Genomic DNA, 113322 nt, shown 5'->3' with positions numbered 1-113322 from the left:
TCCCTTCCGGTCTTCATGCAGTTCCCCTCGCCGCCGACGAGCACGACCGACGTGGACTTCCAGCTGCCGGGCTTCGCCACCTCCACGATCAAGATCTCCGGGTGAGGCCCACCGTGACCACCACTCCACGCCTCCCCTTGGTCTTCACGGCGGCCGCCCTCATGGTCGCCGCCAACATCGTCGGTGCCACGGCCACTCACGCCGACGACGACCCCAGCGTCCCCCCGGGGACCGACACGTCGGCCTCCGCCCCGGTAAAGATCGACCCCAACGACCCCGACCTCAAGCTCCCCGAGGGCGCCACCCTCGCCGCCCCCAAGGTCCTCGACATCAAGTCGGTCGTCGAGGACCAGTCCGGGGACGAGCGCCGGGAGGACACCAACACCGAAGTGACCTTCGCGCTGCAGGCCGAGGTGCTGTTCGCCAAGGACAGCGCGAAGCTGAACGCCGACGCGAAGGCCCGGATCGCCGCGATCGCCGACGAGATCAAGAAACAGAACGCGACCCAGGTACGCGTCTTCGGCTTCACGGACAACCTCGGCACTCACGCCCACGGCGTCGTCCTGTCCAAGCAGCGCGCCAACGCCGTACAGGCGGTCCTGGACGACGATCTGAACGACCCGAACATCATCTTCGACGTACGCGGCTACGCCGAGCAGTACCCGATCGCCGACAACTCCACGGAGGACGGCCGCAAGAAGAACCGCCGGGTGGAGGTGACGTTCCCGAGGTCAGGGAGCTGACGTACCGTCAGAGCAGGTGATCCACCTTGCCGGCCTTGATGTCCCGCACCAGCGCCCGCAACGCGTCCCGGCTGTCGCTGAGGTAGCGCTCCTCCTGCCCGGCGACGGCGATGTAGGCGTTGCCTTCGGCGTCGGTGCCTATGCGGAAGCAGTTGTTGCCCTCGGCGCAGAAGGGCTCTTCCCAGATGATCTCAGCCATGTTCGATCCTCAGAGTTGGCGGATGATGCTGTGGATGAAGTCGCGTGATGTCTTCGGGTCCAGGCACTTGGCCTGCCACCAGTCCATGTGGGCCCTGTACTTGGAAAGCTGTGCTTCGGCGTGGGTGAACTCGCCCCCATGGGCCGAATCCAGCTGCACTGTGTCGAGTTGGGAGACGACGCCGCTCGCGTAGAGCACCGCGTGTCCGGCACCGGGAAAGGCGCCCACCTCGACCGGGAGAACCCGGACTTCGACGTTGTCGTGCTCCGACATCTCACACAGGTGCTGCAGTTGCTCTCGAGTCGTCCGACGGCCGCCGAACTGCATCCGAAGCGCCCACTCATGGACGTAAGCGATGTACTCGACGGGATTATCGCGTTCCAGTACCTGCTGCCGCTGCACCCGCTGGGCCACCCGCAGCTCCACCTCTGACTTGGACAACGGCGGTAGAGCCGAGTCGAAGATTGCGCGTGCGTACCCGCTCAGCTGCAGCAGGCCGGGGACATGGACCGTTTGCAGAGTCCGCAGCCGCGTGGCGAACCACTCCAACTCGGCTACGTCCAGCAACCCTTGCGGAAGGTGCCCTCGGTACTGGTCCCACCAGCCCCGCACGCGAGTGTCGGCCATGGCGACCAGTCCCTCGACGTACGCCTCGTCCGGGCAGTCGTAGTTGCTGGCCAGTATCCGGATGCGCTCGGGGGAGACGGTGCGGATGCCCGACTCCATGTTGGACACTTTCGTACGGTCCAGCCCGAGCAATCCGGCGGCGTACTCCGTGGTCTTGCCTGCCGCGAGCCGCATCTTCCGCAACTCGGCGCCCAGACGCTTTTGGCGCTCGGTCGGCGTGGGCCGTGTTGGCATCAGCAGCCTTCTTCCCCTCTTGGTCGGGCTCAGTCTGCCCTGGGACCTTCACCGATCCAACTCGATGGAGGCAATGTTCGTGATTGAGTGGCACATGTGCCACTGATTCTTCTACAGTCAGTGACAGGTCGATTACGACCGCCCGCTGCCCAACCGGAAGCGCATCGCGCGAGCCTGCCCGCAGTCTCCTCCCCTGGGAGGGGTGGGCCGCGTCAGGGAGACAAGCCACCGTGCGGCGCACCGGAGTTTCAATCCACCCTCTGACCAAGGGAGTTCAGCTGTGCCCACACCCATGACGACGTGCCTCCCCACTCCCGCCCTCGAACTCCCGCCGCCCCCGCCCACACCCGAAAACCTCACCTACAGCCTCACCCTGCCCGCCGCCCCGCAGAGCCCGGCGATCGCGAGGGCGGCCACGCGGAGCATCCTGCGCGCCCACGACCTGCTCGACGTCACGGACGCGGCTGTCCAGGTCGTGAGCGAACTCGCCGCCTGTGCCTGCCGGTTCACCCCCGCAGCCGAGGTCTACGTCTCACTCCGCTACCGCGACGCCGCCCTCCGCGTGATCCTCTACGACAGTCACCCCCGCCACACCCACCCCCGCCTCGCCGTCGCCTGCGACGCCCGCCGCCGCTCCACCCTGCGGCTGCTGTCCTGCGTGGTCCGCTCCTGCGAAGGCGACTGGGGCTTCGGCGACGCCCGCGAACCGGGCGGCGGCACGCGCATGTGGGCGGTACTGCCGAGGAAGGGAGCCGGAGCCTATTCGGGCACCGGACGCACGTATGAGTGAAGCCGCCCGGTGAAGGGGCTCTCGCCTCTCGGAGCCCCCTACGTTCGGTTGTGTCCGAGCCGAACATGATCGAGCTGGAACAGGAAGTGAGGGCCTGGATGGACCGGCTGACCTCGCAGCACCATCGCCAGGTCGAGACCCAGACCGGATGCCCTTTCCCCTTGGGCGTTGATTTGGGTCTACGGGCCCATGCTGCCCGACCGCCTCCCCCCTACCGTCGGTCCCTGTCGTAGACCGCATTGAGGCCGTGGCCTGCTGCCTGGCCTCACATGAACCCGCGTGTTCCAGCGGGTGGTTGACGAGGGGACGGGAATGACGTCGGTCGGGGGAGTGGCGGAGTGGCCGGGGGACGGGCGCGAGCCCGCAGACCGCGGGGAGCCACCGCGCCCGCTGTCGGTGGCCTTCATCCTCCTCCACGTCCTCCTCGCCTTCACCGTCCTCGGCGCCCTCGGCATCCTGCTCACCGCCGCCTCGTACGACACCCTCGACGCGGGAGTCGTCGCCCGCGTCGCCTACGCCGCCGCCCCCGGCACCCTCGGCTGGTGGCTCGCCCGGCACAGCCGGCACGGCGGCCCCTGGACGCGGCGCGGGCTCGTCGCCGTACAGGCATGGCTGATCCTCGCCAGCCTGGCCAACCTCGCCGCCGGTTCCGGCCGCGCCGGACTCCAGCTCTTCCTCCCCACCCTCATCCTCTGCTTCCTTCTCCAGCCGGAGAGCAGGCAGTGGTACGCCACCCCCGCCCCCGACCGCGCCGGGCACCGCCCCTTCTCCCTCGCCCGCATGATCCGCTGGCGCCGCGACGACGGCCAGACGGCCGTCGAGTACGCCGGCCTGGTCGCCATCGTCGCCGCCATCATCACGGCGCTGCTGGTCAGCAGCCTGGGCCCGCAGATCTACGGCGGCATCGAGGCCCAGGTCTGCAAGGTCACCGGCATGGCCTGCCCGCCCGCGCCCGCGGGCGGCGGCATGGACGCAAGGTCAGGCGACGGTACCGGAGCCAACACCGAACACCACACCGCAGGAACCACCACCGACACGGACCACCACAAGGACCCAGGCACCGGCGCGTCGCACGACCCCGGCTGCTTCTCCGGCGTCGGCGCCTTCTTCGGCTGCGCGGGCGACCAGATCAAACAGGTCGGCCAAGGCATCTTCGTGGATGGCGTCTGGGGCGACGTCACCGGCATCTACGACATCGTCCGCCACCCCGTCGACACCCTGAAGGGCATCGGCGACTACGGCGGACAACTCGGCCACGACTGGATGAACAACACCCAGGACGCCCGCGACAAGTGGTCCAAGGGTGATCACCTGGGCGCCATCCTGGGCTGGGGCGGCGCCTCGCTGAAAACCGGCGGAACCGTCCTCTACGACATCTTCATCGGCGACGACACGGCCAACGACTGGAAGAACGGCCACAAGACCCGCGCCGTCAGCCACGTCCTGTGGAACATCGGCTCCCTCTTCATCCCCGGCTACGACGGCGCCAAGCTCGTCGAAAAGGTCGGTGACCTCGGCAAGCTCGGCAAACTCGGCAGGCTCGCGGAGGAAGCGGCCGAGGCCGCGGAGGACGCGAAGCGAGCAGCCAAGGCGGGTGATGCCGCGGCGGCCGAAAAGGCGGCCAAGAAGGCCGACGAGGCGGCCGAGGAAGCCGAGAGGAAGGCCAGACAGGCCGGCTGCACGATCGCATCGCCGCGCCCCCGGATCCCGTACGACGGCACGGCCCCGGACAGCAGCGGCAACGTAACCGGTTCCGCCGGCACCGGAACCACGGTCCTCGCGTCGGGCGACCCCGGCTACGTCGTACTCGCGGAGGACGGCTGCGACGAGGAGGCCAGGAAGGTGGCCGAGGAGGCGCGCAAGAAGGCCGCCGAAGCCGATCACGCCGCCGGCCGCATGACCAAGGAGGAGTCCGAGGCGGCCCGGAAACCGACGGTCGGCCAAGGGGATCCGAAGAGGTTCAAGGACCATTTCCTGCGCCACAAGAAACTGGTGGAGGACGCGCTCGGCACGAAGTACAAGAAGCTCAAAGAGGACGGCCCGCAGTTCCTGAGGGACATCGAGGCCAACATCAAGAACGGCACCTTCAAACTCGTGGGCGAGGGCACGCTGAAGAAGGGCGAGGCGGCGGGACTCATCTACCGTGGCAAGGGTGTGACCATCGTGCTGCACGAGAACGGCGACTTCTGGACCGCCCTGAAGTCGGGCGAGGGCCTGGACACCTCGATCGAGATCACCCTGAAGGCCCAATGACCGAGTGACAGGAGTGACAATGTCCCCTGCGGGAGCGACTCCCTGGAACAGGGTCGAACAGATCCTGCGGCAGCGGCACGTGACGGATGTGCTGGTTCCGGGACGCATCGACCGCGAAGAGCGGATCCCACGCTTCTCCCCGCAGCCGCTCGTCGTGTTCGTCGCGCTCGCCGAGGGAGCCCTGCGTCTGGAATCGGTCGGCGGGCACGGTCAGTTGAAGGTCCGAGAAGTGGACTCAGTCGAACTGGGCGGTGTCGAACTCTTCGCCGCCATCGAGGCAGAAGGCGACGAACTCGCCCTCGCCTCCCAGGGCGAACAACTCTTCGGTGACAGCTGGGATCGCTTGCGCTGCACCACCGTCCGCCCCTACACGGACACCCAGTCGAAGCCCGACGAGGGCGTGATCAAGTGCCTCGCCGTCGAACTCGAGTCCCGCTACTGGATTTTCTTCGACCCGACCTGGCCTTTCGGCATCAGGATCGGAAACGCCGAGGACATGCGCCGCTGGGAACGGGAGTACGGCGACACCACCCATAGCCACTGAAGCCCGGACGGCGACCTTGCTGCTCGCGAACCTCTTCACCGTCGCCCACCTCGACCCCACGGCACTCCGACGAGCCCTGGCAAGCGCACTGACGGTCCCAGCCGAGGCGGTCGACGTGGCCGACGCGGACGGGGACCAAGAGGTACGACGCTGGGACGCACCCGTCCTGTGCACGTACCGTCTGTTGTCGCCACCGGGTGACCTGGCGCTGGAGCTGGACATCAGCGTCAGCGGTGCGACGGCGTCCGCCTTGACAGAGGCGGACCTGGCGTCCCGGCTGGCGCTCTGGACGACGACATCGATCCTCCACCCCGCCCTGGATCTCACCCTGGACAGCGCCTACTGGATCAGGACCCCGGACGGCCGGGCCGTGCGCTGTCGCCTGGAGACGATCGACTCGGACGAGGACACGACGTACCGGGTCGACATGGCCGAGCAGGCGGTGCCCGACCTCCCCCGGGCGACGGTGGACCCCCTCCCCGAAGCCCTCGACCACGAACCCCTACCGACCCCCGTATCCGATGCCTTCCTGGCCGGCTACCCGAGGGGCACGACGTCGAGCGCGGAGGGGCGCGTGCACTACGCCCTGCGTGTATGGGAGAGGCTCGTCCGCCGACTCGAGAGCGGGTGGCAGCCTTCAGGGACGTATCGGGAGGACCTGTTCATGCGCGATCTGGAAGCCCGGGACTGCCTTGCGCAACTCGTCCAGGAAATCGACGGCGTGCACGCCGACGCTCTGCGGTCCGCAATCGCCGACATCGACCGCATCTTCCGCAACCACACCGGTCCCGGACTGAGCCGGGAACCAGATCGCCGGTGGTGGCACCGGCGAGTCGAACAAGCTCCGTGGCGACACACCTGATCTGGGATCAGGTGTTGACCGTTACATCCACCTGCACCCCTGCCCTGATCCCCCAGCCCACCATGGCCCCCGCCTCCGCCTCCAACACATGCCGCGACCGAAGCCGAGGCAACCCCAGGCGTCCCGGCTTCATGGTGCGGACGGCGATGACGGTGAGCCGCCGATCGAGGTAGGCCACGTCGATCGGGAGTCGCATACGAAAGGTGTGGATGCTGTTGGCCGGCGACAGCAGGAGCACACCGTCAACGGAGTCCCGCCCCAACAACCCTTTGGTGCGAGCCCGATACGAACTGGCGATCTCCAACGGCAGAACGATAGCAGCCCCCTCGCCGTCCGCAGCGCATACGACCAACTCGCCCCGCCCGTCCCGCCACCGCCGCGCCATCTCCAGGAACCTCCCAGCCTCATTGGCGTGTTCGCCAACGCCCGTGAACTGAACCTATGGGCAGGGAGCAGTCCGCGCATGGGTCCAGGGGCCCATGCCGCACGGGACCCCGGTTCACCGCCTTCGTTGCGCTACGAAACAGTGACGGTGGCACTTCATCAACACGGTCGACTTTCATGCGCATTTGCCCGTCTCGGAGCCCTGCTGGTGACGTGAAGCCGCCCGGCGTCCCTCAGGCCTCACCGATAGCGCTCTGCTCCGGGCAGAGCGCTGGCCAAGGTTCATGACCGCCAAGCGATGGCTCCGGAAGAGGTCATACCCATCGCGGCGCGAGCTGGATGGACCGGCGACCAGTGGTCCAGCACCTACGTGAACATCAAGGGACGCAAGACGGCGCCGGGGCGCCGGGTGTTGGTCCGGTTCTGGGCACCGGAGATCAGAAAGAAGAGTGACACGCTGGAGTCCGATCTGAGGATCTTCAGTGGCCGCTACTTCGTCATGTCCTTTCTCGGAGCCGCACTGGGCGGCTATTGGCAGCTGTGGCTCGGAGTCGGGATCTGCGCCGCGGTGCAAGCGGGTATCTGGTACACCAACAGGCGGGCCAGCGGCCATGATTGACAACCCAACGCGCCCGCCGCCTCTGTCCGTGTCGTCACCAATCCCGCCGGCCCGCCCACTCCCCCCGGGGCATCCCATGCCACTGCCCAGTCAGCCGCACGACCCGCACGTCCCCCCATCGCATCAAACGCCGCAGACCCAGGCGACGTCAGAGGCAACAGCACGTGTCCCGGACACCGCGAACGCGCCCGACACCCTGGACCCCCTCTGGCAGCTCCCCTTCGAGCTCGCCTGGGAAGCTCTTCAGGCCGGCAGTCGTCCTGTCGGTGCCGTCGTCGTGGACCGTGCTGGGCAGGTCGTCGCCGTCGGGCGCAACCGGAGTCAGGAGTCCGTCGCGCCGCCCGGACAGCTCGCCGGCACCAACATCGCCCACGCCGAGATCAACGCCCTCGCCCAGTTGCCGGCCCGCGGTGACACCGACGGACACCGGCTCTACACCACCCTCGAACCGTGCCTCCTGTGCAGCAGCGCGCTCATTCACAGTCACGTCCGCCATGTGGTGTATGCCGCCCCCGACCCGGTCTGGCGCGGCATCGAGCGCGTCCCGGGCGTGGGTGGGCTCATCGCCGACCGGTGGGCGCGGCGGGAGGGGCCGGTCGAAGGACCGCTCGCGGTGTTCGGCGCCCTGCTCATGCAGATGTGGGAAGTGCTGCACAACGGTGGCGGTGTCGGGAGCGGTGTCGAAGGCGACGCGGGACGTACGGTCCGCCGTTGTCTCGCCATCGACGGGCTCCTCGACGCGCCGACAGTGCACAGGGCGTACATCCTCGTGCGACCGCACCTGTGAGAAACCGCGGGGCCCCAGAAAAACCAGCGGCGCCGACCAGCACTTCCTTGCCAGGATCACCCCATGGCCCCTCAACACCGAACCAGTGAACCTCGTACCTTCGACGAACTCGTCGCCGAAGGCGTAGCCGTGCCCACCGACGGATGGGACTTCTCCTGGTTCGAGGGGCGGGCCACCGAGGCGCGGCCCTCGTGGGGGTACGCCGTCTCGCTCGCGGAGCGTCTCGCGCGGGCCTCCGCCGTACTCGACGTCCAGACCGGGGGAGGGGAGGTCCTGGACTTCGCCCTCGGGCGGGCCCCGAGGACCCCCGTGCTCACCGTCGCCACCGAGGGCTGGCCGCCCAACGTCGCCAAGGCCACCGAGCTGCTCCGCCCCCGCGGCACCGCGGTCGTCGCCGCCCACGCGGACGCGCCGTTGCCCTTCGCGGACGGCGCCTTCGACCTCGTCAGCAGCCGGCACCCCGTCACCCCGCACTGGACGGAGATCGCCCGCGTCCTGCAGCCGGGCGGAACGTACTTCGCCCAGCACGTCGGGCCCCGCAGTGTCTTCGAACTCGTCGAGTACTTCCTCGGCCCCCAGCCGGAGGCCTCCCTCGGCGACCGTCATCCCGACCGCGAACGCGCCGGTGCCGAGGCCGTCGGCCTGGAGATCGTCGACCTGCGTGCCGAGCGGCTGCGGATCGAGTTCCACGACATCGCGGCCGTCGTCCACTTCCTGCGCAAGGTCATCTGGATGGTCCCGGGCTTCACCGTCGAGGCCTACGAGCCCCAACTCCGCGCCCTGCACGAGCGGATCGAGTCCGAGGGCCCCTTCGTCGCCCACAGCACCCGGCACCTCATCGAGGCCCGCAAGCCCGTCCGCTGAAACAAAGGTCAGTGACACCTACGCGTGCGGCCCCACCTCCACCTTCCCCAACACCAACTCCGCCGCCGTCCCCAGCACTTCACCCACCCGGTCCACCCGCTCCCCCAACTCCCGCTCCTGCCGCCCCGTCAGCCGCCCGAGCGGCTCCACCGTCACCGTCGTACGGCGGCCCCGGCGCCGCTGGTGCCATACGCCCGCCACCACTCCGTCGACCAGCAGTACGGGGTAGTTGCCGGCCTGCCCGCCCGCCAGCGCCCTCCGGTAGGCGTCGCCCGGGAACAGTGACTCCCGGGGCTGCGCGGCGATGCCGTACGCGTCGAAGTAGGGCAGCAGCCGGACGCCGCGCACCCGTTCCTCGGGGAACTCCGTGTCGCCGGCCGCGATCCACCAGTCCCCGGCGCCCTCGAAGACGACTTCCTCGATCGCGCCCGCCCCGGCGAGCGTGCCGAACAGTTCGGCGGCCCAACTGGGCTTCGCCGCCAGCCACTTCGCGAAGGTCCGCGGGGTCGCGGGGCCGTACGCGCGCAGGTAGCGTCGTACCAGCTCACCCAGGGCCTCGTGCGGCGGGAGCGGGGTGAAGCGGGGCGGGCGGGTGAAGGCCGTCCTGCGGCCGCGGCCGCGGACACTGTCCGGCGCGAAGCACAGTGCGCCGGACTGGCCGGCCCGGTGCATCACCTGGCGCCAGCGCGGCCAGAGGTCCTGGAAGGCGGGCATGACCCGGTCGCCGGCCCAGGAGCCGGTGCGGGCGACGACCTCCTCGCCCAGTTCGTCCAGGGTCAGACACCTCCCGTCGAGCGCGTCCGCGATCGCCGCGAGGATCCGCTCCGCCTGTTCCTCGCTCACCCGCACGTCGGGCGCGGGTTGACTCGCCGCCGAGCGCACGGCGGGCAACGCCGAACTCCACAGGGGGAGTTCGGCGGCCGGCAGCAGATGGACGGTGCCGCGCGGGCCGTACGTCTTCACGAGCGCGCGCTCCTCCCACAGCGCGCCGCGCACCTCGTCCCGTGTCACTCCCGTCGCCCGTACTCCCACCGACAGCTCGGCGGCCGACAGCACCTGTGCGTGCGCGCCGAGCATCGCGGCGACGATGTCGGCGACCGGAGTGCCCCGCTCAGCAGGGTTGGCCAGGAACTGCCGCTCCAGCCGCCGTGCGCTCGCCTCGCTCCAGCTGATCCTCAGGGTCATGGGGCGACCGTACGGGCGGACTAGGACGGTTTCTGTCCCAGATGGGCCCCCGACGGTCCCCGACGGTCCCCGATGGACCCCCGACGGTCCCCGACGGCTCCCCGGCGTGTCCCAGACCTGCCACGGGACCCGAGACCCTCCTGGGTCGCGGTTTCCGCATCGTTATGGCCGCGAGTGGCATTCAGCCCCACGTGTCACGTAAGTTCAGACCAAGGTAATTCGCGTAAGCAAAGTTGCGCGGGCGGCACCGCGCAGTGGAGGGGGCTGCGCGGTGCCGTTTTCCCGGGGGCGCGGTCCGCTTCGGCGTCAAGCGGACGTTCGCGGCCCGGGTCACCCACCCGGGCGATGCCGACGTCGATCAGCCAAACGCCGCACACTGTTCCGCTTTCCGTCACTGCCCGTCGTTTTCCCTGAGAAACCGCTGTGATCCGGCCATGAACCCTCTGTGGAAACCCGTTGCGACGACGACCCGGGCGTCGCCGTTCGATTCCGGAGAGTAGTTATGGCATGCCGATGCACGCAGCATCACTTACGAAGGGTTATGGTGGAAACCCCCCCTCGGGCCGGTCCGTCTCCCCCCCACGGACCGGCCCGTTTTTTGTGCACGCATGGGGCACACATGGGGCGCACCGGGGTACTCCCCAAGGGGGCTCCCGCCTTCGGCGCCAACAGCCCGCCCGAGCCCTGAAATAGGCGCCCGCTGCAACCACCGGTAGGCTGCGGGCCGCGGGGACCGCATCGGTACGGAGGGGCTGACGATCACGTGAACCTGCGCGACAAGCTGCGCGGCCTGTTGGTCAGGTTGTACGCACGCCGGGTGGAAGGCCACCTGGACCACGCTCAGGTGCCCAAGCACATCGGCGTCATCATGGACGGCAACCGCCGTTGGGCGAAGGCGGCCGGCTCCACGACCGTGCACGGTCACCGCGCCGGCGCGGAGAAGATCGAGGAGTTCCTCGGCTGGTGCACGGAGACGGACGTCGAGGTCGTCACCCTCTGGCTGCTGTCGACGGACAACTTCGACCGTCCGCAGGAGGAGCTCGGCCCGCTGCTCGGGATCATCGAGGACGTCGTACGGACGCTCGCGGCCGACGGCCGCTGGCGCGTGCACCACGTCGGCACCCTCGACCTGCTGCCGTCCCGGATGCAGACCACCCTGAAGGAGGCCGAGGAGGCCACCGCCGGCGTCGACGGGATACTCGTCAACGTCGCCATCGGCTACGGCGGCCGTCAGGAGATCGCCGACGCGGTGCGCTCCATGCTCCTGGACGCCCACGACAAGGGCACCGCGATGGAGGACCTGGCCGAGGCCGTCGACGTCGACATGATCGGCCGCCACCTCTACACCGGCGACCAGCCCGATCCCGACCTGGTCATCCGCACCAGCGGCGAGCAGCGGCTGTCCGGTTTCATGCTGTGGCAGACCGCGCACTCGGAGTACTACTTCTGCGAGGTCTTCTGGCCGGCCTTCCGCAAGGTCGACTTCCTGCGCGCTCTGCGTGACTACGCGGCGCGACACAGGCGTTACGGCGGCTGACGCACAGGTCGGGCGTCTACCCCTTTTGGGGCGGAAGTAACAATGAGTTCACCGGAGCGCCGCCATACGTGTCGGCATGGTGACGCATGTTCGAGGGCATAAGCCAGTCAGGTCGATGCCCGAACCACGGGTGTCGGATCTCAGCGGGCGGCACGGGGCCGTCCGCCCGGGAGGCCCTTTGCACCAGCCCGACCGTGCGGTTCCAGCGCGGAAGACAAGGCGGAGGGCCGGTCACCGGCCCGTGCATCGCGGCCGTCGACCGGTCCAGCTCCACTCCGTCGCTCCCCGACCTCATCCGAGGGGGTACGTCCTTCCGTGGTGACCAGCACAAAGCGCCACAAGCCAGACCGGCGCACCTATGTTCTCGACACCAGCGTCCTGCTGGCCGACCCGAACGCCCTGAGCCGCTTCGACGAGCACGAGGTCGTGCTCCCCATCGTCGTGGTCACGGAGCTGGAGGCGAAGCGGCACCATCCCGAGCTCGGCTACTTCGCCCGGCAGGCCCTGCGTCTGCTGGACGAGTTCCGGGTGAAGTACGGCCGCCTCGACGCCCCCATTCCGATCGGGGAGCTGGGCGGGACCGTCCGTGTCGAGCTCAACCACTCGGACCCCAGCGTTCTGCCGACCGGCTACCGCCTGGGGGACAACGACTCCCGCATCCTCGCGGTCGCCCGCAATCTGCAGGCCGAGGGGTTCGACGTCACCGTCGTGTCGAAGGACCTGCCGCTCAGGATCAAGGCCTCGTCCGTCGGTCTCCTCGCCGAGGAGTACCGCGCGGAACTCGCCATCACGGACTCCTCCGGCTGGACCGGGATGTCCGAGCTGACCCTGCCCGCCGAGCAGGTGGACATCCTCTTCGAGGAGGGGCACGTCTACGTCCCCGAGGTGTCCGACCTGCCCGTGCACACCGGTCTGACCATCCACTCCGAGCGCGGCAAGGCGCTCGGCCGGGTCACGGCGGAGGGCAACGTCCGTCTGGTGCGCGGCGACCGGGAGGCGTTCGGCATCAAGGGCCGCAGCGCCGAGCAGCGGATCGCGCTCGACCTGCTGCTCGACCCGGACGTCGGGATCGTCTCGATGGGCGGCCGGGCCGGCACCGGCAAGTCGGCGCTCGCGCTGTGCGCGGGTCTCGAGGCGGTCCTGGAGCGCCGTCAGCACCAGAAGGTGATGGTCTTCCGTCCGCTGTACGCGGTGGGCGGGCAGGAGCTGGGCTATCTGCCGGGCTCCGAGGCCGAGAAGATGAGCCCCTGGGCGCAGGCGGTCTTCGACACGCTGTCCGCGGTCACCAGCCGCGAGGTCATCGAGGAGGTCACCGCGCGCGGGATGCTCGAGGTCCTGCCGCTCACCCACATCCGCGGCCGCTCGCTGCACGACGCGTTCGTGATCGTGGACGAGGCGCAGTCCCTGGAACGTAACGTCCTGCTGACCGTTCTGTCCCGGATCGGCGCCAATTCACGGGTGGTTCTCACCCATGACGTGGCACAGCGGGACAATCTGCGCGTAGGGCGCTACGACGGTGTCGTCGCCGTCGTGGAGAAGCTGAAGGGACACCCGCTCTTCGCCCATGTGACCCTGACGAGGTCCGAGAGGTCCCAGATCGCGGCTCTCGTGACAGAGATGCTGGAAGACGGTCAAATCTGACCGTTCGCGCACCAGTTGGCGCCGTCCCGCAAAGGCTGTGAGCCTAGTGGGGCGGCGCTTTGACGTGTGGCGGTTTCGCGAAATCCCCAGGGCCAAACAGGATGTGAGCTTTCACACGCAACTCGGAATTGCCACCCGGCGTCCGCGTACGGCAGAGTCTCACTCCTGTCAGGCCCCGCATACGACACAGCTGTACCCCCAGCGGTATCGCGCCACAGAAGCACCACCAGTCAACTCCATACCGGTCGTCGTATGCCGCCCGAGCACCACGCGGCGCTCCCCGCACGGGAGTTGCCCACCGGGCCCGTGCCTCCCGTGACCCCGCAGTTGGGAGGCCAGCGTCTAGGGGCACGATTGCGTCCGCCAGGGTCACCGAAGCGGGCGATGCTGGAAGGAAACCGTGTGAGCCGGATTTCGGTCCGGGGATTCGCAGTGGCCTCGGCCACCGCGGTCACCGCCGTCGGAAGTGTCGTGGGTGTTGCCTCGGGCAGCGTCGCGCAGAACAACGACGCCGAGGCGACGGCAGCCGACACCACGCTGCTCGCGGACATACCCGCGGGTCAGCAGGCCCAGGTGCAGACCGCGTCCCTGACGCAGCAGGCCGACGCCCAGGCCATCCAGGCGGACGCGAGCGCCAAGAAGGACGCCGAGGAGGCCGCCCGCAAGGCCGCCGCCGACACCGCCGTGGCCAAGAAGGCCGCCGCCGAGAAGGCGGCGAAGGAGGCCAAGGAGCGCGCCGAGGCCAAGTCCGCCGCGAGCCGCAGCAGCGCCGACTTCCCGATCCAGAGCTCGTACAGCATCGCCGAGATCCAGTCGATGGCCCGGCAGATGGTGCCGTCCGGCCAGTTCCAGTGCTTCAGCTACATCGTGGACCACGAGTCCAGCTGGAACTACCACGCGGTCAACGCCTCCTCCGGGGCCTACGGTCTCTTCCAGGCCCTGCCCGCCTCGAAGTACTCCTCCGCGGGCTCCGACTGGCAGACCAACCCGGCCACGCAGATAAAGTGGGGCCTGAACTACATGAACAGCCGGTACGGCAGCCCGTGCGAGGCGCAGGCCTTCTGGGCCGCCAACCACTGGTACTGAGCCGTCGGGGTCCCGCACCCCGCTCTCAACCTTCGACAGCCCCTCCCCGTCCTAGGGGGAGGGGCTGTCGCCCTGTACGGTCGGACGCGAACGACTCCAGGGGGGAGTGGTGGCCGGCACCCGGGTAGGCGGGGGAAGAGGACGGATCATGTCGCGAGTGCCAGGGTGGCTCGGCCGGCTCGGCGCCGGTCTCACCGAGGTGAGCGAGCGGCTGGACGAGCGCCGCGCCGAGGTGGAGCGGGAGGAGGCCGAGGTCGGCCCCCCGCCCCGTAAGGCCGCCCGGGCCGCCCGCCCCGAGAAGCAGGCCGCGCGGTCCGGCGACCGGGCCGAGCAGGTCGAGCACATGGACCACGTGGACCACGTCGACCACGTCATCGAGGTCCACCCCGCCCCCGCCCGTCCCGACCCCGCCCAGGCCGTGCCCTGGGGAGTACGGGTGGCCGCCGAGGCCGGCTGGCGGCTGCTGGTGCTCGCGGGCACCGTCTGGGTGCTGATGCGGGTCATCAGCGCGGTACAGCTCGTCGTCTTCGCCTTCGTCATCGCGCTGCTCATCACGGCGCTGCTGCAGCCGACGGTGGCCCGCCTGAAGCGGCACGGCGTGCCGCGCGGGCCCGCCACCGCGCTCACCGCGATCTTCGGCTTCGTCATCCTGGGGCTGCTGGGCTGGTTCGTGACCTGGCAGGTCATGGAGAACATCGACAACCTCTCCGACCAGATCCAGAACGGCATCGACGATCTGCGCAACTGGCTGCTGAAGAGCCCCTTCCACGTCACCGACAAGCAGATCAACCAGATCGCCAAGAACCTGCGGGAGGCGGTCGGCGCCAACACCGACCAGATCACCTCCTTCGGCCTTGAGGGCGTGCAGGTCGTCGTGGAGGCGCTGACGGGCATCCTGCTGACGTTCTTCTCCACCCTCTTCCTGCTCTACGACGGCCGGCGCATCTGGGAGTGGTCCCTGAAACTGGTGCCCGCGGCGGCCCGGCCCGCCGTCGCCGGCGCCGGCCCGCGCGCCTGGCGGACGCTGACCGCCTACGTCCGCGGCACGGTCCTGGTGGCCCTCATCGACGCCATCTTCATCGGCATCGGCATCTACTTCCTCGACGTCCCCATGGCCGTGCCGCTGGCCGTGTTCATCTTCCTGTTCTCCTTCATCCCGCTCGTCGGCGCGGTGGCCTCCGGCGCGCTCGCGGTGGTCGTCGCGCTGGTCACGCAGGGCGTGTTCACCGCGGTGATGACGCTGGTCGTGGTCCTCGCGGTCCAGCAGATCGAGGGCCACATCCTGCAGCCCTTCATCCTCGGCCGCGCGGTCCGCGTCCACCCCCTCGCGGTGGTCCTCACGGTCGCCGCGGGCGGCATGGTGGCGGGCATCGGCGGCGCGGTGGTGGCGGTGCCGCTGGTGGCGGTGACGAACACGGTGGTGGGCTATCTACGGGCGTACGACGCCGAGCGTCACGCCGCAGCAGACGCCGACACCGACGCCGGCGCCGGTGAACCCGCCGATGCCGGGCCGGCGATCGAGGATGCGGCGGTTCGGACCGAGAGGCAGTCCGTGGGGGCGACCCCGGCCGCGGCCGAGGACGACCCGTCGGAGCCCGCCCGCGAGGAGTGAACGGGCCCGCGCCCGGGGTGCCGTGACCTCGCGGCCTCGCCGTCCCGCGGCCTCGTGGCCTTCCGGTCCCGCCGTGCCGCTGCCTCGCCGTCCTGCGCGGAAAACCCCTGTGCGCCGCTGTTCCGTGGGCCCCGCCCGAGTGCCGACGGACCTGCATGCCGGCACCGGAGAGGTCGCTCGGCCCGCGCCCGGGGTGCCGGGACCTCGCGGCCTCCCGGTTCCGTGCCCTCCCGGTCCCGCATCGCCGTCCCGCACGGAGAACCCCCCGTGCGCCGCCGTTCCGTCACGCCTCGTTCGGGTGTCGGTGACCCTGTCCGCTGACGCCGGTGAGGTCGCTCGGCCCGCGCCCGGGGTGCCCCGAGCTCGCGGCTTCCCGGTCTCGCCGCCCCGGACGGAAAGCCCCGTGCGCCGCCGTTCTGTCATGTCTCGCCCGGGTGTCGGTGACTCTGTCCGCTGGCACCGGTGAGGTCGCTCGGCCCGCGCCCGGGGTGCCGGGACCTCGCGGCCTCCCGGTTCCGTGCCCTCCCGGTCCCGCATCGCCGTCCCGCACGGAGAACCCCCGTGCGCCCGCCGCTCGTCACGTCTCGTCCGGGTGTCGGTGACCCTGTCCGCCGACGTCGGAGAGGTCGCTCGGGGCACCTCCGGAGGGGCGGGACCGGCGTTCGGAACGCCCCCGGTGTTCGATCAAATGCGCGCCGAACAAAGCTATTTGTGCGGGCCCCCGGCTCAACTTCCGCCATCCGGGGACAGGTCGGAAATCTGCGGCCGGAATATGCGCGCGGGCTGATACACATTCCCCCCTCAGCGCTACGCGTCAGGCGTATGTGCGACCAGTGGCAGGGCGAGGGGCGTGATGTCGGGCTACGAGCTGCTGGCGCGGTCCCTGGCCGCATGCGGGCGGGAGGGGCTCACGGGGGAGCTGCGGGTGGCCGGGACACCGGGCGGGGTGTTCCATCTGCGCGGCGGTCTCGTCGTCTCCGTCGAGTCGCCGGGGGCGCCCGGCGCCGAGGCGCTGCTGCTGCGCTCGGGACGGGTGAGCGGGGAGCAGTGGGCCGCTCTGGTGCGGGAGGCCGGGGGAGCGCGCTGGCCGGGCACGGGGCTGATCGCGCACGGGTTCGCCGGGGCCGCCCAGCTCAGGGTGGTGTGCACGATGGCCCTGCGGGACGCCGTGTTCGCGATCGTCGCGGGCCGGGTGGAGGAGTGCGAGCACGCCGAGCCCGGCCTCGAACCGCCCGCCCCGGTCGCCGTCGGCGAGCCCCCCTCCCGGCTGCTGCAGGACGCCTCCCGCAAGCTGGCGGCCCTCGCCGCGATGCCCCGCCCCGTCCACCCGGACCGTGAACGGCCCCGGCCCGTCGGGGAGTTGGACGGCCCGTTCAGTGAGCTGCGGTGGGATCTGCTCACCCATGCAGACGGCCGCCGTACCTCCCGCGACCTAGCCTTCCGCACCGGGCGCGGGGTCTACACCGTCACCGTCGAGGTGGCCCGCATGCTCGCCGAGGGGCTGCTGGAGTGCGCGCCGGCGCCCACCCCGATCCCGGTCCGCACACCCCCCGAGGGCCTGCGGCACCGCACACCGCCGCCGCCGAGCCCGCCCCCGCCCGAGCAGACCTCGCCCGTCGACCTGCCCCGCCGCCGCCCGGGCGGCTTCTTCCGCCTCAGGAACGGAAGCCCCGGATGAACGAACGCCCAGCTGTGAAAGGGAGTTGATTACATGGATCACGAAGCCCTGGCGCACGAGATGCGCGGCCTGCGGGAGCAGGTGACCGGCATCACCGATACCGCGGTCGCGGCGTCCGACGGGCTGCTCATCGCCGCCGACACCGCCGACTCGATCGACCCGGAGGGACTCGCCGCGCTCGCCGCGGCCGGCCTCGGCCTCGCCCGGCGCACCGCCCAGGCGACCGCCAGGGGCACCCTGCGCCGGACCGTGACCTACGGCAGCCACGGCTGTGCCGCCTTCTACGCCGTCGGCGACACGGCCCTGATGGTCGTCCTCGGTGACGAGGGCCTGGACGTCGACAGGCTGCACCGGGCGACCCAGCCGGCGCTCGACCGGATCGGTTCGATCCTGATGAACAAGACGGCTGAAGGAGTCTGAAGGGATGGCGACGAAGCGTATGACCCCCGGTTTCTCCGACCAGGTGATGGGCCTGGTCAAATCTCTCCGTACGGACGCGCCCGACTGTGTGGCCTCGGGCGTCGTCGACATGTCGACCGGCATGCTGCTGTCGTACGAGACGGTCGACAACCACCCGCCGGAGGTCCTGGACCTGCTCGCGGGAGCCACCCTCGACCTCTTCCAGGGGCGCACCGTCGTGATGATCGAGGACGTCTTCAAGGAACGGCGCGGGACGCCGAGCGAGAACCACTTCTTCCAGGAGATCCTCGTCAACAGCGAGAACCTGACCCACCTGTTCGTGCGGATGAATGAGCAGCAGGACGTCGTCGCGGTCGTCGTCTGCCGGAAGTCCGTCAACGTGGGGATGCTGTTCGCGCAGGTACGACGGGTGGTGCAGAGCTACAGCCTGTGAACGGGCCGGGCCCCTCCCCGTCGCAGGGGGAGGGGCCCGGCACGGTCGGCAGGCGCCTACTCGGTGCGCAGGCCCTCCGGCCGCATCAGCCGCAGCAGCGGCGGCAGACTGAGCACGGTCACCGCGAGCACGACCCCCGCGCCGATCGCCGTCATCGACAGCACGCTCGTCCAGTCCACGGTCACCGTCTCGCCGGTCATCCGCAGCAGCACCGCGCCCAGGGTCAGCCCGACCACCGAGGCCAGCGCCAGCCCCAGCCCGATCGGGACCGCCGTCTGCCACAGCACCGACAGGCTCAGCGTGCGGCGCCGGGTGCCGAAGGCGACCAGCGACGACAGCAGCTTCTTGCGCTCCCGCAACTGCTCCAGCTGGGAGACCAGCAGACTCGCGCCGATCAGCATCAGGACACAGGTCGCCCCGACGAACAGGCCGGTGCGGATGGAACGGAACTGCAGCGACGTCCTGCTGGCCGCCATGGTGTTCACGTCCGCCAGCGGGTCCAGCCGCGCGGCGGTGTTGCGTACGTGGTCGTCGGCGTCCGGCACCGACGGCTTCAGCGAGACGTACACCTGCTGGACCAGGCCGGCCATCGCCCCCGCGGGCAGCGCGGCCGGGGTGAACAGCAGGCCGCCGCGCGCGTACCCGGTCGGATCCTCGCGCTCGGCCGCCGCCTTGATGCCGGGGGACACCTTCCAGGCCACCGTGTGGTGCGTCGAGCCGGTGTAGGCCGGGTCGAAGTACAGGGTGCGGCCCGCGGTGGTGAGCTCCCTGGCCTTGGCGTCGTAGTTGCTGCCCTTGACCACGAAGACGTCACCGTCGCGGCAGGACGACAGCCGGGCCACCTCCCGAAGCTCCGCGCAGGTGCCCGCGGCCACCTCCATCGAGGTGTCGGCCTCCTTGGCCCGGTCGCCGAGCGAGCCCTGCGAGATGGCCGAGGCGCGCTGGACTCCCTTGGTCGCCGCGAATTGCCGGGCGGCTTCGTCCAGCGGGACGTCGCCGCGTACGTAGACCTGCATCTGGGCCCGGCTGAGGTCGTTGGTGGTGTCCTTGGTGTAGTCGTGCTCGACGCCGGCGAACAGCATCTGCAGCGCGATCGCCCCGGCCACCGCGACCGCGATGCCGTTGACCATGCGGGCGGCCGAGCCGCTGCTCAACTGCAGTCTGCGGATGGCCAGTTGCCAGGACACGGAACCCGCGTCCAGCCGGCTCACCACGGCCTCCACGACCCAGGGGAGCAGCGCGGTGACGCCGACCAGCAGCAGCACGGTGCCGCCGATCACCATCCACTCGTTGAAGTTCCCGTTGCGGTCGCCCTGCCCGATCATCGGGTACAGCAGCGCGAGACCGGCCAGCGGCAGCAACAGCCGCCACCACAGCCTGCGGCGCGGCGGCCTCGCCGTACGGACCACGCCGAGCGGTTCGATGACGACCCCGCGCAGCGCGAACAGCGTGACCAGGACCGCCGCGGCCGGTACGGCGACGACGACGAGCGCGACCAGCGCGGGCGAGGGGTTGAGATCGCTCGGGAACACACTGATGTCCCGCACCACCAGCACCGCCGCCAACTGCCGCCCGGCCAGGAAGAAGACGGTGCCCAGCACGAGGCCGAGCAGCGCCCCCGCGAGCGCCTCGCCCCCCGCGATCCGGCGTGCCATCCGCCCGTCCGCCCCGACCAGCCTGAGGGCCGCGAGCCGGCGGTCCCGCCGCTCACCGCCGAAGCGCACGGCGGCCGCGATGAAGACACCGACGGGCAGCAGCAGCACCACGAAGATGATCATGACGAGGAGCAGCAGGATCGGGTCCAGCTTGTCGGGCGTGTGCTGCTTGGAGGGCCCGAAGTAGTCGATCCGCTCGACCGAGCCGCTCGCCAGATGGTTCTCCAGCCCCGTCGCCCCCGCGTAGTAGGCGAGTTCGGCGGGCCCGATCAGTCCGGCCTGCCCGATGGTGCCGACCACCCGGTACGGAATACGGTCCCGCAGCATCCGGCCGGAGCCGGAGTCCAGCAGCTTCCTCAGCGCGGGCGAGACGACCATCTCGCCCTTGCCCGGGAACGTCCCGACGCCGGGCGGCAGCGGCGCCTTCGTCCCCTCGGGCTCCACCAGCCGCCCCCGCACGTCCGTGCCGCGGAAGGTGGTGTCCGTGCCGGCGATGACGAGCGTGTCGTCCGCCTTCGGCATCGCCTTCGTGCTGTACGTGAAGTCGTCCCGGTCGGTGCCGCGTTGGTTCCGTGCGGACAGCGCGCTCGGTATCGCCGTGGTCAGCAGCAGCAACGCCACGCCGAGGCCGACGCCGACGGCCGTCAGCACGGCCCGCGTCCACCCCTCACGGCCGCCCGCGAAGGCGAACCGCACCCCCATGGCCAGATCCCCGGCCCACCCCCGCAGTGTCATACGACCCGCTCCATGTCCCGGGACTTGCCGTCCCGTACGACGATCTCGCGGTCCGAGTAGGCGGCCACCCGCGCCTCGTGCGTGACGAGGACGACGGCCGCGTTGGTGGACCGGGCGGCATCCGTCAGCAGGTCCATCACGCGCTCGCCGTTGAGCGAGTCGAGCGCGCCGGTCGGCTCGTCGGCGAACAGCACGCGCGGGCTCGTGACGAGCGCCCTGGCGACGGCGACCCGCTGCCCCTGACCGCCGGAGACCTCGCCGGGCCGCTTCCCGCGCAGGTCGTCGACCTCGAGGCGCTCCATCCAGGTCAGCGCGGTCCGCTCGGCCTCCTTGCGGGAGGTGCCGTTCAGCCGGAGGGGCAGGGCGACGTTCTCGACGCAGGTCAGCTCCGGCACCAACTGCCCGAACTGGAAGACGAACCCGAACTCCGAGCGCCGCAGCGCGCTGCGCTCGGCGTCGCTCATGGTCGCCATCTCGCGCCCGTTGTAGACGATCGAGCCCGAGTCGGGCGGCACGATCCCGGCGAGGCAGTGCAGCAGCGTCGACTTGCCGGACCCGGAGGGGCCCATCACGGCGACGACCTCGCCCGGGTGGATGGAGAACTCGGCGCCGTCGAGGGCGACCGTCGGACCGTACGCCTTGTGCAGGTCGTCGGCGATCAGCAGGGAACCGGCGGGAGTCACCTGGCCACCACCTCGGCGAGCCGGTCGAGACGCGCCGCGGTGAGCTCCAGCCACCGCAGGTCGGCCTCGAGATGGAAGAGGGCGTGGTCGCAGATGAGCTGGTCGGCGAGGTCGCCCCGCCTCTTGCGGTCCGTCAGGATGCGCATCATCCGCAGGTGCTCGGCACGCTGGGTGTCGAGGATGTCGGCCGCGTTGCGGTGCGTCAGCAGCGCGAGGACGACCTTGGTGTAGAGCGTCGACTGGAGGTACGGCTCGGGGGCCTCCGGCGTCGCGAGCCACCGCTCGACGTCGGTGACCCCGGCGTCGGTGATGGCGTACCGCTTGCGCTCGGGCCCGCCGCCCGCCTCGATACCGTCGACCTCGACGAGGCCGTTCTTCAGCAGCCGGGACATCGTCGAGTAGACCTGGCCGTAGTGCAGCGGCCGGTCGTGACCGAACTTCTCGTCGAAGGTCCGCTTCAGGTCGTAACCGTGACGCGGCCCGGACTCAAGGAGCCCCAGAAGGGTGTGACCGATGGACATGCCAAGGACTGTACACGGCGTGTATACGCATCATGTATACGCGCTGTGTGTAGATCATGGCGGGGTGTGCGGCGACGCAGGTGAGGGCCGATTGTCACAAGTCCGTCACTGGGGCGGGGCGGGCGGCCGGCCCCTTCTGGGGATGGGCCCCGCTTCCCCGGGCAGCCGGCCCGCCTCCTTCAGCGCCCTGCGCAGCAGGAACTCGATCTGGGCGTTGGCGGAGCGCAGCTCGTCGCCGGCCCAGCGGGCGAGCGCCTCGTAGACGGCCGGGTCCAGCCGCAGCAGCACCTGCTTGCGCTGCTGCGGCCGGCGCCCGGGTGTGGCGCTCTCGGAGGGTTCCGTCACTGGTAGAGGGTCCCGGCGTTGAGGACGGGCTGCGGCGCGCGGTCCCCGCACAGCACCACCATCAGGTTGGACACCATCGCCGCCCTGCGCTCCTCGTCCAGTTCCACGATGTCGCGCTCGGAGATCCGGGCGAGCGCCGCCTCGACCATCCCGACCGCCCCGTCCACGATCTGCCGCCGGGCCGCCACGACGGCTCCCGCCTGCTGGCGCTGGAGCATCGCCGAGGCGATCTCGGGGGCGTACGCGAGATGGGTGAACCGGGACTCGATGATCTGCACACCGGCCGCCTCCACGCGCGCGTGGAGTTCGAGGGCGAGCTTCTCGGTGATCTCCTCGGCGTTGCCGCGCAGCGACAGCCCGCCCTCGTCGTGCGCGTCATAGGGGTACTCGATGGCGATGTGCCGTACCGCCGCCTCGGTCTGGGTGGCGACGAACTCCAGGTAGTTGTCGACCTCGAACGTCGCCTGCGCGGTGTCGCGCACCTTCCAGACCACCACGGCCGCCAGTTCGATCGGATTGCCGTAGGCGTCGTTCACCTTCAGCACGGCGGTCTCGTGGTTGCGTACGCGGGTGGAAATCTTCGTGCGGGAGGTGAACGGGTTCACCCAGCGCAGGCCGTCCTGCCGGATCGTCCCCCGGTAGCGCCCGAAGAGCTGCACCACCCGGGCCTCGCCCGGTGCCACCGTGTTCAGGCCACGCAGGGAGATGAGCGCGGCGATGAGGACGAGGACGCCGCCGACGGCGAAGCCGGGGTTGGCGGAGGCGGCCACGAACAGTCCGGCGGCGATCAGCAGCCCGACCAGCCCGAGCAGCAGCGCGAGCGCCCCGCCGATGCTGTGCGCGGTGACCTCCCGGACCCGCGGCGCGGGCATCTCCGGTATGTCGGCGGTGGGTGTGGAGTCCTGTGCGGACATGGGTGGTCCCCCGTTCTCGTACGTCTCTCAGGGTCTGTTTGGCCAAATTCTTACCTAGCTCGGTTCTAGCTAAGTGATATCACTTTACCCTCTCCGGGCAACCCTGAACCGCCCTGGGCCGTCGGTTCCTTTGGAGCGGGTGCTGATTGTCACGCCCGCAAAAGGCCGGATCGACGGACCTTTGCCGCATCTCCTGGTGTTAGCTTTCTGAGCTGACCTGAGCGGCGAACCTGTGTGACTCGTGAGCACACATGAACGAAGCGGAGCGGATCGGACTCATGGGACGGGCGGAAGAGAGACGAGCGCGACAGCGCGGCGGCCGCCGCGCGGCGCCCCCTACGCGCTCGTCCGCACCGGCGGCGCCGGCGGGCGGCACGGACACGGTGGAGCCCACCGTCATCGGCGGCCGCGCGGCGGCCCGCAAGGCGGCCAAGGGCCGGAGCAGGCCCAAGGGCAACGGGACGGGCAAGGACGGCCGGAGCTTCATACGCCGGCTCTTCACCTGGAAGAAGATCGTCGGCACGATCTTCGCCCTGTGCCTGCTCGGCATGGGCGCCTTCGTCGCGCTGTACGTCATGACCCCCATACCGGCCGCGAACGCCGACGCCACGCTGCAGAGCAACGTGTACAAGTACAGCGACGGCTCGATCCTCACCCGCAGCGGCAAGCTCAACCGGGAGACCGTCGACCTCGCCCAGGTCCCCAAGGACGTCCAGCACACCTTCGTCGCCGCCGAGAACAAGACCTTCTACAAGGACTCCGGCGTCGACCTGAGGGGCACGGCCCGAGGCCTGCTCAACACGCTCTCCGGCAAGGGCGCGCAGGGCGGTTCGACCATCACCCAGCAGTACGTCAAGAACTACTACCTCACCCAGAACCAGACCGTCACGCGCAAGCTGAAGGAACTGGTCATCTCGCTGAAGCTGGACCGCCAGAAGACCAAGGACTACATCCTCGCCGGCTACATCAACACCAGCTACTACGGCCGGGGCGCCTACGGCATCCAGGCCGCGGCGCAGGCGTACTACCACAAGGACGCCCAGAAACTGACGGTCCAGGAGGGCGCGTACCTCGCGGCCCTGCTGCAGGCGCCGAACCAGTACGACTGGGCGATCGCCACCGACACGGGCAAGAAGCTCGTGCAGGCGCGCTGGAACTACGTCCTGAACAACATGGTCGAGATGCACTGGCTGGATGCGAGCAAGCGCCAGGCGCTGAAGTTCCCGGTGCCGAAGGCGCCCAAGGCGGCCCCCGGCATGGAAGGCCAGACCGGCTACCTGGTGGACGCGGCCAACGCGGCGCTGGAGCGGCAGCTCGTGGCCAACGGCACTGCCTCCAACCTCAGTGACGCCGAGGCGCTGGTCACCCAGGGCGGCTGGACCGTCACCCTGAACATCGACAAGAAGAAGCAGAAGGCGCTGGAGGGGTCGGTCAAGCAGCAGCTGACCAGCAAGCTCGACGCGAAGAAGCGGAAGGTCGACGGCGTCGTCCAGGCCGGTGCCGTCTCGGTCGACCCGAAGACGGGCAAGGTCGTCGCCCTGTACGGCGGTGTCGACTACTTCAAGCACTACACGAACAACGCGACGCGCAAGGACTACCAGCCCGCCTCCACCTTCAAGCCCGTCATCCTGGCCGCCGCCCTCAACGAGGGCGCGAAGACCCAGGACGGCCGGGCCATCGACGCCAACACGATCTACGACGGCACGAGCGGCCGCCAGGTGGTCGACAACGGCACCAAGGTCGGCTTCGCCCCGCCGAACGAGGACGACGCGAACTACGGCAAGATCACCGTCCAGAAGGCCATGAACGACTCCGTCAACTCGGTCTTCGCGCAGATGGGCGTCGACGTGGGCATGCAAGAGGTGATGTCGGTCGCCGGCAAGCTCGGCATGGACACCAAGGGCATGCAGGCGGTCCCCGCGCAGACGCTGGGCTCCATGGGCGCCAGCCCGATGGAGATGGCCGGCATCTACGCCACCCTCGACAACCACGGCAAGAAGGTCACCCCGACGATCATCAAGTCTGCCGAGCGCAAGAACCAGGAGATCAGCCTCCCGAACCCGATCGGCGCCCAGGTGATCAGCCCCGAGGCCGCCGACACGGTGACCTCGGTGCTCACGGGCGTGGTCGACGACGGTACGGCCAAGACGTCGGTGGCGAGCAACCAGCAGCGCGACGGCCAGCAGGTCGCCGGCAAGACGGGTACCTCCGACAACAACAAGTCGGCCTGGTTCACCGGCTTCACGCCGAACCTGGTGACCTCCGTCGGCCTGTTCGGCGAGGACCCCAAGTCGCACGCCCAGGTCCCGATGACGGGCGCCACGGGCAATGTCCCCGGAAGCCCGAGCGGCCGTATCAACGGTGGCAGCTACCCGGCCCGGATCTGGGCCGCCTACACCTTCGGGGTGATGGGCAGCGTCACCAAGTTCGAACTGGACACCACTCAGGGCGCGGCGGTCCAGCCTTCGGACACGCCGTCGAGCACGCCCAGCAACACCCCGTCGAGCACGCCCAGCAGCACGCCGTCGAGCACGCCGAGCAGCACGCCGTCGAGTACGCCGAGCAACAAGCCGTCGAACTCTCCCAGCAACAGCCCGTCGAACTCCCCCAGCAACAGCCCGTCCAACTCCCCGTCGTCCCCGCTGGACAACCCGCTCAATCCGAACAGCGACCAGTAGACGGCGACAAGAAGGGGCGCCCGGTGATCACACCGGGCGCCCCTTCTCCGTTCGGTCAGTTCGGTACGGCCGTCCTGCTCAGCTCGAACCAGACGACCTTCCCCGTGCTCAGCCGCGTGGCCCCCCACCGCCGTGCCAGCCGGTTGACGAGGTACAGGCCGCGGCCGCCCTCGTCGGTGGCGCGGGCCTGGCGCAGGCGCGGCAGCTGGGGCACGTCGTCGCCCACTTCGCAGCGCAGCACGTCGGTCCGCAGCAGCCGCAGGGTGACCGGACGCGACGCGTACCGCACCGCGTTCGTGACGACCTCGCTCACCAGCAGCTCGACCGAGTCGCTCAGGTCCTCCATGTCCCAGCGAGCCAGCGCGCGCCGGGCGAGTCGACGGGCACGGCCGGGGGCCGCGTCCTCCGGTTCCAGGAACCAGTACGCCACGTCACTCGGCGCGATCCCGTCGAAGCGGGCCGCGAGCAGCGCGATGTCGTCGTCCCGGTCGCCCGGGCCGAGCATGTCCAGCACCTCGTCGCACAGCGCCTCCAGCGGCGGCGGATGGTCCGGCCCCGTCAGCGCCGCGGTCGCGGCGAGCTTCTCGCGCAGCTGCTCTATGCCGGTCCACACGTCCCGCAGCCGGGACTCCACCAGCCCGTCGGTGTACAGCAGCAGGGTCGCCCCGGCCGGCGCGTCCAGCTCCACGGCCTCGAAGTCGACGCCGCCGACGCCGATCGGCGCGCCCGGCGGCACCCGCAGCACCTCGGCCCGCCCGCCCAGATGCAGCAGCACCGGCGGCGGATGGCCCGCGTTGGCGATGGTGATGCGATGCGAGACGGGGTCGTAGACCGCGTACAGGCAGGTCGCCATGCGGTCCGTGCCCAGGCGCTGGGCCTGCTCGTCGAGGTGGTGCAGGACCTCCTGCGGGGGCAGGTCCAGGCCCGCGAGGGTCTGGGCCGTCGTCCGCAGCTGGCCCATGATCGCCGCCGACGTCATGGAGTGGCCCATCACGTCACCGACGACGAGCGCGACCCGGCTGCCCGGCAGGGGGATCGCGTCGTACCAGTCGCCGCCCACCCGTGCCGTCTCCGCGGCCGGCAGATAGCGCGACGCCAGCCGGACGCCCGTCGGGCGCGGGAGGGTCTCCGGGAGCATCGTGCGCTGCAGCTCGTCGGCGATGTACGCCTCACGGCCGTACAGCACCGCCTTGTCGATGCCCAGCGCGCTGTGCGTGGCCAGCTGGGCGGCGACCAGGAGGTCGTCCGGCTCGAAGGGGATGCGCTCCGGGCGGCGCAGGAACAGCGCGGCGCCGATCACCCGGCGCCGGCCTCGCAGCGGGGCGAGGATCGAGCGCTGACCGCCGGGCACGGCCTGTTCGCCGCCGTCGCCGAGCAGTTCGGGCAGCGCGGCATGGGCCCCGGGCGCGTCCGTGAAGACCGGCCGCACCCCGCGCAGCACCTCCGCGAGCGCGCTGCCGGGCCGCACCTCGCACAGCTCGGCGCCCAGCGTGTCCAGCTCCGACAGCTCGGCCGGCTCCGGCTGGAGCGCCGGCGAGAAGCCCTCGGTGTCCCGCTCGGTCGGGATGCGGTCGGTGCGCCGCAGCCGCAGCACCAGCGGGCCCGTGGGGCGCTCGTCGCCGACCGGCAGCGGATCGCGCAGATAGACCAGGATCGCGTCGGAGAACGTCGGCACGGTCGCCCGGCACAGACCCATGACGATCTCGTCCAGGTCGATGCCCCGGGCGATCCGCCGGGTCGCCGCGCCCACGAACCTGAGCCGGTCCCCGTCCCGCCGCATCGGCGTGGGCCGCCCGGGCGGCAGCCCCTGTCCGGTACGGCGCTCGGGGCCGTCCTGCGGCCGGTCCGGCTCGGTGCCCGGCTGGGCCGGGATCGACTCCGGCACGGGCCGCGGGCGATGGGTGTCGGGTTCCACGGCCGCGGGCTGGGAGTGCTCGGGGCCGCTGATGTCGGAGGGCGAGGCCGGATCCTTTCCCTTGCCGCACGGCGTGGCCGTACCCGGCGTCGACGGTGTCTCCCCGGTGCGTGCCTGTGCGGGTAAGGCGGCCGAGGGCGCGGCCACCGGTGCCTGGGTGTGCAGGAGCGCCCCGCGGGCGTCCGCGGGGTCGGCGCCCGGCTGCGGGCGCTCGAAGGAGATCGGATGCTCCGTCACGCGTGTCGAATCCGTCCGTCCGGGGCTGCGCGGCGTACGCGCGGTTGGTCCCGCCGAAATCCCGATACCCGGAATACATGCACCCGGAACGGAATTCCCGCGTGGTCAGGGGATGTTCCTGTGCCACCGGCGAACCGTTCACGGCCCGTTCCGGTGGTGCCCTCGTACCCCTCGCTCACGTCCTGCCGCCCCTCGGTGACGATCGGTCAAGCCCGGCGCATGCTCCGGTCGTTGCTGCTGCTTACCCTTGTGGAGGACGATCCTACGGTTGTGGACCGGGGGCGCATCAAGGGTCTCATGTGGACACGTGCGCGGGCGTACGGTCCCAGTCCTCCGGCAACGAAGGTACAGCCCAGGACGGATCCGGGCGCCAGTGCTGCCAGCCGTCGCTGTACGGCGGGCCCCAGGCGCGGATCACCTCCACCGCGGACAGCCCCGCCCGCCGCACCTGTTCGGCCACGTGAACGTCCATCAGCCCGTCCTGCCGGGCCTGCGCGAACTCGTCCTCGTCGCGCCAGGCCCAACTGCGGTCCGGGTACACGCAGATGTCCAGGAAGTGGTCCTCGGAGTCGACTCCGCCGGACCAACGCTCCAGCGGCGACTCGAGGTTGACGTACCAGTTCTTGAACTGCCAGCCCGGCTCCCAGAACAGCCACACCGACCAGGGCTCGCCGGGCCGGGCCAGCTTCAGCACACCCGTGCCGAACCAGCGGTCGAGCTGGACGGTCCGGGGCTTGGTGTACCGCGAGCGCAGCGGCTCCTGGTGGACCGGTGTGCCGTCGGCGAGCACCGGTCGCACGCACTGTGTGCCGGGCGCCAGCCACACGGCGAGCAGCTCGGCGTCGTCCCGGACGACGGTGACGGGACGCGCGATGTGGACGCGGTCTCCGGCGTTCTCCCGGTACCGCCACAGGACCTGTGTCCCGGGAGCCCAGAAGCCCGTCGACCCGCCCGCCACGTCCGCGCTCACCGCTCCACCGTCCGTCATGCACAGATATTAGGTGCCGCAGGCATACGACGCTGCGGCGCGCGTCACGGTTCTCGCCACGGCGCCGAACGGTTACGGGCGCGTCATCCGCAGGACATCCAGTGCCTCGTCGAGCTGCCGCTCGGTCAGGTCGCCGCGCTCCACGTACCCGCTCTCCAGCACCACCTGACGGATCGTCTTCCGCTCCGCCAGCGCCTTCTTGGCGACCTTCGCGGCCTCCTCGTACCCGATGTACTTGTTCAGCGGCGTCACCACGGACGGCGAGGACTCGGCGTACTCGCGGGCCCGCTCCCGGTTCGCGGTGATGCCGTCCACGGTGCGGTCGGCGAGCAGCCGGGAGACGTTGGCCAGCAGCCGGACCGACTCCAGGATGTTCTTCGCGATCACCGGCAGCATGACGTTCAGCTCGAAGTTGCCGGCCGCTCCCGCGGTGGCGACGGTGGCGTCGTTGCCGATGACCTGCGCGGCGACCATGAGCACCGCCTCCGGGATCACCGGGTTGACCTTGCCAGGCATGATCGAGGAACCGGGCTGGAGGTCGGGCAGCGCGATCTCGGCGAGCCCGGTGCGCGGTCCGGACGACATCCAGCGCAGATCGTTGGCGATCTTCGTCAGCCCCACCGTGATCGTCCTGAGCTGCCCGCTGGTCTCGACGATGCCGTCCCGCGCGCCCTGCGCCTCGAAGTGGTCGCGGGCCTCGGTCAGCGGCAGCCCCGTGACCCGGGCGACCTCCTCGATGACGGCCGCGGAGAACCCGGGCGGGGTGTTGATGCCGGTGCCGACGGCGGTGCCGCCCAGCGGCAGCTCGGCGAGCCGGGGGAGCGAGGCGCGCAGCCGCTCGACGCCGTAGCGGATCTGGGCCGCGTACCCGCCGAACTCCTGACCGAGCGTCACGGGCGTGGCGTCCATCAGATGCGTCCGCCCCGACTTCACGACGTCCGCGAACTCCTGCGACTTGCGCTCCAGCGAGCCGGCCAGGTGCTCCAGGGCCGGGATCAGGTCCCGGGTGACGGCGGCGGTCGCGGCGATGTGGATGGAGGACGGGAAGACGTCGTTGGACGACTGCGAGGCGTTGACGTGGTCGTTGGGGTGGACGTCCCGGCCCAGCCGCTCGCTCGCCAGTGTGGCGACGACCTCGTTGGTGTTCATGTTGGACGAGGTGCCCGACCCCGTCTGGAAGACGTCGATCGGGAACTGCTCGTCCCAGTCGCCCCGGGCGACCTCCGCGGCCGCCTCCTGGATCGCCTCGGCGATGTCCTTGTCGAGCACTCCGAGCCGCGCGTTCACCTTCGCGGCGGCGCCCTTGATCCGGGCGAGCGCCTCGATGTGCGCGCGCTCGATGTGCTGGCCGGAGATGGGGAAGTTCTCGACGGCGCGCTGGGTCTGGGCCCGCCACTTGGCCTCGGCGGGGACGCGTACCTCGCCCATGGAGTCGTGCTCGATCCGGTATTCGCTCATGTCCCGTACAGCGATCGGAGAGGCGGGGATGTTCCGGCCCCTGGGCCACCCGGGTGCTGTGACCCACGTCTCACCGCGGCCGTGCAGCAGACCGCGGGGCGGGCGCGTCGAGGACGGGTGACAGGAAGGGAGGAGCGTGTGGAGACTGACTTCGACGCATTCGTCGCCGCCCGGTCGGCCGCGCTGTTCCGGGGTGCCCTGGTGCTCACGGGCAACCGTGACGCGGCCGAGGACCTGGTCCAGGAGACCCTGGAGCGGGCCTGCCGCAAGTGGCGCGCGATCTCGGCCAAGGACGCCCCCGACGCCTATGTGCGGCGGATCATGGTGAACCTGGCCAACGACCGCTGGCGCAGGTTCCGCAGGACCGTGCCGGACAGCGGCGACCGCGTGGCGCCGGGGGACGAGTACGGACAGGTCGACAGCAGGGACCAGTTGGTGCGCGCGCTGCAGCAACTGCCCATGCGGATGCGGACGGTCGTGGTGCTGCGGTACTTCCACGACCTCTCCGACACCGAGATAGCGGCCGACCTGGACATCTCCCCGAGCACGGTGCGCTCGCAGCTGGCCCGGGGGATCGAGAAGCTGAGAAGCCAGTTCCCCGCACTCTCCCGCCCTTCACCACGGCAGCCCCAGGGAGGAATCCGATGACGTCGCACGAGGCGCGGCCCTCCGGCTGCGCACCCTTCGAAGAGGAACTGGTGAACGCCATGAACCGTTACGCGAACTCCGCCGACGCGCCCGACTTCGACGCGCCCGGCATCGTCCGCCGCACCCGGCGCAGGCGGGCCGTCGGCATCGCCGCGGTCGCCACCGCGCTGATCGTGGCGGGCGGGGGCACGGCCCTGGCCTCCATGTCGGACGGCACGGGGCACCGGGCGCGGCCCGCGGCGAGCAGCGCCCCCGTCAAGCATGACCAGGCCACCATGCTGCTCCAGTTCGACGACGGCGGGACGCTCCCGATCGATTTCTGGGGCTGGTCCCTGAAGGACGCCAAGGCCTATCTGGCGAAGACGCAGACGAAGCTGGGCACGGTCTCCGAGCGACCGGTCACGGGCTGCAAGCCGGGCACCGTGGTGGCCCTCAACCCGCACACCCCGAAGGTGACCGAGGCCGGCGACACGGTCAGCTTCGTCCTCTGCGCCAAGTGACAGAAGACGCCCGCCCCTGCCGCAATCAGGGGCGGGCGTCCGCTCGTACGGCTACGCCAGCCCCGGCCCCCGCACCGGGATCGACGTGAACGTCGGCTGCGGCGCCGGGTCCTGGAAGAAGTCGCTGCCCTTGTCGTCCACCACGATGAACGCCGGGAAGTCCTCGACCTCGATCTTCCAGACCGCCTCCATGCCGAGTTCCTCGTACTCGACGACCTCGACCTTCTTGATGCAGTCCTGGGCGAGGCGGGCGGCCGGGCCGCCGATGGAGCCGAGGTAGAAGCCGCCGTGGCTGTTGCAGGCGTCCGTGACCTGCTTGCTGCGGTTGCCCTTGGCGAGCATCACCTTGGAGCCGCCCGCGGCCTGGAACTGCTCGACGTAGGAGTCCATGCGGCCGGCGGTCGTCGGGCCGAAGGAACCGGAGGCGTAACCCTCCGGGGTCTTCGCCGGACCCGCGTAGTACACCGGGTGGTCCTTCAGGTACTGCGGCATCTCCTCGCCCGCGTCGAGGCGTTCCTTGATCTTGGCGTGCGCGATGTCACGGGCCACGACCAGCGGGCCGGTGAGCGAGAGCCGGGTCTTCACGGGGTACTTGGTCAGTTCGGCGAGGATCGACTCCATCGGCTGGTTGAGGTCGATCTTGACGACGTCCGAGGACTCGTCGAGGTGCTCGTCGGTCGTCTCCGGCAGGAAGCGCGCCGGGTCCGTCTCCAGCTGCTCCAGGAAGACGCCCTCGGGCGTGATCTTGGCGAGCGCCTGGCGGTCGGCGGAGCAGGAGACGGCGATGGCGACCGGGCAGGAGGCGCCGTGCCGCGGCAGCCGCACCACGCGCACGTCGTGGCAGAAGTACTTGCCGCCGAACTGCGCGCCGATGCCGATCTTCTGCGTCAGCTCGAAGACCTTCTGCTCCAGCTCCTTGTCCCGGAAGCCGTGCCCCAGCTCGGAGCCCTCGGCCGGGATCTCGTCCAGGTAGTGCGCGGAGGCGTACTTGGCGGTCTTCAGCGCGTACTCGGCGGACGTACCGCCGACGACGATCGCCAGGTGGTACGGCGGACAGGCGGCCGTGCCCAGCGAACGGATCTTCTCCTCCAGGAACCTCATCATGGAGGCCTCGTTCAGGACGGCCTTGGTCTCCTGGTAGAGGAAGGACTTGTTGGCGGAGCCGCCGCCCTTCGCCATGAACAGGAACTTGTAGGCGCCGCCGTCGGTCGCGTACAGCTCGATCTGGGCCGGGAGGTTGGAGCCGGTGTTCTTCTCGTCCCACATGGTCAGCGGGGCCATCTGCGAGTACCGCAGGTTCAGCCGCGTGTAGGCGTCGTAGACGCCCCGGCTCAGGGCCTCCTCGTCGCCGCCCCGGGTGAGCACGTTCTGCCCGCGCTTGCCCATCACGATCGCCGTGCCGGTGTCCTGGCACATCGGCAGCACGCCCGCGGCCGCGATGTTGGCGTTCTTCAGCAGGTCCAGCGCGACGAACTTGTCATTGGCGGACGCCTCGGGGTCGTCGATGATGCGGCGGAGCTGGGCAAGGTGGGCGGGCCGCAGGTAGTGCTGGATGTCGTGGATGGCCTCCTCGGCGAGCTTGCGCAGCGCCTCCGGCTCCACCTTGAGGAACGTCCGCCCGTCGGCCTCGAAGGTGGAGACACCCTCGGAGGTCACCAGCCGGTAGGGGGTGGTGTCCTCTCCCATGGGGAGCAGATCGGTGTATGCGAACTCAGCCATCGCGGGGCATTCCTCACTCGACAGACGACGACCCGCCGACGTTGGCGGGCCTCACCAGCCTAGAACCTGTCCAAGGCCGGAAGCCTGTGAGGTAAGGCTCAGTGAGGGGTGTCGCGATCTATCGTGTTTGGGTACGCTGCTGCCGTGGACCTTCAGAAGCACACCGAACCCGCCCCCGCGGCGCCGGAGCTGCGTGCCTCGGACGCCGACCGGGACCGTATCGCCGACATCCTGCGCGAGGCCCTTGCCGAGGGCCGTCTGACCGCCGACGAGCACGCCGAGCGGGTGGAGGGCGTGCTCGCCGCCAAGACGGTCGGCGAGCTGGAGGTCTTCATCCGGGACCTGCCGGCCGCCCACCGCCACCGCGCGGCCCCCGCCTTCGCCGCGGCCCCGAGCCGCCCCACGCTGGGCGCGATCCCGGTGGACCCCGACGACAACGTGGTGGCGGTCTTCAGCAGCGCCATGCGCAAGGGCCGCTGGCGGGCCGGCCGCCGGATCCACGCGTACGCGATCTTCGGCAGTGTGGAGATAGACCTCAGCGAGGCCCTCTTCGAGTACCAGCAGGTGGTCATCAAGGCGGTCTCGGTCTTCGGCAACGTCGAGGTCCGCGTCCCGGAGAACGTGTCGCTGCGCGGCACCGGCGGCGGTGTGCTCGGCAACTTCGAGGTGGCGCCGCTGGACTCGTCCGACCCCGACGCCCCCGTCGTCTACGTCGACGGCTGGGCCGTGCTGGGCAACGTGGAGGCGCGGCCCAAGCGGGGCAAGCTCGTCGCCGACATCCTCGATCGCGTTCAGCACAAGGTGGACCGGAGTTTGCGCAAACACCTGGGCCATTGACACCTGTGAATCGTGGATCCCAGCGGTTCGGAACTCAGTGCATAGGCGCGCGCACAGCGGGTAGGGCTTGCTGCATCGTCTCTCGCTCGCGAAGCCGTCGTCAGGAGTAGACCGTGCTGCAACCGCCGCATACGTCCCTGCAGGTAGCTGCCGTACCGGCCCAGCGGGGGCCAGTGCGGGACAGGGACCAAGACGCTCCATGGCACACCGAGGCGGTGTGCCGGCGCGACGAGGCCGGCCTGTTCTTCGCCCCTTCCAAGGAACCAACCGCCGCCCGACTCTCCCGCGAGGAGGCGGCCAAGCGGGTCTGTGCCCGCTGCCCGGTCATGGTCGAGTGCCGTGAACACGCCCTGCTGCAGCCCGAGCCCTACGGCGTCTGGGGCGGCCTGACCGCCGCGGAACGCCGCGTGGTCCTGGCCCGCCGCCGGCGCCGCGAGATGGAGCTGAAGAAGGCGGCGCGGGCCCAGGGCCGTATAGCGCAGGCGGGCTGAGCGGACCCGGTGAAGCCCGCTGCGGTTCGCCGGCGTCCCGTAGGGGTGCCGGGGAACCGCGTGACCCGCCGCGACGGCGCCGCGGACGACCGATGGCGCATCGCGGCACGTCCAGCGGAGCGCTCAGCGGCGAGACGCGTGCAAGCCGGGCGCCCCCTCCGCACCAGGGGGCGCCCACCTGTTGACGCGCCGGCCGTCGCCGCTACTTGGCCCGGTCGAAGTCGATCGCGCTGTAGGCCCGCAGTTTGCTCAGCCGGTGGTCGGAGGCGATCCGCCGGACCGTGCCCGACTTCGAGCGCATCACGATCGAGTCGGTCGTCGCGGTCTCCGAGCGGTACCGCACACCGCGCAGCAGCTCGCCGTCGGTGATGCCGGTGGCGACGAAGAACACGTTCTCCCCGGACACCAGGTCGTCGGTCGTCAGCACCCGGTCCAGATCGTGCCCGGCGTCGATCGCCCGCTGCCGCTCCGCGTCGTCCTTGGGCCACAGCTTGCCCTGGATGGTCCCGCCCAGGCACTTCACCGCGCAGGCGGAGATGATCCCCTCCGGCGTGCCGCCGATGCCGAGCAGCATGTCGACGCCGGTGCCCTCGCGCAGCGCGTAGATCGACCCGGCGACGTCACCGTCGGAGATCAGCTTGATCCGCGCGCCCGCCTCCCGGATCTCCTTGATGATCCCCTCGTGCCGCGGCCGGTCCAGGATCACCACCGTCACGTCCTCCGGGGTCGACCGCTTGGCCTTGGCGACCCGCCGGATGTTCACGGACACCGGCGCGTCGATGTCGACGAAGTCCGCCGCCTCGGGCCCGGTGACCAGCTTGTCCATGTAGAACACGGCCGACGGGTCGAACATCGACCCCCGGTCGGCGGCCGCCAGCACGGCGATCGCGTTCGGCATGCCCTTGGCCGTCAGGGTGGTGCCGTCGATCGGGTCGACGGCGATGTCGCACTCCGGTCCCGTGCCGTCACCGACACGTTCCCCGTTGAAGAGCATCGGCGCCTCGTCCTTCTCGCCCTCGCCGATGACCACGATGCCGTTCATCGACACCGTGTGGACGAGGGTCCGCATGGCGCGCACCGCGGCGCCGTCGGCGCCGTTCTTGTCGCCCCGCCCGACCCAGCGGCCGGCGGCCATCGCGGCGGCTTCGGTCACCCGGACGAGTTCCAGGGCGAGGTTGCGGTCGGGGGCTTCGCTGGGGACTTCGAGCTCGGACGGCAGGTGATGATGCTCGGTCATCGAGGCGCACCTTTCTGATACGACGACGGCCGGATGAGGGTTCGACCCTCGACTCTATCGTCAGTCCGACAAAATGAGCAGGGGACCCCACGGATGAGCGGACCGGGCACCTGCGACGATAGGGGGCGTGGCAGGTTCGAACGGCAAGCAGAAAACGGTCCGGGACATGATCCTCTCCCTGGGCCTGATCGGGATCGCGGCGGCGCTCATCTACGTGTTCATCCCGCACGACGACTCCGCTCCCGACATCCCCCGGGTGGACTACCGCGTCGAGCTCCTCACGGCGCGCCGTTCCGCGGCCTACCCGGTGGCGGCCCCCGTGGACCTGCCGGCCACCTGGAAGGCGACCTCGGTCCGCTTCGACGGCGCGAACTTCGACGCCTGGCACCTGGGCTTCCACGCCCCCGACGGTCAGTACGTGCAGATCGAGCAGTCCACTCAGAAGCCGTCGGAGTTCATCGACCAGGCCACCCAGGGCGCGACGGCCACCAAGAACACCCAGCAGATCGACGGCCGGACCTGGACCCACTACACCGGCGGCCGCTACGACGCCCTGGTGCTGCCCGCCAAGGGCTCGACCACCGTGGTCGCCGGCACCGGTTCCTTCCAGCAGCTGACCGAGATGGCGCAGGCGCTGAGGACGTCGTAGCCGGCATCCGGGCACGAGAAGAGGCCCCCGGCGGCATCGCTCGCCGGGGGCCTCTCTCCGCGGGGAACCCGCTCAGATCGTGGTGACGACCTGCTCGTACTCCAGGCGGGGGGAGCGCGGGAACCAGGCGTCCTCGCCCGGCTTGCCGATGTTGACGACCATCAGCGGGGTGTGGTCGTCGTCCAGGAACTCCTTGCGGATGCCGTCGAGGTCGGCGCCGGTCATCGGGCCGGCGGCGAGACCGGCCGCGCGCACGCCGATGATGAAGTAGGCGGCCTGCAGGGCGGCGTTCAGGCCGGCGTTCTTCTCGCGGGCCTCGCGGCTGCCCGCGAACATGTCCTTGGCCTGCGGGAAGTGCGGGAAGAGGTGCGGCAGCTCCTCGTGGAACTCGTTGTCCGCGGAGAGGATCGCGACCAGCGGGGCGGCGGCGGTCTTCTTCTGGTTGCCCTCGGCCAGGTGCTTCACCAGACGCTCACGGGCCTCGGCGGAGCGGACCAGCGTCACGCGCAGCGGCGACTGGTTCATCGAGGTCGGGCCGTACTTGACCAGGTCGTAGATCGCCTGGACCTGCTCGTCCGTCACCGGCTCGTCGGTGAAGGTGTTCGCGGTGCGGGCCTCGCGGAACAGCAGGTCCTGGGCGGCGGGGTCGAGAACGAGAGACATGGGAGATCTTTCCTCGGGGTGGCGTCGGACTGCTTACCGGACCGTGGTCCGGATGGCTGACATCAGGAAGGTACGACAGGTAAGTTCAAGCTTCAACCAATCTCGGGGCGTGGTGACCCGCTTCACACGAACCCGCCCCGGTGCGGCTACTCGCCGTCTCGTCGCCGCCCGGGTGCGGCTACTCGCCGTCCTCGTCCCCGGCCTCTTCCTCCTCCGCCAGCGCCGCGTCCAGCCGGGCCCGCGCCCCGTCCAGCCAGCGCCGGCAGACCTTCGCCAGCTCCTCGCCCCGCTCCCACAGCGCCAGGGACTCCTCCAACGTCGTACCGCCGGCCTCCAGCCGCCGTACGACCTCGATCAGCTCGTCCCGGGCCTGCTCGTACCCGAGCGCCTCTTCCGCCACCTTGCTGGTCATCCGCCCACCCTAGACATCGACTCGTACGGAGAACTCACCCTCGGACACCCGCGCCCGCAACGGCTCCTCGGCCGCCACCTCGGCCGGGTCCCGCACCACGTGCCCGTCGGCCTTCTGCAGCACGGCGTAACCGCGCTTGAGCGTGGCGGCGGGGGAGAGGGCCACCACGCGCGCGTGCGTGTGCGTCAGCTCGGAGTCGGCGCGGTCGAGGAGATGTCCGAGGGTCCGCCGGGACCGCTCGACCAGCGAGGCCACGTGGTCGGCCCGCTCGTCGATCATCCGGTGCGGATCCTCTATCGAGGGCCGTGCGAGCGCGTGCGCGAGCCCCCGCTCCTCCCGCTCGACGAAAACCTCCACGCACCGCCTGGCCCGGTCCCGCAGCTGCCGTACCCGCTCGTACTCCTCCCCGACGTCCGGTACGACCTTCTTGGCCGCGTCGGTCGGCGTGGAGGCCCGCAGGTCGGCTACGTGGTCGAGGAGCGGGTTGTCCGGCTCGTGGCCGATGGCCGACACCACCGGCGTACGGCACGCGGCGACCGCGCGCACCAGCTGCTCGTCGGAGAAGGGCAGCAGATCCTCCACGCTGCCCCCGCCGCGCGCGACGACGATCACGTCCACCTCGCCCAGCTCGTCGAGCTCCTTCACGGCCTGCACGACCTGCGGGACGGCGTGCACGCCCTGGACGGCGACGTTGCGCACCTCGAAGCGGACGGCGGGCCAGCGATGCCGGGCGTTCTCCAGCACATCCCGCTCGGCCGCGGAGGCCCGTCCGCACACCAGCCCGATCAGCTGCGGCAGGAACGGCAACGGCTTCTTCCGCTCCGCCGCGAACAGGCCCTCGGCGGCCAGCGTCTTCTTCAACTGCTCCAGCCGCGCGAGCAGTTCACCGACCCCGACGGGCCTTATCTCGGCGGCGCGCAGCGAGAGCTGGCCGCGCGGCGCGTACCACTCGGGCTTCGCGTACACGACGACGCGGGCGCCCTCGCTCACGATGTCGGCCACCGCGTCGAACGTCTGCCGATAGCAGGTGACCCCGATCGAGATGTCGTACGAGGGGTCGCGCAGCGTCAGGAACACCACCCCGGCGCCGGGCCGCCGCGACAACTGGGTGATCTGCCCCTCGACCCAGACGGCCCCCAGCCGGTCGATCCACCCGCCGATGAGCCGCGACACCTCACCGACGGGCAGGGGAGTCTCCGCGGACGTGTTGAGAGCCATGCCGCGAGGGTAACGGCCGCCACCGACACCGCAGACCGGCTGCGCCCGCCGGACATGATCTTCGGCCTCCCGGGCGCGGCCTTACGATGGTTCACATGACCGCTTCGCCTGGCCGCCGTGTCCTGCTCGCCGCCCCCCGGGGCTACTGCGCGGGTGTGGACCGCGCCGTGATCGCCGTCGAGAAGGCCCTGGAGCAGTACGGGGCCCCGATCTATGTCCGGCACGAGATCGTGCACAACAAGTACGTCGTGCAGACCCTGGAGAAGAAGGGCGCGATCTTCGTCGAGCGCACGGAGGAGGTCCCCGAGGGGAACATCGTGATGTTCTCCGCGCACGGCGTGGCCCCCGTCGTCCACGAGGAGGCCGAGCGCGGCAGGCTGGCCACCATCGACGCGACCTGCCCGCTGGTCACCAAGGTCCACAAGGAAGCCGTCCGCTTCGCCAAGGAGGACTACGACATCCTCCTGATCGGGCACGAGGGCCACGAAGAGGTCATCGGCACCTCCGGCGAAGCCCCCGACCACATCACGCTCGTCGACGGCCCCGGCGACGTCGCCAAGGTCGAGGTCCGCGACCCGTCCAAGGTCGTGTGGCTCTCCCAGACCACGCTCTCCGTCGACGAGACCATGGAGACCGTCGACGCCCTCAAGGAGAAGTTCCCGCAGCTGATCTCCCCGCCCAGCGACGACATCTGCTACGCCACGCAGAACCGTCAGCTCGCGGTGAAGCAGATGGGCGCCGAGGCGGACCTGGTCATCGTGGTCGGCTCCCGCAACTCCTCCAACTCCAAGCGGCTCGTCGAGGTCGCCAAGCTGGCCGGCGCCCGCGAGGCCTACCTGGTGGACTTCGCCGACGAGATCGACGAGTCCTGGCTGGAGGGCGTGAGCACGGTCGGGGTGACCTCCGGCGCCTCCGTCCCGGAGGTCCTGGTCGAGCAGGTCCTCCAGTGGCTGTCGGAGCGCGGCTTCGAGGACGTGGAGATCGTCAAGGCGGCCGAGGAGTCCATCACCTTCTCGCTGCCCAAGGAACTCCGCCGTGACCTCCGCGAGGAGGCGGCGGCACTGATCGCCGAGCGCACCGGAACCTCGGCCGAGTGACCGCCAGTCGTCCGTCGTAACGTAGGGCCATGCAGATCTTCGGCGTTGACATCGGCGGATCCGGGATCAAGGGCGCCCCTGTTGATCTCGACAGGGGCGACCTGGCCCAGGAGCGGTTCAAGGTGCTCACCCCCAACCCTTCGACACCCGACAGCGTGGCCGACGGGGTCAAGCTGGTCGTCGACCAGTTCGGGTGGACCGGCCCGGTCGGCCTGACCTTCCCGGGTGTGGTCACGGACGGCTCCCACATCCGTACGGCCGCGAACGTCGACAAGAGCTGGGTCGACACGGACGCGCGCGCGTTGTTCAGCGAGCGTCTTGGCGGCATGCCGGTGACGGTGGTCAACGACGCGGACGCGGCGGGCGTCGCCGAGATGCACTTCGGCGCCGGCAAGGACCGCAAGGGCGTGGTCATGCTGCTGACCTTCGGCACCGGCATCGGCAGCGCCATCTTCGTCGACGGCGTCCTCGTCCCCAACAGCGAGCTCGGCCACCTCGAACTGCACGGCCACGACGCGGAGAAGCGCGCCTCCAGCAAGGCCAAGGACGACGAGGAACTCTCCTGGGAACACTGGGCGCACCGCGTCCAGAAGTACCTCGCCCACGTCGAGATGCTCTTCTCGCCCGACCTGTTCATCATCGGCGGCGGCGTCAGCCGCAAGGCACACAAGTTCCTGCCCTACATCGAGGGCATCGCGGCGGCGATCGTCCCGGCCCAGCTGCAGAACAACGCCGGCATCGTGGGCGCGGCGATGCACGCGGCGACGGACGGTTAGCGGAAGGACGGTCGGTTAGCGGAACGACGGACGGTTGGCGCAACGACGGACGGCTGTCGGAACGACCGACGGTTGGCGCAACGCCGGACCGCTACCGGAACGGGTCGTTCCGATACCGCAGCGCCTGTCTGCGCCGTAGGGCGATCTTGCGCACGGTGACGACCACTCCCGCGACCAGCGTCCCCCCGTACAGCCACAAGGCCTGCGTGGCGAGCGCCGTCACCAGGCCCATCAGGCGGCCCAGCAGCCCGCCGCCGCCCTCGGTGACCGGCAGCAGACCCACCGCGAAGGCGATCGGTACGACGACGGGGGCGCTCACCAGGTCGTTCCTGCGCACCCACATCGCCGTCAGCAGGCACACCGGCAGGAACAGCACGCCGTAGAAGGCCGTCGGCGACCCGAAGATCAACGCGTCCAGGCAGCCCAGCACGAGCATCGCCGTCCCGCTGAACAGGCCGCCGCCCAGCCCGGTCAGCCGCGGGTTCGGCAGCCGCCGCACCGCCTTGTCCGGCGGCGGACCCGGCTGCCGCATCGCAGGACGGGCGGCCGGACGGTGCTGAGGGGGACGGGCGTCGGGACGTTGCTGCGCGGGACGGGCTCCGGGGCGTTGCTGGGCGGGACGGGCGCCGGCCCCGGCGGACCCGCCCTGCGCCGCCTGTGGGGGCAGCGGGGGCCTGCCGCGTCGCGTTCCGTCGTGCGGGGGTCGCGTCCTGTGTTGCTCCACACGACCAACCTAGGTCGGTTTATGTGCCGAATCGCGTCTCGGACACGCCGTAGGGCGGAGCTTGGCCATGCGTTCGATCGGTCGCCGGAGCGGGGCCGGGCACGCCGTAGACTGTGGGATCGGCCCAGCCCCCTCCAGTCCCCTCCTCTCACGTACGGGAAGTCGCAACGTGTCGCTCACGATCGGAATCGTCGGTCTGCCGAATGTCGGCAAGTCGACCCTGTTCAACGCCCTGACCAAGAACGACGTGCTCGCGGCCAACTACCCGTTCGCCACGATCGAGCCGAACGTGGGCGTGGTCGGCGTCCCCGACGCGCGGCTCACCAAACTGGCCGAAATCTTCTCCTCGCAGCGCGTCCTGCCGGCGACCGTCGACTTCGTCGACATCGCGGGCATCGTGCGCGGCGCGTCCGAGGGCGAGGGCCTGGGCAACAAGTTCCTCGCGAACATCCGTGAGTCCGACGCGATCTGCCAGGTCATCCGCGCCTTCAAGGACGAGAACGTCGTCCACGTCGACGGCAAGGTCTCACCGAAGGACGACATCGAGACGATCAACACCGAGCTGATCCTCGCCGACCTCCAGACCATCGAGAAGGTCCTGCCGCGCCTGCAGAAGGAGTCGCGGATCAAGAAGGACGTGGCCCCGAAGGTGGCGGCGGTCGAGGCGGCCAAGGACATCCTGGAGAAGGGCGACACCCTCTTCTCCCAGGGCGTCGTCCAGGGCAGCGAGCGTGCCGGACTCCTCCACGACCTCCACCTCCTGACGACCAAGCCCTTCCTCTACGTCTTCAACGTCGACGAGGACGAGCTGGTCGACGAGGACTTCAAGAACGAGCAGCGCGCCCTGGTCGCCCCCGCCGAGGCGATCTTCCTCAACGCCAAACTGGAGGCGGACCTCGCCGAGCTGGACGAGGCCGACGCCCTGGAGCTGCTGGAGTCCGTCGGGGCCGAGGAGCCGGGCCTCGCGACCCTCGCCCGCGTCGGCTTCGACACCCTCGGCCTGCAGACCTACCTCACGGCCGGCCCGAAGGAATCCCGCGCCTGGACCATCAAGAAGGGCGCCACCGCCCCCGAGGCCGCCGGCGTCATCCACACCGACTTCCAGAAGGGCTTCATCAAGGCGGAGGTCATCTCCTTCGACGACCTGGTGGAGACGGGCTCTGTGGCCGAGGCCCGCGCGAAGGGAAAGGCGCGGATGGAGGGCAAGGACTACGTGATGCAGGACGGGGACGTGGTGGAGTTCCGGTTCAATGTGTGATCTTGCGGCTACTCTGCGCTAGATGGTTAGTCAAGTGTGCAGGTCAGAAGGGGTAAGGCTCTGGCGAGCCCGACCCCTTCTGTGTTCCCGTGCTGACCTGGTGCTGATTCCTAGTTGCTCCGCCGCGGGGTGAGCTTGTCGAGATCCAGGCTGATCTCGAAAGGCACAGGCCGCTTCAGGGTGCCCCGGAAGATGCCGGCGGGCGCGTAGACGCCGGTCGGCTCGTCGAGTTCGTAGACGTGGACGACAGGGGCGCCGTCCTCATCCTCGATGCACCAGTAGTGCGGGATACCGGCCTCCGCGTACTTGCGGAGCTTGACCGTGCGGTCCCGGTGCGCGGACTCGGGTGAGACGACCTCGATGACGAGTCGCACCTCATCGGGCGTGAACCAGGTGCGGTCGCCGTCGTAGGCGGCCGTTGTCAAGAGCAGATCGGGCTCGGGCCGGTTTCGCTCGTCGAGCTTTATGGTCATCTCGCGGCCGACGTTGACATCGCCGGGCGCCTGCTCCATGAGGGCGACGGTGAGCATGGTGACGAGGTGGCCATGCCACCACCGCTGGGGCGACATCATGAAGACGAGGGCTCCGTCGATCAGCTCGGTGTGGCGGGGTGCCTCGGGGAGGCGGTCCAGGTCCTCCGCGAACCATCCTTCCGCGCGCGGCGGGCGCATCCAGTCGGGCAGTGCGGTCATGGCTCAACCGTAGCGACTCGACGAGACCCGGGCCACGAGATCGCCAACGGGGCGACCGCCCTTCCTGCCGTCCTGAAGGCCGAGATCAGCGGCCGGTGCTGATTCTGTGCTGACTTGAATCTCCAAGAAGCGCGTTTTCGCAGGTGGGAGCGTTGTGGTGGACGTTCCGGTTCAATGTGTAGGGCACGCGTTAGCATGGACCTGGCAAGCTAGGCAAAGATGCCGGTCAGGCGGGGCCGACCCGATTTCGGGTCGGCCCCGTAGGTGTACCTGCGGCTGGATGCTGGCTGGATGAACTGACGGCTCGCCACCTGTCGTCATTCGTCGTTCTCTGTACGGCCGCTGGATTCTGGCTGGGGTGGGCTGAACGAAGAGTCAGCAAGCCGGTATGTGCGGCGGGGCGGCGTCGTGCCCGTGGGGGGGGGCGAGGGTTTCGGGCCTCGCATCACAGGGGCCAGGGGCAGTGCCAGCGGCGCTGTCGCCGCCCGTGGTGGCCGTGTGCGGGGCGCGCCGGGCGTGCGGGTGGCGTGGTTGGCCGCAGGTGCGAATCCCGGCGGGAGCCGCAAAGCATGGGAAGCCGGATGGTCGCCGGTCACCGGTGGGTCGCTGCACCTGATCGGACGGCTCGCGCCCTGGGTGTTCTCGACGGTCCGGCGCCGCGCCGTTCACTGCTCGGGCGGGCCGCCCCGGGTCACGGTCGGCGGGATGCGGCGCACCTGCGGGAGGGTGGTGACCATGTGGGCCGTCGCGGCCTCGCTGAGGCACACCACCTGGTGCGGCACGTCGCCGGGGAACCTGACGAAGTCGCCCGCGGACAGGTCGACGGGTTCGTCGAGGGGCCCGGTGCGCACTTTGCCGGTGATGAGGTAGAGGTGGTGCAGCGTACCCGGCGCGTGCGGCTCCACCGTCTTGGGCGTGCTGTGGTCGCGCTCCATGCGCAGCACCAGTGTGCGTACATAGCCGGATCCGTAGGTCTCGTCGAGGAGGCGCTGCCGCCAGTGCTGGTCCTCGTCCCACTCGCCCTCGCCGCGGCGCTGGACGTAGACGGGCGTGCCCCATTCGTTGAGCAGCCGGCGGGCGGGCATGCCGAGGGCCGCGCCGAGTTGGGCGAGCGTCTCGACGGTGGGGTTTCCCGACCCCTGCTCGATCTTGGAGAGGGTCTGCTTGGACAGGCCGGAGCGGCGGGACAGCTCTCCGAGCGACATCGCCCGCTCCAGCCTGAACCGCTTCACGTTGCGTGCCACCAGCTCGTTCTCGTGTCCGAGGTCGTCACTTTTAATAGCCACTCCGTCATTGTTGACGAACGGGGTCGGTCTTCGCATCATCTGTCACATAGAAGTTGCCAATCGGCAACTTCAGTGGACGAGAGATCTCGAAGCCGGGGTGAGCAGCCATGAGCACGTCCGTTGCGAGCACGGTCCGCGACGACCGCGCGGCCGTGGACAAGGCCGTCAGCCTGCTGGCCGCCTTCGGTGACGGTGCGAGCAGCGGGGTCGGGGTCAGTGAGCTCGCCCGGCGCGCCGGGCTCAGCAAGTCGACCGCTCACCGCGTCCTCGGCCACCTGGAACGCAACGGCGTCGTCGAACGCGTGGGGACGGACTACCGGCTGGGCGAGCGGCTGCACCATCTGGGGCGGTCGGTGTACGCGCCGGGCTCCGAGGCCGTACGCGACGCGCTGCTGCCCTTCCTGACCGATCTCTACGAGACCACCCGGCAGACCGTGCACCTGGCCGTCCTGCACGGCACCGATGTCGTCTACCTCGGCAAGCTCTACGGACACCACGCGCCTCCTGTTCCCTCCCGGATCGGCGGGCGCCTGCCCGCCCACGCCACCGCGGTCGGCAAGGTGCTCCTGGCCTACCAGCCCGATGTGTTCGCCCGGCTGAAGGAGGAGCCGCTGCGCCGCTTCACGGACCGGACCCTCACGGATCACGCGGCGCTCACCGTCGAACTGGACCGCATCCGACGCGACGGCGTCGCCTACGACGACGAGGAGAGCCGGCCGGGCCTGAACTGCGTGGCCGCGCCGGTGTTCGCCGCGGGGGGCCGCGCGGTGGCGGCCCTGTCCGTCGCCGCCATGCGCCCCCGGGCCGACGCCCGCTCCTGGGGTCCCGACGTACGCCGCATCGCTGCGGAGGCCTCGCGGACATGGGCGCTGACCCGCGCACGCACCCGCGGGGACAGGGATGCGGTCCGCGCATGAACGCCGGAACACCTGTCCGGCCGGCCGACCGACCGGAACCGTCCTCAGGTCCGGACGCACCCTTACCGTCTGCCGGCCGAAGGTCTGCGCCGCCCGGGCCGGCGGCACCGGAGCGCTCGTCGCAGGCGGCCGGCAGACCCTGATCCGTGTGGACCGGCTTGTCGTAATGGTCCCGCGGGGTCCGGGCCCGGAGGAGCAGGGCCCGGCGACCGGCCCGGCTATGCGGCGGTTCCGGCGGACTTCAGCAGGTCCAGGGTGATGTCCACGATCATGTCCTCCTGGCCGCCGACGAGTCCGCGGCGCCCCACTTCGAGCAGGATGCTCCGCACGTCGACGCCGTACCGGCGGGCGGCGGCCTCGGCGTGCCGCAGGAAGCTGGAGTAGACGCCCGCGTAGCCGAGCGTGAGGGTCTCGCGGTCGACCCGCACCGGGCGGTCCTGGAGCGGCCGGACCAGGTCGTCGGCCGCGTCCTGCAGGGCGAACAGGTCGCAGCCGTGCTTCCAGCCCTGCAGGTCGGCGACCGCCACGAACGGCTCGATCGGGCAGTTGCCCGCTCCGGCCCCGTGCCCGGCCAGCGACGCGTCGACGCGGGTGACGCCCTCCTCCACGGCGGCGACGGAGTTCGCCACGGCCAGCGACAGGTTCTGGTGGGCGTGGATGCCGATCTCGGTGGCCGGGTCCAGGACATCGCGGTAGGCCCGGACGCGTTCGCGTACGCCGTCCATGGTGAGCCGGCCGCCGGAGTCGGTGACGTAGACGCAGTGTGCGCCGTACGACTCCATGAGGCGGGCCTGACGGGCCAGTTCGCCGGCGGGCGCCATGTGGCTGAGCATGAGGAACCCGGAGACGTCCATGCCCAGTTCGCGGGCGGTCGCGATGTGCTGGGCGGCGACGTCCGCCTCGGTGCAGTGGGTGGCGATCCGCACCGAGCGCACGCCGAGCGCGTAGGCGTGCTCGAGTTCGGCGATGGTGCCGATGCCGGGCAGCAGCAGCGTGGTGAGGGTGGCCCGCTGGATCACGGAGGCCGCGGCTTCGATCCACTCCCAGTCGGTGTGGCTGCCGGGGCCGTAGTTCACCGAGCCGCCGGCCAGGCCGTCGCCGTGCGCGACCTCGATGGCGGCCACGCCCGCCGCGTCGAGCGCGGCCACGATGCGGGACACGTCGGCGGGGGCGATGCGATGCCGTACGGCGTGCATACCGTCGCGCAGCGTGACGTCCTGGACGTACAGGTCGACGGTCATGCGGTGGCTCCCTGTCGGGCGTTGTGGGCGATGCGCTCGGCGGTGCGCAGGGCGGCCGAGGTCATGATGTCGAGGTTGCCCGCGTAGGCGGGCAGGTAGTGCGCGGCGCCCTCCACCTCCAGGAAGACGGTGACCTTCGTGGTCGGCTTCGGGGCGCCGGCGGGGAGCAGGGTGTGCACGGGCTCGTCGTCGGCGAGCGGCGTGAACTGGACGTCCTGCTTGAGCCGGTAGCCGGGCACGTACTGCGCCACCTCGGTCACCATGTCCGCGACCGAGGCGCGGACCGCGTCCTGGTCGGCGTCGCCGGTCAGGCAGAAGACGGTGTCCCGCATGATCAGCGGCGGTTCGGCCGGGTTGAGGACGATGATCGCCTTGCCGCGGGCGGCGCCGCCCACCGTCTCGATCGCGGCGGACGTGGTCTCGGTGAACTCGTCGATGTTGGCGCGGGTCCCGGGACCCGCCGACTTCGACGCGATGGACGCGACGATCTCGGCGTACGGCACCGGTGTGGTCCGTGCGATGGCGTGGACGATCGGGATGGTGGCCTGGCCGCCGCACGTGACCATGTTGACGTCGCGGGCGCCGAGGTGGGCGTCGAGGTTCACCGGTGGCACGACGAACGGGCCGATCGCGGCCGGTGTGAGGTCGATGAGCGTCTTGCCGTACGGTTCCAGCCGTTCGGCGTTGGCGCGGTGGGCCTTGGCCGAGGTGGCGTCGAAGACGAGCTCGATGTCGTCGAAGCCGTCCATCGCGATCAGGCCGTCCACGCCGTCGTGGGTGGTCGGCACTCCGAGCCGGCGGGCGCGGGCGAGCCCGTCGGACTCCGGGTCGATGCCGGCCATCGCGGCCATCTCCAGGGTCTCCGACAGACGGAGCAGCTTGATCATCAGGTCGGTTCCGATGTTCCCGGAGCCGATGACGGCGACCTTCGTCCTGTTCATGCCGGGTCCTTGTCGGTGGCGGTGGCTGTCGTGTGGTCGGTGATGGTGGTGCGGTCGGTGAAGGTGGTGCGGACCGTGCCGAGGGATGAGATGTCCGCGCGGACGGTGTCGCCGGGGCGGACGGCGGCCATCGGGCCGAGAGCGCCGGAGAGGACCACCTGTCCGGCGCGCAGCGGGTCGCCGTGTGCGCGGGCGGTGCGTGCCAGCCACAGCAGGGCGTTGAGCGGATCGTCCAGGCAGGCGGCTCCGTCGCCCTCGGAGACGAGGATGTCGTTCACGTACATCCGCATCGTGGTGTCGCGCGGCTCGAACTCCGTGAGCGCCAGCCGGGTCCGCCCCAGGACGTACAGGCCGCTGGAGGCGTTGTCGGCGATCGTGTCGGTGAGGGTGATGTCCCAGCCGGCGATCCGGCTGTCCACGATCTCCAGGGCGGGCAGGGCGTGGTCGACAGCCGCGCGTACCGCCGCCGGATCCGGGTCGGGGACGTCGAGGTCGGCGCCGAGGACGAAGGCGATCTCCGCCTCGACCTTGGGCTGGAGCAGCCGCGAGGTCGGTACGGTCGCGAGGCCGGACACGTCCATGTCGGCGAAGAGGACGCCGAAGTCCGGCTGGTCGACGCCGAGTTGCTGCTGCACGGCCGGGGAGGTGAGGCCGATCTTGCGGCCGGTGACGGCGGCACCGGCGGCCACCCTGCGCGCCCCGAGCCGGCTCTGCACGGCGTAGGCCAGGGCGATGTCGGCGGTGCCGAGCACGTCACGGACGGGGGCGCACGGCCGGCCCGTGGCCGCGGCGGCCAGCAGTCGGTCCGCCGCCGCGGCGACGAGATCTTCGTGGTCGGTCATGTGGTGTGCTCCTCAACGGCGGTGGCCACGGCGAATCCGGCGATCCACTCGGGAATCGGCGCGTAGAAGCGGGAGGTCATGCGATACGGACCGGTCGCGGCCAAGGAGGCGAAGGCGGCGATCCAGGTGCGTACCTCGTGAGCGGAGCCGCCGCCCTGGGTGCCCATCCACTCCACGGTCCAGTCGTCCACGTCGGTGAGACGACCGTCCTCGAAGGTGTCCAGGACGAGGTTGTCCCACTCCGGGTTGATGGGGATCATCGTGGTCGATCCGGCTGCGTAGTCGCGTCCGGCCTGGACAACGCGCTGTTCGCCGCGTGCCCGCTGCTCCGCTGTGGGCGGGTGCCCTTCGATGAGGGCGCCGGCGACCCGAGGCGGCGCGCCGTCGAGAACCGGGACCGGCGGGTCGTGGGAGAGGCCCCCGGAACCGAGGAAGAGCACACGCCGGTCGAGTGCCGAGGCGGCATCGCCGAGTGCCGTGCCCAGCGCCCGGATACGGCTGACCGGGCCGAGGGGCGTGGCCACGCCGTTGACGAAGACGGGCACGACAGGAACGTGGTCGATGCCCCCGAAGAGAACTTCCAGCGGCTGGACGAAGCCGTGGTCGACGGTCATGCGGGCCGACACGGTCAGGTCGATGCCACGGTCGAGGGCGCCCCGGGCAAGGGCGTTCGCGGCATCGGTGTCCACGGAGAGCGGCCCGGCCGCGGAGTCGAAGTCGCCGATCGCGTGCGCGGCCGTGGCCAGGCAGAAGGGCGGCATCTCCTTGTAGAAGAACCCGTTGTAGTGGTCCGGCGCGTACAGCACGACCAGTTCGGGGTCGAAGGCCCGTACGAAGGAGCGGGCCGCGTCCACGGCCTTCTCCACGGATGCCACGACATCGGGCGCGGGATCGTTCTTCCCGATGAGCGGAGAGTGGGACAGGCCCACGGCTGCGGCGGTCATGGCAATGCTCCTGCCTGATCTGCGTCGGACGGGTGGATGACGAGCTTTCCGGTCAGGCGTCCGTCGATCATGAGCTGGAATCCCTTGTGGATCTCGCTGAGCGGCAGCGTGCGGTCGATCACCGGGCGTACCCCCGTGGCGTCCATCAGCTTCAGCAGCGACACCAGTTCGCCGCGCGTGCAGCCGGTCGAGCCGAGGACGCGCTGCTGCAGATAGAAGACGCGGCCCAGGTCGGCGGGCGGGTTCATACCGCTGGTGGCGCCCGCGGTGACCAGAGTGCCGCCCGGGCGCAGCGACTTGAGCGAATGCGACCAGGTGGCCTCGCCCACCGTCTCGATCACGATGTCCACGCGCTCCGGCAGCCGCTCGCCGCTCGCCAGTGCCGCGCGCACGCCCCACGACCGGGCCTGGGCGCGCTTGTCCTCGCTGCGGCTGGTGGCGTAGACGACGGCGCCCGCGGCCACGGCCAGCTTGATCGCGGCCGAGGCGACACCGCCGCCGGCGCCCTGCACCAGGACGCGGTCCCCGGCCCTGACCCGGGCCTGTGTGAACAGCATGCGGTAGGCCGTGCCCCAGGCGACGGGCAGGCAGGCCGCCTCGTCGAAGGAGAGCCAGGCCGGCTTGGGGATCAGGTTGCGGGTCGGAACGGAGAGGTACTCGGCGAAGGCGCCGTCGTGCTGCTCGGAGAGCAGGGCCCGATCCGGATCGAGGGTCTCGTCGCCGAGCCCGGCGTCCGGGTCCGCGATGACGGGGTGGACGAGGACCTCGTCGCCGTCCTCGTCGTACCCCGCGGCGTCACAGCCGAGCACGACGGGCAGCCGCTCGGGCGGGTGGCCGACGCCGCGCAGCGTCCACAGATCGTGCATGTTCAGCGAGGAGGAGACGACCCGGACTCTCGACCAGCCGGGCCGGGGCTCGGGCGGGGGAACGTCGCCCAGCACGAGCCCGGCCAGCGGGTCGCTCGCGCTCTGGGAGACGGCGGTGGCAGCAAGCATGACCGTACGCTCTCCCGCCGCCGACGGCCCTGGACAGCGCGTGTGCCGCACGGCGGAACGGCCGATGGCCGACGGCCGGTGCCCTGCTGTTGCCTGGGCGCATGACCTCGACGAACGAACCCCGGGGCGCGGCCACCACGGCCCCGCGAGGGGACCTGCGGCGCCCGGAAGAGCTGGTGCACAACCTCGACGTCTCCGGGCTCGTGGACACCGAGGGCGGGCTCGTGGACCGGGTGATCTTCACCGACCAGGAGCTGTACCGGCAGGAACTGCGCCGCGTCTTCGCGCCGAGCTGGCTGTTCCTCGCGCACACCGACCAGTTCCACAAGCCGGGCGACTTCTTCACCACGTACATGGGCGAGGACCCGGTCATCGTCACCCTCGACCGCGACCGCCGCATCCGCGCGTACCTGAACTCCTGCCGCCACCGCGGTGCCCGCGTCTGCCGCGCCGACTTCGGCACCACCCGCAACTTCACCTGCACCTACCACGGCTGGTCCTACAACCTGGACGGCTCCCTCGTCAGCGTGCCCAACCAGGACGGCTACCCCGAGACCTTCACCACGGGTGACTGGGGCCTGGTGGAAGTGCCGCACGTGGAGAGCTACCACGGTCTGGTCTTCGGCACCTGGAACCCCGAACCACTGCCGTTGCGCGAGTCGCTGGGCGACATGGCCTGGTACATGGACGCGATGCTCGACCACGACGACGAAGGCACCGTGGTGGTCGGCGGAGTCCACAAGTGGGTGCTCGAAGGCAACTGGAAGCTGGCGGCCGAGCAGTTCGCCACCGACTGGTACCACGTCAACATGAGCCACGCCTCGGCCATCATGGTGCTCTCGCCCAGCGGCAGGAAGCCCAAGGAAGAGATCGTGCACCGCACGGGCCGGCAGTACAGCGACGCCCACGGGAACGGCGCCGGCTTCCCGGTGCACCCCAAGAACCGCTTCGACGCCGAGACCGTGCACCGGTGGACGGACTACGACGCGCTGCGCGCCCGCCTCGGCGAGGCCTGCGTCGAGGGCCCGCTGACCAACGGTCACGCCACCGTCTTCCCGAACTTCTCCTACCTGCCGGTCAACGGCTCGATCCGCGTCTGGCACCCCAAGGGGCCGGACCGGATGGAGGTCTGGGCCTGGACCGTCGTCGACAAGTCGATGCCCGAAGAGGTACGGGAGGCGCAGCGCCTGTACAACCTGCGCACCTTCGGACCCAGCGGCATCTTCGAGCAGGACGACGGCGAGAACTGGAGCGAGGTGCAGGCCATCTCGCACGGCTTCATCACGGGCGGGGTCGCCCTCAACTACCAGATGGGCATGGGCTCCGAACGTGCGGACGGCCGCCACCCCGGCAAAACCAGTGAGCTGTACAGCGACGCCGCCGGCCGGGCCTTCTACGGCCGCTGGCGCGAGCTGATGAACACCCCCGCATGGCACGAGGAGCGAGCATGAGCGCCGGAGACGGCATCCGGGTGGCGTCCCTGGACGACATCCCGCAGGGCGAGGGCATCGCCGTCGACAAGTCCGTCACCGGCACCGACGACGACATCGCCCTGCTGCGCGACACCGACGACACCGTGTACGCGCTGAACGACACCTGCACCCACGAGACCGCGTCCCTGGCCGAGGGCTGGGTGGAGGACGGCTACGTCGAGTGCCCGCTGCACTCCAGCAGGTTCTGTCTCAAGAGCGGCGAGGTCCAGGGCCTCCCCGCGACCCGCGACACCTGCCCGCACCGGGTCGAGGTCCGCGACGGCGAGGTCTACCTCTTCCCGGGTGAGACACCGTGAGCGAGCGCGTGGTCATCGTGGGCGGGGGCGTCGCCGGGGTCAGCACGGCCGGCGCCCTGCGGGCGGGCGGCTTCGACGGTGACCTCACCCTCGTGGACGCCGGCGAGTTCCCCTACGACCGGCCGCCCCTGTCCAAGGACTTCCTGGCCGGTACGCAAGACATCAAGCAGATCGCCCTCAAGCCCCAGCAGTGGTACGACGACCAGCGCGTACGGCTGATGAACCGCACGACCGTCTCCGCGCTGCGCCCCGCCGACGGCGCGGTCGAGCTGGTGGACGGCGCCCTGCTGCCCGCCGACCGCGTGGTCCTGGCCACCGGAGGCGGCGCGGCCCGCCCGCCGATCCCCGGCGCGCACAGCGACCGCGTCCATGTGCTGCGCACGGCGAAGGACGCCGACCGGCTGCGCGAGGCACTCGGTTCGGGAGCGCGCGTCCTGGTGGTCGGCGCGGGACTGATCGGGGCGGAGGCCGCCTCCACGGCGGTGCGCCTGGGCTGTGAGGTCGTCCTGGCCGACCCCGTGGCCGTACCCCTCGCGGCCGCGATCGGGGCCGAACTGGCCGACTGGCTGCACGGGTTGCACCACAGGGCGGGGATCACGACCCTGCACACCGGCGTGGACGGCTTCACGGACCGCCCCGGCGGCATCGAGGCACGGTTCACCGATGCCGGCGAGCCTGCCGCCGAGCCGCAGGTCTTCGACGCGGTGCTGCTGGGCGTCGGCATGGTGCCGCGCACCGAGATCGCCCAGAGCGCGGGCCTTCGGGTCGAGGGCGGCATCGTGGTCGACGAGCGTCAGCTCACCTCCCACCCGGCCGTGCTCGCCGTCGGCGACCCCGCCCGCACCCGGCGCGACGGCGTGCTGCTGCCGCGCACCGAGCACTGGGAGGCCGCCCAGCACGACGGCGCCCGCGCCGCGGCCACCCTCCTGGGGACCACGCCGCCGCCAGCGACGGCTCCATGGTTCTGGACCGACCGCCACGACCGGCACGTCGAAGCCGTCGGGCACATGGCGTCCGCCGAGCTGACCGTGGTCCGCGGCTCGTACGACGACCCGGCCTTCGCCGTCTTCGGCCTGCGCGACGGACACGTCGTCGCCGCCGCCTCCGTCGACGACCCGATGGCCGTGCGGGCCGCGCGCCGCATGATCGACCGCCAAGTAGCCGTCAGGGCAGGCCCGTTGGCCGACCCGTCGGTGAACCTGCGGTCACTGCTGCGCGGCTGACATGCCGCACCCCACGGAGAAGGGACCGAATGACACCGTGAGCACCGCCACCGCACCGCACCCGCCGGGCGCCGGGCAACGCGCCGACCGGGACACGCACTTCGAGGTCGAGCAGTTCTACTACGAGGAAGCCGCCCTCCTGGACGCCGGCCGCTTCGCCGACTGGCTCGAACTCCTCGCCGACGACCTCGACTACTGGATGCCGACGCGCACCAACCGCCTGCGCCGGCAGCAGGCCCTGTCCGTCGCCGCACGCGGCGAGGCCGCCTTCTACGACGAGACCAAGGACAGCCTCGCCTGGCGCATCCGGCGCTTCGACTCCGGCATGGCCTGGGCCGAGGACCCGCCCTCACGCACCCGCCACCTCGTCACCAACGTGATGGTGCGCCACGCCGACCCCGCCGAACACGACGGTTTCACCGCCGCCGACCTCTACGTGACCTCGGCCTTCCTCGTGTATCGCAACCGCCTGGAACGCGAGGAGAACGTCTTCGCCGGCGGCCGCACCGACCTCCTGCGCCGCACGCCCGACGGCCGCCTCCAGGTCGCCCGCCGCACCATCCTGCTCGACCAGAACATCCTCCAGGCGAAGAACATCTCCACCTTCTTCTGAGTCCCGCTGAGTCCCGCTGAGTACCTCTGAGCCCTTCTGAGTTCCTCTGAGTCCCTTTGAGCACACGCCGCATTCCGTGAGGGGAAACCCTGTGACCGACCTCGCCCCCGCCCCCGCCTCCGACCCCGACCCCGACCTCCACCTCGAACAGCACCGCGTGCCCACCACCCTGGGCGAGATCGCCGTCGCCGAAACCGGCGAAGGACCCGTCCTGGTGATGCTGCACGGCGGCGGGCCCGGCGCCTCCGGTGTCAGCAACTACCACCAGAATCTCGCCGCCCTGGCCCGGCACTTCCGCGTGATCCTGCCCGACCAGCCCGGTTTCGGCGGCAGTTACCGCCCCACCGAGGACGACCTGGAGAAGCGGTCGATCACCGAGATCACCGTCGACGCCCTGTACCAGGCCCTCGACGCCCTCGGCATCGACACCTTCCACCTGCTGGGCAACAGCCTCGGCGGCGCTGCCGCCATCGCGATGGCGCAGCAGCGACCGGAGCGCGTCACCGGTCTCGTCCTGATGGCGCCCGGCGGGGGCTGGGTGCCGTTCGGCCCCGCTCCCACCGAGGGACAGAAGGCGATGTTCCGCTACTACAACGGCAGCGGGCCCAGCGAGAAGAAGATGGCCGACTTCATCCGCACCATGGTCTTCGACCACCGTCAGTTCGGCCGCGACGTCGTCCGCGCCCGTTACGAGGCGTCCCTCGACGAGAGCCACATCGCCTTCTACCACCTCTACAACGCGGCCTTCGCCCGGCGCGGCGGCATGGACCCGCTCTGGCGGGACCTGGAGAAGATCAAGGCGCCGACCCTGCTGCTGTGGGGCCGGGACGACCGCACCATCACCCTGGACGGCGCGCAGTTGATGCTCAAGCAGATCCGCGATGTGCGGCTGCACGTCTTCGGCCGCTGCGGCCACTGGGTGCAGCTGGAGCGGCAGCACGAATTCGAGGCCCTGGTCACCGGCTTCCTGCGGGAGCGGTCATGAGCGGCGGCTGGTTGGAGGGCCACACCGCACTGATCACCGGCGGCGGCTCCGGCATCGGCCGGGCGGTCGCCGAGCGGTATCTCGCCGAGGGCGCCTCGGTCACCGTCCTGGGCCGGGACAAGGACCAACTGGACGACGTCGTAGCCGCCGTCGGCGACCCCGCGCGCTTCCACGCCGTCACCGCCGACGTACGGGACGTGGACGCCCTGCACGCGGCGGTCGCCGCGACCGTCGAACGCTTCGGCGGACTCGACACACTCGTCGCCAACGCCGGGGTGTGGGACTACCAGCGCCAGCTCACCCGGCTCACCGGTGCCCAGCTGGACAGCGCCTTCGACGAGCTGTTCTCCATCAACGTCAAGGGCTACCTGCTGGCCGCCGAGGCGGCCTGGCGCGAGCTGGTGAAGACCCGCGGCAGCATCATCATGACGCTGTCCAACGCGTCCTTCCACGTGAACGGCGGCGGCCCGCTCTACACCGCCAGCAAGCACGCCTGCCTCGGTCTGATGCGCGAACTCGCCTACGAACTCGCCCCGAAGGTCCGGGTCAACGGCGTCGCCTGCGGCGGCATGAACACCGACCTGCGCGGCCCCGAGTCCCTCGCCCTCTCCGAACGGTCCATCGGCGCCTCCTTCGCGAAGAAGGGCCCCGACACCCCGCCCCCGCCGCTTCCCCTGCACGACTCCAGCACCGAACCCCGGGACTTCACCGGGCCCTACGTCCTGCTCGCCGCGCGCGACCAGAGCGGCCCGATCACCGGCCACGCAATCCATGCCGACGGCGGCATCGGCGTCCGCGGATTCGCGCACGCCGCCGGCGGCGATCACCTCTGACGCTCGACGAGGAGCCGACAGTGACCACGCCCACGGCGACCCCGCCGCACCCGCGCAACTCCGGCCTGGGGGTCGATCTCAACCCGGCCGCCGCCGTCGCGCGCAACGCCGCGCACCAAGGCGCCGCCACCGCCGTCCGCTATGCCGGCGGAGACCTGACGTACGCCCAGCTCGACGAGAAGTCCGCCCGCCTGGCGACCGTACTGACCAGCTTCGGCGTCCGCGACGGTGACCGGGTCGCCTACCTCGGCCTCAACAGCAGCTCGTTCCTGGTGACCATGCTCGCCGCCTTCCGGACCGGCGCGATCTTCGTGCCGGTCAACTTCCGACTCGCGGAGCGGGAGTTGAGGGCCGTACTCGAAGGCAGCGGGGCCACGGTCCTCGTCTGCGAGGAGGAGCACCGTGCCCGGGTCGACGCGATCCGCGAGGGCACCCGGCTCCGGCACTTGCTGCTGGTGGACGACGACACCCAGGCCCCGGCCTCGGCCTCGGCGGAGACGGGCGGCTGGCGGACGTGGTCGCCCCTGATCTCGGCCGTCGCCACCCCCGGCCCGGACATCGCCGCGAAGACGGCCGACGACCCGGCCGTGCTCATGTTCACCTCGGGGACCACCGGTCTGCCCAAGGGCGTCGTCCTCACCCACGGCAACATCTGGTGGAACGCGGTCAACGTCGAACTGCGCCTCGACACCCGGCGGGACGACGTCACGTACGCGGCGGCACCGCTCTTCCACATCGGCGCGCTGAACAGTTTCACCCTGCGCACGCTGGTGCGCGGCGGCACCGTCCTCGTACGCCGGGGATTCGACCCGCGGCAGTGCCGCGACGACATGGTCACCCACAAGGTCAACTCCATGTTCGGAGTGGCCCAGATGTTCGCCGCGCTCGCGCGCGTCCCCGGCCTCTTCGACGAGGACCTGAGCCACCTGCGCTCCGTGGTGGTGGCGGGCGCCCCGGTGCCGCCCTCGCTCATCGAGCTGTACGCCCAGCACGGCGTCCTTCTCCAGCAGGCGTGGGGCCTCACGGAGACGTCCCCCTTCGCCACGCACCTGCCGGCCGAGCGCACGCTGGACAAGGTGGGATCCGCGGGCATCCCCATGCCCTTCACCGAGGTCCGGGTCGTCCACCCGGTCACAGGCGAACCCGTCGGGCCCGAGGTGCCCGGCGAGATCGTCGTACGGGGACCGAACGTCACCGCCGGCTACTGGAACAACCCGGAGGCCAACAACGCGGCGTTCGACGCCGAGGGGTGGTTCCACAGCGGCGACGCCGGTCGGCTCGACGAGGACGGCTTCCTCTACATCGTCGACCGGCTCAAGGACATGGTGATCACCGGCGGTGAGAACGTCTACCCCGCCGAGGTGGAGCGCGTCCTGGCCGCCATGCCAGGCGTCCTGGACGTCGGCGTCGTCGGCGTGCCCGACGAACAGTGGGGCGAGACGGTGGCCGCCGTCATCAGCGTGGACGGCTCCGGTCCGCGGACCCTGGAGGACATCCACGGCTACGCGGCCGGACGGCTGGCCCGCTACAAGCTGCCGCGACGCCTGAAGATCGTCGAAGCCGTGCCGAGGAACGCCTCGGGGAAGCTCGACAAGACGGCGATCCGACGACTGGCCGAGAGAGAGGGCTGACGTGCTCACCGTCCCCGCACTGCCGGATCTGGCGCTCCCCGGCGCCGGCGGGCGCTTCAGCGCGGCTGTGCGCCTGGAGGTCGGCGGCGAGGCGACGACCGTACACGTGGAACGCTGCGCCGCAGGCCGCCTGCGGGACACGTACCCCGTGGCGGCCCACGACGTCGAGGTCCGCCCCGACCCACACCTGCACGGCCCTGAACTCTCCGCGGTACTGGGGCAGTTGGCGGCTGCCATCCGCGTGGCGGACGGCCGGTGCCGGCGGGTGGTGTACGCCGTCGACGCCCCGGACCCGGCGCGGGTGGCGGCGGCCGAGGAGGCCGGCTTCCGGTACGTCGTCGACGTGGACGTGGCGGGCCGCGAACACAGTCTCCTGGTCGCGGAGCCCGGCTGGGTCACAGCGACCGACATGGCCCTGGAGCGCGTACCGGGAAGCTGACGGGCGGCGCGGCCCGGGCAGCCGTGGCCGAGCCGAGAGCACAGGCCGGGTGCCGGCCTGCGCGGTGTGCGGTGTTCGGTGTCAGTACGGCAGACCCTCGCAGGCCGCCCGGAGGGAGGTCCGCAGGGTTGCGACCGCTGCCGGGCACGGCCACCCGGCTGATGTACAAGTCCACCGACTCCGCCGGGAAGCCCGCGGCCGTGACCGGCGCCTACCTGGAGCCGACCGCCAGGTGGAGCGGTCCGGGACCGCGTCCCCTGGTCGCTCTCGCCCCCGGCACGATGGGCCAGGGCGACGCGTGTGCCGCGTCCAAGGCCCTGGAGAACCCCCTGTCGATCGGCAGGGGGTCGGTGTCCGTGGGCTACGAGAACCTGGCGGCCTACCGGCTCCTCGCCAAGGGCGTCGCCGTCGTCGTCACCGACTACATAGGGCTCGGAACGACCGACCGGGTGCACACCTACATCAACCGCGTCGACGAAGGGCACGCGGTCCTCGACGCGGTGCGTGCGGCGCGTGCCCTTCCCGGCACGTCGATCACCGGCGCCTCGGCCGTCGGGCTCTTCGGCTACAGCCAGGGCGGACAGGGGACGGCCGCGGCCGCCGAACTCCAGCCGTCCTACGCCCCCGACGTGAAGCTCGCCGGCGCCTACGCCGGAGCGCCGCTCGCCGACCTCAGCGGGCCCCTGACCGAAGCCGACGGTACCTCCTTCACCGCGGCCATCGCATGGTCGACGAACGGCTTCGTGCAGGCGTATCCGCAGCTGAAGCCGATCGTCGACAAGTACCTCAACGCCAAGGGCGAGAAGGCGCTGAAGGACGCGTCCACCATGTGCACCGGCGACGGGATCTTCGCCTTCAACGGGCAGAAGAGCAGTTCATGGACGAAGACCGGCCAGTCGATGGCCGAGATCGTGGAGGCGGAGCCCGAGCTTCGGAAGGTCTTCGCGGAGCAGCGCATCGGCAACCTCACCCCCGACACCCCCGTCCGGGTGGCGAACGGCGTCAATGACAACCTCGTCCCGTTCCAGCAGGCCCGCCGGCTTGCCGCGGACTGGTGCGCGAGGGGCGCCTCGGTCTCCTTCGTGCCGGTCGAGGTGCCGGCGCTGCCGGTGAAGCTGCTCAACCACTTCCTGCCGATGCTCAGCGACCAGGGGACCGCGATCAACTGGGTCACCGACCGCCTGGCGGGGAAGGCCGCGACCGCCAACTGCCAGGACGTCACGGACTGACCCGAACGAGCAGGTGCCCGGGGCGCCTCTCGTCGCCGCCCGAACCCGCGAGCACGGAACCCCGGGACCCGTGCTCGCGGGCCCAACGCGTATATGCCCGGTGCCCGGTGCGACCGCCGTTCCACCCCCGCTCACCTCACGCTTACCATGCGCCCAGGCAGGTACGCCGCCGCGAGTACGTCGGCGCGTACGCCTCGCCCACCCCCACGCGCACCCCCGGCGCCGCCCCGAAACAGGAGCACGGTACCCGTGTCCATACCCCCGCCCCCTGTGCCCCCGCAGCCGCAGGAACCCCAAGGGCCCTACCCACAGGGCCAGTTCCCGCAGCCGCCGTACGCACAGGCACCGTACGCACAGGCACCGTACGGGGAGCCGCCGTACCCGCCGGGGCCGTACGGTGCCCAGGGGCCATACGCCCAGCCGTACCCGTACCAGCCCTGGGGGCAGGGATACAGCCCGTACAACCGGCCCGCGCCGGTCAACGGGCTCGCCGTCGCCTCTCTCGTGCTCGGCATCCTGTGCTGCGTTCCGGCCGCCGGGCTGCTGCTGGGGCTGATCGCGCTGGGGCAGATCCGGCGGACGGGGGAGCGGGGCAGGGGGATGGCCGTGGCGGGCTCCGTGCTGTCCTCGCTCGGGGTCGCCCTGTGGGTGCTGACACTGGCCACGGGGAACGTGTCCGACTTCTGGGGCGGCTTCAAGGACGCCGCGAAGGACAACGGCAGCGCCTACACCCTGGCCAAGGGCGAGTGCTTCGACGCGCCCGGCGGCTCCCTGGAGGGCTTCACCTACGACGTCGACAAGGTGCCGTGCGCAGGGAGGCACGACGGCGAGGTCTTCGCCGCGTTCACGATGGGCAGGGACACCTCCTACCCCGGGGACGCCGACGTCACCGCGGTCGCCGACACCCGGTGCTCCGCGCTGCGCTACGCCTACGCCATGGACGCCTGGGCCGTTCCCGTCGACGTGGACGTGTACTTCCTGACGCCGACGCGGCAGAGCTGGCGGCTCGGCGACCGCGAGGTCACCTGCGTGTTCGGCAACACCGACAAGACCGCCGGTCTCACCGGCTCGTTGCGCAACGACGGCCGGTCGCTGAACGCCCATCAGCTCGCCTACCTGCGGGCCGTCAACCTCGGCAACGTGGCCCTCGACGGTCAGCCCGCCGTCAGCCCCGGGGAGGACCTGCGGGTCAACACGGCCTGGGCGGGGCGGGTGTCGGACGCGTTCACCAAGGAGGCCGCCCTGCTGCGGCAGCACGCGTGGCCGGCGGACGCGAAGAGCCCCGTCTCCGCCGTCGTCAAGGAGGCGGACTCCCTCGGCAAGCAGTGGGCACAGGTCGCCGCGGCCACCGATTCGGACGACTTCTACGCCGCCTACGGCCGGATCACGGTGGAGGAGTCCCCGCGCCGGTCCGTCACCGCGCGCAAGGCTCTGGGCCTCGCCACGACCCCGCTCGTGACGGACGATGCGGGCGACCAGGAGGCCGGCGGAGGTGGAGATTCCGATGTCGAGGTGTGAGCGCGGCCATAGCGGGGAGAAAGTGCCTGCGTAAAGGCTTCACCGGGCGCATGTCACCACATCGAGTGATTCTCTGGCCTTTGCTTGCATGGCGGAACCCACGGTTGCCACGCTGTTGCTGTCTGTACAACCTGATGGGAGCGGCCAGTGACTTTCGGTGAGCAGCCGGCGTATCTGCGTGTCGCGGGTGATCTCCGCCAGAAGATCGTCAACGGATCGCTGCCACCGCACACCCGCCTCCCCTCCCAGGCCAGAATCCGCCAGGAGTACGGCGTCTCGGACACCGTGGCCCTGGAGGCGCGCAAGGTGCTGATGGCCGAGGGTCTGGTGGAGGGCCGCTCGGGCTCGGGGACGTACGTGCGCGAGCGCCCCGTCCCCCGTAGCGTCGCCCGCTCCGGCTTCCGGCCGGCCGGCGGGGCCACCCCCTTCCGTCAGGAGCAGGCGGACGCCGACGCGCGCGGCACCTGGGAGTCCAACAGCGAGCAGACCGAGGCGAGCGGCGCCGTCGCCGAGCGCCTGTGCATCAGGCCCGGCGACCGCGTGATGTGCACGCGGTACGTCTTCCGGGAGGCCGGCGAGGCGATGATGCTCTCCACCTCCTGGGAGCCCCTCGCGGTCACCGGCCGTACGCCCGTGATGCTCCCCGAGGAGGGGCCGCTGGGCGGCATGGGCGTCGTCGAGCGCATGGCGGCGATCGACGTGATCGTGGACAACGTCACCGAGGAGGTCGGCGCCCGCCCCGGCCTCGCGGAGGAACTGCTCGCCCTGGGCGGCGTCCCGGGCCATGTCGTCATCGTCGTGCAGCGCACCTTCTACGCCTCGGGCCGCCCCGTGGAGACCGCCGACGTCGTCATCCCGGCCGACCGCTACCGGGTCGCGTACCACCTCCCGGTGAAATAGCGCACACCTTTACGGCGGTTACCCCCGGCAACCATTCCCGTGGCTCCGACGACCGCCCCCCGGAACCCGTTCCTCCGCCGCTGAAATCCGGACGTTCTCGCAGGTCGCCGCAGGTGCCTCTGGCATGTCGCCAAACGGATGCGCGCACGCCCGGAGGCGGCGCGTTCCTTTTCGCGCGCCCCCCTCGATCTGGCCGGTTGCGTACCTCTTTGTGAAAAGCCGTATTCGCTGCGTGAAGGTAAGGCGTAGGCTCGGGCATATGCGGATTGCGGTTTCCTTAGAGGGCGGGGGCGGTGGGGCGCGATGAACGACGGCACGATCACTCTTCCCTGGCTCGTCATACGGCAGGACGACAACGGCAATCGCTACCGCGTGGGCCGGTACGCGACCCGGGCGGAGGCCCAGAAGATCGCCGACAGCCTCGACGACCGCGGCCACAGGCAGCTCTACTGGGTCGAACGCATCGGCCAGAACGGCCAGGGCGGCACGGTCAACTGACTCCCGTAGGCTCTCGCCCATGAGCGAACGGATCGTGGTGGTGGGAGCCGCCCTCCTCGACGACGGCCGCCTCCTCGCCGCCCGCCGCAGCGCCCCGCCCGACCTCGCTGGCCGCTGGGAACTGCCGGGCGGCAAGGTGGAGGCGGGGGAGACCCCCGAGGCGGCCCTGGTGCGCGAACTGCGCGAGGAACTGGGCGTGGACGCGGAGGCCGTGCGGCGCGTACCGGGGGAGTGGCCGCTGAGGCCGCCGTACGTCCTGAAGGTCTGGACGGCCCGCCTCCTGCCGGGCTCCTCCGCCCCCAAGCCGCTCCAGGACCATGACGAACTGCGCTGGCTGTCCCCGGACGAGACCTGGGACGTGGACTGGCTGGACCAGGACGTGGAAGCGGTCCGCAAGGTGATCGAGCCGAATCCCTGATCGAGCCGAAGAATCCCTGACCGGGCCGAATCCCTGATCGTGCCGAATCCTTGATCGTGCCGGATGCCTGTGCGTCCTCGATCCCCGGTACGCCGTTCGTGCCACAGTGCGCCCCCGTGGACGGTACTGCCCCCTGGATATCGGGTATGTGCCCATTAACCCCACGAAACCGGACATGCGTGGGACGAGTTCCTGGCCCGGGAAGTGATCGGCGTGATCGACACCGAAGGCGACTGCGCCGAGTGGACCTTTCCCGCGGAACCGGACGCCGTCAGAACCGCCCGCGCGGCGGTGAGGGGCCAACTCCACACCTGGCGCCTGGACGTCCTCGGTGATCTCACCGCCCTGCTGGTCAGCGAGCTGGTGACCAACTCCCTCAGACACGCCACCGGCCCCATCGGCGTCCGTCTCGTCCGCTCGCCCCGCCTCCCCGCCGTGCTGCTGGTCGAGGTCTCCGACCCGCTGCCCGACCCGCCCCGCGAACGGGTCGCCCACCCCGAGGACGAGGGCGGCCGCGGACTGCAGCTGGTGGCCCACTCCTCCCGCCGCTGGGGTACCCGGCCCGGTGCGGCGGGAAAGACGGTGTGGTTCGAGCTCGCCGTGCCGAACTGAGGCGCCGGAAGGCGTGTACGGCGGCCCCCGCTCTGTAGAGCCGCGGGCCCGCGCCGGCGGATGCCACGGACGGGTGTGATTCGACGGCGTGTCCGCTGGTTAGAAGACTGGGAGTGTTCTCACAGCCGGGACCGAAAACCGCCGGGACCGTGCTGTGATCGTGAACACCGTGTTGTGGGGCGCCGTAGTGCTGGATACTGCGGGCAGCCGCCCCCGGTGACCGGTGCCGGACGCGGTGAGCTGGAGGGGACGGTTCGCGTGAGCGAGATACCAGCGAAGGCCACGGAGTCCGAGGACCCGTCGGACGGCGCGAGGGCGGAGGCCGCGGCAGCCGCCGCGGCGGACGGCGCGGGCCGGGCGACGGGTGGCACGGGCCTGTCCTCCTTCGACGGGACACCGCCCGGTGACGCGATGTGGCAGAGCAGCCCGCCCGGCTCGATCTACGACTACATCAAGGTCGCGTCCTTCTCGATCGGCCCCGACGGCCTGGTGGACCAGTGGAGCCTGCGTGCCGAGCAGGTCTTCGGCATCGCCGCCGAGCGGGCCGTCGGCATGGATCCCATCGAGGCCTTCATCGACCCCGACCTGCGCGAGCAGGGGCAGCGGAAGATGGCCGAGATCCTCGACGGGCGGGAGTGGACCGGCGTGGTGCCGTTCCGGGTGCCCGCGACCGCCGAGGACGACGCGGGCGGGCAGGGGCTCGCCGAGGTGTACGTCATGCCGACGCAGACCGAGGACGCCCGCAGGGGTGCCGTCTGCATCGTCGTCGACGTGCGCACTCTGCGCAGCATCGAGACCGACCTTGCCGCATCGCAGTCGATTTTCGGTCAATCTCCGTTCGGATTCCTCCTGATCGACACCGATCTGCGGGTGCGGCGTGCCAACCAGCGGTTCGCCATGCTGTTCGGCGGCACCCCGGACGACCACCGCGGCAAGGGCGTCCACGACTATCTGCCCCGGCCCGAGGCCGAGCGGGTCTCGGCGACCCTGCGCCGGGTCCTCGAAACCGGCGACTCCATCACGGACATGCACGTCACGGGCTTCCTGCCGGGCTCGGACGAGCGCCGCCACTGGTCCATCAACCTCTACCGCGTGCACAGCGGATCGGGCCGCCCCATCGGCATCGCCTGGCTCGGAACCGACATCACCGCCCGCCGCGCCGCCGCCCGGGAAGCGGCCGCCGCACGGCGCAATCTCGCCCTGCTGAACGAGGCGGGCGCCCGCATCGGCAACTCCCTCGACCTGGAGACCACGGCCCGCGAACTCCTCGACGTGGTCGTCCCCGGCTTCTGCGACCTCGCCACGGTCGACCTCTACCAGGGCCTGCTGGCCGGCGACGAGACCCCGCCCGGGCTCGCCGACGGCAGCGCGCAGCTGCGCCGGGTCGCCTTCGCCAGCGCGGTCTCCGACGCCCCGTTCGTCGGCGGCGGCGCCCCGGTCGCCGTGGGCGCCGTCCACCACTACCCGTTCAACTCGCCCTGCGCGGACGCCCTGCGCACCGCCCGCACCCAGTTCGTGCCCGCCGAGGACGGCGGGGTCGTCCAGTCCACGCTGGCCGTGCCGATGGTCGCCCACGACACGGTGGTGGGGCTCGCGCAGTTCGCCCGTACGAAGGGCAGCGAGCCGTTCGGGGACCGGGACCGCGACCTCGCGGTGGAGCTCGCGGCACGGGCCGCCGTCTGCATCGACAACGCCCGTCTCTACCGGCGCGAGCACGAACGGGCGTTGATACTGCAACGCTCGCTGCTCCCGCCCGGCGACCCGGTCGCCTCCGGACTGGACATCGCCTGCCGCTACCTGCCCGGCAACTCCTCCGCCGACCGGCCCAGCGAGGTCGGCGGCGACTGGTTCGACGTGATCGAACTGCCGGGGCACCGCACGGCGTTGGTGGTGGGCGACGTCATGGGCCGCGGTCTGCGGGCGGCCGTGGCCATGGGCGAACTGCGCTCCGCCGTACGGACGCTGGCCCTGCTGGACCTCGAACCGGCCGAGGTGCTCTCCGCGTTGGACGAGATCGCCCGCGGGCTCGGCGCACCCGGCGGCGTCCAGCAGGCCACCCGCGCCGCGCGCCGGCCCCGGGAGGCCGACCTGTCCGAGGTGTACCTCGCGACCTGCGTGTACGCCGTCTACGACTCCGTCACCCGCCGCTGCACCTTCGCCAACGCGGGCCATCTGCCGCCGGTCCTGCTCGAACCGGGCGAGGACGCGCTGATGCTGGACGTGCCGCCGGGCATGCCGCTGGGCGTCGGCGGGGAGCCCTTCGAGGAGGTGGAGGTCGAACTGCCCGAAGGCGCCCTGTTGGCGCTCTACACGGATGGACTGGTCGAGAGCCGCGATCATCCCCTGGACGAGGGTCTGCAGGCCTTCGTGGGCGCGCTGACGGATCCCAGCAGGCCGCTGGAGGACGTCTGCGACCACGTCCTGAACACCCTCGACACCCACCACGGCGAGGACGACATCGCGCTGCTGATGGCCCGGGTGCAGGGGCTGCCCGCCGACTCGGTCGGCGACTGGACACTGCCGCGGGAGCCGCGCAGCGTGGGCCGGGCTCGGGAGTACGCCCGCGGACAGCTGCTGTCGTGGGACCTGGAATCGCTGGTCGACACCACCGAACTGCTGGTCAGCGAGCTGGTGACGAACGCCCTGCGCTACGGCGAGGGCGAGATCAGACTCCGGCTGCTGCTGGACCGCACGCTGGTGTGCGAGGTCTGGGACTCCGGCCTTGTCCAGCCGCGCCGCCGACGCGCCCGGGACACGGACGAGGGCGGCCGCGGACTGCAACTGGTGGGACTGCTCAGCGCCGCCTGGGGCTCCCGGCGGACACCGCGCGGCAAGACGGTGTGGTTCGAACTCCCCCTCCCGGACGGGGAGACGGGCCTGACGGACCCCGCGGAGGCGTTGCTGAGCCTGTTCTAGGTGTTCTAGGGGTTCCAGGGGGTTCCTAGGGGCTCCGCATCGACTGGTCGGCCCGGACGGCGGCCGACCAGGGATCGGTGAGCAGCAGCCGGCGTGCCTCCGCGAGACGGGTGCGCGCGGTGCTGCCCACGGATTCCCGGCGCACCGTGATGTGGGTGTCGGCGGTGGCGACGGCGTTCCGGGCGACCAGGAGGGCCGCCGCCGACAGCACTCCGTCCCGGCCCGCCCCGAGCGGCGCGGTCGCCCCCACCACGCGACGCAGGGCGTCCAGCGGGTCGTACGGCCTCGCCGCCACCTCTTCCCGTACGGCGGCCAGCACGCGGTCGGCGTCGGCGCGCTCGCTCACTGCCGCGAGTTCCGCCTCCGCGCCGGTCAGGGTGGCCGGGAGGAGGCTCTCGGCCGCCGGCAGGTCGGAGGCCAGCCGGTCGACGGCGCTGAGCAGGGCGTCGGCCCGCGCGGTGGAGGTCTCGGCGGCTCGCAGATGCCGTACCGCGCTCTCCTCGTCGTCCAGGTCGGTCGACTGGCGGACCTGGTTGAGATGGGTCGTGGCGATCACCAGGAGGTCCTTGGCCTGTTCGACGTAGCCGGTGACCGGGCCGGTCGCGGTGGGTCCGTAGCGCTCGGCGAGACGGGTCAGGACCGCCTCGGTGGCTCCGGTGCGGGCGGTCAGGTCACGGAAGCGGGTCTCGGCGAACTCCAGCGCCTCTCCCGGATCACCGCGATCGAACCCCTCCAGCCGCCGTCGGGCCTCCTGGCACCGGCCGACGCTCCCGGTGAGCGCGTGCCGACGGGAGGTCTCGTCCTCGGGTACGCCGTCCTCGTACTGCTGCCGTATCCGGAAGGCGGCCGCCAGTTCCGCCTCGGCGCCCCGCAGGGCCTGCGCGTGGGGCTCCGCGGCCTCCGGACCGACCCGGGCCCGGAGGAAATCGACCTCCTCGCGACGGGTGCGTACGGCGTCGTCGGCCTCGACCAGCAACTGCCGCGCCCGTTCGTCGAGTTCGGCGAGGGACGAGGTGTCGGGCGCCGTGGGCACGGCGGCGGCCGCCGGTGTCGTCCGGGTCCGTGCCCGGCGGGTCCGCCGTACGTACCCGTACCCGCCCAGCAACACGGCCGCGCCCACCGCGACCAGCGGCAGCACCAGGTCGGCGCTCGACGTCTCGTCCGTGCTCGCCGACGCGCCCACGGGGGCCGCGTGCCTCTCGGGCGCCGTCGCCCCCGGCAACACCAGCCACACCACCCCGACCAGCGCGCCGAGCAGGGTGTACGTCACCCGCGCGCATATGTGGGAGGTGGCCCGCCGCGGCCGGCCCCGTATCAACGATGGCGTCACATTTCGGAGCGTATGGGCGGCCATGCGGAGGCGCGAGCGGGGTGCGGCCAGGGGGCGGAAGCGGCAGCGGCAGGAAAAGAGGAGGCCAGGGGCGGGGTGTATGGGCGAGACTCGGGCCGGTGAGCCCCACCCGGCAGCACGCCACCCCCGCCGACCTCGCCCCGCTCGCCCGCGCCGCCCTCGGCCCGGGCCGCACCCTCACCGACGTGCGCCGGCTGCGCGGCGGCAGCAAGAAGGGTGTCTACCGTCTCGGCCTCGACGACGGCACGACCGCCGTCGCCTACCTGTGGTCGGCCGAGGAGGACTACTGGGACGCGGGCCCCTCCGACCTCCGCGACCCCTTCTCCCACGGCACCGGCCTCGACCTGTTCACCGCGGCCCACGACCGGCTCACCGCCGCCGGCGTCCGCACGCCCCGTCTGCTCCACGTCGACGCCACGCACACCCACCTCCCGGCCGACGCGGCGATCGTCGAGGACGTCACCGGGGGCAGCCTGGAGGAGGCGCTGGAGCGGGACCCTCGGGCGGCGCCCGCCCTCATGGAACGCCTCGCCGAGACGCTGGCCGCGCTGCACGCCCAGGACGCCCCGGCCTTCGGCAAGGTGGCCCTGGTCGACAACCGCGGCTCCTCGTACGGGGATTCGTGTGAGCGGCGGGTCACCGAGGGCGCCCTGCGCTCCATCGAGCAGGCCGCTGCGCTCGAACCCCGCGTGGCGGCCGCCCGTGACGAACTCGCGGACGCGGTGCGGACGTTCGCCGCGGAGGTCCGGCCCCGAACCCGCCCCCACACCCTCATCCACGGCGAACTCGGCCCGGACCACGTGCTGCTGACCGCCGACGGTCAGCCGGCGCTCATCGACATCGAAGGCCTGCTCTACTTCGACGTGGAGCACGAGCACGTGTTCCTGGAGATCCGCTTCGGCCCGCACTACGACGCCCTGCGCACCCCGGACCTGGACCCCGACCGGATGCGCCTGTATCGCCTGGCCACGCACCTGAGCCTGGTCGCGGGACCGTTGACCCTCCTGCGGGGCGACTTCCCGGAACGGGAGCCGATGCGGGCCATCGCGGAGGGCAACCTCCTGCGGGCGCTCAGCCTGCTGAGGAACGCCTCCTGATCTTCGAGCCCAGCCACACCAGCGGGTCGTACTTACGGTCCACGGCCCGTTCCTTCAGGGGGATCAGGGCGTTGTCGGTGATCTTGATGCCCTCGGGGCAGACCTCCGTGCAGCACTTGGTGATGTTGCAGTAGCCGAGACCGTGTTCGTCCTGGGCGGTCTTCTTGCGGTCCAGGCCGGTGTCGGCGGCCGCGTCCAGCGGGTGCATGTCCAGTTCCGCGACGCGCATCAGGAAGCGCGGGCCGGCGAAGGCCGGTTTGTTCTCCTCGTGGTCCCGCACGACATGGCAGGTGTCCTGGCACAGGAAGCACTCGATGCACTTGCGGAACTCCTGCGAGCGGTCCACGTCCTCCTGCATCATGCGGTACTCGCCGGGACCGAGGTCCGCGGGCGCCACGAAGGCCGGGACCTCGCGCGCCTTCTGGTAGTTGAAGCCGACGTCGGTGACGAGATCGCGGACGACCGGGAAGGCACGCAGCGGCGTGACCGTGATCGTCTCCTCCCGAGTGAACACCGACATGCGGGTCATGCACATCAGACGCGGGCGGCCGTTGATCTCCGCGGAGCACGAACCGCACTTGCCCGCCTTGCAGTTCCAGCGGACCGCGAGGTCGGGGGCCTGGGTGGCCTGGAGGCGGTGGATGATGTCGAGCACCACCTCGCCGTCGTTGACCTCGACACTGAAGTCCTCCAGGCCGCCGCCCTTGACGTCGCCCCGCCACACCTTGAAGCGGGCCTCGTAGCTGCTCACTCGTACAGCTCCTCTTCGGCGAGGTACTTGACCAGCTCTTCCTTGTCGAAGAGGGCGAGCAGGTCGGAGCGGATGGGTTCGGTGCTCTCCCGGGTGAGGTCGATCTGACCGCGGACGGGGTCCGTGGCCGCGAGCCCGCCCGTGGGGTCGGTCAGCCGGCACAGCAGGTTCACGTTGCGCCACTTGCGGTCCATCGAGGGGAAGTCCTCGCGGGTGTGGCCGCCGCGCGACTCGGTGCGCTCCAGCGCGGCCCGGGCCACGCACTCGCTGACCAGCAGCATGTTCCTGAGGTCCAGCGCGAGGTGCCAGCCGGGGTTGAACTGTCGGTGGCCCTCGACGCCGGCCCGGCGGGCCCGTACCCGCAGATCCGCCAGCTTCTCCAGGGCCTGCTCCATCTCGCCCTCGCGGCGGATGATGCCCACCAGGTCGTTCATGGTCTGCTGGAGTTCCTGGTGGAGGGTGTACGGGTTCTCCGGCGGCCGTCCGTCGTCCGCGCCGGGGGCCGGGCCCTCGGCGGAGAAGGGGCGCAGGGCCTCCGCCGCGGCCGTGTCCACCTGGCCGTCGTCCACGGGCGGACGGCCCTCGGTGAGACCCGCCGCGTACTCGGCCGCGTGCCAGCCGGCCCGGCGTCCGAAGACCAGCAGGTCGGAGAGGGAGTTGCCGCCGAGACGGTTGGAGCCGTGCATTCCGCCGGCCACCTCGCCGGCCGCGAACAGGCCGGGCACCCCGCGGGCCGCCGCCGAGTCCGAGTCGACCGCGATGCCGCCCATCACGTAGTGGCAGGTCGGCCCGACCTCCATCGCCTCCGCCGTGATGTCGACGTCCGCCAGCTCCTTGAACTGGTGGTACATCGAGGGCAGCCGGCGCCGGATGACCTCGGCGGGCATCCGGGTCGACACGTCCAGGAAGACACCGCCGTGCGGGGAGCCCCGGCCCGCCTTCACCTCGGCGTTGATCGCGCGGGCCACCTCGTCACGCGGCAGCAGCTCGGGGGGACGCCGGTTGTTGTCGGGGTCCTCGTACCAGCGGTCGCCCTCCTCCTCCGACTCGGCGTACTTCTCCTTGAAGACGTCGGGGACGTAGTCGAACATGAACCGCTTGCCCTCGGAGTTCCTCAGCACCCCGCCGTCGCCGCGGACCGACTCGGTGACGAGGATGCCCTTCACCGACGGCGGCCAGACCATGCCCGTCGGGTGGAACTGCACGAACTCCATGTTCAGCAGGGGCGCTCCGGCGAGCAGGGCCAGCGCGTGGCCGTCGCCCGTGTACTCCCACGAGTTCGACGTGACCTTGAAGGACTTGCCGATGCCACCGGTGGCGATGACGACGGCGGGCGCTTCGAGGACGAAGAAACGGCCGGTCTCGCGCTCGTACGCGAAGACCCCCGATACCCTGCTTCCGTCCTTGAGGATCCGGGTGACCGTGCACTCCTGGAAGACCTTCAGCCGGGACTCGTAGTCCCCGGTCTCGCGGTGGTCCTCCTGCTGCAGGGAGACGATCTTCTGCTGCAGGGTGCGGATCAGCTCCAGGCCCGTACGGTCGCCGACATGCGCCAGGCGCGGGTACTCGTGGCCGCCGAAGTTGCGCTGGGAGATCTTCCCTTCCTTCGTACGGTCGAAGAGGGCGCCCCAGGTCTCCAGCTCCCACACCCGGTCCGGGGCCTCCTGGGCGTGCAGCTCCGCCATCCGCCACTGGTTGAGGAACTTGCCGCCGCGCATGGTGTCGCGGAAGTGGACCTGCCAGTTGTCGTGCGCGTTGACGTTGGCCATGGCCGCCGCGATGCCGCCCTCGGCCATCACGGTGTGCGCCTTGCCGAACAGCGACTTGCAGATGACTGCCGTACGGGCGCCTCGCTCGCGCGCCTCGATGGCGGCCCGGAGGCCCGCGCCCCCGGCGCCGACCACGACGACGTCCCACTCCTGGCGGTCGACCACGGACATCAGTTAGGCCCCACTCATCTCAGTCAGAAGAAGCGCGGATCGTCGAAGACACCGGACGCGACCAGATAGACGTAGAAGTCGGCGAGCGCCACGCTCACCAACGACGCCCAGGCCAGGAGCATGTGCCGGGAGTTGAGCCGCCCGACGAACTGCCATGCCTTGTAGCGCACGGGGTGTTTGGAGAAGTGCCTGAGCTTCCCGCCGACGATGTGCCGGCAGGAGTGGCACGAGATCGTGTACGCCCAGATCAGCGTGATGTTGACCAGGAAGACGACGGTGCCGAGGCCCATGTGGCCCCAGTTCTCGTGCGTGTCGCGGAAGGACAGCACGGTGTCGTACGTCAGCACGCCCGCGACCAGGATCGCCGCGTAGAAGAAGTACCGGTGGATGTTCTGCAGGATCAGCGGGAAGCGGGTCTCGCCGGTGTACTTCTTGTGCGGCTCGGCCACCGCGCAGGCCGGGGGCGATGCCCAGAAGCCCCGGTAGTAGGCCTTGCGGTAGTAGTAGCAGGTCAGGCGGAAGCCCAGCGGGAAGATCAGGATGATGATCGCCGGGGAGATCGCCCACCAGCTGCCGAAGAGATCGGCGTTCGGGCCCGAGGGCATGTTCTTGCAGTTCTCCGCCAGACACGGCGAGTAGAACGGCGAGACGTACGGCGCCGAGTAGTAGTCCGCGTTCGCGAAGGCCCGCCACGTCGAGTACACGATGAAGGCCAGCAGGCCGGCCGCGGTGGCGGCCGGGGCCAGCCACCAGCGGTCGGTCCGCAGATGCGGGGCGTCGATCGCGGCGCGCGTACCCGTTCGCACGCCGCCGCTGTTCAGATGGGGTTCCGTACCAGTGGCCAACTCATGACTCCGGTAGGTGTAAGGCGCTCAGTGGTGTTTGCGGTGGTGCGCGCCGAGACCCTCGTCGTCGGAGTCCGTCCACAGAGAGTCGTCGTACGGCTGGTCGGGGATGGTGACGAGTTCCGGTTTGCGCGGCGCGTTCTGGACCGCCGCCGCGGCGCGCAGGAGCTGGACGCTCTCCCGCAGGTGTTCGGCGTCGGCGCGGACTCGGCGCATGTCCAGGGTGTTGCCGCCCAGCTCCTGCTCCAGGCGGTTCACCGACCGGGACAGGTCGTCGAGGCAGCGCTGGACCGACGTCAGGTCGTCTTGCACGGACATGACGTGACCTCACTTCCATGAGCCGTCGGGCCTCAGGTGGCAACGTTCATGCGCCTGCGAGTGTTGCGCGTCACACCTGCCGCTGGGAAGGGATGTGCAGCGATTGGCGGATTGCAGGCCTCCAGTGCACGCCTGTATGCGCTCTTTGAGCGCCGGGGGCGCACGCCGCGACTGTGGCCGACTGTCGGACTACTCCTCGTTTGTCAGTCTGGCTCTCGCCGGACCGCGCAGCAACCGAGGGCCCGGGCGGGGGCCGCGTTGCGCCACACGGGTGATCTTGCGCGCCCCCCTCGCCGTGTCGCGCCGGCCCCGCGAACCCCGTCCCCTTCAGTGGGGGCCGTACATCTGATCAACACCAAATACCGCCAAACGTGATCAGACCCGACCCATGTCACCGGCGGAAGCGGCTCCCCGGAGGTAGCAGAGATGTCCCACGACGGCGTCGGACTGCACGCGGTCACATCCCACCGAACGGTCGTGCAGCACCCCGAGGGGGCGCGCGGAACGGCGTGCCAGGCCGGCCCGTCGCGCCGCCCCCGCCGGCGGAGCGTCACGCGTTCGGTCGCCTTCCTGACCGCGGGCGTGCTCACGGTGCCCGTGCTCGCCGGGTGCGGTTCGCCGGACCCGGCCGGCAAGCCGCTCGCCGGGCAGGACATCGCCTCGTCCGGCCGTCAGCTGATCGCCGACGGCGGCACGCTGCGCTGGGCCGTGGACGACGTGCCGGACACCCTCAACACCTTCCAGTCGGACGCCGACGCGACCACCACCCGCGTCGCCCAGGCCGTGCTGCCCGCCATGTTCCGGCTGGACGCCGCGGGCCGGCCGGTGCGCGACCCGGACTACCTGGAGTCCGCCCGGGTCGCCAGGACCGAGCCCAAGCAGGTCGTGGTCTACCGGCTCAGCCAGCAGGCCGTCTGGAGCGACGGCCGGGAGATCGGCGCCGCCGACTTCGCCGCCCAGTGGCGCGCCCTGTCCGGCAAGGACAGCGCCTACTGGACTGCCCGCAACGCCGGCTACGACCGCATCGAGAAGGTCGAGCGCGGCGCCAGCGACCTCGAGGTCAAGGTCACCTTCTCCCGCCCCTACGCCGACTGGCGCTCCCTGTTCTCCCCGCTGTACCCCAAGGACGTCATGGGCACCCCGGACTCCTTCAACGACGGCGCCCGCCGCAACCTCAAGGTCACCGCCGGGCCCTTCACCCCGCGCCAGGTCGACCCGAAGGACGAGAAGGTCGTCCTGGTCCGCAACCCCCGCTGGTGGGGCAAGCCCGCCAGGCTGTCCGAGATCGACCTCACCGCCGTACCGCGCGACAAGCGTGCCGCCGCGCTGGCCGACGGGAAGATCGACCTGGCCGAGATCGACCCCGCCGACGCCCAGCGCATCGACCTCGCCGGCCGCACCAAGGGCACCGGCACCCCGCTGATGGGGCCCGGCGGGGGACGCCTGGCCGCGAAGTCCCTGCGCTCCTGGGCGCTGAAGCACGACACCGACGACGCGTCGGCTGGCAACGAACTGCGCACCCTCAAGAAGCAGGTCAGGAAGATCATCGGGTACGAGTTGCAGCAGCAGGCCCTGCAGGGCTTCGAGGTCCGCAAGTCCCTGGAACCGGCCTACACCCAGCTCGCCCTCAACGGCTCCGCCGGCCCCCTCACCGACGAGCGCGTACGCCGTGCCGTGGCCCGCGCCATCGACCGCGCCGCCCTCGCCAAGGCCGTCCTCGGACCGCTCGGCCTGCCCGCCGTGCCGGTGGGCAGCCACCTCGCCCTCGCCGGGCAGGCCGCCTACGCCGACAACAGCGGCGCGCTCGGCGGCCAGGACACCGCCAAGGCAGCGGCCCTGCTCGCCGACGCCGGATGGGTCCGGGGCGGACCGGTCAAGGCGGAGAAGGGGGAGAAGAAGAGCTCGAAGGCGGCCGGGTCCGAGAGCAGGAAGTCACGGGACGAGTCCGACGGCGGCGACGACGGGAAGTACGTCGTCGGCGAGGACGACAAGGCCCAGGCCAAGGACGACCGCAGACACCAGGGCGAGGACGGCGCCAAGCACCTCGCCGACGGCAAGCAGTACGGCGACGCCCAGCTCAAGCAGGGCGGCGCGCCGGGCGCGTACGCGCCGAAGGGCACGGCGGCCCCGGCCGGGGCCGCGGCCGGTGTGCTGGCCAAGAACGGCAAGGCGCTGGACCTGCGGCTGGTGATCCCCTCGGGTCCCGGGTCGGAGAGCCTGCGCACCGTGGCGGACCGGATCAGCGCGATGCTGGCCCGGGTCGGGATCCGTACCCGGATCGTGAAGGTGCCCGACGACAGCTACTTCAAGGACCACGTCGCGTCCGGGGACTACGACCTCGCGCTGTACTCGTGGCCCGCCTCCGCCTTCCCGGCGACCGACGCACGGCCGATCTACGCCAAGCCGGTGCCCGCCGCCGACGGATCGCTGAACGTGGAGCAGAACTACACCCGCGTCGGCACCGACCAGGTGGACCAGCTGTTCGACCAGGCGGCCTCCACGCTGGACGACAGCGAGAACCACGCGCTGATCCGCAAGGCCGACTCACGGATCTGGGCGGCCGCCGGATCGATTCCGCTGTACCAGCGGCCGCAGCTGGTCGCCGCACGGAAGGACCTGGTCAACGCGGGCGCGTTCGGCTTCCGGGCGCCGGTGTTCGAGGACATGGGATTCCTGCGGAAGGGCGCGAAGGCCTCGCCCAGCCCGAGCGGGAACTGAGGCCGGGCGAGCCCCTGCCCGGGACGGCACGTACCATGGGGTGAGGCCGTGGCATGTTGCGCCCGGCAGGGGCCGCGTCACACAGACGTACGCGACGGCCCGTTCCTCACACTCCGGGAGTACGCCTCACTATGGCCACGCGCCACGACATCCGCAACGTCGCCATCGTCGCCCACGTCGACCACGGAAAGACGACCATCGTCGACGGCATGCTGAAGCAGGCCGGCGCCTTCGCCGCGCACCAGCTCGAGGGCGTCGACGACCGCATGATGGACTCGAACGACCTGGAGCGTGAGAAGGGCATCACGATCCTCGCCAAGAACACGGCGGTGAAGTACCACCCCAAGGACGGCGGGGACCCGATCACGATCAACATCATCGACACCCCCGGCCACGCCGACTTCGGCGGCGAGGTCGAGCGCGGTCTGTCGATGGTCGACGGTGTCGTGCTGCTGGTCGACGCCTCCGAGGGTCCGCTGCCGCAGACCCGCTTCGTGCTGCGCAAGGCCCTCCAGCAGCGTCTGCCCGTCATCCTGTGCATCAACAAGACGGACCGCCCGGACTCCCGGATCGACGAGGTCGTCAACGAGACCTACGACCTCTTCCTCGACCTGGACGCGGACGAGGAGCAGATCGAGTTCCCGATCGTCTACGCCTGCGGCCGTGACGGCATCGCCTCGCTGACCAAGCCGGAGAACGGCACCGTGCCGGCCGACTCCACCAGCCTGGAGCCGTTCTTCTCCACGATCCTGGACCACATCCCGGCCCCCACCTACGACGAGGACGCGCCGCTCCAGGCCCACGTCACCAACCTGGACGCCGACAACTTCCTCGGCCGTATCGCGCTGCTCCGCGTCGAGCAGGGCGAGCTCCGGAAGGGCCAGACCGTCGCCTGGATCAAGCGGGACGGCTCCGTCGCCAACGTCCGCATCTCCGAGCTGATGATGACCGAGGCGCTCACCCGCAAGCCCGCCGAGAAGGCGGGTCCCGGTGACATCTGTGCCGTCGCCGGCATCCCGGACATCATGATCGGCGAGACGCTGGCCGACACCGAGAACCCGGTCCCGCTGCCGCTGATCACGGTCGACGAGCCCGCGATCTCCATGGTCATCGGCACCAACACCTCCCCGATGGTCGGCCGTGGCGGCTCCGGCAAGGGCGCGGACGCGAAGGCGGCCGTCAAGGACCGCAAGGTGACTGCCCGTCAGGTCAAGGACCGCCTCGACCGCGAGCTCATCGGCAACGTCTCGCTGCGGGTGCTCGACACCGACCGCCCCGACGCCTGGGAGGTCCAGGGCCGTGGTGAGCTCGCGCTCGCCATCCTGGTCGAGACCATGCGCCGCGAGGGCTACGAGCTCACCGTCGGCAAGCCGCAGGTCGTCACCAAGGACGTCGACGGCAAGGTCTACGAGCCGGTCGAGCGCATGACGATCGACGTGCCCGAGGAGCACATGGGCGCGGTCACCCAGCTCATGGGCGTCCGCAAGGGCCGCATGGACAACATGTCCAACCACGGCTCCGGCTGGGTCCGCATGGAGTTCGTCGTGCCCTCCCGCGGACTCATCGGCTTCCGTACGGAGTTCCTGACCCAGACCCGCGGCACCGGCATCGGCCACTCCATCCACGAGGGCCACGAGCCCTGGTTCGGCACGCTGCAGACCCGCAACAACGGCTCCCTGGTCGCCGACCGTTCCGGCGTGGTCACCGCGTTCGCGATGACCAACCTCCAGGAGCGCGGCGTGCTGTTCGTCGAGCCCGGCACCGAGGTGTACGAGGGCATGATCGTCGGCGAGAACTCGCGCTCCGACGACATGGACGTGAACATCACCAAGGAGAAGAAGCTCACCAACATGCGCTCGTCCACGGCCGACGTGGCCGAGTCGATCGTCCCGCCGCGCAAGCTCTCCCTGGAGCAGTCCCTGGAGTTCTGCCGTGACGACGAGTGTGTGGAGGTCACCCCGGAGGCGGTCCGCATCCGCAAGGTGAACCTGGACGCCCGTGAGCGCGCCCGCGCCGCGAGCCGCGCCAAGCACGGCTGACACAGCGTCAGTACGAGAATCCCGGGCACCGCGTCTGACGCGGTGCCCGGACCCCGTTTCGGGGTAGGTAGGGAAAACCCTTCATCTTGGTCCGAGGGCCCCACGGGCCGGGTCATTGGCACTACCCTGCGCTGATGTCGGTCCTGCCGGTACTCCGGCTGCGCGACGAACGGCCGTGGTCTGACGACCCGTTGGAGTCCCTGTTCGCGCAGGCACGCAAGCCGACTCTTTCGCAACTGGTTTATTACAGCCGTGTGTCCGGAATGCGGACAGCCGCGACCGGTAGATGTGTAACAAGTCCGTTTCGCAGGGATCTTTCAGCAAACCCTTTGTCCGGATTTTGGAAGATGTTCGCGCAAGGTGTGATCGAACCGAGACCTTGGGGGTGTGGTTCGGCCCCGGTGCATGGCAGATAGTTAGGCGCGTAGAGCTCGGATCAACGGGTCACGCGCTGCAGCGGCGCCGACTCATCGAGCGCGGGGGGCACCTGACCATTTCAGGCACCGGTAACGGTGATGTGTCATGTGCTCCCCCATGCGGTGAACCAATGGACTCATGAGGAGGAGCCCCATGCGTGGTGCCAAGAGCGCCAAGTGGGTTGCGATAGCCGCCGTAGTGGCGCTGGGTGCGACGGCCTGTGGCGGCGGCGGGGACACTGGCAACGGAAAGGCCAGTGGCAAGAACAACGGTGTCGTGTCGGTCGAGATCGGCCAGCCGCAGAACACCTTGGTCCCCTCGAACACCTACGAGACCGAGGGCGGTCAGGTCATCCACGCCCTGTTCACCGGGCTCACCAAGATCGACTCCAACAACAAGATCGTCAACGACGAGGCCCAGTCCGTCGAGACCAAGGACAACAAGGTCTGGACGATCAAGCTGAAGCCGGGCTTCACGTTCCACAACGGCGAGCCGGTCACCGCGCAGTCCTACGTCGACGCGTGGAACTACGGCGCCGACCAGACCAACGCCCAGCAGACCAACGCCCTCTTCAGCCACATCCAGGGCTACACGGACCTCAACCCGGGCCCGAAGAAGACGGTCAAGACCCACACGATGTCGGGTCTGAAGGCGATCGACGACAACACGCTCCAGGTCACGCTGACGGCCCCGTTCTCGGCGTTCCCGGCGCAGCTGTCCTTCACCGGCTTCGTGCCGCTGCCGAAGGCGTTCTTCAAGGACCCGAAGGGCTTCGGCAAGAAGCCGATCGGCAACGGCCCCTACGAGGCGAAGACGTCCTTCGTGGACAACGAGGGCATCAGCCTCGTCAAGTACGCCAAGTACCCGGACGCGTCCAGCTTCCCGGTCAAGGGCATCAACTTCAAGGTCTACTCGAACCAGGACACCGCCTACAAGGACCTGCTCGCGGGCAACCTCGACGTCCTGCCGGTGATCCCCACCTCGGGTCTGGCCACGTACAAGAAGGACCTGCCGGGGCACAACATCGACGTCCCCGAGGGCGCGGTCGGTTACATCGGCTTCCCGCTGAAGTACAACAAGGCCTTCCAGAACGCGAAGATCCGGCAGGCCATCTCGATGTCCATCGACCGGGACGCCATCGCCTCGAAGATCTTCCTGGGTGCCCGCTCCGCGGCCGACGACTACGTGCCGCCGCTGATCGACGGCTACCGCAAGGGCGCCTGCGGTGAGACCTGCACCTACAACCCGACCAAGGCGAAGCAGCTCTACAAGGAGGCCGGCGGTCTGCCCGGCAACGCCCTGGAGATCGGCTACAACGCGGACGGCGACCACAAGACCTGGGTCGAGGCCGTGGCCAACCAGATCCAGAAGGCGCTCGGCGTCAAGGTGACGGCCAAGCCGTTCGAGCAGTTCCAGACCATCCTCAACGACCTGGACGCCAAGAAGTACAAGGGCGCCTTCCGTATGGGCTGGCAGATGGACTACCCGAACTTCGAGGACTTCCTCCGTCCGATCTTCTCCAAGGACGCCATCGAGAACGGCTCGAACTACGCGGGCTACACCAACCCGACGTTCGAGAAGCTGCTGAGCGAGGGCGACCAGGGCGCCACCGAGGCGGACGCCATCAAGAAGTACCAGGAGGCGGACGACGTCCTGCTCAAGGACATGCCCTACATCCCGGTCTACTTCTACCGTCTCAACACGGGCTTCAGCGACAAGATCAAGTCGATGAACATCATCGCTCACCAGATCGACTGGACGAGCATCAAGCTCGGCTGAGCGAAGCCGGGTACCGCGCCCGCCGCGTGATGCGGCGGGCCACGGGGTGGGCAGGGGGAACAAGCCGGAGCACCACGCGGCTCCCCCTCCCACCCTCTTCGCCGTTGGGTCCGACCGCGAACGCCTCTCCCCGGGCGCCGCCGAGGACCAGCATTCCTTGGAGAACCAATGGGCCGATTCGTCGTGCGCCGTGTGCTGCAGGCGATCCCTGTACTCATAGGCGTCACGTTCCTCATCTACTGCCTGGTCTTCCTGCTGCCGGGCGACCCGATCAGGGCCCTGATGGGCGAGAAGCAGGACCCCCACCTGGCCTTGGTGCTGCGTGCCAAGTACCACCTCGACGACCCGCTGGTGGTGCAGTACTGGCACTACATCACCGGCGTCTTCCGCGGCGACCTGGGCACGACCTACACCGGCCGCCCGATCAGCGACATCGTCTCCCAGCGTTTTCCCGTGACGCTGAAGCTCTCGCTGACGGCGTTCGGTTTCGAGGCGGTCATCGGCATCCTGGCCGGCATCTTCTCGGCGCTGCGCCGCGGGAAGTTCCTGGACAACGTGGTGTTCATCGCCACGCTCTTCCTGATCTCCATCCCGGTGTTCGTGCTCGGCAACGTCCTCCAGCTCGAACTGGGCGTCAACTGGAAGCTGACCCCGGTCGCGGGCATCGAGGACGGCTGGCCCGCCAGCTACGTCCTGCCGGGTCTGGTGCTGGCCTCGACGTCGATGGCGTACATCGCCCGGCTGACCCGGACCAGCATGATCGAGTCGGTCCGCTCCGACTACGTCCGCACCGCCATCGCCAAGGGCCTGCCGCGCCGCCGCGTCATCGGCGTGCACGCGCTGCGCAACTCCCTCATCCCCGTCGTCACCTTCCTCGGCATGGACCTCGGTTCGCTGATGGGTGGCGCGATCATCACGGAGCGGGTCTTCAACCTCCCCGGCATCGGCGGTCAGTTGGCCCAGTCCGTCTCCCTGCGCGAGGGGCCCGTCATCGTCGGGCTGGTCACCCTGCTGATCCTGATCTACCTGGTGGCCAATCTCGCCGTCGACGTCCTCTACGCCGTGCTAGACCCGAGGATCCGCTATGAGTGAACAGATCATCGAACGGCCCGTCCCCGCCGACGGCCCCACGGCCAAGGCGCCGGACCCCGGGGGCAAGCCGGAGCGCGTCGCCAGCCTCTGGCGCGACGGGTGGTACGACCTGCGCAGGCGGCCGATGTTCCTCATCTCGGGCTTCATCATCGTGTGCCTGCTGATCCTGGCCGTCGCGCCCGGTCTGTTCACCTCGCGCTCGCCCTTCAGCGACGGCTTCTGCGACCTGTCGCACTCGATGGACGGCCCGCGCAGCGGCCACTGGTTCGGCTACGACGTCCAGGGCTGCGACATCTACACCCGCACGGTGTGGGGCACCCGGAACTCGATCATCGTCGGTGTGGTCTCCACCATCCTGACCACGGCCCTCGGCGGCGTCATCGGTATCCTCGCCGGCCTGTGGGGCGGCTGGGCCGACTCGCTGATCTCCCGTGTCTCGGAGATCTTCTACGCGCTGCCCATCCTCATCGGTGGTCTGCTGATCATGTCGATGGTCGGCAGCAGCAACGTCTGGACCGTCGCCGTCGTGCTGTCGGTCCTCGGCTGGCCACAGGTGTTCCGGATCATGCGTGGTGAGGTCATCGGCAACAAGTACAACGACTACGTGGCCGCCGCGCGGGCGCTCGGCGCGGGACCGTTGCGGATCGCCTTCCGGCACATCCTGCCGAACACGCTCGCCCCGATCGTGGTCGTCTCCACGATGAACCTGGGCGTCTACATCGCCGCCGAGGCCTCGCTGTCCTACCTGGGCATCGGCGTGCAGTCCCCGGACATCTCCTGGGGTCTGATGATCAGTGACGCGCAGGACCGCTGGCTGACCTCACCGCACGCCCTGCTGTTCCCGGCCGGCGCGCTCAGCCTGACGGTGCTCGCGTTCATCATGCTCGGCGACGTGGTCCGCGACGCCTTCGACCCCAAACTGCGCTGAGGAGGGCGTAATCCATGACCATCATCGAGGACGCCGTCCCCGCCCCTCGCGGATCCGACGAAGAGACGGCTCCGCTGCTGGAAGTCCGTGACCTGCATGTCGAGTTCCACACCCGGGAGGGTGTGGCCAAGGCGGTCAACGGCGTCAACTACACCGTCAGCGCGGGCGAGACGCTGGCCGTGCTCGGCGAGTCCGGGTCCGGCAAGTCGGTCACCGCGCAGGCGGTCATGGGCATCCTGGACATGCCGCCGGCGCGCATTCCGCGCGGCGAGATCCTGTTCCGCGGACAGGACATGCTGAAGATGTCGCGGGAGGAGCGCCGGAAGATCCGTGGCGCCCAGATCGCGATGATCTTCCAGGACGCCCTGTCCGCCCTCAACCCGGTCCTCACCGTCGGCTACCAGCTGGGCGAGATGTTCCGGGTGCACAACGGCATGTCCCGCAAGGACGCCAAGGCCCGGTCCATCGAGCTGATGGACCGGGTGAAGATCCCGGCCGCCGCGGCCCGGGTGAACGACTACCCGCACCAGTTCTCCGGCGGTATGCGCCAGCGCATCATGATCGCGATGGCGCTCGCCCTGGAGCCGGACCTGATCATCGCCGACGAGCCGACCACGGCCCTCGACGTGACGGTCCAGGCCCAGGTGATGGACCTGCTCGCGGAGTTGCAGCGCGAGTACCAGATGGGCCTGATCCTCATCACCCACGACCTCGGTGTCGTCGCGGACGTCGCCGACAAGATCGCGGTGATGTACGCGGGCCGGATCGTGGAGACGGCGCCGGTGCACGAGCTGTACAAGCGCCCCGCGCACCCCTACACCCGCGGTCTGCTCGACTCGATCCCGCGTCTGGACCAGAAGGGCCAGGAGCTCTACGCGATCAAGGGTCTGCCGCCCAACCTGCTGCACATCCCCGCCGGTTGCGCCTTCAACGCGCGCTGCCCCAAGGCGCAGGACATCTGCCGCGAGAAGGTTCCGGCCCTGTTCCCGGTCACCGAACCGGACGGCACCGAGCTGCCCGGCCGCGGCTCGGCGTGCCACTTCTGGAAGGAGACGATTCATGGCTGAGCCGATCGCCAAGGACATCCCGGCCGACGCCACCCCGAACGTCTCCGAGGTCGAGGTGGTGGACGCCGCCACCGAGGAGGAAGCGGTCGTCGCGCTCGACGCGCCCGTGGAGCGCGGTGAGCCCATCCTCCAGGTGCGCAATCTCGTCAAGCACTTCCCGCTGACGCAGGGCATCGTCATCAAGCGTCAGATCGGCGCGGTGAAGGCGGTCGACGGCGTCTCCTTCGACCTGCACCAGGGCGAGACCCTGGGCATCGTGGGCGAGTCGGGGTGCGGCAAGTCGACGGTCGCCAAGCTGCTGATGAACCTGGAGCGGGCGACCTCCGGCGAGGTCTTCTACAAGGGCCAGGACATCACCAAGCTGTCCGGCAGGGCCCTCAAGGCGGTCCGCCGGAACATTCAGATGATCTTCCAGGACCCCTACACCTCGCTCAACCCCCGGATGACGGTGGGCGACATCGTGGGGGAGCCGTACGAGATCCATCCCGAGGTGGCTCCCAAGGGCGACCGGCGCCGCAAGGTCCAGGAGCTGCTGGATGTCGTGGGCCTCAACCCGGAGCACATCAACCGCTATCCGCACCAGTTCTCCGGCGGTCAGCGCCAGCGCATCGGCATCGCGCGCGGTCTGGCGCTGAACCCCGAGGTGATCATCTGCGACGAGCCGGTGTCGGCCCTGGACGTCTCCGTCCAGGCGCAGGTCATCAACCTGATGGAGCAGCTGCAGGACGAGTTCAACCTGTCGTACATCTTCATCGCGCACGACCTGTCCATCGTCCGGCACATCTCCGACCGGGTCGGCGTGATGTACCTGGGCAGGATGGCGGAGATCGGCTCCGACGAGCAGATCTACGAGCACCCGACGCACCCCTACACCCAGGCGCTGTTGTCGGCCGTTCCGGTGCCGGACCCGGAGGCGCGGGAGCAGCGCGAGCGGATCATCCTCACCGGTGACGTGCCGTCCCCGGCCAACCCGCCCTCGGGCTGCCGCTTCCGCACCCGCTGCTGGAAGGCGCAGGACAAGTGCTCGGAGGAGGTGCCCCTGCTGGCGATCCCGGAGCGCTTCAAGGGCGCCGACACGCCGGCCGCGCATGAGTCGGCGTGCCACTTCGCCGAGGAGAAGGACGTCGTCCACGCGTAGCCTGCGGCGCTGAGCCGTTGTTCCCGGTGCCCCGTGTTCGAGGGGTGCCGGGAACTTGGGTTTCGGGCGGGCGTCGTTCGTCGGCCGCGGCGCCGTCGGGGCTGGTCGCGCAGTTCCCCGCGTCCCTTGGGGGGTTCGTGGCAACGCCCATGACGGGGCGCTATGTGGTCACCCGTGACCGGGCCCAGTGGCAGGCGACCTGAGGGGTCGGGGACGCGGTCAGGATGTCCGGGTCGTCCGTGCGGCACGCCTCCGCCACCCCGGCGCGTTCCGCCTCGCCCGAGGACAGGATCTGGCAGCGGGTGTGGAAGCGGCAGCCCGGGGGGACGCGGGACGGGTCCGGGGGTTCGCCGGTCAGGAGCACCGGGGCGCCCGGGGCCTCCGGGAGGACCGACAACAGGGCCTGGGTGTAGGGGTGTCGGGGGGAGGTGAGGACCTGTTCCACGGCGCCCGTCTCCACGATCCGGCCCAGGTACATCACCGCCACGCGGTCCGCGATGTTCCAGGCCAGGCCCAGGTCGTGGGTGACCACCAGGGCGGCCAGGCCCAGGTCCGTGCGCAGTCGCAGCAGAAGGGCCAGGATCTCGCCGCGTACGGAGGCGTCCAGTGACGCCACGGGCTCGTCGGCGACGATGAGCTCCGGTTCCAGGACCAACGCGCCCGCGATGACCACCCGTTGGCGCTGACCGCCGGACAGCTCGTGCGGGTAGCGCAGGAAGAAGCGCTCCGGCGGACGCAGCCCCGCCCGCGACAACGCCGAGGCCACGGCGGTGCGTTCGTCGCCGCCGTACCCGTGGATCCGCAGCCCCTCGGCCACCGCGTCGTACACGGTGTGCCGCGGGTTCAGCGATCCGCTCGGGTCCTGCAGCACCAGCTGGACCCGTCGGCGGTACGCCTTCAGGGCCCGGGAGGTGTGTTCCAACGGCCGTCCTGCGAAGTGGACCTGCCCCGCTGTCGGCTCCACCAGACCCAGCAGCGTGCGTGCCAGCGTCGTCTTGCCGCAGCCCGACTCGCCGACCAGCGCCACGATCTCCCCGGCCCGGATGTCCAGCTCCACGCCGTCCACGGCCCGCACGGCGGCCTCCCCGCGCCGCCCCGGGAACGTCACCCGCAGGTCCTGGGCGCTGAGCAGAGGCGTCGCCGGTTCGGGGTGCTCGGCAGGACTCCCCGTCGTCGTCATGTCGTACTCCTCGCGTCCTCGGCGTCCGCCGTCGGTCCCGGTCCGGGCGCCTCCACGTGCACGCAGGCCGCCTGTCGGCCGGGTCCCGCGTCGCGGAGCGGCTGGTCCTCAGTGGCGCAGCGGTCCAGTGCCTCCGGGCACCGTGGGTGGAAGGTGCAGCCCGAGGGCAGCTCGGACGGGTCGGGCGGGTCGCCGGCCAGGCCGCGCGGGGCGAACCGGGAGGCCGGGTCGCCGATGCGCGGGAAGGCGGCCGACAGGGCCTTGGCGTACGGGTGCCGGGCGTCCTCGTAGACCTGCCGGGCGGGGCCCTCCTCGACGATCCGGCCCGCGTACATCACCGCCAGCCGGTCGCAGGTGTCGGCGAGGACGGCCAGGTCGTGGCTGATCATGACGAGACCGACGTCCTGTTCCGCCACGAGCTGTTCGATCAGCCGGAGGATCTGCGCCTGGATCATCACGTCCAGTGCGGTGGTCGGCTCGTCGGCGATGATCAGCCGGGGGTCGCAGGCGAGCGCCATGGCGATCATCACGCGTTGGCGCTGACCGCCGGAGAGTTCGTGCGGGTAGGCGGCGGCGCGGGAGGCCGGCAGGCCCACGTGCTCCAGCAGTTCGCCGGTCCGCCTGCCTGCCTCGGCCGCCGTCGCCCTGCGGTGCAGCAGCATCGGCTCGGCGATCTGGTCGCCCACGCGGTGCACGGGGTTGAGCGAGTGCATCGCGCCCTGGAAGACGATCGACGCGCCCGCCCAGCGCACCGCCCGCACCTGCCCCCACCGCATGGTCAGGACGTCCTCGCCGTCCAGCAGGACCTCCCCGGTCACCCGCGCCCCGGCGGGCAGCAGCCGCAGCAACGCGAGCGCCAGTGTCGACTTGCCGCACCCCGACTCGCCCGCGAGGCCCAGCTTGCTGCCCGCCGCGAGGGACAGGTCCACGCCCCGTACCGCGGCCGCCCCGCCCGGATAGGTCACCTCCAGGTTCCGGACCTCCAGCAGCGTCAACGGGCCACCCCCAGCCTGGGGTTGAGAACCGACTCGACCGCGCGCCCGCACAGCGTGAACGCCAGCGCGACCACCGCGATGGCGATGCCCGGCGGCACCAGGTACCACCAGTCGCCGGAGCTGACCGCACCCGCCTCCCGGGCGTCCTGCAGCAGCCCGCCCCAGGAGATCACCGTCGGATCGCCGAGGCCCAGGAAGGCCAGGGTCGCCTCGGCGAGGACGGAGGAGGAGATCATCAGGGTCGTCTGGGCGAGCACCAGCGGCATCACGTTGGGCAGCACATGCCGGGTCATGACGTGCCAGTGACCGCCGCCGAGCGCCTTCGCGCGCTCGATGTACGGCCGTGACTCGACCGCCAGTGTCTGCGCGCGCACCAGCCGTGCGGTCGTGGGCCAGGAGGTGACGCCGATGGCGAGGATCACCGTGCCCAGAGAGCGGGACATCACGGTGGCCAGCGCGATGGCCAGCACCAGCGCCGGCATCACCAGGAACCAGTCGGTGATCCGCATCAGCACGGTCGCGTACGCCCCCCGGAAGTGCCCGGCGGTGATCCCGACGACCGTGCCGATCACCACCGACAGCACGGCCGCGAGCAGCCCCACCAGCAGCGAGACCCGCGCGCCCCACACCACCAGGCCGAGCAGGTTCCGCCCGAACCGGTCGGTGCCCAGCGGGAACTCACCGCTCGGCGCCTCGAGCGGACTGCCCGGCGCGTCGGTCACCCCGGTCACCCCGGAACCGACCGTCAGCGGAGCCGTGAGCGCGACCAGCGCGAACAGGGCGAGCGCGGCCAGCCCGACGAGGCCCGCGCGCTGGGTGCGGTACTGCCGCCAGAACCGCGCGGCGGAGCGGCGCCGGCGCTGCCAGGCCGGCGTGCGGGGTCCGGGCGCCGTCCCGGTCGTCATCGGCCCACCCGGGGGTCGAGCAGCGGGTAGACCAGGTCGGCCAGAGTGTTCATGACGATCACCGCCGAGGCGAAGAAGAGGAACAGCCCCTGCACCAGGGGCAGATCGGGCACGCTCAGGGCCTGGTAGAACAGCCCGCCCAGGCCCGGCCAGGAGAAGACGGTCTCGACCAGGATGACGCCGGCGACGGTCCGGCCGAGGTTGACGAAGACCAGGGTGACCGTGGGCAGCAGCGCGTTCGGCACGGCGTGCCGGCGCCGCACCAGATCGTCCCTGAGGCCCTTGGCGCGGGCGGTCGTCAGATAGTCGCCGCCCATCTCGTCGAGCAGCGCCGAGCGGGTGACCAGCAGCGTCTGGCCGTACTCGACCGCGACCAGCGTGAGCACCGGCAGGACGAGATGGTGGGCGACGTCGAGGACGTAGGCGAAGCCCTCCTTGCCGCCCGACTCCATGCCGCCGGTCGGGAACAGGCCCGGGATCGGGCCGAGGCCCACGGCGAACACGATGATGACCAGCAGGCCCAGCCAGAAGCTCGGGACGGAGTAGAGGGTCAGCGCCAGGCCGGTGTTGAGCTTGTCGCCGAGCTTCCCGTGCCGCCAGGCCGAGCGGGTGCCGAGGAACATGCCGAGCGCGGTGTAGAGCACGAAGGCGGTGCCGGTCAGCAGCAGGGTGTTCGGCAGCGCCTCGGTGATCTTGTCGATGACCGGGGTGCGGAACTGGTACGAGGTGCCCAGGTCCCCGGTGAGCGCCTTGCGGCAGTAGTCCGTGAACTGCTCCCACAGCGGCAGGTCCAGCCCGAACTCCTTGCGGTACTCGGCCAGCTGTCCCGCCGACACCGGCCGTCCGCCGGTCATCGTCCTGACCGGGTCGCCGGGGATCAGCCGGAACAGGAAGAAGCCGGTGACCAGGACAGCGAGCAGCGACACGGCGGCGCCGCCCGCCTTGGCCGCCCCGTAGCGCAGATACGCGGTGGTGGTGCGCGCCCGCGGGCCGCGGGCCGCCGTACCGGCTGGGACCGGTACGGCGGCCTTGTCGACCGCTGCCGACGCCGAGTCGGGCGCCGTCGGTTGGATGGACACGGCCTACTCGCGGTCGTCGGCGGTGGCGCGCCGGCGCCGCGCGAGGAAGGCCCCGGCCCCGGCGAGGACCACGACACCCGCGACGACCCCGATGATCACGCCGGTCGAGCCGCCGCCGGAGGAGGAGTCGCCGGAGTCGGCCGGGACCGCCGACCACCAGCTCCAGTAGCCGTCCTGGCCGTAGATGTTGCCGGCGGCCCTGGGCATCGTCTCGATCGACTTGATCTGGTCGGTGCGGTAGGCCTCGACGGCGTTCGGGTACGCCATGACGTTCATGTACCCGAGGTCGTACAGCCGTGACTCCATCTGCTTGACGATGCCGGCCCGTGTGCCGGGGTCGTACTCGGCGAGCTGCCGGGCGTACAGCTCGTCGTAGGTCTTGTCGCAGACGAAGTTGTCGGTGGCGCCGGTGTCCTTCGGGGTGGCGGGCAGGGCGGCGCAGGTGTGGATGGACAGCACGTAGTCCGGGTCGGGGTTGACGGACCAGCCGTCGAAGGCGAGGTCGTACTTGCCGGCGAGCCAGGGGTCGGTGACGTTGTCCAGGCAGTCCAGGCTCATGCCGATCCCGAGCTTCGCCCACCACTCCTTGAGGTACTGGCCGACCGCCTTGTCGTTGGGGTCGGTGGCGTGGCACAGGACGCGGTAGTTCAGCGGCTTGCCGTCCTTGCCGGCCCGCTTGCCGTCGGCGTTCTTCCGGTACCCGGCCTGGTCGAGGAGCTGGGCGGCCCTGGCGGGGTCGTAGGCGAGCTCCTGGCTCGGGTCCGGTTTCCAGAAGTACGTCGAGAAGCGCGGCGGGATGTAGCCCTGGCCCTCGACCGCGTGGCCCTGGAACACCTTGTCGATGATCGTCTTGCGGTCGACCGCCATGAACAGCGCGTGCCGCACCCGCTCGTCCAGCAGGGACGGGTCGCCGTCGCCGAACTTCTGGCCGCTCCTCGCCTTCGCTCCCGGGTTGGTGGCCAGGGCGTAGAAGCGGCGGCCGGGGGCGTCGTTGACCTTGATGTCCGACTGGCCCTTGAGGGAGGCCGCCTGAGCCGGCGTCAGGGCCGGCTGGCCGGCGACGAAGGAGACCTCGCCCTTGCGCAGGGCGGCCACGGCGGCGTCCTGGTCCTTGTAGTACTTGAAGACCAGCTCGTCGAACTTGGGCGCCCCGCGCCAGAAGCTCTTGTTGGCCTTCAGCCGGACATAGCTGTCCGCCTTGTAGTCGGTGAGGACGAAGGGCCCGTCGCCGACGACGGGGAAGGACTTGTCGTTGTTGAACTTCGAGAAGTCCGTGACCTTCTTCCAGACGTGCTCGGGCACGATCGGCACGTCGAGCGCGGTCATGGTGGCCTGCGGCTTCTTCAGCCGGATGACCAGCTGGGTGGGGCTCGGGGCCGTCACCTCGCGGAAGTTGCCGACGAAGCTGCCGTTCGCGGTGGCGGCCGCCTGGTCGGTCATCATCTTGTTGAACGTCCAGGCCGCGTCCCGGGCGGTCACCTTCTGCCCGTCCGACCACGTCGCGTCGGAGCGGATGGTGTAGGTCCAGGTCAGCTTGTCGGCGGACGGCTTCCAGCTGGTGGCGAGGCCGGGCACCGGGTGCGCGTCACCGGGGTCGTAGTCGGTGAGGTACTCGTACGTCAGCCGCAGGACGCTGGTGCTGAGCAGCCGTATCGCCAGGAAGGGGCTGAGCGAGTCCACGCTCTGGGCGACCGCGACGGTGAGGACCTTGTCCCCGGCCGCCCGCGCCTGCTGGGGAGCCGGGTTGAGCGGGGTCGCGAGGGCCGCCGAGGACGTCAGAGCGAGGGCGCCGGCGAGGGCGACGAGCCGGGGCGTGCGGGATCGGGGGCTTCTCGGATGTGAACGCCTTGCGCCGTGCTGCTCTTGTGGGCTCATGAATCGTGACCTCGCGTCATCGCTCGCACAGGGACGGCTTGTTCGGACTGCAGGACGGTTCTGCCTGGTGACGCCGGCTGGGTGATGAGTGTGTCTATCAGCGGTGTCTGCGCGCGTCAACGGCCCGGGAAACCTCATGTGGCCTGCGAAAACGGCGAGTTGATGTTCGAGATCGCAAATATTGGTCCAGACCGGTGAAGGTGGCCTGGTGGAGCGCTGGCGCCTGTCGGTGACCGTCCCGCACCCCGCTCACCCGTACGGCCCCACCGTCCTCCGGACGGCCGTCCCGCGAACGGGTGCGCCGAATGTGCGGCCTGTCTTGTGTGCCCGGATATTCACCGGTAACGGACCGGCATTCTGAGGAGGCACTCCATGCGTGGAGCCACGCACGCCCCGTGGGCCGCATGCGCGGTGGCCGTCGCCCTCGCGGCGACCGCCTGCGGCAGCGGCAGCAGCAGTGGTGGCGGCAGCGGTGGCGGCGGTGACGGTGGCGGAGTGCTCAGCTCGTCCTGGGGTGACCCGCAGAACCCGCTGGAGCCGGCCAACACCAACGAGGTGCAGGGCGGCAAGGTCCTCGACATGATCTTCCGCGGGCTGAAGCGGTACGACCCGAAGACCGGCGCCGCCAAGGACATGCTCGCCGAGAAGATCGACACCACGGACTCGCAGAACTTCACCATCACCGTCAAGAGCGGCTGGAAGTTCAGCAACGGCGAGGCCGTCACCGCCAAGTCCTTCGTCGACGCCTGGAACTACGGGGCGAGCCTGAAGAACAACCAGAAGAACGCCTACTTCTTCGGCTACATCGACGGTTACGACAAGGTGCACCCGGACACCGGGAAGCAGACCGCCGACACGCTCTCCGGCCTCAAGGTCACCGGACCGCAGACCTTCACCGTCAAGCTCAGCCAGAAGTTCTCCACCTTCCCCGACACCCTCGGCTACGCGGCCTACGACCCGCTGCCCCAGTCCTTCTTCACCGACCACGCCGGCTGGATCGCGAAGCCGGTCGGCAACGGGCCGTACGCCATCCAGTCGTACGCCAAGGGCTCGCAGATGTCCCTCAGGAAGTGGGACGCCTACCCCGGCGACGACAAGGCGCAGAACGGCGGCGTCGACCTCAAGGTCTACACCGACAACAACACCGCCTACACCGACCTGATGGCCGGCAACCTCGACCTCGTCGACGACGTCCCGGCCGCCCAGCTGAAGAACGTCAAGAGCGACCTCCAGGGCCGGTATCTGAACACCCCCGCCGGCATCATCCAGACCCTCGCCTTCCCCTTCTACGACCCGGACTGGAACAAGAGCGGCTCGGAGAAGGTCCGCAAGGGCCTGTCCATGGCGATCGACCGGAAGCAGATCACCGACACGATCTTCCAGAAGACCCGCACCCCGGCCACCGACTGGACCTCACCGGTGCTCGGCACGGCGGGCGGCTTCCAGAACGGGCTGTGCGGGGACGGCTGCCAGTACAACCCTAGCCAGGCCAAGAAGCTGATCCAGGAGGGCGGCGGGCTGCCCGGCGGCCAGGTCAAGATCACGTACAACGCGGACACGGGCTCGCACAAGGAGTGGGTGGACGCCGTGTGCAACTCCATCAACAACGCGCTCGGCAACGACAAGGCCTGCGTCGGCAACCCGGTCGGCACCTTCGCCGACTTCCGCAACCAGATCGGGCAGCACAAGATGACCGGGCCGTTCCGGGCCGGCTGGCAGATGGACTACCCGCTCATCCAGAACTTCCTGCAGCCCCTCTACTACACCAACGCCTCCTCCAACGACGGCAAGTGGTCCAACAAGGACTTCGACAACTTCGTCAACCAGGCCAACGCCGAGAGCGACACCGGCAAGGCGATCGGTCTGTTCCAGAGCGCCGAGAAGGTTGTACGGGACAACATGGCCGCCATCCCGCTCTGGTACCAGAACGGCAGCGCCGGCTGGTCCGACCGGCTTTCCAACGTCGCCCTCAACCCGTTCAGCGTCCCGGTCTACGACGAGATCAAGGTCGGCTGAGCCGCCGTGGGACGGTACGTGGTCCGGCGTCTGCTCCAGATGATCCCGGTGTTCATCGGGGCCACGCTGCTGATCTTCCTGATGGTGAACGTGATGGGCGACCCCATCGCGGGCCTGTGCGGCGAGCGGCAGTGCGACCCGGCCACGGCCGCCCAGCTGAAGAAGGAGTTCGGGCTGGACAAGCCCGTGTGGCAGCAATACCTGACCTACATGGGGAACGTCTTCACCGGCGACTTCGGTACGGCGTTCAACGGGCAGAAGGTCACCGAGCTGATGGCGACGGCGTTCCCCGTCACCATCCGGCTGACGATCGTCGCGATCCTCTTCGAGATCGTCATCGGCATCACGCTGGGCGTCGTCACGGGACTGAAGCGCGGACGCCCCGTCGACACCTCGGTCCTGCTCCTCACCCTCGTGGTCATCTCCGTCCCCACCTTCGTCACCGGTCTGCTGTTGCAGCTGCTGCTCGGCGTCGAGTGGGGCTGGATCAAACCGTCGGTCTCCACGGACGCCACGTTCGGCGAGCTGATCGTGCCGGGCCTGGTCCTCGCGTCCGTCTCCCTCGCCTACGTCACCCGGCTGACCCGCACCTCCATCGCGGAGAACCGGCGCTCCGACTACGTCCGCACGGCCGTCGCCAAGGGCCTGCCCCGGCAGCGGGTGATCATCCGCCACCTGCTGCGCAACTCCCTGATCCCGGTGGTCACCTTCATCGGCACCGACATCGGCGCGCTGATGGGCGGCGCGATCGTCACCGAGCGGATCTTCAACATCCACGGCGTCGGCTACCAGCTCTACCAGGGCATCCTGCGCCAGAACACCCAGACGGTGGTCGGCTTCGTGACCGTCCTGGTCCTGGTCTTCCTCGTCGCCAACCTGCTGGTCGACCTGCTCTACGCCGTACTCGACCCGAGGATCCGCTATGCCTGAGCAGCCGTACGAACCGGAGGGCGCCATCGCCGGCACCGGAATGGGCGGCGCCATGGACCTGGCCACGGCGGAGGGCGAGACCCTCGAGCGGACACCGGGCGGTCCGGAGGGGACCGGTCCGCAGCAGAAGCCGCGCTCCCTGTGGTCCGACGCCTGGCGCGACCTGCGCCGCAACCCGGTCTTCATCATCTCGGCGATCGTGATCCTCTTCCTGGTCTTCATCTCCCTGTGGCCGTCGGCGATCACCTGGATGAGCCCGCTGAAGTGCGACCTCGCCAAGGCCCAGGAGGGCTCCCAGCCCGGCCATCCCTTCGGCTTCGACGGCCAGGGCTGCGACGTCTACACGCGCACGGTCTACGGCACCCGTACGTCCGTCACGGTCGGCGTCTGCGCCACGCTCGGTGTCGCGCTCCTCGGCTCGGTGCTCGGCGGGCTCGCGGGTTTCTTCGGCGGGATCTCGGACTCGTTCCTCTCCCGCATCACCGACATCTTCTTCGCGATCCCGGTCGTCCTGGGCGGCCTCGTCCTGCTCTCCGTGGTCACCAGCAACACGGTCTGGCCGGTCGTCGGCTTCATCGTGCTGCTCGGCTGGCCGCAGATCGCGCGCATCGCGCGCGGGTCCGTCATCACCGCCAAGCAGAACGACTACGTCCAGGCCGCGCGCTCCCTGGGCGCCTCCAACTCCCGCATTCTGCTGCGGCACATCGCGCCCAACGCGGTCGCCCCGGTGATCGTCGTGGCGACCATCGCGCTCGGCACGTACATCGCCCTGGAGGCGACCCTGTCCTTCCTCGGCGTCGGCCTCAAACCCCCGAACGTCAGCTGGGGCATCGACATCTCCGCCGCGTCCCCCTACATCCGCAACGCCCCGCACATGCTCCTCTGGCCCGCCGGCGCCCTGGCCGTCACCGTCCTGGCCTTCATCATGCTGGGCGACGCGGTCCGCGACGCCCTCGACCCGAAGCTGAGGTGAGGCCGCATGACGCGGAGGGTACGGCTCGCGGGCGGGGCCGGCCTCCCCGCCCGCGGGGGCGTTCGGGGAAGGCGGCCGGATCACGGTGACGGCGGGCCGGGCGCAGACGCGTCGGCGTCCGCCGTGGCCGGCGAAGCGGGCCGCCCCGTCCCCCCGGCGGCTGTTGCGCGCCTCCGGCCGGTCCAGGGCCTCGGGCGGACCGGTGTGCACAGACTTCCGTTCATCCGGCGGGACGCCCTCGTGCGGGACGCCCGAGACCCGAAGGTGAGGTGGCGTCATGTTGCTGGACGTGCGGGATCTGCAGGTGGAGTTCCGGACGCGGGACGGGGTGGCCAAGGCCGTCAACGGGGTGAACTACAGCGTGGACGCCGGGGAGACGCTGGCCGTGCTGGGGGAGTCCGGGTCGGGGAAGTCCGTCACCGCGCAGGCCGTGATGGGGATCCTCGACATGCCGCCCGGGCGGATCACCGGCGGGGAGGTCCTGTTCCAGGGGCGGGACCTGCTCAAGCTCAAGGAGGAGGAGCGGCGCAGGATCCGCGGCGCCGAGATGGCGATGATCTTCCAGGACGCCCTGTCCTCCCTGAACCCGGTGCTGTCCGTGGGCGACCAGCTCGGTGAGATGTTCGTCGTGCACCGCGGCATGTCCCGCAAGGACGCGCGGACCAGGGCGATCGAGCTGATGGACCGGGTGCGCATCCCGGCCGCCAAGGCCCGCGTCAAGGACTATCCGCACCAGTTCTCCGGCGGCATGCGCCAGCGCATCATGATCGCGATGGCCCTGGCCCTGGAGCCCGCCCTGATCATCGCCGACGAACCCACCACCGCCCTCGATGTCACCGTCCAGGCCCAGGTCATGGACCTGCTCGCGGAGTTGCAGCGCGAGTACAACATGGGGCTGATCCTCATCACCCATGATCTCGGTGTGGTCGCGGACGTCGCCGACAAGATCGCCGTGATGTACGCGGGCCGGATCGTCGAGTCGGCGCCGGTGCACGACATCTACAAGGCGCCCGCCCACCCCTACACGCGCGGGCTCCTCGACTCCATCCCGCGCCTGGACCAGAAGGGCCAGGAGCTGTACGCGATCAAGGGGTTGCCGCCCAACCTGATGCACATCCCTCCGGGGTGCGCCTTCAACCCCCGCTGCCCGATGGCCCAGGACGTCTGCCGCACCGACGAGCCTCCCCTGTACGAGGTTGATCAAGTGCGGGGCAGCGCCTGTCACTTCTGGAGGGAGTGCCTCAATGGTTGAGCCGATCCTGGAAGTGAGTGGACTGGTCAAGCACTATCCCCTGACCCAGGGCGTTCTGTTCAAGAAGCAGGTCGGTGCCGTCAAGGCCGTGGACGGTGTGGACTTCGCCCTCAACAGGGGAGAGACCCTCGGCATCGTCGGGGAATCGGGCTGCGGCAAGTCGACGGTCGCCAAGATGCTCGTCAATCTTGAGCGGCCGACGCAAGGGTTGATCAAGTACAAGGGCGAGGACATCGGCAAGCTGTCCGCCAAGGCCCTCAAGTCCGTCCGCCGCAACATCCAGATGGTCTTCCAGGACCCGTACACCTCCCTCAACCCCCGTATGACGGTGGGCGACATCATCGGGGAGCCCTACGAGATCCACCCCGAGGTGGCGCCCAAGGGCGACCGGCGCAAGAAGGTGCAGGAGCTGCTCGACGTCGTCGGGCTCAACCCGGAGTACATCAACCGCTATCCGCACCAGTTCTCCGGCGGCCAGCGCCAACGCATCGGCATCGCCCGGGGCCTGGCGCTGCGCCCGGAGGTCATCGTCGCCGACGAGCCGGTCTCCGCGCTGGACGTGTCCGTGCAGGCGCAGGTCATCAACCTGATGGCGAGCCTGCAGAGCGACTTCGAGCTGAGCTACGTCTTCATCGCGCACGACCTGTCCATCGTGCGGCACATCTCGGACCGGGTCGGGGTGATGTACCTCGGGCGGATCGTGGAGATCGGCCGGGACCGGGAGATCTACGACCACCCCACGCACCCCTACACCCAGGCCCTGCTGTCCGCCGTCCCCGTGCCCGACCCGGAGGCCCGTGAGCACCGGGAGCGGATCATCCTCGCCGGCGATGTCCCGTCCCCCACGAACATCCCCTCCGGCTGCCGCTTCCGCACCCGCTGCTGGAAGGCCCGCGAGCGCTGCGCCCTGGAGGTGCCGCTGCTGGCGGTACCGGCCGAGTTCCGCATGACGAGCGGCCCGGCCGCCCACGACTCGGCGTGCCACTTCGCGGAGGAGAAGACGGTCGTCCCCCCGGAGGGAGAAGGCAACGGACCGGGGTGACATGGCGCACCCCGGTCCGTTTACGGCACCCGCACGGCCGTACGCTGTTCAGCCTCGCGTGTCCGTATATCGGGACCGCTTCCGTCAAGTTGCCTGCGTGTTAACGCGGTTCATGCCTGTTTGCGCGGTTGTGCGAGCGAACGCCGCAGGAAGTCCAGCTGCAGCCGCAGCAGGTTCTCGGCGACCTCCTCCTGCGGAGTCATGTGCGTGACCCCGGACAGCGGCAGCACCTCGTGCGGGCGGCCGGCGGCCAGCAGCGCCGAGGACAGCCGCAGCGAGTGGGCGACCACCACGTTGTCGTCGGCGAAACCGTGGATGATCATCATCGGGCGGTGCGGTTCGGCCGCGTCGACCAGCCCCGCGTCGTCGATCAGTGAGTTGCGCCGGTAGACCTCCGGCTGCTCCTCGGGGTGGCCGATGTAGCGCTCCTGGTAGTGGGTGTCGTACAGCCGCAGATCGGTGACGGGGGCGCCCACCACCGCCGCGTGGAACACGTCCGGGCGGCGCAGCACCGCGAGCGCCGCGAGATAGCCGCCGAAGGACCAGCCGCGGATCGCGACCCGGGAGAGGTCGAGCGGGAAGTCGCCGGCGAGTGCCTGGAGCGCGTCCACCTGGTCCTGCAGCACCACCGCCGCCAGTTCGTCCCGTACCGCCTTCTCCCAGGCGGGGGAGCGGCCCGGGGTGCCCCGGCCGTCCGCGACGACCACCGCGAAGCCCTGGTCGGCGAACCACTGCGAGGTGAGATGCGGGTTGTGCGCGGCGACCACCCGCTGGCCATGGGGACCGCCGTAGGGGTCCATGAGCACCGGGAGGGGAGTGTCCCCGTGGTAGTCCCGTGGCATAAGCACGGCGCACGGGATCCGCCGTGCGCCCCCTTGTGTGAGCGTCACGCGCGGGGACATACCGGGATGTTCTGCGTACGAGGCGATGGTCGCCGTCTGCTTGCCGTCCCGAAGCACCTGCACGCGGGCGCCCGGCCGGTCCGGCGTGGCGGACACCAGTACGGTCACGCCCCCGGCGCGCACCGCCGAGTGCACGCCGGGCTCGTGCGAGACGCGCTCCAGGCCGCGTTCGCTGACGCGATAGACATGCACCTCACCGGTCTCCGGCTGCTCGGCCTCCTCGCCCGCCGAGGCCGAGACCAGCGCGTCCTCGTCCGCCACGTCCAGCACGGCCCTGACGTGCAACTGCGGCCCGGTGAGCGGCCGGTCGCCCACCGCCAGCACCCGCGCGCCGCCCTCGTCCGCGATCCGCACCAACCGTCCCGAGGGGCTCCAGCAGGGCACCCCGGGGAAAAGATCCAGCCAAACTGGATCTTCGTCCGCGTGCACCAGCCGGGTCGCCCCGGTGTCGGGCTCCACCGCCAGATACAGCTGGCTGCGCTGGTCCCGAGCCTGGACGAGCAGCAGTGGGGCACCCGCCGCTGACCAGTGCACATGCGCCAGATACGGATAGCGCGCCCAGTCCCAGACGACCTCCGTGCGCGACCCGTCCAGACCGATCACGAACAGCCGTACGTCCGCGTTGTCCGTGCCCGCCGCCGGATACGGGACGTGTTGTGGATCACGTTCCGGATGGGCGGGGTCGGAGATCCACCAGCGCCGTACCGGCGTGTCGTCCACGCGCGCGACCAGCAACCGGTCCGACTCCGGCGACCACCAGAACCCCCGCGAACGCTGCATCTCCTCGGCCGCGATGAACTCGGCCAGGCCGTAGGTGACGTTCTCCGACTCCGGCTCCGCGAGAGCCCGTTCGCCCTCGCCCTCGGCGCCCACCACGCGCAGGGCGCCCCGCGCGACGTACGCCACGTGCCGGCCGTCGGGGGAGGGGCGCGGGTCGATCACCGGCCCCGGAACGGGGAGTTCACGTGCCGTGCCGGCCCGCAGCTCGGCGGTGAAAAGCCGTCCTGACAACGCGAAAGACGCCAACTCCACATCCCTGTCGGTGGCATAGCCGACGATGCCGGCGCCACCCTCACGGCTGCGTTCGCGGCGTGCCCGCTCCTGGGGCGAGAGGTCCTCGTCGGCGCCGTCGAGCAGGGTGCGCGGGTCGGCCGCCACCCGCTCCGTGCCGCTGTCCACGTCGAGGACCCAGAGCGAATTCGCCCTGTCCGTACCGGAACCGGAACGCAGGAACACGACACGGGCGCCGTCGGGCGCCACGGTGAAGGAGCGCGGCGCGCCGAGCGTGAAACGCTGGGTGCGGGCGTGCCGGCGGGGGAAGGAGTCGGACGTCGTCGTCATGCCCCGACCATATTGGCCATGCGCCCCCTTGTGCGGCCGTGCGCCGATCGATGCGCAGGTCCGGATAGTTATGATCACTACCGCACAGTGGGTATGAACCTGCTGCTCCTTGTGGATTTATCTGCCGGGATTCTTTGCCCCCTGGTCCGACCCCGCGCTCTTGGGATCTTTGGAGGTGAGCCGCCGTGGCACTCTCGATTTCGGCGGTGGTGCTGCTGGCGATCGTCGTCTTCTTGTTGGTCAAGAAGTCCGGGCTGAAGGGCGGGCACGCCGTCGTCTGCATCCTTCTGGGGTTCTATCTCGCCTCCTCGACCGTCGCACCGACGATCAACGATCTGACGACGAACATCGCGAGCATGATCGGCAGCATCAAGTTCTGACCCGGGCTGCGCCGGCCTGTCAGTGGTGCCTCGTAGGGTGGACCCATGACGGAACCACCCCGGCGTCTGCTGCTGGTGCACGCGCACCCGGACGACGAGTCGATCAACAACGGCGCGACCATGGCGCGGTACGCGGCCGAGGGTGCCCGGGTGACGCTGGTCACCTGCACGCTCGGTGAGCACGGCGAGGTCATCCCGCCCGGCCTGCGGCACCTCACCGGAGCGGCCCTGGGCGAGCACCGGCTGGCCGAGCTCACCGCGGCCATGCGGGAGCTCGGCGTCGAGGACTTCCGTCTGCTCGGCGGCCCCGGCCGCTACGGCGACTCCGGGATGATGGGCCTGTCCGACAACGAGGACCCCGCCTGCTTCTGGCAGGCCGACCTCGACGAGGCCGCAGCCCACCTGGTCGAGGTGATCCTGGAGGTACGACCCCAGGTCCTCGTCACCTATGACGACAACGGCGGCTACGGCCACCCCGACCACATCCAGGCCCACCGCGTCGCCATGCGCGCGGCCGAGCTGGCGGCGGAGCGGGGCTGGGAGATCCCCAAGGTGTACTGGAACCGGGTGCCCCGGCCGGTCGCCGAGGAGGCCTTCGCCCGGCTCGCAGGGGATCTGCCCGCACCCCCCTTCTCCAAGGCCGCCGCCGTCGACGACGTCCCGGGCGTGGTGGAGGACGACCGGATCACCGCCGAGATCGACGGCACCGCGTACGCGGACGCGAAGGCCGCCGCGATGCGGGCGCACGCGACCCAGATCGAGGTCGCGCCGCCGTACTTCGCGCTCTCGAACGAACTCGCACAACCCCTGTTCACCACCGAGTACTACGAGTTGGTGAGAGGTGAGCGGGCAGGAGGAGTGCGGGAGACCGATCTCTTCGCCGGGCTCGGTGTCGGTGTCGGCGACGGAGACGGCGGCATCGGTGCCGGGGAGGCGTCATGAGTGAGCGGGGCTCGATGCTCGCGCAGCCGCTGCAGCGGCCCTCCGCGGGGCGGACGTTGCTGTTCCTCGGACTGTTCGTGCTGGGCGCGGTCGTCGGGGCCGCCGGTGCGCTGGTGCAGGCGGGCTGGTTCCCCGGCGGGCTCCTGCTCGCGCTGGCCGGCGAGGCCGGACTGCTGCTCGGCGGCGGACGGGCCACCAGCAGCCGAGGCGGAGCGATCGCACCGGCCGCCGGCTGGATGATCGCCGTCATCCTGCTCACCGCCAGCAGACCCGAGGGCGACTTCCTGTTCGGGGCCGGAGGGGGCTCGTACCTCTTCCTCCTCGGCGGGATGGCCGTCGCTGTGATCTGCGCCACCCTTGGCCAGGGGCGGCAACCAACGGGGCGTGACGTCCGACTTGGCAAGTGACGTACCACTTGGCCGTTAACCAGGCGTGGGAGTCCGGTGTGGGTTTCCCCGGCGGTCGTGGGATACGCGCCAGAAGTGGCCAGTATGGTGGTGCGCGCCGCCGAGCTGCCCGTGAGGTCATGTCGGGCGGCGGAGCCAACCGGGAGAACCTGCCTTGAGTCGTGAAACTGACACTCCGTCCTCCGGGCCCAACGGGCGCGGCGGCGGAGCCGCATACCCGTCCGGCACGCCGCCGTACGGCACACCCGCGGCATCCGACGCCGGTTCGGACACGGGCCGTTCGGCCGAGCGGCCGGAGGAACGCAAGACCGAGACCACGCTGACGACCCGGATCCGGATCAACATCCCCGGATCCCGGCCGATTCCGCCGGTCGTGGTGCGTACGCCCGTCGCGGACGCCGGCACCTCCGAGGAGACCGGCGAGACCGAACTCCCCACCGCGGCACCGGGCGCGGCCACGGCCACCGTGGAGGCTCCCGGCGAGCCCGCGCAGTCGGCGGAGGACAAGACGAGCGACTGGTTCGCGCCCCGCAAGTCCGGCCCGGCCAAGGGCGGTCCGGGGAGCGGAGCCACCAACGGCGCCGGTCTGCCGGGCGGTTCGGCCGCGGGAACGCCGGGAGCGGGCGCACCGGGCGCCGCCCCGGGCGGTGCGCGTCCGGGCGCGGGTGCGTCCGGTGGGGCACGCCCCGGTGGCGTGGTCGGCTCGATGAGCGTGCCCGGCGGCTCCCGGGCGGGCGGCGCGAACGGCCGGCCCGGCGGGACGAACGGCGCGGGGCTCCCCGGCGCGACCGGCGGTCCGGTGGCTCCCGGCCACGGCGGCGGCACCGGCTCCTTCGACGTCACCGAGGCCCTGGCGGCGGGCCCGCTGGGCAACGGCGGCACGCGCGGCGGTGGCGAGCCGCGCCGCGACGAGCTGCCGTACTTCTCGGACAACGACCCCGCCCGACAGAACGGCCACCCCGACCAGAACGGCTTCCCCGATCAGAACGGCTTCCCCACCGACCCGAGCGGCCAGGACGGCCAGAACGGCCAAGGCGGTTTCGGTGGCCCGGGCGGACAGAACGGCCAGAACGGCTTCGGCGGCCAGAACGGCCAGGGTGGTTTCCCCGGCCAGGACGGGCTCAACGGCCAGAACGGCTACGGCGGCCAGGACAGCCTGAACGGCCAGAACGGCTACGGTGGCCCCGGCACGCAGAACGGTTTCGCGGGCCCCGCCCATGACAACGGCTTCGGCGGCCCCGGCGGCGACAACTTCGCCGGTCCCGGCGGCCCCGGCGGCGCGAGCGGCTTCAACGGGCCGAACGGCCGTGGCGGACAAGGCGGCTCGCAGGGCCCCGCCGGCCCGACCGGCGGCCCCGTCACCGGCGACGGCCCGCTGGTTCCGCCGCTCAACCCCGGCGGCCCGGGCACGGTGCCCGGCGGCCCCGGCGCCCCCCGCACCGCACGCGGCGGCGCTCCCACCGGTCTCGGCCCCGGCGGCGGTCTCAGTGACGACACGGCGATCCTCACCCCGCAGAAGCCGGCCCCCGAGCCCGGCACGCCGGGCTACCCGACGCCCGACAACGTCTCCGGGCACACCGTCACCAGCGGCATCCCGGTCGTGCCGCCCGGCGCCAAGTCGCCGTTCGGCCCCGGCGCCCCCGCCGACGGCCCGCTGCCCCACACGCCGCCCAAGCTGCCCGAACCGGTCGCGCAGAACGTGCCGGCGGCCGCCGCGCCCAAGAAGAAAAAGAAGGGCCGCAGCAAGCTGGTGCTGCTCGCCGGTCTCGTGGTCGTCGCCGGCGTCGGGGTCTACGGCGCCGGGCTGCTGATGAACCACTCCGACGTCCCCAAGGGCACCACCGTGCTCGGCGTCGACATCGGCGGCGGCACCCGCGACGACGCGGTCAAGAAGCTGGACGCGGCCTTCGGCAGCCGGGTGAACAAGCCGCTGAAGCTGTCGGTCGGCGGCTCCACCGTCCCGCTGACGCCGGACCAGGCCGGACTGCAGTTCGACGAACAGGCCACGGTCGCCAAGGCGGCGACGAGCGACTACAACCCGGTCTCGGTCATCGGCTCCCTCTTCGGACAGCACCGCGTCATCGACCCGGTCATGCCCGTCGACGAGGAGAAGCTGACGGCGGCCCTGAAGAGCGCCGTCGGTGGCGGCTCCGGCTCCGGTTCGGTGACCGACGGCACCATCGAGTTCAAGTCCGGCAAGGCCGTCGCCGTCTACGGCAAGGGCGGCAAGGGCATCGACGCGGCCAAGTCGGCCCAGGCGGTCGAGGAGGCGTACCGCTCCCAGGTGGAGTCCGGTACGACGGCCCCGGTGGCGGTCGTCACCACCGGCCAGCAGCCGACGGTCTCGAACGCCGAGGTCGACCGGGAGATGAAGGCCTTCGCGCAGCCCGCGATGTCGGCCAGCGTCATCGTGAAGACCGACACGGGCAAGGAGATCAAGTTCAGTCCGCAGAACTCCCTGTGGAAGTTCCTCAGGGTCAAGGCGGTGGGCGGCAAGCTCGTCGACAGCCCCGATCTGAACGCCCTCAAGGAGCTGTACGGCCAGACCTTCGACGGCGTCCTGATCACCCGGGGCACCGGCCAGAAGACGGCCGTCACCCCGCAGGACGTCTACGTGGCCCTGCGCCAGGCCCTGCTGAGCGAGACCAACCGGGTCGGGATCATCAAGACCAACCCGAGCTGACGCCAGGCCCGAGAACCAGGCTCCAGAAGGGGGGCACCCGGCACGCGCCGGGCGCCCCCCTTCGCCGTATGACATCTGTCATCCGGCAGTCGGGACCGCCGACACTGCCGGGACGCGGGGCCCGGCGGCCACGATGGTTTCCATGACGACGACAGCGACGGCCACCGGCACCCCGGTGGTCGGGTTCGACCAGGTGAGCAAGGTCTACGGGAACGTCCGGGCCGTCGACGGGCTGACGCTCGCGCTGCACCCGGGGGAGACGGTGGCCCTGCTGGGCCCCAACGGCGCCGGCAAGTCGACCACCCTCGACCTGCTGCTGGGCCTGAGGAACCCCGACGGCGGCACGGTCCAGGTCTTCGGCACCACACCGCGCCAGGCCATCGTCGCCGGGCGCGTCGGCGCGATGCTGCAGAGCGGCGGGCTGATGGACGAGGTGACGGTCGCGGAGCTGGTCAAGCTCGCCTGCGATCTGCACCCCAGGCCCTACAAGGTGAGCGACGTCCTCGCCCGCGCCGGTGTCGCGCAGATCGCCGACCGCAAGGTCAACAAGCTCTCCGGCGGTCAGTCCCAGCGCGTCCGCTTCGCCCTGGCCACGGCCGGCGACAGCGATCTGATCGTCCTCGACGAGCCCACCACCGGCATGGACGTCTCCGCCCGCCAGGCCTTCTGGGCCACCATGCGCGAGCAGGCCGACCAGGGGCGGACCGTGCTGTTCGCGACCCACTACCTGGAGGAGGCCGACGCGATCGCCGACCGCGTGCTGGTCCTGCACCGGGGACGGCTGCTGGCCGACGGCACGGCCGCCGAGATCAAGGCGAAGGCGGGAGCCCGGCGGGTGTCCTTCGACCTGGAGGGCCCGATCGACGAGGCCCCTCTGCGGGCCCTGCCCTTCCTCACCTCCGTCGACATCAGCGGTCAGACCGTCCGCATCCAGTCCACCGACGCCGACGCGACCGTGCACGCCCTCTACGGGCTCGGCGTCTACCCCCGCAACCTCGAAGTCGCCGGGCTCGGGCTCGAGCAGGCCTTCGTCGCCATCACGGAGGCCGAGGAGGCCAAGCAGTCATGAACAGCCTGATCAAACTGGAACTCACCCGCGCCCTGCGCAACCGCAGGTTCCTGTTCTTCTCGGTGATCTACCCCTCGGTGATCTTCCTGCTGGTCTCCAACCAGACGGGCACCGTCGACGGCACCGGCCTGAGCGTCGCGAAGTACGTCATGGTCTCCATGGCCTCCTTCGGCGCCCTGACCGCCGTCCTGATGGGCAACAGCGAGCGCATCGCCAAGGAACGGGAGGGCGGCTGGGTACGGCAGCTGCGGCTGACCCCGCTGCCCGGGCGCGGCTACGTCCTCGCCAAGACCGCCGGCGCGGCCGTGGTGAGCCTGCCGTCCATCGTGATGGTCTTCCTGGTCGCCGCCGCGGTGAAGGACGTACGGCTGGACACCTGGCAGTGGTTCGCCCTCACCGGCGCGATCTGGGCCGGCAGCCTGGTCTTCGCCGCGCTCGGCGTCGCCATCGGCTACCTCGCCTCCGGGGACGCGGTCCGCCCGATCACGATGATCGTCTACTTCGGTCTGTCGATCCTCGGCGGCCTGTGGATGCCGTCCTCGTCCTTCCCCACCTGGCTGCAGGACATCGCCAAGTGGCTGCCCACGCACGCGTACGCTGCCCTCGGGCGGGCCATCGAACAGAGCCAGGCCCCCCACACCCAGGACATCGCCATCCTCGTCGCCTTCTTCCTGCTCTTCGCGGGCGGCGCGGCCTGGCTGTACCGGAAGGACACGCTGAAGGCGTGAGCGCCATGACGGACGACGGACTGCCCGAGGACCTGCGGGCCGAGAACGCGATCCGGGTGGGTCAGGAGCCCCGCAACCGGGCCGAGGCGATGCGCAAGCTGGTCTGGATCATGCCCTGGCTGATCTTCCTCGGCTCGCCGGTGCAGGACCTGACCTCCGGCCACCACGGCACGGCCGCCACCGCAGCCGGCTGGGTGGCCCTGGCCACTTTCACCGCCGTCTACCTGACGCTGGTCTTCCGCAACATGGGCCGGCCCTTCTCCGGGGGGATCGTCGGCGCCTTCGTCGTCCTGCTCGGCGCCCTCGCCGTGGTCCTGTCCCTCACCCTCGGCAGCGCCTGGGTCGGCCTCTTCGTGTACGTCTCCGTCACCTGCGGGGCCACCCTGCCGCAGCGGATCGCGTACTGGGCGGTCGGGGCGAACACCCTTGCGATGTTCCTGATCGCGCTGCGGACCGGCTCGGACGACTGGAGCCTGGTCCTGGTCGTGCTGCTGCTGGGTTTCGCCATGATGGGCGTGAAGCAACTGGTCCGTACGACCGTCGAGTTGCGCAGGGCGCGGGCGACGGTGGCCCAACTGGCCGCCAACGAGGAGCGGCTGCGCCTCGCCCGCGACCTGCACGACCTCCTCGGCCACTCCCTCTCCCTGATCACGCTGAAGAGCGAGCTCGCCGGCCGTATGCTCCCCGACCACCCCGAGAAGGCGGCCCAGCAGGTCGCCGACATCGAGCAGGTCAGCCGGCAGGCCCTCGTCGACGTCCGGGCGGCCGTCTCCGGCTACCGGCGCACCCGCCTGCCCGACGAACTGGCCGGAGCGCAGGTCGCGTTGAAGGCGGCCGGTGTCGTCGCCGAGGTGCCCGCCGAGCCCGACCTCCGCGACGTCCCCGAGGAGAGCGAGACCGCCCTCGCCTGGGCGCTGCGCGAGGCGGTCACCAACGTCGTACGGCACAGCGGCGCGGGACGCTGCACGGTGGAGCTGCTGCGCCGGCAGACCCTGGACGGAGCGGTCCTCGAACTGTCCGTCGAGGACAACGGTTCCGGCGGCTCGGGCAAGGGCCCCGGAAACGGGCTGACGGGCCTGACCGAACGGCTGGAGAAGGCCGGCGGCACCCTGGAGGCGGGACGTGTCAGGAAGGGCTTCCGGCTGGTCGCCCGTGTCCCGGTGGACGCCCGGTCCACCGTAGGATCCGGGGCATGAGCCCTACGATCAAGGTGCTGCTCGCGGAGGACCAGTCGATGGTCCGCGAGGCGCTGGCGGCGCTGCTCGGTCTCGAGGACGACATCGAGGTCGTCGCGCAAGTGGCGCGCGGCGACGAGGTGTTGACGGCCGTCCGGGAACACGGCGTGGACGTGGCCCTGCTCGACATCGAGATGCCGGGCTGCACGGGCATCGAGGCGGCGGCCCAGGTCCACAAGGTCCTGCCCGCCGTGAAGCTGGTCGTGCTCACCACCTTCGGCCGCCCCGGCTACCTCCGCAGCGCCATGGAGGCCGGCGCCGACGCCTTCCTGGTCAAGGACGCCCCGGCGGCCCAACTCGCCGCCGCGGTCCGCAAGGTGCTGGCCGGCGAGCGGGTGATCGACCCCACGCTCGCGGCGGCGGCCCTGGCGGAGGGCGCCAACCCGCTGACCGAGCGGGAGCGGGAGGTCCTGCGCGCGGCGGCGGACGGTTCCACCAACGCGGAGCTGGCGGCGGCCCTGCACCTGTCCCAGGGGACGGTCCGCAACTACCTCTCGACGGCGATCCAGAAACTGGCGGTCCGCAACCGCGCGGAGGCGGTGCGCACGGCGCGGGAGAAGGGCTGGCTGTGAGGCTCAGTTGAGCATCGCCCGCGCGGTGCGGGCCTGTTGGCGGACCCGCTCGGCGGCCGGTTCGTCCACCGCCGCGACCACCTCGGCGTAGGCCTCCAGTTCGGTGGCGCCGGTGCGGAAGTCGCCGCGCTGGACGAGCAGTTGGGCGTGCTCGTAGCGCAGCCGCGCCGGATGCGAGGGCAGCAGCAGGGACAGCTCCACCGCCCACAGCGCCACATCCGACCGCTCGGGCCGGGCGGCGGCCCACGCGCGGACGTTGTTCAGGATCCGCAGCACGACGTCCAGCGGGTCGGCCGGCGTCAGCATCGACGGATGCAGGGCGGCCCCCGTGGCCCCGGCGACCAGCAGCTCCGCGTCGCCCCCGCCGAGCACCCGCCCCCCGTCGAACGGATCCGCGAGCACCTGCTGCTCCTGCGGACCGAACCCGACGACGAAGTGCCCGGGCAGCGCGACCCCGTACACCGGCGCCCCGGCCCGCCGCGCGACCTCCATCCACACCACCGACAGCAGGATCGGCAGCCCGCGCCGCCGCCGCAGCACCTCGTGCAGCAGGGACGACTCCAGCCGCTGGTAGTCGGCGGGGGAGCCGTGGAAGCCCTCCCGGGCGCCCAGCAGATGGTGCAGCGCGGTGGCCCAGGACGCCGGGCCGCCCGGACGGAACGGCACCTGCCCGGCGAGCCGGTCCAGCTCCATCTGCGCCGCGTCGATGCCGGCCTCGTCCAGCGCCCCGTCCGCCTCCGCGCCTACCAGCAGGCACAGCGTCGACAGGTCGGGCCGCTCGGAGCGCGCCTCCTCGGCGAAGCGCCGCCGCAGCTCGGCGGAGCGTTCGGGGGAGGGGGGATTCGGGGAACGCATAGCTGGCTCGTGCCCTCTCACGGCGATCGGTTACCGGCCGCCGCCGGAAGACTCCGGCTCCCGGTAGTGGTGGTACGCGTGGTGCGCGGCGAAACCCAGCCCGGCGTAGAGCGCGCGCGCCGCCGCGTTGTCCGTCTCGACCTGCAGCCACGCGGCCGAGGCGCCCTCGTCCAGCGCCCGCCGGGCCAGGGCGGCCATCACGGTCGTCGCCAGCCCCCGCCGCCGCATCTCCGGGTCCACCTCGACGGCCGCGAAGGAGGCCCACCGCCCGTCCACGACGCACCGCCCGATCGCGGCCGGTGCCTCCGCCCCCGGGACGGTCGCGAACCACACCGAGGGCCCTCCCCCGAGCACCTTCAACGCCACCTCGCTCACCCCCTTGCGCTGGTAGCGCGCGAGCCACGCCTCGTCGGCCGCCCGGGACAGCACCACCCCGGCCCCCTCGGCCCGGTCCGCGACCGGCGCCAGCGCCCCGACCCACACCTCGGCCGTCACCTCACGCACCCACCCCCGCCGCTCCAGCTCCGCACAGAGCAGCTCCTGCGTCCCCTCGGCCCCGGTGGCGGCCTGGACGTACGCCGGCAGCCCGCGGGCGCCGTACCAGCGTCGTACGACGTCCAGGGCCTCGTCGAGCGGCATCCCGGGGTCGCCGAGCGCCAGCACCGAGTTGGCCCGCCGGGTGAAGCCGCCCGCGGCCCGCAGCTCCCACTCGCCGAGCCGCTCGCTCTCCACCGGCCGCCACGCGCGCGAGGCGACGTGCGCGAGCTCCTCGAACGAGGCGGCGGGCCCCCGGCGGCGGGCCGGCGCGGCGGGGACCACCTTCCCCGCGACCAGCGCGGATTCCGGGATGCGGACGCTTTCGCCGCTCTTCCGTGTGATCAGCAGCACACCGTCGTCCCATGATGTGAGAACACCCACCGTGTCGGTGAACTTCTCGTGCGCCGCTCCAGGATCGCCCAGGCGTCGTACGGAGACTCGTTTACCCACGTCAGCAGGGGTGATACGGACCTCGAGTCGGCCGGACGCAGAGATTTCCACAGGTCAGTTCACCCCTCCTGTTCGGATCATGCCCAGGAACGGAGATACTAGGGGCGGGCATCGACGACGCCGCGCTCCCGCGCGCCAGGCGGCGGAGCCTGAGGAGGCCCGCCAGCGCCCTATCGAGGAGGAACGACAGCGTGACCTACGTCATTGCGCAGCCTTGTGTCGACGTCAAGGACAAGGCGTGCATCGAGGAGTGCCCGGTCGACTGCATCTACGAGGGCCAGCGGTCCTTGTACATCCACCCGGACGAATGCGTCGACTGCGGTGCCTGTGAGCCGGTCTGCCCGGTCGAGGCGATCTTCTACGAGGACGACACTCCGGAGGAGTGGAAGGACTACTACAAGGCGAACGTCGAGTTCTTCGACGAGCTCGGCTCCCCGGGCGGCGCGAGCAAGCTGGGTCTGATCGAGCGGGACCACCCCTTCATCGCCGCGCTTCCGCCGCAGGCCTGACAGGGCGGCGAGCCCGCAGCGTTCTCCGCCGCCTCGGTCCCGTACGGCCTGATCACCCCTGATCGCCGCACGGGACCGAGGCGTTCGCGTACGACCCGAAAGTGAGCGTCAGACCGTGTCCGCAGTCTCCAACCGCCTGCCCACCTTCCCCTGGGACAAGCTGGAGCCCTACAAGAAGAAGGCCGCCGCGCATCCGGACGGCATCGTCGACCTCTCCGTCGGCACGCCGGTCGACCCGGTCCCCGACCTGGTCCAGAAGGCCCTGATCGACGCGGCGGACTCCCCGGGCTACCCGACGGTCTGGGGCACCCCGGCGCTGCGTGACGCGATCACCGGGTGGCTGGAGCGCCGGCTGGGCGCCCGCGAGGTCACCCACCGCCACGTCCTGCCGATCGTCGGCTCCAAGGAGCTCGTCGCCTGGCTCCCGACCCAGCTGGGCCTCGGCCCCGGCGACCGGGTCGCCTTCCCGCGCCTGGCCTACCCCACCTACGAGGTGGGCGCCCGGCTGGCCCGCGCGGAGTACGAGGCGTACGACGACCCCACGGAGCTGGACCCCGAGGGCCTGAGGCTGCTCTGGCTCAACTCGCCGTCCAACCCCACCGGCAAGGTCCTCTCGCAGGCCGAACTGACGCGCATCGTCGCCTGGGCCCGCGAGCACGGCGTCCTGGTCTTCTCCGACGAGTGCTACTTCGAGCTGGGCTGGGAGGCGGACCCGGTCTCGGTCCTGCACCCCGAGGTGAACGGCGGCTCGTACGAGGGCATCGTCGCCGTGCACTCGCTCTCCAAGCGCTCCAACCTGGCGGGCTACCGCGCCGCCTTCCTGGCCGGCGACCCGGCGGTCCTCGCGCCCCTGCTGGAGATCCGCAAGCACGGCGGCATGATCACGTCGGCGCCCACGCAGGCGGCGGTGGTGGCGGCCCTGGCCGACGACACCCACGTCCACGAGCAGCGGGAGCGTTACGCGGCCCGCCGCGAGGCGCTGCGCGAGGCCCTCGTGAACCACGGCTTCCGCATCGAGCACAGCGAGGCCAGCCTCTACCTCTGGGCGACCCGGGACGAGTCCTGCTGGCAGACGGTCTCCCACCTGGCCGACCTGGGCATCCTGGTGGCCCCGGGCGACTTCTACGGCCCGACGGGCGAGAGGTTCGTACGCGTGGCACTGACGGCGACGGACGAACGCATCAGGGCGGCGACCGAACGCCTGACCTGAAGCGCGGCGCCCCGTAAAGGGCGCGGGGAACTGCGCGACCGGCCCGCAGCCGACGCACAGCGAGAAGGGGCCCAGGAACGTCCCGAGCCCCTTCACCGAGGAACGCCGCGTCAGCCGACCGGCAGACCCTTCACCGGCAGGGTCTGGCCCGTCGGCAGGCCACCCTTGGCCAGCGAGTCCGTCGGCAGCCCACCCTTCGTCGCCGTCCTCGCGGTGTCACCGAGAACCCCGCCGGCCGCCCCGGCAGCGTTCCCCGCGGTCTTCTGCGCCACGGGCGTCGCCTTCTTCAGGACCTGGCCGCTGGTCTTCCCGGCGGCCGGCAGCGCCTTCTCCACCGTCTTGCCACCGGCGTTGCCCGCGACCTTGGTGACGTTCTGCGCCGCGGCGTCGACGGTGTTGCCGACGTGCGCCCCGTCCAGGGCGGTCAGCCCGCCGAGGTCGGGCGTCGCGGGCAGTTCGGTGGCCGCGCTCGCGGAGCCGGCCGCACCGACCCCGGCAGCCACTCCCGCTGCGGTGAGCAGCGCGGCACGGGCGATCCGGCGGGTCAGAGGGAGGGACATGATGCTCCTGTTGATCGACTGGGTGGTTGATCGTCCGGGCTCGGACGCAGTGACTACCGCTCGAGACCCGCGAAGGTTGCGGAGACCCAACGTAAAGAGTTGGCAATGCGTCGCATAATCAGCTGCGCACAAAAGCGGGCAAACGGCACCCGGTCTGAAAGTCTGCCGAACCCTTACACCCCTGTGCTCCCAAGGGTTGTGACCGATCCGGGAGTGACGGCACGAAAACCTGCGCACCCCAGGGGACCCACACCGTCCGAGTAGCCCGCGCGAGGGAAGACCCGTACTACTGCCCGGTCACGATCCGCACCGCGGCCTTGGCGACTCCGCCGGTCTCCTGCGAACCGGCCGCGCGCCAGCGGCTGTCGGTGTTCCCGGCGGTCCACTCCCGCCCGCCGAACGAGACCCGCTCGATGTGCAGCGCGGTCGCGTTGGCCACGGCCCAGTGCGCCACCTGCCACCCGCGCTGGCCGGCGGTCCGCCCCTTCGCGGGGCTCTTGCCGGCGGCCACCGGAACCGTCACCGTGCGCGTGCCCGACGCCGGCTCCGCCGTCGGCGTCGGCGTCGGCGAGGGCGTCGAGGCGTGCTTCTTCCGGCTCACCTCGGCCCCGGCCGGCTGCAGCACGTCCCGTCCGAAGTCCCGTACCAGAGCGGCCCGTACGGCCTCGGGGCCCGCGGCCCGCACGGTGGTCGTGTCCGGGCGGCCCTGACAGGTCAGGGTGGCCGGCGCGTGCCCGGTGAGGGCGGCGGCCAGCAGGGCGGCGTCGGGCTCGTGCTTGGCGTAGGCCTCCGGGAAGCCGCTGCGCTGCACGCGCTGCGCGGCCACGGTGAGCGGGAGCTTCTGGTAGTCGGGCACCTTGGCCAGGTGCTCGTAGAAGACGCCCGCCGCGTACGTCGGGTCCAGGATCTGCTGCGGCTTGCCCCAGCCCTGCGAGGGCCGCTGCTGGAAGAGGCCGAGGGAATCCCGGTCGCCGTGCTGGATGTTGCGCAGCCCCGACTCCTGCAGCGAGGTCGCCAGCGCGATCGTCACGGCCCGCTCGGGCATCCCGCGGTCGGTGCCGACGACGGCGATCGTCGCCGCGTTCACCGCCTGCTCGGGCGTGAACTCGTACGCCTCGCCGTCGTTCTTGCCCGAGACCACCTTGCAGCCGGGGCCGTGCCCTCCGGTGACGTACTGCACCACGAGATAGCCCGCGACGGCGAGCAGGACCACGAGGGCCGCCCCGACGCGAAGGAGACGGCCACGGCGTTTGAGGGTGTGTGACGGCTCTGGCACGCCGTACAAGGTAGCGGAGGCCGCTGTGGCTCCCGCCGCGGGTGTGGACAACTGACGAAGGCGCTGGCGGGTTAGGGTCTGGGCATGGCCGACACCTCGATTGACCTCACCCTGAACGCGGCCGAGCTCACCGCGCGGCTCGTCGACCTCCCCTCCGAGAGCGGCACCGAGGAGCCCCTCGCCGACGCGATCGAGGCCGCCCTGCGCACGCTCGGGCACCTGACGGTCGACCGGTACGGCAACAACGTGGTCGCGCGGACGAACCTGGGCCGCCCGGAGCGTGTCGTCCTCGCCGGGCACATCGACACCGTCCCGATCGCCGACAACGTCCCCTCGCGGCTGGACGAGGACGGCGTCCTGTGGGGCTGCGGCACCTGCGACATGAAGTCCGGGGTGGCGGTCCAACTGCGCATCGCGGCCACGGTCCCGGCCCCCAACAGGGACCTGACCTTCATCTTCTACGACAACGAGGAGGTCGAGGCCGAGCGCAACGGGCTCAAGCACGTCTCCGAGGCCCGCCCCGAGTGGCTGGAGGGCGACTTCGCGGTGCTGCTGGAGCCGTCGGACGGCCAGGTCGAGGGCGGCTGTCAGGGCACCCTGCGCGTGCTGTTGAAGACCAGGGGCGAACGCGCCCACTCCGCGCGCAGCTGGATGGGCTCCAACGCCATCCACGCGGCCGCCCCGATCCTGGCCCGGCTGGCCTCGTACGAACCCCGCTACCCGGTGATCGACGGCCTGGAGTACCGGGAGGGCCTGAACGCGGTGCGGATCTCCGGCGGGGTGGCCGGCAACGTCATCCCCGACGAGTGCGTGGTCACGGTCAACTTCCGGTACGCGCCGGACCGCAGCGAGGAGGAGGCGATCGCCCACGTCCGCGAGGTGTTCGCGGACTGCGGGGTCGAGGAGTTCGTGGTCGACGACCACAGCGGCGGCGCGCTGCCCGGCCTCTCCCACCCGGCCGCGGCGGCCTTCATCGAGGCGGTCGGCGGCACCCCCCAGCCCAAGTACGGCTGGACCGACGTCTCCCGCTTCTCCGCCCTCGGCATCCCGGCGGTCAACTACGGCCCCGGCAACCCGCACTTGGCGCACAAGCGGGACGAACGGGTCGAAACGGCGAAGATCCTCGCGGGTGAGGAGCGGCTGCGCGCCTGGCTGACACGCTGAGGTCCCCCGTCCGTAACCCGCGTAGATCTACGCTGAGGTGGAGACACCTGCAAGCGGAGGGAGCGCACATGGCTACCGGGAACCCCGAGGGCAAGAAGGTGCCGCCGGACGAGCAGCGCCTGGGACCGGTCCTCCGACGGCGGGGACAGGTGACGGCGAGCACCACCGACCAGCGGCTGCTGGACGCGGGCGGCCCCTCGGACTGGGTCCACACGGACCCGTGGCGCGTGCTGCGCATCCAGTCGGAGTTCATCGAGGGCTTCGGCACGCTCGCCGAACTCCCGCCCGCGATCAGCGTCTTCGGCTCGGCCCGTACCCCCGTCGACTCCCCGGAGTACGAGGCCGGTGTACGGCTGGGCAGCGCGCTGGTCGACGCCGGGTGGGCGGTCATCACGGGCGGCGGCCCCGGCGCCATGGAGGCGGCCAACAAGGGCGCGTGCGAGGCGGGCGGCATCTC

General features: G+C 70.6%; 105 protein-coding genes and 1 pseudogene (2 of these 106 running past the window's edge). 66 read left to right on the top strand and 40 right to left on the bottom strand.

Features of this window, described 5'->3' with window-relative positions; all coding sequences use genetic code 11:
* Together MKW14_RS14005 and MKW14_RS14000 are read left to right on the top strand one after the other, a co-directional pair.
* A protein-coding gene (locus MKW14_RS14005) for a hypothetical protein (RefSeq protein WP_240862711.1) crosses the window boundary here: on the top strand, window positions 1–105 show its final stretch. The gene continues 480 nt to the left of window position 1, outside the view; 105 of the gene's 585 nt are visible here — the last part of the coding sequence; its start codon lies beyond the left edge, outside the window; it ends in the stop codon at window positions 103–105.
* 8 nt (window positions 106–113) lie between these two features.
* On the top strand, window positions 114–743 hold the full coding sequence (locus MKW14_RS14000; protein ID WP_240862708.1) for an OmpA family protein: 630 nt from the start codon (window positions 114–116) through the stop codon (window positions 741–743).
* Between the two features lie 7 nt (window positions 744–750).
* Here the strand turns inward: MKW14_RS14000 and MKW14_RS13995 are convergent, their stop codons facing one another.
* Together MKW14_RS13995 and MKW14_RS13990 are read right to left on the bottom strand one after the other, a co-directional pair.
* Window positions 751–942 carry a hypothetical protein gene (locus MKW14_RS13995; RefSeq protein ID WP_240862706.1) on the bottom strand — a complete coding sequence of 64 codons (192 nt, stop codon included), beginning with the start codon at window positions 940–942 and terminating at the stop codon, window positions 751–753.
* Window positions 943–951: 9 nt separating this feature from the next.
* Window positions 952–1803 (bottom strand): helix-turn-helix domain-containing protein, encoded by an 852-nt coding sequence (locus MKW14_RS13990; protein ID WP_240862703.1) that lies wholly within the window; start codon window positions 1801–1803, stop codon window positions 952–954.
* A gap of 292 nt (window positions 1804–2095) precedes the next feature.
* On the opposite strand from MKW14_RS13990, the gene MKW14_RS13985 reads away from it, so the two are divergent.
* The 4 genes from MKW14_RS13985 (at window position 2096) to MKW14_RS13970 (ending at window position 6252) form a co-directional block, all read left to right on the top strand.
* On the top strand, window positions 2096–2593 hold the full coding sequence (locus MKW14_RS13985; RefSeq protein WP_240862865.1) for an ATP-binding protein: 498 nt from the start codon (window positions 2096–2098) through the stop codon (window positions 2591–2593).
* A 312-nt stretch (window positions 2594–2905) separates the two neighbouring features.
* Window positions 2906–4846, top strand: coding sequence for a Flp family type IVb pilin (locus MKW14_RS40890; protein ID WP_276620430.1), 1941 nt, complete (start codon window positions 2906–2908; stop codon window positions 4844–4846).
* A 19-nt stretch (window positions 4847–4865) separates the two neighbouring features.
* Window positions 4866–5390: a hypothetical protein gene (locus MKW14_RS13975; RefSeq protein ID WP_240862701.1), complete on the top strand. Its 525-nt coding sequence runs from the start codon at window positions 4866–4868 to the stop codon at window positions 5388–5390.
* 16 nt (window positions 5391–5406) lie between these two features.
* The gene (locus MKW14_RS13970; RefSeq protein ID WP_240862699.1) at window positions 5407–6252 is read left to right on the top strand and encodes a hypothetical protein; all 846 of its coding nucleotides are present in this window, start codon (window positions 5407–5409) and stop codon (window positions 6250–6252) included.
* A 7-nt stretch (window positions 6253–6259) separates the two neighbouring features.
* On the opposite strand, the gene MKW14_RS13965 is transcribed toward MKW14_RS13970, so the two are convergent.
* Complete coding sequence (locus MKW14_RS13965; protein ID WP_240862697.1) at window positions 6260–6637, bottom strand: DUF192 domain-containing protein; 378 nt, start codon at window positions 6635–6637, stop codon at window positions 6260–6262.
* Window positions 6638–6934: 297 nt separating this feature from the next.
* Between MKW14_RS13965 and MKW14_RS13960 the strand changes: the two genes are divergently transcribed.
* The 3 genes from MKW14_RS13960 (at window position 6935) to MKW14_RS13950 (ending at window position 8906) form a co-directional block, all read left to right on the top strand.
* Window positions 6935–7255: a hypothetical protein gene (locus tag MKW14_RS13960; RefSeq protein WP_240862695.1), complete on the top strand. Its 321-nt coding sequence runs from the start codon at window positions 6935–6937 to the stop codon at window positions 7253–7255.
* The gene (locus tag MKW14_RS13955; RefSeq protein ID WP_308314600.1) at window positions 7248–8042 is read left to right on the top strand and encodes a nucleoside deaminase; all 795 of its coding nucleotides are present in this window, start codon (window positions 7248–7250) and stop codon (window positions 8040–8042) included. The genes MKW14_RS13960 and MKW14_RS13955 overlap by 8 nt, the downstream gene beginning before the upstream one ends.
* Window positions 8043–8105: 63 nt before the next feature.
* A complete protein-coding gene (locus tag MKW14_RS13950; RefSeq protein ID WP_240862691.1) occupies window positions 8106–8906 on the top strand; it encodes a class I SAM-dependent methyltransferase in 801 nt (266 codons plus the stop codon).
* Between the two features lie 18 nt (window positions 8907–8924).
* Here the strand turns inward: MKW14_RS13950 and MKW14_RS13945 are convergent, their stop codons facing one another.
* Entirely contained in the window at window positions 8925–10091 is a 1167-nt protein-coding gene (locus tag MKW14_RS13945) for a winged helix DNA-binding domain-containing protein (RefSeq protein WP_240862689.1), read from the bottom strand.
* Between the two features lie 763 nt (window positions 10092–10854).
* Between MKW14_RS13945 and MKW14_RS13940 the strand changes: the two genes are divergently transcribed.
* From MKW14_RS13940 to MKW14_RS13910, 7 genes are all read left to right on the top strand, one after another.
* Window positions 10855–11628, top strand: coding sequence for an isoprenyl transferase (locus MKW14_RS13940; protein WP_240862687.1), 774 nt, complete (start codon window positions 10855–10857; stop codon window positions 11626–11628).
* 315 nt (window positions 11629–11943) lie between these two features.
* Complete coding sequence (phoH2, locus tag MKW14_RS13935) at window positions 11944–13269, top strand: RNA 5'-3' helicase PhoH2 (RefSeq protein ID WP_240862686.1); 1326 nt, start codon at window positions 11944–11946, stop codon at window positions 13267–13269.
* Between the two features lie 402 nt (window positions 13270–13671).
* Window positions 13672–14355: an aggregation-promoting factor C-terminal-like domain-containing protein gene (locus MKW14_RS13930; RefSeq protein WP_240862684.1), complete on the top strand. Its 684-nt coding sequence runs from the start codon at window positions 13672–13674 to the stop codon at window positions 14353–14355.
* 148 nt (window positions 14356–14503) lie between these two features.
* On the top strand, window positions 14504–15967 hold the full coding sequence (locus tag MKW14_RS13925; protein WP_240862682.1) for an AI-2E family transporter: 1464 nt from the start codon (window positions 14504–14506) through the stop codon (window positions 15965–15967).
* An 853-nt stretch (window positions 15968–16820) separates the two neighbouring features.
* Window positions 16821–17645, top strand: a complete 825-nt coding sequence (locus tag MKW14_RS13920; protein WP_240862680.1) for a MarR family transcriptional regulator — start codon at window positions 16821–16823, stop codon at window positions 17643–17645.
* A 33-nt stretch (window positions 17646–17678) separates the two neighbouring features.
* Entirely contained in the window at window positions 17679–18065 is a 387-nt protein-coding gene (locus tag MKW14_RS13915) for a roadblock/LC7 domain-containing protein (protein ID WP_207929805.1), read from the top strand.
* Window positions 18066–18069: 4 nt separating this feature from the next.
* The gene (locus MKW14_RS13910; RefSeq protein WP_240862678.1) at window positions 18070–18498 is read left to right on the top strand and encodes a hypothetical protein; all 429 of its coding nucleotides are present in this window, start codon (window positions 18070–18072) and stop codon (window positions 18496–18498) included.
* Between the two features lie 56 nt (window positions 18499–18554).
* Here MKW14_RS13910 and MKW14_RS13905 read toward each other — a convergent pair whose 3' ends face one another.
* From MKW14_RS13905 to MKW14_RS13885, 5 genes are all read right to left on the bottom strand, one after another.
* Window positions 18555–20888: an FtsX-like permease family protein gene (locus tag MKW14_RS13905; protein ID WP_240862676.1), complete on the bottom strand. Its 2334-nt coding sequence runs from the start codon at window positions 20886–20888 to the stop codon at window positions 18555–18557.
* Window positions 20885–21571 (bottom strand): ABC transporter ATP-binding protein, encoded by a 687-nt coding sequence (locus MKW14_RS13900; protein ID WP_240862674.1) that lies wholly within the window; start codon window positions 21569–21571, stop codon window positions 20885–20887. The genes MKW14_RS13905 and MKW14_RS13900 overlap by 4 nt, the downstream gene beginning before the upstream one ends.
* Window positions 21568–22092 (bottom strand): PadR family transcriptional regulator, encoded by a 525-nt coding sequence (locus MKW14_RS13895; protein ID WP_240862672.1) that lies wholly within the window; start codon window positions 22090–22092, stop codon window positions 21568–21570. Before MKW14_RS13895 ends, MKW14_RS13900 begins: the two co-directional genes overlap by 4 nt.
* A 105-nt stretch (window positions 22093–22197) precedes the next feature.
* Window positions 22198–22437, bottom strand: coding sequence for a type II toxin-antitoxin system antitoxin (locus tag MKW14_RS13890; RefSeq protein WP_240862669.1), 240 nt, complete (start codon window positions 22435–22437; stop codon window positions 22198–22200).
* Entirely contained in the window at window positions 22434–23351 is a 918-nt protein-coding gene (locus MKW14_RS13885) for an SPFH domain-containing protein (protein WP_240862668.1), read from the bottom strand. The genes MKW14_RS13890 and MKW14_RS13885 overlap by 4 nt, the downstream gene beginning before the upstream one ends.
* A 278-nt stretch (window positions 23352–23629) precedes the next feature.
* Here MKW14_RS13885 and MKW14_RS13880 point away from each other — a divergent pair, with 278 nt between their 5' ends.
* On the top strand, window positions 23630–26029 hold the full coding sequence (locus tag MKW14_RS13880; RefSeq protein WP_240862864.1) for a transglycosylase domain-containing protein: 2400 nt from the start codon (window positions 23630–23632) through the stop codon (window positions 26027–26029).
* 55 nt (window positions 26030–26084) lie between these two features.
* Here MKW14_RS13880 and MKW14_RS13875 read toward each other — a convergent pair whose 3' ends face one another.
* The 3 genes from MKW14_RS13875 to MKW14_RS13865 all read right to left on the bottom strand — a co-directional run bounded on the left by MKW14_RS13875 (window position 26085) and on the right by MKW14_RS13865 (window position 30627).
* Window positions 26085–28181 carry a SpoIIE family protein phosphatase gene (locus MKW14_RS13875; RefSeq protein WP_240862665.1) on the bottom strand — a complete coding sequence of 699 codons (2097 nt, stop codon included), beginning with the start codon at window positions 28179–28181 and terminating at the stop codon, window positions 26085–26087.
* A gap of 295 nt (window positions 28182–28476) precedes the next feature.
* Complete coding sequence (gene fomD / locus MKW14_RS13870; RefSeq protein WP_240862663.1) at window positions 28477–29169, bottom strand: cytidylyl-2-hydroxypropylphosphonate hydrolase; 693 nt, start codon at window positions 29167–29169, stop codon at window positions 28477–28479.
* A 72-nt stretch (window positions 29170–29241) separates the two neighbouring features.
* Window positions 29242–30627: a class II fumarate hydratase gene (locus tag MKW14_RS13865; protein WP_240862660.1), complete on the bottom strand. Its 1386-nt coding sequence runs from the start codon at window positions 30625–30627 to the stop codon at window positions 29242–29244.
* 138 nt (window positions 30628–30765) lie between these two features.
* Between MKW14_RS13865 and MKW14_RS13860 the strand changes: the two genes are divergently transcribed.
* Window positions 30766–31275, top strand: coding sequence for a SigE family RNA polymerase sigma factor (locus tag MKW14_RS13860; RefSeq protein ID WP_240862658.1), 510 nt, complete (start codon window positions 30766–30768; stop codon window positions 31273–31275).
* Complete coding sequence (locus tag MKW14_RS13855) at window positions 31272–31775, top strand: hypothetical protein (protein WP_240862656.1); 504 nt, start codon at window positions 31272–31274, stop codon at window positions 31773–31775. Before MKW14_RS13860 ends, MKW14_RS13855 begins: the two co-directional genes overlap by 4 nt.
* Before the next feature lie 51 nt (window positions 31776–31826).
* Here the strand turns inward: MKW14_RS13855 and MKW14_RS13850 are convergent, their stop codons facing one another.
* On the bottom strand, window positions 31827–33494 hold the full coding sequence (locus tag MKW14_RS13850) for a fumarate hydratase (RefSeq protein WP_240862654.1): 1668 nt from the start codon (window positions 33492–33494) through the stop codon (window positions 31827–31829).
* A 144-nt stretch (window positions 33495–33638) separates the two neighbouring features.
* On the opposite strand from MKW14_RS13850, the gene MKW14_RS13845 reads away from it, so the two are divergent.
* Both MKW14_RS13845 and MKW14_RS13840 read left to right on the top strand, forming a co-directional pair.
* Complete coding sequence (locus tag MKW14_RS13845; protein ID WP_240862652.1) at window positions 33639–34331, top strand: DUF1707 SHOCT-like domain-containing protein; 693 nt, start codon at window positions 33639–33641, stop codon at window positions 34329–34331.
* 113 nt (window positions 34332–34444) lie between these two features.
* On the top strand, window positions 34445–34822 hold the full coding sequence (locus MKW14_RS13840) for a WhiB family transcriptional regulator (protein WP_133044416.1): 378 nt from the start codon (window positions 34445–34447) through the stop codon (window positions 34820–34822).
* Window positions 34823–35024: 202 nt separating this feature from the next.
* Here MKW14_RS13840 and glpX read toward each other — a convergent pair whose 3' ends face one another.
* The gene (gene glpX / locus MKW14_RS13835; protein ID WP_240862650.1) at window positions 35025–36059 is read right to left on the bottom strand and encodes a class II fructose-bisphosphatase; all 1035 of its coding nucleotides are present in this window, start codon (window positions 36057–36059) and stop codon (window positions 35025–35027) included.
* 127 nt (window positions 36060–36186) lie between these two features.
* Between glpX and MKW14_RS13830 the strand changes: the two genes are divergently transcribed.
* Window positions 36187–36708 carry a DUF4245 domain-containing protein gene (locus MKW14_RS13830; RefSeq protein WP_240862649.1) on the top strand — a complete coding sequence of 174 codons (522 nt, stop codon included), beginning with the start codon at window positions 36187–36189 and terminating at the stop codon, window positions 36706–36708.
* 72 nt (window positions 36709–36780) lie between these two features.
* Here MKW14_RS13830 and MKW14_RS13825 read toward each other — a convergent pair whose 3' ends face one another.
* The 3 genes from MKW14_RS13825 to xseA all read right to left on the bottom strand — a co-directional run bounded on the left by MKW14_RS13825 (window position 36781) and on the right by xseA (window position 39001).
* The gene (locus MKW14_RS13825; protein WP_240862647.1) at window positions 36781–37371 is read right to left on the bottom strand and encodes a malonic semialdehyde reductase; all 591 of its coding nucleotides are present in this window, start codon (window positions 37369–37371) and stop codon (window positions 36781–36783) included.
* 178 nt (window positions 37372–37549) lie between these two features.
* Window positions 37550–37783, bottom strand: coding sequence for an exodeoxyribonuclease VII small subunit (locus tag MKW14_RS13820; protein WP_240862645.1), 234 nt, complete (start codon window positions 37781–37783; stop codon window positions 37550–37552).
* Between the two features lie 9 nt (window positions 37784–37792).
* The gene (xseA, locus tag MKW14_RS13815; protein ID WP_240862644.1) at window positions 37793–39001 is read right to left on the bottom strand and encodes an exodeoxyribonuclease VII large subunit; all 1209 of its coding nucleotides are present in this window, start codon (window positions 38999–39001) and stop codon (window positions 37793–37795) included.
* Between the two features lie 86 nt (window positions 39002–39087).
* On the opposite strand from xseA, the gene MKW14_RS13810 reads away from it, so the two are divergent.
* Entirely contained in the window at window positions 39088–40098 is a 1011-nt protein-coding gene (locus MKW14_RS13810) for a 4-hydroxy-3-methylbut-2-enyl diphosphate reductase (protein WP_240862642.1), read from the top strand.
* Between the two features lie 29 nt (window positions 40099–40127).
* Window positions 40128–40874 carry a polyphosphate--glucose phosphotransferase gene (ppgK, locus tag MKW14_RS13805; RefSeq protein ID WP_240862640.1) on the top strand — a complete coding sequence of 249 codons (747 nt, stop codon included), beginning with the start codon at window positions 40128–40130 and terminating at the stop codon, window positions 40872–40874.
* Between the two features lie 91 nt (window positions 40875–40965).
* Here the strand turns inward: ppgK and MKW14_RS13800 are convergent, their stop codons facing one another.
* On the bottom strand, window positions 40966–41406 hold the full coding sequence (locus MKW14_RS13800) for a DUF6542 domain-containing protein (protein ID WP_308314599.1): 441 nt from the start codon (window positions 41404–41406) through the stop codon (window positions 40966–40968).
* A gap of 361 nt (window positions 41407–41767) precedes the next feature.
* Here MKW14_RS13800 and ychF point away from each other — a divergent pair, with 361 nt between their 5' ends.
* Window positions 41768–42856 carry a redox-regulated ATPase YchF gene (gene ychF, locus MKW14_RS13795; RefSeq protein WP_240862636.1) on the top strand — a complete coding sequence of 363 codons (1089 nt, stop codon included), beginning with the start codon at window positions 41768–41770 and terminating at the stop codon, window positions 42854–42856.
* Between the two features lie 110 nt (window positions 42857–42966).
* Here the strand turns inward: ychF and MKW14_RS13790 are convergent, their stop codons facing one another.
* On the bottom strand, window positions 42967–43548 hold the full coding sequence (locus tag MKW14_RS13790; RefSeq protein WP_240862634.1) for a Uma2 family endonuclease: 582 nt from the start codon (window positions 43546–43548) through the stop codon (window positions 42967–42969).
* A 665-nt stretch (window positions 43549–44213) separates the two neighbouring features.
* Window positions 44214–44873 (bottom strand): helix-turn-helix domain-containing protein, encoded by a 660-nt coding sequence (locus MKW14_RS13785; protein WP_240862632.1) that lies wholly within the window; start codon window positions 44871–44873, stop codon window positions 44214–44216.
* A 68-nt stretch (window positions 44874–44941) separates the two neighbouring features.
* On the opposite strand from MKW14_RS13785, the gene MKW14_RS13780 reads away from it, so the two are divergent.
* Complete coding sequence (locus MKW14_RS13780) at window positions 44942–45751, top strand: IclR family transcriptional regulator (protein ID WP_240862630.1); 810 nt, start codon at window positions 44942–44944, stop codon at window positions 45749–45751.
* A gap of 218 nt (window positions 45752–45969) precedes the next feature.
* Here the strand turns inward: MKW14_RS13780 and dmpG are convergent, their stop codons facing one another.
* Genes dmpG through MKW14_RS13755 form a run of 5 tightly spaced genes read right to left on the bottom strand, consistent with a single transcriptional unit; the run spans window position 45970 to window position 50714 of the window.
* Window positions 45970–46992, bottom strand: coding sequence for a 4-hydroxy-2-oxovalerate aldolase (dmpG, locus tag MKW14_RS13775; RefSeq protein ID WP_240862629.1), 1023 nt, complete (start codon window positions 46990–46992; stop codon window positions 45970–45972).
* Window positions 46989–47933 carry an acetaldehyde dehydrogenase (acetylating) gene (locus MKW14_RS13770; RefSeq protein WP_240862627.1) on the bottom strand — a complete coding sequence of 315 codons (945 nt, stop codon included), beginning with the start codon at window positions 47931–47933 and terminating at the stop codon, window positions 46989–46991. Before MKW14_RS13770 ends, dmpG begins: the two co-directional genes overlap by 4 nt.
* Window positions 47930–48775: a 2-keto-4-pentenoate hydratase gene (locus MKW14_RS13765; protein WP_240862625.1), complete on the bottom strand. Its 846-nt coding sequence runs from the start codon at window positions 48773–48775 to the stop codon at window positions 47930–47932. The genes MKW14_RS13770 and MKW14_RS13765 overlap by 4 nt, the downstream gene beginning before the upstream one ends.
* Window positions 48772–49719 (bottom strand): 3-carboxyethylcatechol 2,3-dioxygenase, encoded by a 948-nt coding sequence (locus MKW14_RS13760; protein WP_240862623.1) that lies wholly within the window; start codon window positions 49717–49719, stop codon window positions 48772–48774. The genes MKW14_RS13765 and MKW14_RS13760 overlap by 4 nt, the downstream gene beginning before the upstream one ends.
* On the bottom strand, window positions 49716–50714 hold the full coding sequence (locus MKW14_RS13755; protein WP_240862621.1) for a zinc-binding dehydrogenase: 999 nt from the start codon (window positions 50712–50714) through the stop codon (window positions 49716–49718). Before MKW14_RS13755 ends, MKW14_RS13760 begins: the two co-directional genes overlap by 4 nt.
* A 101-nt stretch (window positions 50715–50815) precedes the next feature.
* Here MKW14_RS13755 and MKW14_RS13750 point away from each other — a divergent pair, with 101 nt between their 5' ends.
* The 15 genes from MKW14_RS13750 (at window position 50816) to MKW14_RS13680 (ending at window position 66318) form a co-directional block, all read left to right on the top strand.
* On the top strand, window positions 50816–52165 hold the full coding sequence (locus tag MKW14_RS13750; RefSeq protein ID WP_240862619.1) for an aromatic ring-hydroxylating oxygenase subunit alpha: 1350 nt from the start codon (window positions 50816–50818) through the stop codon (window positions 52163–52165).
* Complete coding sequence (locus tag MKW14_RS13745) at window positions 52162–52503, top strand: non-heme iron oxygenase ferredoxin subunit (protein ID WP_240862617.1); 342 nt, start codon at window positions 52162–52164, stop codon at window positions 52501–52503. The genes MKW14_RS13750 and MKW14_RS13745 overlap by 4 nt, the downstream gene beginning before the upstream one ends.
* Window positions 52500–53726, top strand: a complete 1227-nt coding sequence (locus tag MKW14_RS41260) for an NAD(P)/FAD-dependent oxidoreductase (protein WP_240862615.1) — start codon at window positions 52500–52502, stop codon at window positions 53724–53726. The genes MKW14_RS13745 and MKW14_RS41260 overlap by 4 nt, the downstream gene beginning before the upstream one ends.
* Before the next feature lie 37 nt (window positions 53727–53763).
* On the top strand, window positions 53764–54339 hold the full coding sequence (locus MKW14_RS13735; protein WP_240862613.1) for a 3-phenylpropionate/cinnamic acid dioxygenase subunit beta: 576 nt from the start codon (window positions 53764–53766) through the stop codon (window positions 54337–54339).
* 91 nt (window positions 54340–54430) lie between these two features.
* Window positions 54431–55324, top strand: coding sequence for an alpha/beta fold hydrolase (locus MKW14_RS13730; protein WP_240862612.1), 894 nt, complete (start codon window positions 54431–54433; stop codon window positions 55322–55324).
* Window positions 55321–56157 (top strand): SDR family NAD(P)-dependent oxidoreductase, encoded by an 837-nt coding sequence (locus MKW14_RS13725; protein WP_240862610.1) that lies wholly within the window; start codon window positions 55321–55323, stop codon window positions 56155–56157. The genes MKW14_RS13730 and MKW14_RS13725 overlap by 4 nt, the downstream gene beginning before the upstream one ends.
* Window positions 56158–56177: 20 nt before the next feature.
* Window positions 56178–57788 (top strand): AMP-binding protein, encoded by a 1611-nt coding sequence (locus tag MKW14_RS13720; protein ID WP_240862608.1) that lies wholly within the window; start codon window positions 56178–56180, stop codon window positions 57786–57788.
* A 1-nt stretch (window position 57789) separates the two neighbouring features.
* Complete coding sequence (locus MKW14_RS13715) at window positions 57790–58227, top strand: hypothetical protein (protein WP_240862606.1); 438 nt, start codon at window positions 57790–57792, stop codon at window positions 58225–58227.
* A 161-nt stretch (window positions 58228–58388) separates the two neighbouring features.
* Window positions 58389–59456: a lipase family protein gene (locus tag MKW14_RS13710; protein WP_240862862.1), complete on the top strand. Its 1068-nt coding sequence runs from the start codon at window positions 58389–58391 to the stop codon at window positions 59454–59456.
* A gap of 249 nt (window positions 59457–59705) precedes the next feature.
* Complete coding sequence (locus MKW14_RS13705; protein WP_240862605.1) at window positions 59706–60974, top strand: DUF4190 domain-containing protein; 1269 nt, start codon at window positions 59706–59708, stop codon at window positions 60972–60974.
* 147 nt (window positions 60975–61121) lie between these two features.
* Window positions 61122–61874 (top strand): GntR family transcriptional regulator, encoded by a 753-nt coding sequence (locus MKW14_RS13700; RefSeq protein ID WP_240862603.1) that lies wholly within the window; start codon window positions 61122–61124, stop codon window positions 61872–61874.
* 303 nt (window positions 61875–62177) lie between these two features.
* Window positions 62178–62372 carry an SPOR domain-containing protein gene (locus MKW14_RS13695; protein WP_240862601.1) on the top strand — a complete coding sequence of 65 codons (195 nt, stop codon included), beginning with the start codon at window positions 62178–62180 and terminating at the stop codon, window positions 62370–62372.
* A gap of 19 nt (window positions 62373–62391) precedes the next feature.
* Window positions 62392–62790 carry a (deoxy)nucleoside triphosphate pyrophosphohydrolase gene (locus MKW14_RS13690; protein WP_240862598.1) on the top strand — a complete coding sequence of 133 codons (399 nt, stop codon included), beginning with the start codon at window positions 62392–62394 and terminating at the stop codon, window positions 62788–62790.
* A gap of 204 nt (window positions 62791–62994) precedes the next feature.
* Complete coding sequence (locus tag MKW14_RS13685; RefSeq protein ID WP_240862596.1) at window positions 62995–63402, top strand: ATP-binding protein; 408 nt, start codon at window positions 62995–62997, stop codon at window positions 63400–63402.
* Window positions 63403–63660: 258 nt separating this feature from the next.
* Window positions 63661–66318, top strand: a complete 2658-nt coding sequence (locus MKW14_RS13680) for a SpoIIE family protein phosphatase (RefSeq protein ID WP_240862594.1) — start codon at window positions 63661–63663, stop codon at window positions 66316–66318.
* Window positions 66319–66343: 25 nt separating this feature from the next.
* Here MKW14_RS13680 and MKW14_RS13675 read toward each other — a convergent pair whose 3' ends face one another.
* Window positions 66344–67648: a hypothetical protein gene (locus MKW14_RS13675; protein ID WP_240862592.1), complete on the bottom strand. Its 1305-nt coding sequence runs from the start codon at window positions 67646–67648 to the stop codon at window positions 66344–66346.
* A 119-nt stretch (window positions 67649–67767) separates the two neighbouring features.
* Here MKW14_RS13675 and MKW14_RS13670 point away from each other — a divergent pair, with 119 nt between their 5' ends.
* Window positions 67768–68766: a phosphotransferase family protein gene (locus MKW14_RS13670; protein WP_240862590.1), complete on the top strand. Its 999-nt coding sequence runs from the start codon at window positions 67768–67770 to the stop codon at window positions 68764–68766.
* Here MKW14_RS13670 and MKW14_RS13665 read toward each other — a convergent pair.
* Genes MKW14_RS13665 through MKW14_RS13650 form a run of 4 tightly spaced genes read right to left on the bottom strand, consistent with a single transcriptional unit; the run spans window position 68741 to window position 72620 of the window.
* The gene (locus tag MKW14_RS13665; RefSeq protein WP_240862588.1) at window positions 68741–69517 is read right to left on the bottom strand and encodes a succinate dehydrogenase/fumarate reductase iron-sulfur subunit; all 777 of its coding nucleotides are present in this window, start codon (window positions 69515–69517) and stop codon (window positions 68741–68743) included. The genes MKW14_RS13670 and MKW14_RS13665 overlap by 26 nt on opposite strands.
* Complete coding sequence (locus MKW14_RS13660; RefSeq protein ID WP_240862586.1) at window positions 69514–71457, bottom strand: fumarate reductase/succinate dehydrogenase flavoprotein subunit; 1944 nt, start codon at window positions 71455–71457, stop codon at window positions 69514–69516. The genes MKW14_RS13665 and MKW14_RS13660 overlap by 4 nt, the downstream gene beginning before the upstream one ends.
* Window positions 71458–71480: 23 nt before the next feature.
* Window positions 71481–72302: a succinate dehydrogenase subunit SdhC gene (gene sdhC, locus MKW14_RS13655; RefSeq protein WP_240862584.1), complete on the bottom strand. Its 822-nt coding sequence runs from the start codon at window positions 72300–72302 to the stop codon at window positions 71481–71483.
* Between the two features lie 27 nt (window positions 72303–72329).
* Window positions 72330–72620 carry an Rv0250c family protein gene (locus MKW14_RS13650; protein WP_240862582.1) on the bottom strand — a complete coding sequence of 97 codons (291 nt, stop codon included), beginning with the start codon at window positions 72618–72620 and terminating at the stop codon, window positions 72330–72332.
* A gap of 426 nt (window positions 72621–73046) precedes the next feature.
* On the opposite strand from MKW14_RS13650, the gene MKW14_RS13645 reads away from it, so the two are divergent.
* From MKW14_RS13645 to MKW14_RS13615, 7 genes are all read left to right on the top strand, one after another.
* Window positions 73047–75338, top strand: coding sequence for an ABC transporter family substrate-binding protein (locus MKW14_RS13645; protein ID WP_240862580.1), 2292 nt, complete (start codon window positions 73047–73049; stop codon window positions 75336–75338).
* Window positions 75339–75469: 131 nt separating this feature from the next.
* Entirely contained in the window at window positions 75470–77377 is a 1908-nt protein-coding gene (gene typA, locus MKW14_RS13640) for a translational GTPase TypA (protein WP_240862578.1), read from the top strand.
* A gap of 570 nt (window positions 77378–77947) precedes the next feature.
* Window positions 77948–79573: a peptide ABC transporter substrate-binding protein gene (locus MKW14_RS13635; protein WP_240862577.1), complete on the top strand. Its 1626-nt coding sequence runs from the start codon at window positions 77948–77950 to the stop codon at window positions 79571–79573.
* Window positions 79574–79741: 168 nt separating this feature from the next.
* The gene (locus tag MKW14_RS13630; protein ID WP_240862575.1) at window positions 79742–80665 is read left to right on the top strand and encodes an ABC transporter permease; all 924 of its coding nucleotides are present in this window, start codon (window positions 79742–79744) and stop codon (window positions 80663–80665) included.
* Window positions 80658–81593 carry an ABC transporter permease gene (locus tag MKW14_RS13625; protein ID WP_240862573.1) on the top strand — a complete coding sequence of 312 codons (936 nt, stop codon included), beginning with the start codon at window positions 80658–80660 and terminating at the stop codon, window positions 81591–81593. The genes MKW14_RS13630 and MKW14_RS13625 overlap by 8 nt, the downstream gene beginning before the upstream one ends.
* A 14-nt stretch (window positions 81594–81607) precedes the next feature.
* Complete coding sequence (locus MKW14_RS13620) at window positions 81608–82660, top strand: ABC transporter ATP-binding protein (protein WP_240862570.1); 1053 nt, start codon at window positions 81608–81610, stop codon at window positions 82658–82660.
* Window positions 82653–83798, top strand: a complete 1146-nt coding sequence (locus MKW14_RS13615; RefSeq protein ID WP_240862568.1) for an ABC transporter ATP-binding protein — start codon at window positions 82653–82655, stop codon at window positions 83796–83798. The genes MKW14_RS13620 and MKW14_RS13615 overlap by 8 nt, the downstream gene beginning before the upstream one ends.
* A gap of 160 nt (window positions 83799–83958) precedes the next feature.
* Here the strand turns inward: MKW14_RS13615 and MKW14_RS13610 are convergent, their stop codons facing one another.
* The 5 genes from MKW14_RS13610 to MKW14_RS13590 are packed head-to-tail and all read right to left on the bottom strand — an operon-like array spanning window position 83959 to window position 89832.
* The gene (locus tag MKW14_RS13610; RefSeq protein ID WP_240862566.1) at window positions 83959–84978 is read right to left on the bottom strand and encodes an oligopeptide/dipeptide ABC transporter ATP-binding protein; all 1020 of its coding nucleotides are present in this window, start codon (window positions 84976–84978) and stop codon (window positions 83959–83961) included.
* A complete protein-coding gene (locus MKW14_RS13605; protein WP_240862564.1) occupies window positions 84975–85973 on the bottom strand; it encodes an ABC transporter ATP-binding protein in 999 nt (332 codons plus the stop codon). Before MKW14_RS13605 ends, MKW14_RS13610 begins: the two co-directional genes overlap by 4 nt.
* Window positions 85970–86878, bottom strand: coding sequence for an ABC transporter permease (locus MKW14_RS13600; RefSeq protein ID WP_240862562.1), 909 nt, complete (start codon window positions 86876–86878; stop codon window positions 85970–85972). Before MKW14_RS13600 ends, MKW14_RS13605 begins: the two co-directional genes overlap by 4 nt.
* Entirely contained in the window at window positions 86875–87957 is a 1083-nt protein-coding gene (locus MKW14_RS13595) for an ABC transporter permease (protein WP_374116564.1), read from the bottom strand. Before MKW14_RS13595 ends, MKW14_RS13600 begins: the two co-directional genes overlap by 4 nt.
* Before the next feature lie 3 nt (window positions 87958–87960).
* A complete protein-coding gene (locus tag MKW14_RS13590) occupies window positions 87961–89832 on the bottom strand; it encodes an ABC transporter substrate-binding protein (protein WP_240862561.1) in 1872 nt (623 codons plus the stop codon).
* Window positions 89833–90204: 372 nt separating this feature from the next.
* Here MKW14_RS13590 and MKW14_RS13585 point away from each other — a divergent pair, with 372 nt between their 5' ends.
* From MKW14_RS13585 to MKW14_RS13565, 5 genes are all read left to right on the top strand, one after another.
* Window positions 90205–91848: a peptide ABC transporter substrate-binding protein gene (locus MKW14_RS13585; RefSeq protein WP_240862558.1), complete on the top strand. Its 1644-nt coding sequence runs from the start codon at window positions 90205–90207 to the stop codon at window positions 91846–91848.
* A 6-nt stretch (window positions 91849–91854) separates the two neighbouring features.
* Window positions 91855–92778, top strand: a complete 924-nt coding sequence (locus MKW14_RS13580; protein WP_240862556.1) for an ABC transporter permease — start codon at window positions 91855–91857, stop codon at window positions 92776–92778.
* Entirely contained in the window at window positions 92771–93751 is a 981-nt protein-coding gene (locus tag MKW14_RS13575) for an ABC transporter permease (protein ID WP_240862554.1), read from the top strand. Before MKW14_RS13580 ends, MKW14_RS13575 begins: the two co-directional genes overlap by 8 nt.
* Before the next feature lie 277 nt (window positions 93752–94028).
* On the top strand, window positions 94029–95003 hold the full coding sequence (locus MKW14_RS13570) for an ABC transporter ATP-binding protein (RefSeq protein WP_240862552.1): 975 nt from the start codon (window positions 94029–94031) through the stop codon (window positions 95001–95003).
* Complete coding sequence (locus MKW14_RS13565) at window positions 94996–96045, top strand: ABC transporter ATP-binding protein (protein WP_240862550.1); 1050 nt, start codon at window positions 94996–94998, stop codon at window positions 96043–96045. Before MKW14_RS13570 ends, MKW14_RS13565 begins: the two co-directional genes overlap by 8 nt.
* 110 nt (window positions 96046–96155) lie before the next feature.
* Here MKW14_RS13565 and MKW14_RS13560 read toward each other — a convergent pair whose 3' ends face one another.
* Window positions 96156–98288, bottom strand: coding sequence for a S9 family peptidase (locus MKW14_RS13560; protein WP_240862548.1), 2133 nt, complete (start codon window positions 98286–98288; stop codon window positions 96156–96158).
* Between the two features lie 185 nt (window positions 98289–98473).
* Between MKW14_RS13560 and MKW14_RS13555 the strand changes: the two genes are divergently transcribed.
* From MKW14_RS13555 to MKW14_RS13520, 8 genes and pseudogenes are all read left to right on the top strand, one after another.
* Window positions 98474–98668, top strand: coding sequence for a hypothetical protein (locus MKW14_RS13555; RefSeq protein WP_058923418.1), 195 nt, complete (start codon window positions 98474–98476; stop codon window positions 98666–98668).
* A gap of 45 nt (window positions 98669–98713) precedes the next feature.
* Window positions 98714–99610 (top strand): N-acetyl-1-D-myo-inositol-2-amino-2-deoxy-alpha-D-glucopyranoside deacetylase, encoded by an 897-nt coding sequence (gene mshB / locus MKW14_RS13550; protein ID WP_240862546.1) that lies wholly within the window; start codon window positions 98714–98716, stop codon window positions 99608–99610.
* Window positions 99607–100017: a DUF6113 family protein gene (locus MKW14_RS13545; protein WP_240862544.1), complete on the top strand. Its 411-nt coding sequence runs from the start codon at window positions 99607–99609 to the stop codon at window positions 100015–100017. Before mshB ends, MKW14_RS13545 begins: the two co-directional genes overlap by 4 nt.
* A 154-nt stretch (window positions 100018–100171) precedes the next feature.
* The gene (locus MKW14_RS13540) at window positions 100172–102700 is read left to right on the top strand and encodes a hypothetical protein (RefSeq protein ID WP_240862542.1); all 2529 of its coding nucleotides are present in this window, start codon (window positions 100172–100174) and stop codon (window positions 102698–102700) included.
* Window positions 102701–102920: 220 nt separating this feature from the next.
* Window positions 102921–103769: pseudogene (locus MKW14_RS13535) on the top strand (ABC transporter ATP-binding protein); the annotation flags it as partial.
* The gene (locus tag MKW14_RS13530) at window positions 103766–104497 is read left to right on the top strand and encodes an ABC transporter permease (RefSeq protein WP_240862539.1); all 732 of its coding nucleotides are present in this window, start codon (window positions 103766–103768) and stop codon (window positions 104495–104497) included. The pseudogene MKW14_RS13535 and the gene MKW14_RS13530, both read left to right, overlap by 4 nt.
* A 5-nt stretch (window positions 104498–104502) precedes the next feature.
* On the top strand, window positions 104503–105693 hold the full coding sequence (locus MKW14_RS13525; RefSeq protein WP_240862858.1) for a sensor histidine kinase: 1191 nt from the start codon (window positions 104503–104505) through the stop codon (window positions 105691–105693).
* On the top strand, window positions 105690–106304 hold the full coding sequence (locus MKW14_RS13520) for a response regulator (RefSeq protein WP_240862537.1): 615 nt from the start codon (window positions 105690–105692) through the stop codon (window positions 106302–106304). Before MKW14_RS13525 ends, MKW14_RS13520 begins: the two co-directional genes overlap by 4 nt.
* Before the next feature lie 3 nt (window positions 106305–106307).
* Here the strand turns inward: MKW14_RS13520 and MKW14_RS13515 are convergent, their stop codons facing one another.
* Both MKW14_RS13515 and MKW14_RS13510 read right to left on the bottom strand, forming a co-directional pair.
* Complete coding sequence (locus MKW14_RS13515) at window positions 106308–107159, bottom strand: transglutaminase family protein (RefSeq protein WP_240862535.1); 852 nt, start codon at window positions 107157–107159, stop codon at window positions 106308–106310.
* 30 nt (window positions 107160–107189) lie between these two features.
* Window positions 107190–108197 (bottom strand): GNAT family N-acetyltransferase, encoded by a 1008-nt coding sequence (locus MKW14_RS13510; protein ID WP_240862533.1) that lies wholly within the window; start codon window positions 108195–108197, stop codon window positions 107190–107192.
* Between the two features lie 140 nt (window positions 108198–108337).
* Here MKW14_RS13510 and fdxA point away from each other — a divergent pair, with 140 nt between their 5' ends.
* Window positions 108338–108655, top strand: a complete 318-nt coding sequence (gene fdxA / locus MKW14_RS13505) for a ferredoxin (RefSeq protein WP_004926152.1) — start codon at window positions 108338–108340, stop codon at window positions 108653–108655.
* 115 nt (window positions 108656–108770) lie between these two features.
* Window positions 108771–109865, top strand: a complete 1095-nt coding sequence (locus tag MKW14_RS13500; RefSeq protein WP_240862531.1) for a bifunctional succinyldiaminopimelate transaminase/glutamate-prephenate aminotransferase — start codon at window positions 108771–108773, stop codon at window positions 109863–109865.
* Window positions 109866–109975: 110 nt separating this feature from the next.
* Here the strand turns inward: MKW14_RS13500 and MKW14_RS13495 are convergent, their stop codons facing one another.
* Both MKW14_RS13495 and MKW14_RS13490 read right to left on the bottom strand, forming a co-directional pair.
* Window positions 109976–110425 carry an ATP-binding protein gene (locus tag MKW14_RS13495; protein ID WP_240862529.1) on the bottom strand — a complete coding sequence of 150 codons (450 nt, stop codon included), beginning with the start codon at window positions 110423–110425 and terminating at the stop codon, window positions 109976–109978.
* 286 nt (window positions 110426–110711) lie between these two features.
* Complete coding sequence (locus MKW14_RS13490; RefSeq protein WP_240862527.1) at window positions 110712–111701, bottom strand: heavy metal transporter; 990 nt, start codon at window positions 111699–111701, stop codon at window positions 110712–110714.
* An 84-nt stretch (window positions 111702–111785) separates the two neighbouring features.
* Here MKW14_RS13490 and dapE point away from each other — a divergent pair, with 84 nt between their 5' ends.
* Both dapE and MKW14_RS13480 read left to right on the top strand, forming a co-directional pair.
* Window positions 111786–112865: a succinyl-diaminopimelate desuccinylase gene (gene dapE / locus MKW14_RS13485; protein ID WP_240862526.1), complete on the top strand. Its 1080-nt coding sequence runs from the start codon at window positions 111786–111788 to the stop codon at window positions 112863–112865.
* A gap of 68 nt (window positions 112866–112933) precedes the next feature.
* Window positions 112934–113322: the 5' portion of an LOG family protein gene (locus tag MKW14_RS13480; protein ID WP_240862523.1), read on the top strand. The gene runs 370 nt beyond the window's last position; 389 of the gene's 759 nt are visible here — the first part of the coding sequence; the start codon lies at window positions 112934–112936; its stop codon lies beyond the right edge, outside the window.

Origin of the sequence: Streptomyces gilvus (genome assembly GCF_022513565.1) — a bacterium.
In the GTDB taxonomy this organism is placed as follows: domain Bacteria; phylum Actinomycetota; class Actinomycetes; order Streptomycetales; family Streptomycetaceae; genus Streptomyces; species Streptomyces gilvus.
The sequence above is the reverse complement of the archived record's forward strand: the minus strand, read 5'-3'. Positions and strand labels throughout refer to the sequence as shown.

What these genes read in the sequence shown, in the direction of transcription:
- MKW14_RS13495 (WP_240862529.1), bottom strand. Translation starts at nt 110,425, where the DNA reads ATGTCCCTCCCTCTGACCCGCCGGATCGCCCGTGCCGCGCTGCTCACC.
- MKW14_RS13745 (WP_240862617.1), top strand. Translation starts at nt 52,162, where the DNA reads ATGAGCGCCGGAGACGGCATCCGGGTGGCGTCCCTGGACGACATCCCG.
- MKW14_RS13660 (WP_240862586.1), bottom strand. Translation starts at nt 71,457, where the DNA reads ATGTCCGTGGTCGACCGCCAGGAGTGGGACGTCGTCGTGGTCGGCGCC.
- MKW14_RS13895 (WP_240862672.1), bottom strand. Translation starts at nt 22,092, where the DNA reads ATGTCCATCGGTCACACCCTTCTGGGGCTCCTTGAGTCCGGGCCGCGT.
- MKW14_RS13850 (WP_240862654.1), bottom strand. Translation starts at nt 33,494, where the DNA reads ATGGCTGAGTTCGCATACACCGATCTGCTCCCCATGGGAGAGGACACC.
- MKW14_RS13635 (WP_240862577.1), top strand. Translation starts at nt 77,948, where the DNA reads ATGCGTGGTGCCAAGAGCGCCAAGTGGGTTGCGATAGCCGCCGTAGTG.
- MKW14_RS13920 (WP_240862680.1), top strand. Translation starts at nt 16,821, where the DNA reads ATGTCGGGCTACGAGCTGCTGGCGCGGTCCCTGGCCGCATGCGGGCGG.
- MKW14_RS13950 (WP_240862691.1), top strand. Translation starts at nt 8,106, where the DNA reads ATGGCCCCTCAACACCGAACCAGTGAACCTCGTACCTTCGACGAACTC.
- dapE (WP_240862526.1), top strand. Translation starts at nt 111,786, where the DNA reads ATGGCCGACACCTCGATTGACCTCACCCTGAACGCGGCCGAGCTCACC.
- MKW14_RS13825 (WP_240862647.1), bottom strand. Translation starts at nt 37,371, where the DNA reads ATGTCTCTCGTTCTCGACCCCGCCGCCCAGGACCTGCTGTTCCGCGAG.
- MKW14_RS13770 (WP_240862627.1), bottom strand. Translation starts at nt 47,933, where the DNA reads ATGAACAGGACGAAGGTCGCCGTCATCGGCTCCGGGAACATCGGAACC.
- MKW14_RS13630 (WP_240862575.1), top strand. Translation starts at nt 79,742, where the DNA reads ATGGGCCGATTCGTCGTGCGCCGTGTGCTGCAGGCGATCCCTGTACTC.
- fomD (WP_240862663.1), bottom strand. Translation starts at nt 29,169, where the DNA reads ATGACGGACGGTGGAGCGGTGAGCGCGGACGTGGCGGGCGGGTCGACG.
- MKW14_RS13910 (WP_240862678.1), top strand. Translation starts at nt 18,070, where the DNA reads ATGGCGACGAAGCGTATGACCCCCGGTTTCTCCGACCAGGTGATGGGC.
- MKW14_RS13945 (WP_240862689.1), bottom strand. Translation starts at nt 10,091, where the DNA reads ATGACCCTGAGGATCAGCTGGAGCGAGGCGAGCGCACGGCGGCTGGAG.
- MKW14_RS13530 (WP_240862539.1), top strand. Translation starts at nt 103,766, where the DNA reads ATGAACAGCCTGATCAAACTGGAACTCACCCGCGCCCTGCGCAACCGC.
- MKW14_RS13800 (WP_308314599.1), bottom strand. Translation starts at nt 41,406, where the DNA reads ATGCGGCAGCCGGGTCCGCCGCCGGACAAGGCGGTGCGGCGGCTGCCG.
- MKW14_RS13625 (WP_240862573.1), top strand. Translation starts at nt 80,658, where the DNA reads ATGAGTGAACAGATCATCGAACGGCCCGTCCCCGCCGACGGCCCCACG.
- MKW14_RS13610 (WP_240862566.1), bottom strand. Translation starts at nt 84,978, where the DNA reads ATGACGACGACGGGGAGTCCTGCCGAGCACCCCGAACCGGCGACGCCT.
- MKW14_RS13645 (WP_240862580.1), top strand. Translation starts at nt 73,047, where the DNA reads ATGTCCCACGACGGCGTCGGACTGCACGCGGTCACATCCCACCGAACG.
- MKW14_RS13790 (WP_240862634.1), bottom strand. Translation starts at nt 43,548, where the DNA reads ATGACCGCACTGCCCGACTGGATGCGCCCGCCGCGCGCGGAAGGATGG.
- MKW14_RS13695 (WP_240862601.1), top strand. Translation starts at nt 62,178, where the DNA reads ATGAACGACGGCACGATCACTCTTCCCTGGCTCGTCATACGGCAGGAC.
- MKW14_RS13725 (WP_240862610.1), top strand. Translation starts at nt 55,321, where the DNA reads ATGAGCGGCGGCTGGTTGGAGGGCCACACCGCACTGATCACCGGCGGC.
- MKW14_RS13905 (WP_240862676.1), bottom strand. Translation starts at nt 20,888, where the DNA reads ATGACACTGCGGGGGTGGGCCGGGGATCTGGCCATGGGGGTGCGGTTC.
- MKW14_RS13810 (WP_240862642.1), top strand. Translation starts at nt 39,088, where the DNA reads ATGGTTCACATGACCGCTTCGCCTGGCCGCCGTGTCCTGCTCGCCGCC.
- MKW14_RS13515 (WP_240862535.1), bottom strand. Translation starts at nt 107,159, where the DNA reads ATGCGTTCCCCGAATCCCCCCTCCCCCGAACGCTCCGCCGAGCTGCGG.
- MKW14_RS13915 (WP_207929805.1), top strand. Translation starts at nt 17,679, where the DNA reads ATGGATCACGAAGCCCTGGCGCACGAGATGCGCGGCCTGCGGGAGCAG.
- ppgK (WP_240862640.1), top strand. Translation starts at nt 40,128, where the DNA reads ATGCAGATCTTCGGCGTTGACATCGGCGGATCCGGGATCAAGGGCGCC.
- MKW14_RS13710 (WP_240862862.1), top strand. Translation starts at nt 58,389, where the DNA reads ATGTACAAGTCCACCGACTCCGCCGGGAAGCCCGCGGCCGTGACCGGC.
- MKW14_RS13690 (WP_240862598.1), top strand. Translation starts at nt 62,392, where the DNA reads ATGAGCGAACGGATCGTGGTGGTGGGAGCCGCCCTCCTCGACGACGGC.
- MKW14_RS13855 (WP_240862656.1), top strand. Translation starts at nt 31,272, where the DNA reads ATGACGTCGCACGAGGCGCGGCCCTCCGGCTGCGCACCCTTCGAAGAG.
- MKW14_RS13765 (WP_240862625.1), bottom strand. Translation starts at nt 48,775, where the DNA reads ATGACCGACCACGAAGATCTCGTCGCCGCGGCGGCGGACCGACTGCTG.
- MKW14_RS13545 (WP_240862544.1), top strand. Translation starts at nt 99,607, where the DNA reads ATGAGTGAGCGGGGCTCGATGCTCGCGCAGCCGCTGCAGCGGCCCTCC.
- MKW14_RS13590 (WP_240862561.1), bottom strand. Translation starts at nt 89,832, where the DNA reads ATGAGCCCACAAGAGCAGCACGGCGCAAGGCGTTCACATCCGAGAAGC.
- MKW14_RS13925 (WP_240862682.1), top strand. Translation starts at nt 14,504, where the DNA reads ATGTCGCGAGTGCCAGGGTGGCTCGGCCGGCTCGGCGCCGGTCTCACC.
- MKW14_RS13650 (WP_240862582.1), bottom strand. Translation starts at nt 72,620, where the DNA reads ATGTCCGTGCAAGACGACCTGACGTCGGTCCAGCGCTGCCTCGACGAC.
- MKW14_RS13600 (WP_240862562.1), bottom strand. Translation starts at nt 86,878, where the DNA reads ATGACGACCGGGACGGCGCCCGGACCCCGCACGCCGGCCTGGCAGCGC.
- MKW14_RS13995 (WP_240862706.1), bottom strand. Translation starts at nt 942, where the DNA reads ATGGCTGAGATCATCTGGGAAGAGCCCTTCTGCGCCGAGGGCAACAAC.
- MKW14_RS13520 (WP_240862537.1), top strand. Translation starts at nt 105,690, where the DNA reads ATGAGCCCTACGATCAAGGTGCTGCTCGCGGAGGACCAGTCGATGGTC.
- MKW14_RS13570 (WP_240862552.1), top strand. Translation starts at nt 94,029, where the DNA reads ATGTTGCTGGACGTGCGGGATCTGCAGGTGGAGTTCCGGACGCGGGAC.
- glpX (WP_240862650.1), bottom strand. Translation starts at nt 36,059, where the DNA reads ATGACCGAGCATCATCACCTGCCGTCCGAGCTCGAAGTCCCCAGCGAA.
- MKW14_RS13525 (WP_240862858.1), top strand. Translation starts at nt 104,503, where the DNA reads ATGACGGACGACGGACTGCCCGAGGACCTGCGGGCCGAGAACGCGATC.
- MKW14_RS13990 (WP_240862703.1), bottom strand. Translation starts at nt 1,803, where the DNA reads ATGCCAACACGGCCCACGCCGACCGAGCGCCAAAAGCGTCTGGGCGCC.
- MKW14_RS13820 (WP_240862645.1), bottom strand. Translation starts at nt 37,783, where the DNA reads ATGACCAGCAAGGTGGCGGAAGAGGCGCTCGGGTACGAGCAGGCCCGG.
- MKW14_RS13585 (WP_240862558.1), top strand. Translation starts at nt 90,205, where the DNA reads ATGCGTGGAGCCACGCACGCCCCGTGGGCCGCATGCGCGGTGGCCGTC.
- MKW14_RS13880 (WP_240862864.1), top strand. Translation starts at nt 23,630, where the DNA reads ATGGGACGGGCGGAAGAGAGACGAGCGCGACAGCGCGGCGGCCGCCGC.
- MKW14_RS13575 (WP_240862554.1), top strand. Translation starts at nt 92,771, where the DNA reads ATGCCTGAGCAGCCGTACGAACCGGAGGGCGCCATCGCCGGCACCGGA.
- MKW14_RS13785 (WP_240862632.1), bottom strand. Translation starts at nt 44,873, where the DNA reads ATGATGCGAAGACCGACCCCGTTCGTCAACAATGACGGAGTGGCTATT.
- MKW14_RS40890 (WP_276620430.1), top strand. Translation starts at nt 2,906, where the DNA reads ATGACGTCGGTCGGGGGAGTGGCGGAGTGGCCGGGGGACGGGCGCGAG.
- MKW14_RS13565 (WP_240862550.1), top strand. Translation starts at nt 94,996, where the DNA reads ATGGTTGAGCCGATCCTGGAAGTGAGTGGACTGGTCAAGCACTATCCC.
- MKW14_RS13560 (WP_240862548.1), bottom strand. Translation starts at nt 98,288, where the DNA reads ATGACGACGACGTCCGACTCCTTCCCCCGCCGGCACGCCCGCACCCAG.
- MKW14_RS13955 (WP_308314600.1), top strand. Translation starts at nt 7,248, where the DNA reads ATGATTGACAACCCAACGCGCCCGCCGCCTCTGTCCGTGTCGTCACCA.
- MKW14_RS13615 (WP_240862568.1), top strand. Translation starts at nt 82,653, where the DNA reads ATGGCTGAGCCGATCGCCAAGGACATCCCGGCCGACGCCACCCCGAAC.
- mshB (WP_240862546.1), top strand. Translation starts at nt 98,714, where the DNA reads ATGACGGAACCACCCCGGCGTCTGCTGCTGGTGCACGCGCACCCGGAC.
- MKW14_RS13975 (WP_240862701.1), top strand. Translation starts at nt 4,866, where the DNA reads ATGTCCCCTGCGGGAGCGACTCCCTGGAACAGGGTCGAACAGATCCTG.
- typA (WP_240862578.1), top strand. Translation starts at nt 75,470, where the DNA reads ATGGCCACGCGCCACGACATCCGCAACGTCGCCATCGTCGCCCACGTC.
- MKW14_RS13780 (WP_240862630.1), top strand. Translation starts at nt 44,942, where the DNA reads ATGAGCACGTCCGTTGCGAGCACGGTCCGCGACGACCGCGCGGCCGTG.
- dmpG (WP_240862629.1), bottom strand. Translation starts at nt 46,992, where the DNA reads ATGACCGTCGACCTGTACGTCCAGGACGTCACGCTGCGCGACGGTATG.
- MKW14_RS13985 (WP_240862865.1), top strand. Translation starts at nt 2,096, where the DNA reads ATGACGACGTGCCTCCCCACTCCCGCCCTCGAACTCCCGCCGCCCCCG.
- MKW14_RS13865 (WP_240862660.1), bottom strand. Translation starts at nt 30,627, where the DNA reads ATGAGCGAATACCGGATCGAGCACGACTCCATGGGCGAGGTACGCGTC.
- MKW14_RS13760 (WP_240862623.1), bottom strand. Translation starts at nt 49,719, where the DNA reads ATGACCGCCGCAGCCGTGGGCCTGTCCCACTCTCCGCTCATCGGGAAG.
- MKW14_RS13750 (WP_240862619.1), top strand. Translation starts at nt 50,816, where the DNA reads ATGACCTCGACGAACGAACCCCGGGGCGCGGCCACCACGGCCCCGCGA.
- MKW14_RS13965 (WP_240862697.1), bottom strand. Translation starts at nt 6,637, where the DNA reads ATGGCGCGGCGGTGGCGGGACGGGCGGGGCGAGTTGGTCGTATGCGCT.
- xseA (WP_240862644.1), bottom strand. Translation starts at nt 39,001, where the DNA reads ATGGCTCTCAACACGTCCGCGGAGACTCCCCTGCCCGTCGGTGAGGTG.
- MKW14_RS13620 (WP_240862570.1), top strand. Translation starts at nt 81,608, where the DNA reads ATGACCATCATCGAGGACGCCGTCCCCGCCCCTCGCGGATCCGACGAA.
- MKW14_RS13960 (WP_240862695.1), top strand. Translation starts at nt 6,935, where the DNA reads ATGGCTCCGGAAGAGGTCATACCCATCGCGGCGCGAGCTGGATGGACC.
- MKW14_RS13755 (WP_240862621.1), bottom strand. Translation starts at nt 50,714, where the DNA reads ATGCTTGCTGCCACCGCCGTCTCCCAGAGCGCGAGCGACCCGCTGGCC.
- MKW14_RS13885 (WP_240862668.1), bottom strand. Translation starts at nt 23,351, where the DNA reads ATGTCCGCACAGGACTCCACACCCACCGCCGACATACCGGAGATGCCC.